General features: G+C 62.2%; 99 protein-coding genes and 5 pseudogenes (2 of these 104 running past the window's edge). 54 read left to right on the forward strand and 50 right to left on the reverse strand.

Features of this window, described 5'->3' with window-relative positions; all coding sequences use genetic code 11:
* Positions 1–727: the 3' end of a type II secretion system secretin GspD gene (gspD, locus tag NVB75_RS31315; protein ID WP_258344819.1), read on the forward strand. 1,487 nt of this gene lie to the left of the window's left edge; only the last 727 of its 2,214 coding nucleotides appear in the window; the start codon falls outside the window, past its left edge; it ends in the stop codon at positions 725–727.
* Positions 728–733: 6 nt separating this feature from the next.
* On the opposite strand, the gene NVB75_RS31320 is transcribed toward gspD, so the two are convergent.
* The 6 genes from NVB75_RS31320 to NVB75_RS31345 all read right to left on the reverse strand — a co-directional run bounded on the left by NVB75_RS31320 (position 734) and on the right by NVB75_RS31345 (position 6,057).
* Positions 734–1,309 (reverse strand): HD family hydrolase, encoded by a 576-nt coding sequence (locus NVB75_RS31320; protein WP_258344820.1) that lies wholly within the window; start codon positions 1,307–1,309, stop codon positions 734–736.
* Positions 1,310–1,396: 87 nt separating this feature from the next.
* Positions 1,397–1,954, reverse strand: coding sequence for a helix-turn-helix transcriptional regulator (locus tag NVB75_RS31325; RefSeq protein WP_258344821.1), 558 nt, complete (start codon positions 1,952–1,954; stop codon positions 1,397–1,399).
* A 97-nt stretch (positions 1,955–2,051) separates the two neighbouring features.
* Positions 2,052–2,714, reverse strand: coding sequence for an RraA family protein (locus NVB75_RS31330; protein ID WP_258344822.1), 663 nt, complete (start codon positions 2,712–2,714; stop codon positions 2,052–2,054).
* 25 nt (positions 2,715–2,739) lie between these two features.
* A complete protein-coding gene (locus NVB75_RS31335; protein ID WP_256576936.1) occupies positions 2,740–4,077 on the reverse strand; it encodes an MFS transporter in 1,338 nt (445 codons plus the stop codon).
* 97 nt (positions 4,078–4,174) lie between these two features.
* Complete coding sequence (locus tag NVB75_RS31340) at positions 4,175–5,404, reverse strand: pyridoxal phosphate-dependent aminotransferase (RefSeq protein ID WP_258344823.1); 1,230 nt, start codon at positions 5,402–5,404, stop codon at positions 4,175–4,177.
* Positions 5,401–6,057: an RraA family protein gene (locus NVB75_RS31345; protein ID WP_258344824.1), complete on the reverse strand. Its 657-nt coding sequence runs from the start codon at positions 6,055–6,057 to the stop codon at positions 5,401–5,403. Before NVB75_RS31345 ends, NVB75_RS31340 begins: the two co-directional genes overlap by 4 nt.
* 104 nt (positions 6,058–6,161) lie before the next feature.
* Here NVB75_RS31345 and NVB75_RS31350 point away from each other — a divergent pair, with 104 nt between their 5' ends.
* Positions 6,162–7,046, forward strand: coding sequence for a LysR family transcriptional regulator (locus tag NVB75_RS31350; protein WP_258344825.1), 885 nt, complete (start codon positions 6,162–6,164; stop codon positions 7,044–7,046).
* Positions 7,047–8,091: 1,045 nt separating this feature from the next.
* Here the strand turns inward: NVB75_RS31350 and NVB75_RS31355 are convergent.
* Entirely contained in the window at positions 8,092–10,917 is a 2,826-nt protein-coding gene (locus tag NVB75_RS31355) for a helix-turn-helix transcriptional regulator (RefSeq protein WP_258344827.1), read from the reverse strand.
* 682 nt (positions 10,918–11,599) lie between these two features.
* Here NVB75_RS31355 and NVB75_RS31360 point away from each other — a divergent pair.
* The 9 genes from NVB75_RS31360 to NVB75_RS31400 all read left to right on the forward strand — a co-directional run bounded on the left by NVB75_RS31360 (position 11,600) and on the right by NVB75_RS31400 (position 18,334).
* Positions 11,600–11,872, forward strand: a complete 273-nt coding sequence (locus NVB75_RS31360) for a DUF2282 domain-containing protein (protein ID WP_003211270.1) — start codon at positions 11,600–11,602, stop codon at positions 11,870–11,872.
* The gene (locus tag NVB75_RS31365) at positions 11,869–12,297 is read left to right on the forward strand and encodes a DoxX family protein (RefSeq protein ID WP_258344829.1); all 429 of its coding nucleotides are present in this window, start codon (positions 11,869–11,871) and stop codon (positions 12,295–12,297) included. Before NVB75_RS31360 ends, NVB75_RS31365 begins: the two co-directional genes overlap by 4 nt.
* Positions 12,298–12,342: 45 nt before the next feature.
* Positions 12,343–13,110 carry an alpha/beta fold hydrolase gene (locus NVB75_RS31370; RefSeq protein WP_076016068.1) on the forward strand — a complete coding sequence of 256 codons (768 nt, stop codon included), beginning with the start codon at positions 12,343–12,345 and terminating at the stop codon, positions 13,108–13,110.
* Between the two features lie 24 nt (positions 13,111–13,134).
* Positions 13,135–13,407: a hypothetical protein gene (locus NVB75_RS31375; protein ID WP_076016069.1), complete on the forward strand. Its 273-nt coding sequence runs from the start codon at positions 13,135–13,137 to the stop codon at positions 13,405–13,407.
* A 98-nt stretch (positions 13,408–13,505) separates the two neighbouring features.
* Positions 13,506–14,357: a DUF692 domain-containing protein gene (locus NVB75_RS31380; protein WP_177027618.1), complete on the forward strand. Its 852-nt coding sequence runs from the start codon at positions 13,506–13,508 to the stop codon at positions 14,355–14,357.
* Entirely contained in the window at positions 14,354–15,130 is a 777-nt protein-coding gene (locus tag NVB75_RS31385) for a DNA-binding domain-containing protein (protein ID WP_258344833.1), read from the forward strand. Before NVB75_RS31380 ends, NVB75_RS31385 begins: the two co-directional genes overlap by 4 nt.
* A 4-nt stretch (positions 15,131–15,134) precedes the next feature.
* On the forward strand, positions 15,135–15,671 hold the full coding sequence (locus NVB75_RS31390; RefSeq protein WP_258344834.1) for an alpha/beta fold hydrolase: 537 nt from the start codon (positions 15,135–15,137) through the stop codon (positions 15,669–15,671).
* Positions 15,672–15,763: 92 nt separating this feature from the next.
* The gene (locus NVB75_RS31395; protein WP_023658995.1) at positions 15,764–17,128 is read left to right on the forward strand and encodes an MFS transporter; all 1,365 of its coding nucleotides are present in this window, start codon (positions 15,764–15,766) and stop codon (positions 17,126–17,128) included.
* 75 nt (positions 17,129–17,203) lie between these two features.
* Positions 17,204–18,334 (forward strand): MFS transporter, encoded by a 1,131-nt coding sequence (locus tag NVB75_RS31400; RefSeq protein WP_258344837.1) that lies wholly within the window; start codon positions 17,204–17,206, stop codon positions 18,332–18,334.
* An 835-nt stretch (positions 18,335–19,169) separates the two neighbouring features.
* Here NVB75_RS31400 and NVB75_RS31405 read toward each other — a convergent pair.
* The gene (locus NVB75_RS31405; protein WP_258344838.1) at positions 19,170–19,691 is read right to left on the reverse strand and encodes a DUF3087 domain-containing protein; all 522 of its coding nucleotides are present in this window, start codon (positions 19,689–19,691) and stop codon (positions 19,170–19,172) included.
* Positions 19,692–19,844: 153 nt separating this feature from the next.
* Here NVB75_RS31405 and NVB75_RS31410 point away from each other — a divergent pair, with 153 nt between their 5' ends.
* Positions 19,845–20,018: a hypothetical protein gene (locus tag NVB75_RS31410; protein WP_167663801.1), complete on the forward strand. Its 174-nt coding sequence runs from the start codon at positions 19,845–19,847 to the stop codon at positions 20,016–20,018.
* A 24-nt stretch (positions 20,019–20,042) separates the two neighbouring features.
* Complete coding sequence (locus NVB75_RS31415) at positions 20,043–20,237, forward strand: DUF6021 family protein (RefSeq protein ID WP_063028817.1); 195 nt, start codon at positions 20,043–20,045, stop codon at positions 20,235–20,237.
* A gap of 34 nt (positions 20,238–20,271) precedes the next feature.
* Here the strand turns inward: NVB75_RS31415 and NVB75_RS31420 are convergent, their stop codons facing one another.
* Positions 20,272–20,517, reverse strand: a complete 246-nt coding sequence (locus NVB75_RS31420) for a DUF6555 family protein (protein ID WP_023658994.1) — start codon at positions 20,515–20,517, stop codon at positions 20,272–20,274.
* Between the two features lie 158 nt (positions 20,518–20,675).
* On the opposite strand from NVB75_RS31420, the gene NVB75_RS31425 reads away from it, so the two are divergent.
* From NVB75_RS31425 to NVB75_RS31445, 5 genes are all read left to right on the forward strand, one after another.
* Positions 20,676–21,506, forward strand: coding sequence for an arylamine N-acetyltransferase (locus NVB75_RS31425; RefSeq protein ID WP_258344839.1), 831 nt, complete (start codon positions 20,676–20,678; stop codon positions 21,504–21,506).
* Positions 21,507–21,629: 123 nt separating this feature from the next.
* Positions 21,630–22,382: an outer membrane beta-barrel protein gene (locus NVB75_RS31430; protein WP_003210885.1), complete on the forward strand. Its 753-nt coding sequence runs from the start codon at positions 21,630–21,632 to the stop codon at positions 22,380–22,382.
* A gap of 233 nt (positions 22,383–22,615) precedes the next feature.
* Positions 22,616–22,984 carry a cytochrome c5 family protein gene (locus NVB75_RS31435; protein ID WP_258344840.1) on the forward strand — a complete coding sequence of 123 codons (369 nt, stop codon included), beginning with the start codon at positions 22,616–22,618 and terminating at the stop codon, positions 22,982–22,984.
* A gap of 77 nt (positions 22,985–23,061) precedes the next feature.
* Positions 23,062–24,390, forward strand: coding sequence for a D-arabinono-1,4-lactone oxidase (locus tag NVB75_RS31440; protein ID WP_258348811.1), 1,329 nt, complete (start codon positions 23,062–23,064; stop codon positions 24,388–24,390).
* Positions 24,390–25,658 carry a DSD1 family PLP-dependent enzyme gene (locus tag NVB75_RS31445; protein ID WP_258344841.1) on the forward strand — a complete coding sequence of 423 codons (1,269 nt, stop codon included), beginning with the start codon at positions 24,390–24,392 and terminating at the stop codon, positions 25,656–25,658. The genes NVB75_RS31440 and NVB75_RS31445 overlap by 1 nt, the downstream gene beginning before the upstream one ends.
* Positions 25,659–25,785: 127 nt before the next feature.
* Here NVB75_RS31445 and NVB75_RS31450 read toward each other — a convergent pair whose 3' ends face one another.
* On the reverse strand, positions 25,786–26,727 hold the full coding sequence (locus tag NVB75_RS31450; protein WP_167663796.1) for a transporter: 942 nt from the start codon (positions 26,725–26,727) through the stop codon (positions 25,786–25,788).
* A 203-nt stretch (positions 26,728–26,930) separates the two neighbouring features.
* Between NVB75_RS31450 and NVB75_RS31455 the strand changes: the two genes are divergently transcribed.
* The 3 genes from NVB75_RS31455 to NVB75_RS31465 all read left to right on the forward strand — a co-directional run bounded on the left by NVB75_RS31455 (position 26,931) and on the right by NVB75_RS31465 (position 29,186).
* Positions 26,931–27,968, forward strand: coding sequence for an AraC family transcriptional regulator (locus NVB75_RS31455; RefSeq protein WP_258344842.1), 1,038 nt, complete (start codon positions 26,931–26,933; stop codon positions 27,966–27,968).
* 111 nt (positions 27,969–28,079) lie between these two features.
* Entirely contained in the window at positions 28,080–28,517 is a 438-nt protein-coding gene (locus NVB75_RS31460) for a carboxymuconolactone decarboxylase family protein (protein ID WP_003219182.1), read from the forward strand.
* 348 nt (positions 28,518–28,865) lie between these two features.
* Complete coding sequence (locus NVB75_RS31465) at positions 28,866–29,186, forward strand: DUF6124 family protein (RefSeq protein ID WP_258344843.1); 321 nt, start codon at positions 28,866–28,868, stop codon at positions 29,184–29,186.
* Between the two features lie 158 nt (positions 29,187–29,344).
* Here the strand turns inward: NVB75_RS31465 and NVB75_RS31470 are convergent, their stop codons facing one another.
* Positions 29,345–31,534, reverse strand: a complete 2,190-nt coding sequence (locus NVB75_RS31470; RefSeq protein ID WP_258344844.1) for a TonB-dependent siderophore receptor — start codon at positions 31,532–31,534, stop codon at positions 29,345–29,347.
* A 190-nt stretch (positions 31,535–31,724) separates the two neighbouring features.
* On the opposite strand from NVB75_RS31470, the gene NVB75_RS31475 reads away from it, so the two are divergent.
* Entirely contained in the window at positions 31,725–32,504 is a 780-nt protein-coding gene (locus NVB75_RS31475) for an acetoin reductase (RefSeq protein WP_258344845.1), read from the forward strand.
* A 251-nt stretch (positions 32,505–32,755) separates the two neighbouring features.
* Here NVB75_RS31475 and NVB75_RS31480 read toward each other — a convergent pair.
* Both NVB75_RS31480 and NVB75_RS31485 read right to left on the reverse strand, forming a co-directional pair.
* Positions 32,756–33,112 (reverse strand): annotated as a pseudogene (locus NVB75_RS31480) (helix-turn-helix domain-containing protein); the annotation flags it as partial.
* Positions 33,113–33,236: 124 nt separating this feature from the next.
* Positions 33,237–35,102, reverse strand: a complete 1,866-nt coding sequence (locus tag NVB75_RS31485; RefSeq protein WP_258344846.1) for a sigma-54-dependent Fis family transcriptional regulator — start codon at positions 35,100–35,102, stop codon at positions 33,237–33,239.
* 310 nt (positions 35,103–35,412) lie between these two features.
* Between NVB75_RS31485 and NVB75_RS31490 the strand changes: the two genes are divergently transcribed.
* Genes NVB75_RS31490 through NVB75_RS31500 form a run of 3 tightly spaced genes read left to right on the forward strand, consistent with a single transcriptional unit; the run spans position 35,413 to position 38,543 of the window.
* Positions 35,413–36,390 (forward strand): thiamine pyrophosphate-dependent dehydrogenase E1 component subunit alpha, encoded by a 978-nt coding sequence (locus NVB75_RS31490; protein ID WP_003219159.1) that lies wholly within the window; start codon positions 35,413–35,415, stop codon positions 36,388–36,390.
* Between the two features lie 39 nt (positions 36,391–36,429).
* Positions 36,430–37,449: an alpha-ketoacid dehydrogenase subunit beta gene (locus tag NVB75_RS31495; RefSeq protein ID WP_076015753.1), complete on the forward strand. Its 1,020-nt coding sequence runs from the start codon at positions 36,430–36,432 to the stop codon at positions 37,447–37,449.
* Positions 37,446–38,543, forward strand: coding sequence for an acetoin dehydrogenase dihydrolipoyllysine-residue acetyltransferase subunit (locus NVB75_RS31500; protein WP_258344847.1), 1,098 nt, complete (start codon positions 37,446–37,448; stop codon positions 38,541–38,543). Before NVB75_RS31495 ends, NVB75_RS31500 begins: the two co-directional genes overlap by 4 nt.
* 37 nt (positions 38,544–38,580) lie before the next feature.
* Here NVB75_RS31500 and NVB75_RS31505 read toward each other — a convergent pair whose 3' ends face one another.
* Positions 38,581–39,483 (reverse strand): helix-turn-helix domain-containing protein, encoded by a 903-nt coding sequence (locus tag NVB75_RS31505; RefSeq protein WP_026077700.1) that lies wholly within the window; start codon positions 39,481–39,483, stop codon positions 38,581–38,583.
* 140 nt (positions 39,484–39,623) lie between these two features.
* Here NVB75_RS31505 and NVB75_RS31510 point away from each other — a divergent pair, with 140 nt between their 5' ends.
* The 3 genes and pseudogenes from NVB75_RS31510 (at position 39,624) to NVB75_RS31520 (ending at position 43,526) form a co-directional block, all read left to right on the forward strand.
* The gene (locus NVB75_RS31510; protein ID WP_003219154.1) at positions 39,624–40,982 is read left to right on the forward strand and encodes a glutamine synthetase family protein; all 1,359 of its coding nucleotides are present in this window, start codon (positions 39,624–39,626) and stop codon (positions 40,980–40,982) included.
* A gap of 161 nt (positions 40,983–41,143) precedes the next feature.
* Positions 41,144–42,232 (forward strand): polyamine ABC transporter substrate-binding protein, encoded by a 1,089-nt coding sequence (locus tag NVB75_RS31515; protein ID WP_258344850.1) that lies wholly within the window; start codon positions 41,144–41,146, stop codon positions 42,230–42,232.
* Positions 42,229–43,526 (forward strand): annotated as a pseudogene (locus NVB75_RS31520) (NAD(P)/FAD-dependent oxidoreductase). The gene NVB75_RS31515 and the pseudogene NVB75_RS31520 overlap by 4 nt, the downstream one beginning before the upstream one ends.
* Positions 43,527–44,358: 832 nt before the next feature.
* On the opposite strand, the gene NVB75_RS31525 reads toward NVB75_RS31520, so the two are convergent.
* The 7 genes from NVB75_RS31525 to NVB75_RS31555 are packed head-to-tail and all read right to left on the reverse strand — an operon-like array spanning position 44,359 to position 50,807.
* On the reverse strand, positions 44,359–45,390 hold the full coding sequence (locus NVB75_RS31525) for an ABC transporter substrate-binding protein (protein WP_003218283.1): 1,032 nt from the start codon (positions 45,388–45,390) through the stop codon (positions 44,359–44,361).
* Between the two features lie 17 nt (positions 45,391–45,407).
* Complete coding sequence (locus NVB75_RS31530; protein ID WP_258344851.1) at positions 45,408–46,511, reverse strand: FAD-binding oxidoreductase; 1,104 nt, start codon at positions 46,509–46,511, stop codon at positions 45,408–45,410.
* Complete coding sequence (locus NVB75_RS31535) at positions 46,508–47,851, reverse strand: NAD(P)/FAD-dependent oxidoreductase (RefSeq protein ID WP_258344852.1); 1,344 nt, start codon at positions 47,849–47,851, stop codon at positions 46,508–46,510. Before NVB75_RS31535 ends, NVB75_RS31530 begins: the two co-directional genes overlap by 4 nt.
* Positions 47,848–48,138, reverse strand: a complete 291-nt coding sequence (locus NVB75_RS31540; RefSeq protein ID WP_076015746.1) for a (2Fe-2S)-binding protein — start codon at positions 48,136–48,138, stop codon at positions 47,848–47,850. The genes NVB75_RS31535 and NVB75_RS31540 overlap by 4 nt, the downstream gene beginning before the upstream one ends.
* Complete coding sequence (locus tag NVB75_RS31545) at positions 48,138–48,932, reverse strand: ABC transporter permease (RefSeq protein ID WP_063028849.1); 795 nt, start codon at positions 48,930–48,932, stop codon at positions 48,138–48,140. Before NVB75_RS31545 ends, NVB75_RS31540 begins: the two co-directional genes overlap by 1 nt.
* 4 nt (positions 48,933–48,936) lie before the next feature.
* Positions 48,937–49,782, reverse strand: a complete 846-nt coding sequence (locus tag NVB75_RS31550; protein WP_258344853.1) for an ABC transporter permease — start codon at positions 49,780–49,782, stop codon at positions 48,937–48,939.
* Positions 49,779–50,807, reverse strand: a complete 1,029-nt coding sequence (locus NVB75_RS31555; RefSeq protein WP_258344854.1) for an ABC transporter ATP-binding protein — start codon at positions 50,805–50,807, stop codon at positions 49,779–49,781. The genes NVB75_RS31550 and NVB75_RS31555 overlap by 4 nt, the downstream gene beginning before the upstream one ends.
* Positions 50,808–51,048: 241 nt before the next feature.
* On the opposite strand from NVB75_RS31555, the gene NVB75_RS31560 reads away from it, so the two are divergent.
* Complete coding sequence (locus NVB75_RS31560) at positions 51,049–51,879, forward strand: IclR family transcriptional regulator (protein WP_063028853.1); 831 nt, start codon at positions 51,049–51,051, stop codon at positions 51,877–51,879.
* Between the two features lie 485 nt (positions 51,880–52,364).
* Here the strand turns inward: NVB75_RS31560 and NVB75_RS31565 are convergent, their stop codons facing one another.
* Positions 52,365–53,669, reverse strand: a complete 1,305-nt coding sequence (locus NVB75_RS31565) for an ATP-binding protein (protein WP_258344855.1) — start codon at positions 53,667–53,669, stop codon at positions 52,365–52,367.
* The gene (locus NVB75_RS31570; protein ID WP_063028866.1) at positions 53,666–54,406 is read right to left on the reverse strand and encodes a response regulator; all 741 of its coding nucleotides are present in this window, start codon (positions 54,404–54,406) and stop codon (positions 53,666–53,668) included. The genes NVB75_RS31565 and NVB75_RS31570 overlap by 4 nt, the downstream gene beginning before the upstream one ends.
* 216 nt (positions 54,407–54,622) lie before the next feature.
* On the opposite strand from NVB75_RS31570, the gene NVB75_RS31575 reads away from it, so the two are divergent.
* The 3 genes and pseudogenes from NVB75_RS31575 to NVB75_RS31585 form a co-directional block, all read left to right on the forward strand.
* Positions 54,623–54,865, forward strand: coding sequence for a DUF2790 domain-containing protein (locus NVB75_RS31575; RefSeq protein WP_258344856.1), 243 nt, complete (start codon positions 54,623–54,625; stop codon positions 54,863–54,865).
* A 10-nt stretch (positions 54,866–54,875) separates the two neighbouring features.
* Positions 54,876–55,055, forward strand: coding sequence for a hypothetical protein (locus NVB75_RS31580; RefSeq protein WP_076015737.1), 180 nt, complete (start codon positions 54,876–54,878; stop codon positions 55,053–55,055).
* Between the two features lie 77 nt (positions 55,056–55,132).
* Positions 55,133–55,654 (forward strand): annotated as a pseudogene (locus NVB75_RS31585) (thioredoxin family protein); the annotation flags it as partial.
* Here NVB75_RS31585 and NVB75_RS31590 read toward each other — a convergent pair.
* From NVB75_RS31590 to NVB75_RS31610, 5 genes are all read right to left on the reverse strand, one after another.
* Complete coding sequence (locus NVB75_RS31590; protein ID WP_258344859.1) at positions 55,640–56,362, reverse strand: L,D-transpeptidase; 723 nt, start codon at positions 56,360–56,362, stop codon at positions 55,640–55,642. The pseudogene NVB75_RS31585 and the gene NVB75_RS31590 sit on opposite strands and share 15 nt — an antisense overlap.
* Positions 56,363–56,445: 83 nt before the next feature.
* Entirely contained in the window at positions 56,446–57,207 is a 762-nt protein-coding gene (locus NVB75_RS31595; protein ID WP_375378897.1) for a M15 family metallopeptidase, read from the reverse strand.
* Positions 57,208–57,274: 67 nt separating this feature from the next.
* The gene (locus tag NVB75_RS31600; RefSeq protein WP_258344860.1) at positions 57,275–58,795 is read right to left on the reverse strand and encodes a glycosyltransferase family 39 protein; all 1,521 of its coding nucleotides are present in this window, start codon (positions 58,793–58,795) and stop codon (positions 57,275–57,277) included.
* A 59-nt stretch (positions 58,796–58,854) separates the two neighbouring features.
* Positions 58,855–60,510, reverse strand: a complete 1,656-nt coding sequence (gene arnT, locus NVB75_RS31605; RefSeq protein ID WP_258344861.1) for a lipid IV(A) 4-amino-4-deoxy-L-arabinosyltransferase — start codon at positions 60,508–60,510, stop codon at positions 58,855–58,857.
* A gap of 348 nt (positions 60,511–60,858) precedes the next feature.
* Entirely contained in the window at positions 60,859–61,542 is a 684-nt protein-coding gene (locus NVB75_RS31610) for a histidine phosphatase family protein (RefSeq protein WP_258344862.1), read from the reverse strand.
* Between the two features lie 346 nt (positions 61,543–61,888).
* Between NVB75_RS31610 and NVB75_RS31615 the strand changes: the two genes are divergently transcribed.
* The 6 genes and pseudogenes from NVB75_RS31615 to NVB75_RS31640 all read left to right on the forward strand — a co-directional run bounded on the left by NVB75_RS31615 (position 61,889) and on the right by NVB75_RS31640 (position 68,733).
* The gene (locus NVB75_RS31615; RefSeq protein ID WP_258344863.1) at positions 61,889–62,557 is read left to right on the forward strand and encodes an ABC transporter ATP-binding protein; all 669 of its coding nucleotides are present in this window, start codon (positions 61,889–61,891) and stop codon (positions 62,555–62,557) included.
* A 1-nt stretch (position 62,558) separates the two neighbouring features.
* Positions 62,559–65,033, forward strand: coding sequence for an FtsX-like permease family protein (locus NVB75_RS31620; protein WP_258344864.1), 2,475 nt, complete (start codon positions 62,559–62,561; stop codon positions 65,031–65,033).
* A complete protein-coding gene (locus NVB75_RS31625; RefSeq protein WP_258344865.1) occupies positions 65,023–66,087 on the forward strand; it encodes a lipocalin-like domain-containing protein in 1,065 nt (354 codons plus the stop codon). Before NVB75_RS31620 ends, NVB75_RS31625 begins: the two co-directional genes overlap by 11 nt.
* 219 nt (positions 66,088–66,306) lie before the next feature.
* A pseudogene (locus NVB75_RS31630) lies at positions 66,307–66,810 on the forward strand (hypothetical protein); the annotation flags it as partial.
* The gene (locus NVB75_RS31635; RefSeq protein WP_258344866.1) at positions 66,807–67,175 is read left to right on the forward strand and encodes a hypothetical protein; all 369 of its coding nucleotides are present in this window, start codon (positions 66,807–66,809) and stop codon (positions 67,173–67,175) included. The pseudogene NVB75_RS31630 and the gene NVB75_RS31635, both read left to right, overlap by 4 nt.
* Before the next feature lie 112 nt (positions 67,176–67,287).
* A complete protein-coding gene (locus tag NVB75_RS31640; protein ID WP_258344867.1) occupies positions 67,288–68,733 on the forward strand; it encodes a hypothetical protein in 1,446 nt (481 codons plus the stop codon).
* 54 nt (positions 68,734–68,787) lie between these two features.
* Here the strand turns inward: NVB75_RS31640 and NVB75_RS31645 are convergent, their stop codons facing one another.
* The 3 genes and pseudogenes from NVB75_RS31645 to NVB75_RS31655 all read right to left on the reverse strand — a co-directional run bounded on the left by NVB75_RS31645 (position 68,788) and on the right by NVB75_RS31655 (position 72,895).
* Positions 68,788–69,885, reverse strand: coding sequence for an SMP-30/gluconolactonase/LRE family protein (locus NVB75_RS31645; RefSeq protein WP_258344868.1), 1,098 nt, complete (start codon positions 69,883–69,885; stop codon positions 68,788–68,790).
* Positions 69,882–70,559, reverse strand: a pseudogene (locus NVB75_RS31650) (sterol desaturase family protein). Before NVB75_RS31650 ends, NVB75_RS31645 begins: the two are co-directional and overlap by 4 nt.
* A gap of 932 nt (positions 70,560–71,491) precedes the next feature.
* Positions 71,492–72,895 carry a PLP-dependent aminotransferase family protein gene (locus tag NVB75_RS31655; protein WP_258344869.1) on the reverse strand — a complete coding sequence of 468 codons (1,404 nt, stop codon included), beginning with the start codon at positions 72,893–72,895 and terminating at the stop codon, positions 71,492–71,494.
* A gap of 130 nt (positions 72,896–73,025) precedes the next feature.
* Between NVB75_RS31655 and NVB75_RS31660 the strand changes: the two genes are divergently transcribed.
* The 3 genes from NVB75_RS31660 (at position 73,026) to NVB75_RS31670 (ending at position 76,098) form a co-directional block, all read left to right on the forward strand.
* The gene (locus NVB75_RS31660; protein ID WP_258344870.1) at positions 73,026–73,661 is read left to right on the forward strand and encodes a LysE family translocator; all 636 of its coding nucleotides are present in this window, start codon (positions 73,026–73,028) and stop codon (positions 73,659–73,661) included.
* Between the two features lie 79 nt (positions 73,662–73,740).
* Entirely contained in the window at positions 73,741–74,799 is a 1,059-nt protein-coding gene (locus NVB75_RS31665) for a diguanylate cyclase (RefSeq protein ID WP_258344875.1), read from the forward strand.
* Between the two features lie 69 nt (positions 74,800–74,868).
* Positions 74,869–76,098: a M20/M25/M40 family metallo-hydrolase gene (locus NVB75_RS31670; RefSeq protein WP_258344876.1), complete on the forward strand. Its 1,230-nt coding sequence runs from the start codon at positions 74,869–74,871 to the stop codon at positions 76,096–76,098.
* Between the two features lie 135 nt (positions 76,099–76,233).
* Here NVB75_RS31670 and NVB75_RS31675 read toward each other — a convergent pair whose 3' ends face one another.
* Both NVB75_RS31675 and NVB75_RS31680 read right to left on the reverse strand, forming a co-directional pair.
* A complete protein-coding gene (locus tag NVB75_RS31675) occupies positions 76,234–79,305 on the reverse strand; it encodes an efflux RND transporter permease subunit (RefSeq protein ID WP_258344877.1) in 3,072 nt (1,023 codons plus the stop codon).
* Between the two features lie 2 nt (positions 79,306–79,307).
* Positions 79,308–80,414 (reverse strand): efflux RND transporter periplasmic adaptor subunit, encoded by a 1,107-nt coding sequence (locus NVB75_RS31680; protein WP_258344878.1) that lies wholly within the window; start codon positions 80,412–80,414, stop codon positions 79,308–79,310.
* 187 nt (positions 80,415–80,601) lie between these two features.
* Between NVB75_RS31680 and NVB75_RS31685 the strand changes: the two genes are divergently transcribed.
* The 8 genes from NVB75_RS31685 (at position 80,602) to NVB75_RS31720 (ending at position 90,928) form a co-directional block, all read left to right on the forward strand.
* Positions 80,602–81,468 carry a pirin family protein gene (locus tag NVB75_RS31685; RefSeq protein ID WP_063028911.1) on the forward strand — a complete coding sequence of 289 codons (867 nt, stop codon included), beginning with the start codon at positions 80,602–80,604 and terminating at the stop codon, positions 81,466–81,468.
* 63 nt (positions 81,469–81,531) lie between these two features.
* Complete coding sequence (locus NVB75_RS31690; protein WP_258344880.1) at positions 81,532–82,974, forward strand: mechanosensitive ion channel domain-containing protein; 1,443 nt, start codon at positions 81,532–81,534, stop codon at positions 82,972–82,974.
* Between the two features lie 950 nt (positions 82,975–83,924).
* Positions 83,925–84,851: a substrate-binding domain-containing protein gene (locus tag NVB75_RS31695; RefSeq protein ID WP_258344881.1), complete on the forward strand. Its 927-nt coding sequence runs from the start codon at positions 83,925–83,927 to the stop codon at positions 84,849–84,851.
* A 63-nt stretch (positions 84,852–84,914) separates the two neighbouring features.
* Entirely contained in the window at positions 84,915–86,423 is a 1,509-nt protein-coding gene (locus tag NVB75_RS31700; protein ID WP_177027290.1) for a sugar ABC transporter ATP-binding protein, read from the forward strand.
* Positions 86,389–87,381 (forward strand): ABC transporter permease, encoded by a 993-nt coding sequence (locus NVB75_RS31705; protein WP_017475202.1) that lies wholly within the window; start codon positions 86,389–86,391, stop codon positions 87,379–87,381. Before NVB75_RS31700 ends, NVB75_RS31705 begins: the two co-directional genes overlap by 35 nt.
* 69 nt (positions 87,382–87,450) lie before the next feature.
* Positions 87,451–88,530, forward strand: a complete 1,080-nt coding sequence (locus NVB75_RS31710; RefSeq protein ID WP_258348814.1) for an alcohol dehydrogenase catalytic domain-containing protein — start codon at positions 87,451–87,453, stop codon at positions 88,528–88,530.
* A 1-nt stretch (position 88,531) separates the two neighbouring features.
* Positions 88,532–90,064, forward strand: a complete 1,533-nt coding sequence (locus NVB75_RS31715) for an FGGY-family carbohydrate kinase (protein WP_258344882.1) — start codon at positions 88,532–88,534, stop codon at positions 90,062–90,064.
* Between the two features lie 138 nt (positions 90,065–90,202).
* Positions 90,203–90,928 carry an SDR family oxidoreductase gene (locus NVB75_RS31720; RefSeq protein ID WP_258344883.1) on the forward strand — a complete coding sequence of 242 codons (726 nt, stop codon included), beginning with the start codon at positions 90,203–90,205 and terminating at the stop codon, positions 90,926–90,928.
* On the opposite strand, the gene NVB75_RS31725 is transcribed toward NVB75_RS31720, so the two are convergent.
* From NVB75_RS31725 to NVB75_RS31770, 10 genes are all read right to left on the reverse strand, one after another.
* Positions 90,925–91,929, reverse strand: a complete 1,005-nt coding sequence (locus NVB75_RS31725; RefSeq protein WP_258344884.1) for a LacI family DNA-binding transcriptional regulator — start codon at positions 91,927–91,929, stop codon at positions 90,925–90,927. The two genes, NVB75_RS31720 and NVB75_RS31725, sit on opposite strands and share 4 nt — an antisense overlap.
* A gap of 51 nt (positions 91,930–91,980) precedes the next feature.
* Entirely contained in the window at positions 91,981–92,844 is an 864-nt protein-coding gene (locus tag NVB75_RS31730) for a LysR family transcriptional regulator (RefSeq protein WP_258344885.1), read from the reverse strand.
* A 163-nt stretch (positions 92,845–93,007) separates the two neighbouring features.
* Positions 93,008–94,411, reverse strand: coding sequence for an amidase (locus NVB75_RS31735; RefSeq protein ID WP_258344887.1), 1,404 nt, complete (start codon positions 94,409–94,411; stop codon positions 93,008–93,010).
* Positions 94,408–95,679 (reverse strand): Zn-dependent hydrolase, encoded by a 1,272-nt coding sequence (locus NVB75_RS31740; RefSeq protein ID WP_258344889.1) that lies wholly within the window; start codon positions 95,677–95,679, stop codon positions 94,408–94,410. Before NVB75_RS31740 ends, NVB75_RS31735 begins: the two co-directional genes overlap by 4 nt.
* A 13-nt stretch (positions 95,680–95,692) precedes the next feature.
* Positions 95,693–96,388 (reverse strand): ABC transporter ATP-binding protein, encoded by a 696-nt coding sequence (locus NVB75_RS31745; protein ID WP_008430585.1) that lies wholly within the window; start codon positions 96,386–96,388, stop codon positions 95,693–95,695.
* Entirely contained in the window at positions 96,388–97,137 is a 750-nt protein-coding gene (locus tag NVB75_RS31750; protein WP_167665587.1) for an ABC transporter ATP-binding protein, read from the reverse strand. Before NVB75_RS31750 ends, NVB75_RS31745 begins: the two co-directional genes overlap by 1 nt.
* A complete protein-coding gene (locus NVB75_RS31755) occupies positions 97,134–98,144 on the reverse strand; it encodes a branched-chain amino acid ABC transporter permease (protein WP_258344891.1) in 1,011 nt (336 codons plus the stop codon). The genes NVB75_RS31750 and NVB75_RS31755 overlap by 4 nt, the downstream gene beginning before the upstream one ends.
* Position 98,145: 1 nt before the next feature.
* Entirely contained in the window at positions 98,146–99,006 is an 861-nt protein-coding gene (locus tag NVB75_RS31760) for a branched-chain amino acid ABC transporter permease (protein WP_258344893.1), read from the reverse strand.
* Between the two features lie 67 nt (positions 99,007–99,073).
* Entirely contained in the window at positions 99,074–100,276 is a 1,203-nt protein-coding gene (locus tag NVB75_RS31765; protein ID WP_003215749.1) for an ABC transporter substrate-binding protein, read from the reverse strand.
* A 96-nt stretch (positions 100,277–100,372) separates the two neighbouring features.
* Positions 100,373–101,143 carry a FadR/GntR family transcriptional regulator gene (locus NVB75_RS31770; protein ID WP_258344894.1) on the reverse strand — a complete coding sequence of 257 codons (771 nt, stop codon included), beginning with the start codon at positions 101,141–101,143 and terminating at the stop codon, positions 100,373–100,375.
* Positions 101,144–102,125: 982 nt separating this feature from the next.
* Here NVB75_RS31770 and NVB75_RS31775 point away from each other — a divergent pair.
* On the forward strand, positions 102,126–103,028 hold the full coding sequence (locus tag NVB75_RS31775) for a LysR family transcriptional regulator (RefSeq protein ID WP_017475444.1): 903 nt from the start codon (positions 102,126–102,128) through the stop codon (positions 103,026–103,028).
* A 9-nt stretch (positions 103,029–103,037) separates the two neighbouring features.
* On the opposite strand, the gene NVB75_RS31780 is transcribed toward NVB75_RS31775, so the two are convergent.
* The 7 genes from NVB75_RS31780 to NVB75_RS31810 form a co-directional block, all read right to left on the reverse strand.
* Positions 103,038–104,384 (reverse strand): OprD family porin, encoded by a 1,347-nt coding sequence (locus tag NVB75_RS31780; RefSeq protein ID WP_258344895.1) that lies wholly within the window; start codon positions 104,382–104,384, stop codon positions 103,038–103,040.
* Between the two features lie 101 nt (positions 104,385–104,485).
* A complete protein-coding gene (locus NVB75_RS31785) occupies positions 104,486–105,838 on the reverse strand; it encodes a citrate-proton symporter (RefSeq protein WP_063028934.1) in 1,353 nt (450 codons plus the stop codon).
* A 93-nt stretch (positions 105,839–105,931) separates the two neighbouring features.
* Positions 105,932–107,320 carry an amidase gene (locus NVB75_RS31790; RefSeq protein WP_258344896.1) on the reverse strand — a complete coding sequence of 463 codons (1,389 nt, stop codon included), beginning with the start codon at positions 107,318–107,320 and terminating at the stop codon, positions 105,932–105,934.
* A 181-nt stretch (positions 107,321–107,501) separates the two neighbouring features.
* Complete coding sequence (locus NVB75_RS31795) at positions 107,502–108,329, reverse strand: hypothetical protein (RefSeq protein ID WP_087694888.1); 828 nt, start codon at positions 108,327–108,329, stop codon at positions 107,502–107,504.
* A gap of 3 nt (positions 108,330–108,332) precedes the next feature.
* Positions 108,333–108,521 carry a hypothetical protein gene (locus tag NVB75_RS31800; RefSeq protein ID WP_003208968.1) on the reverse strand — a complete coding sequence of 63 codons (189 nt, stop codon included), beginning with the start codon at positions 108,519–108,521 and terminating at the stop codon, positions 108,333–108,335.
* Positions 108,522–108,643: 122 nt separating this feature from the next.
* On the reverse strand, positions 108,644–109,222 hold the full coding sequence (locus NVB75_RS31805; RefSeq protein ID WP_258344897.1) for a helix-turn-helix domain-containing protein: 579 nt from the start codon (positions 109,220–109,222) through the stop codon (positions 108,644–108,646).
* Entirely contained in the window at positions 109,210–111,165 is a 1,956-nt protein-coding gene (locus NVB75_RS31810) for an FAD-dependent oxidoreductase (RefSeq protein ID WP_258344898.1), read from the reverse strand. Before NVB75_RS31810 ends, NVB75_RS31805 begins: the two co-directional genes overlap by 13 nt.
* Positions 111,166–111,297: 132 nt before the next feature.
* On the opposite strand from NVB75_RS31810, the gene NVB75_RS31815 reads away from it, so the two are divergent.
* The 4 genes from NVB75_RS31815 to NVB75_RS31830 form a co-directional block, all read left to right on the forward strand.
* A complete protein-coding gene (locus tag NVB75_RS31815; protein ID WP_076016427.1) occupies positions 111,298–112,056 on the forward strand; it encodes a class II aldolase/adducin family protein in 759 nt (252 codons plus the stop codon).
* A 41-nt stretch (positions 112,057–112,097) separates the two neighbouring features.
* On the forward strand, positions 112,098–112,736 hold the full coding sequence (locus NVB75_RS31820; protein WP_258344901.1) for a TetR family transcriptional regulator C-terminal domain-containing protein: 639 nt from the start codon (positions 112,098–112,100) through the stop codon (positions 112,734–112,736).
* Between the two features lie 154 nt (positions 112,737–112,890).
* Positions 112,891–113,682, forward strand: coding sequence for an enoyl-CoA hydratase/isomerase family protein (locus NVB75_RS31825; RefSeq protein ID WP_258344903.1), 792 nt, complete (start codon positions 112,891–112,893; stop codon positions 113,680–113,682).
* 42 nt (positions 113,683–113,724) lie between these two features.
* A protein-coding gene (locus NVB75_RS31830) for an acyl-CoA dehydrogenase family protein (protein WP_010173712.1) crosses the window boundary here: on the forward strand, positions 113,725–114,377 show its 5' portion. Its footprint extends 508 nt past the window's final position; only the first 653 of its 1,161 coding nucleotides appear in the window; the start codon lies at positions 113,725–113,727; its stop codon lies off the right edge, out of view.

The raw sequence follows: 114,377 nt of genomic DNA on the forward strand, positions 1-114,377 counted from the left end.
GTACTTGGGCCGTCTGGCGGGCAATTCCACCAGCACCACGGTGGCCAATACCCCAGGCAGCCAGGGCGCCCTGGGCGGTGGCGGTGCGGGATTGGGCGCGGATTCGCTGTTCTATTCCTTCGTCAGCTCCAACCTGCAAGTGGCCTTGCACGCCCTGGAAACCAACGGCCGCACCCAGGTGCTGTCGGCGCCGTCGCTGGTGGTGATGAACAACCAGCCGGCGCAGATCCAGGTGGGCGACAACATCCCCATCAGCCAGACCACGGTCAACACCGGCAACGCCGACAGCACCTTGAGCAGCGTCGAATACGTGCAGACCGGGGTGATCCTCGACGTGGTGCCGCGCATCAACCCGGGCGGCCTGGTGTACATGGACATCCAGCAACAGGTCAGCGACGCCGAGAACCAAACCACCAACAGCAGTGACACGCCCAACAACCCGCGCATCTCCACACGTTCGGTGTCCACCCAAGTGGCGGTGCAAAGCGGCCAGACCGTGTTGCTCGGCGGGCTGATCAAGCAGGACAACGCCGAGAGCGTCAGTGCGGTGCCGTACCTGGGGAAAATCCCAGGGCTGCGCTGGTTGTTTGGCAACACCAGCAAGTCCAAGGATCGCACCGAACTGATCGTGCTGATCACACCGAGGGTGATTACCAGCAGCGGCCAGGCACGGCAGGTGACGGATGACTATCGCCAGCAGATGCAGCTGTTGCGCCCGGCGAACTAGTTCGCGCTACCGGTTGGGAGTCTGGATTTTTGCTTCTGTATCCTGGTCGATGATCTCGCGCAGTGTCTGGAAAATCGGCTCGGCGCTGGTGTGTTTCTTGCCATAGGCCAGATTGAAGGCGTAGTCGAAGTCGGGCGGGTTCAGGCCCTGGTTGTGTTGCAGCAGGGTCTCCAGTTTGTCCAGGGCTTTGACTGCCTTGGCCTCGGCGGACCGGGCGTTTTCGTAGTCGTCCCACAGGGCCAGAATCTCGACCCGCAACGGCTCATCCAGTGCTCGGGTCAGCAACAGCAGGTCGTCGTGTTCTTGCTGGCTCTTGTTGGGGAACTGCGCTTGCTGGACCGCCGGGATGTCGCCGTGGAGGGCCTCTCCCAGGTCGTGGATTACGCACATCTTGAGGATTTTCAGCAGGTCGAGGCCGGCCAGTTCATCCCCGAAGGTAATTGCCATCAGGCACAGGCGCCAGCTGTGTTCCGCGGTGCTTTCGGTGCGGCCGGAAGAGGTGTGCGCGCTTCTGAGCACGTCCTTGAGTTTTTCCGCTTCGCGCAGGAAGTCGAGGCGGCCCTTGAGTTTTTCGATGTCCATGAATCTGCCCCGGCAGGGTCGCGGTTAAGGATTCAAGACTAGGCGCGGTGGTGCGAAGCGTCCACGCATAAAATATGCGCCGGGGAGTTAGAGCGTCTCGACCAGCCGCGCGGCGGTGCCATCGCTCAGCGGGATGCGGGTCCAGCGGCACAGGCTCTGGCGGATCGGTACAACCGTGGAGTCGTTGGTGCCGGTGATGAACTCCAGGGCCGGTGGGGCGAGGCTGTCGCGCCAGCCCGAGTCATCCAGCGCGGACTCCATACGCAGGATTTCCGGCGTCACGAAGCGCCACAGTGAATGCCCCAGAAGTTCCGCCAACGGGCTGCTGAACTCGGCGGCACGGGAGGCCGAGCAAGCCAGCAGACGGTGGGTCAGGTCACACACCAGGTGCATCGGGCGCGGGCTTTCCTTGACCAGCCGGGCGAGGGCCTGATCGGCGGCGGCTTCCAGGCGTGCGGCCAGCAACTGTTCAAGTTGTCGGTGCGCCGCAGGCTCCATGGCCTGCACGCCACTTTCCCAGCGGGAAATCGTCGACTGGGTGACGTGGAACAACTCGGCGGCGTGAGTCTGTTTGACGCGGTGCAGCAGACGCCATCGTCTCAGCGCAATGCCGGGCAGGGCAGGCTTGAGCAACAGGTCGGACATTTTTCACATTCCGGGTAAGGCGGTGAGGGCGGGTAGTGTGAGGAATGCAGGGGCCGCTGCGCAAATCTGTTGGATCAGCGGAGCGGCCCGGTGCGTCTCAGCCCTTGCGTTGCAGGGTGTGATAACCCAGCACTGCCCGCGCTTCCCTCAATGATTTGCCTTCATCGAGCAATCCCCGGATACGTGCTTCCACCGCTTCAATCGAGCGTGCACACGCCGCCACTTCATGGGCCCGCTCACGCGGCACGATCACCACGCCGTTGGCGTCGGCGACCACTATGTCCCGGGCGCACACCCGGGCCTGGCCGACGGACACCGGCTGGTTTACCGCTTCCACTTCAACCCGGTCCTTGCCCGTGCGCATGAACCGGCCCTTGGTGAACAGCGGGTAGCTGTCGCCCAGGGCCTTGCTGACGTCGCGGCACACGCCATCAATCACCGTCGCGGCGATCCGCTGGCTGCCGGCGTACTGGGTCATGATGTCGCCCCACACCGTGCAGTCGGTGCGTCCGTCATTGTCGATCACCACCACATCGCCTTCGGCCACGTCATCGATAAAGTCGCCTACGGTGCCCGGCGGGGTGCTGACGCTGACGTAGCGCACGGTAAAGGCCGGGCCGACCACCACCTGGCGATAGTTGTCCAGGGGCATGATTCCCAGGCACTGGCCGGGCAAGCCGAGTTTGTCCAGGGCATCGGACACGCCCGGGGTGTCCAGGCCTGCAAACAGGGCAACCAATTCTTGGTCTTGGGGCGACATGGGTAACTCCTCGTGGGGTGACAAATCAGGTCGGTTGGCTGGAGGCCGGGCGGGGCTCGGCAATGGTCAGCAAAATGATGAAGCTGATGAACGAGCCGATCGCCAGCCAGGCGAACACGTAGTTCCAGCCGTAGTTGTCCAGCAGCAGGCCGGTGATGAAGGGCGTGGCGGCGGCGCCCAACTGGCCGATCATGTTCACAATGGCGTTGGAGATCGGGAAGGTCTTCTTGGTGGTCAGGCCCATCGGGTAGACCATGTAGGACGAGAAGCCGAGGCTCAGCACCACGCCGGTCAGCATCAGCAACAAGCCGTAGGGCAGGGGCTCGGCCGGTGAGTTGATCAGCAGGTACATCATCAGCGAGGTGCCGACCGCCGACAGCAACATGCCCGGCTTGCGGCGCCCGCCCATCAGGCGGTCCGAGCAGAAACCACCCAACAGGTTGCCCAGCACCGCGCCCACCCAGGGCGCTGCCGAGACCAGGCCCATGTTCATGATCGAGAACTGCTTGACGGTCATCAGGTAGGTGGGAATCCACGCCAGCAGCACGCTGGAGACGCCGAGCTGAAAGCAGTAGCTGGTGGCGCAACCCCAGATGTTCCACGACTTGAACACCTGGCGGTTGGTTTCCAGAGGCTTTTCATCGCGGGTGCGGATGACCCGGTCGAGCCTCTCAACCCAGGCCGGCGTTTTGTGCACGCGGGCGGTCTGGCTGATTGCCGTGTCTTCGACTATGTACTGCAGTTCGGCCGGGTTGACGAAGCGGCTGCGGGACGGATGGTCAGTGACCAGGAAGTACCAGACCACCGCCAGCACGATGCCCGGGATCGCAAAGAAGTAGAAAATCTCGCGCCAGCCCCACACCGAAATGATCACGGCGCACAGCGGCGGCACGATCACCGGTCCGAACTTCACGGCCGACAAAAAGATCCCCGACGCGGTGCCTTTTTCCCGTGCCGGAAACCAATTGTTGATGGTGGTGGTCATGCTGATGGGCAGCGGGCCTTCGGCGATGCCCAGGCCCAGGCGATAGAGTTTCAGCGCCAGCAGTGAGCTGGCGGTGCCTACCAGCCCGGTCAGCAACGAGGTCAGCACCATGGCCCCCGGCAGGATCCGGCTGACGCCAAAGCGCCCGAAGGCAAAGCCCGACGGCAGTTGTGCCAGGGCGTAAGCCAGCAGGAACAGACTGACCAGGCCGCCGGCCTGGGCATTGCTCATTTCAAATTCCTGGCGAATAAACGGCAGCGCCACGCCGAGGTTGGCCCGGTCGGCTGCCGCCACGGTGTAGATCAGGAAAATCAGCGCCGCAACCACCCAGCGGTATTGGCTGCGCACAGCGGGTTTTATGACTTCAGGCATAGACATGAGGGCGGACCTTGTTGTTGTGAGTGTTGTCCTGTTCGGCCCCAATCTTAAGAAGGGCCGAACGCCACCATTAGCGATATTTATCTATGTGAACTCATCACTTTTTTTCTTCGATCAGCAGTTTGCTGCAGAAGCCGCGGATTGCCTCGCACGCCTGGCGCAACGACGCATCATCCAGGGCATAGGCGATGCGAATGTAAGGCCCCAGGCCAAAGGCGCTGCCGTGGACCACGGCCACATTGGCCTCATCCAGCAGCGCCAGGGCGACATCTTCATCGCTGTGCAGTACCCGGCCGCCCGCCGAGGTACGCCCGATCAGCGCCGCGCAGGAGGCGAACGCATAGAACGCACCGGCGGGGCTGATACACGTCAGGCCTGGCGTGTCGTTCAGCAACTTCACCATCAAGTCCCGGCGCGCCTGGAACACCACGCGGCTGTCGCGGATAAAATCCTTGGGGCCTTCCAGCGCGGCAAGTGCCGCTTGTTGCGAGACCGAGCAGGCGCCTGAGGTTTGCTGGCCTTGCAGCTTTTCCATGGCTGCCAGCAACCAGCGTGGGCCGGTGGCGAAACCGATGCGCCAGCCGGTCATGGCGTAGGCCTTGGACACGCCGTTCATGGTCAATGTACGCGGTGCCAGCCGGGGTTCAACCTGGGCCAGGGTATGGAACACCTGGCCGTCGAAGATCAGGTGCTCGTAGATGTCGTCCGCCAGGATCAGCACCTGCGGGTGGGCCAACAGCACTTCGGCCAGCGCCCGTAGCTCGCCCTCGCTGTACACCGCACCGGTGGGATTGGAGGGTGAATTGAGGATCAGCCAGCGGGTCTGCGGGGTGATCGCAGCGGCCAGGGCCTCGGGTGTCAGCTTGAACCCACTGTCGGCATCGCAAGTGACGATGCGCGCTTCGCCGCCGCACAGTTGCACCATCTCCGGGTAACTGACCCAGTACGGTGCGGGCACGATCACCTCGTCGCCTTCATTGAGGGTGGCCGCCAGGGCGTTATAGATCACTTGCTTGCCGCCGTTGCACACAAGGGTGTCCTGCCAGGACACGTCCAGGCCGTTTTCGCGCCGGAACTTCGCCGCCACCGCCTCCCGCAGGGCCCGCGCACCGGCCACCTGAGTGTAGCGGGTATGCCCGGTTTCGATGGCCTGGATCGCAGCCTCACGGATATGCACCGGGGTGTCGAAATCCGGCTCGCCGGCACACAACGAAATAACCTGCGCGCCTTGTGCCCGGCGTTCGGCGACGCGGTCCATGATGCGATAGGTGGCGGACGGTTGTGCGCTGGCCAGGCGCGGGTTCAGCCGCTGGATATCGGCGCTCATCGGGTGATCGCCTCAAACTGTGCGTCGTGCATCACCTCGACCACCGAACGCCCGCTGCGCACCGCCTGCACCATGCCGTCCTGGCGGTGGGCGATGCGCTCGCCCAGGTCCAGGACCTTTTCGATCACCGCCTGGGGCACGAACACCGTGCCGCAGGTATCGGCGATCACGTAGTCGTCTTCGCTGACGCTCACGCCAGCAACGCTGAGCGTCACGCCGGCGTCGAGCTGCACCACGCGGTTGCGCGCGCTGATCATGGTCACGCCGCGTCCGTACACCGGATAGCCGATGGCCTCGCTGCCGTCGATATCGCGGCTGAAACCATCAATCACCGTGCCGCGTATGTGTTTGCGCGCTGCGGCGTTGGCGATGATGTCGCCCCAGCAGGAAATGCCCTCGATACCGCCGGCAATCACCAGCACCCGGTCGCTGGTTTCGACCTGTTCGATCACCGGCGTGATCAAGTGCACGGTGGGGGCGATGTCGGACTTGGGGCCGAGCAGCACGGTACTGGCGCGGCCAACGATCTTCGGGCAGTTCCACAGCGGGCGCAGGCCCACGGTGGCGCCTGGCAGGCCGAGGAAGTCGAGGGCGTCGGACACGGTGTTGGTGTCCAGTGCGGCCAGGCGATCGAGCAAACGGTCAGGGGTCATGGGCAAGCCTCGGGTGACGGAGGCGGCCAGTGTCAGTCAGTGGCTATGATAGGTATATTACGAAGTACAGAAGCCTTGCATACGCTTAACCTATGGATAAGACCATGATCAACTTTCGCCTGATTCGTCACCTCTGGTTGTTCCTTGCGGTGGCTGAGGAGCAGAACTTCGGCCGTGCGGCGAAGCGCCTTGGCATGTCCCAGCCACCGCTGAGCGAGCAGATCCAGGTGCTGGAGCAGGCGCTCAAGGTCAAGCTGTTCGACCGCTCCCGACGCGGCGCACAACTCACCCCGGTGGGCGCGGCGATCCTGCCGGCGGTGCGCAAGTTCGCCGAGCAGTTGGAGCGTCTGGAACTCGCGGTGGAGGAGGCGGTGGCGGGGCAGTCGGGGATGTTGACCATTGGTGCGATTTCCACGGCGATGTTCGATGTGCTGCCGGGGTTGATTGAGCAACTGAAGCTTGATTATCCGCAGCTCACGGTGTCGGTGCGGGAAATCGACAGCGTCGAGGCGTTGCCGGCGCTGGAGGCTGGGGATATCGACCTGGCGTTTGCTCGGTTGGATGGTGACCTTGGGGCTTCGGTGCAGTCATTGCCATTGACGGAAGACCGGCTGGTGGTGGCGTTGCCGGCGGATCACCCGTTGGCGAGCCGCACGCGCATCAGTTTGTCGAGTCTGGCTAACGAGCCGTTGGTGATGTTTTCGCGCAACGTCAGTCCGGTGTATTTTGACAATTTGATCGCTACCTGTCGTGCCAGTGGGTTTTCGCCTCGGGTACTGCATGAGGTGCGGTCGGTGGCTTCGCAGATCGCGTTTGTCAGTTATGGGCAGGGGATTGCGTTGGTGCCGGCGTCGTTGAAGAAGCTCGCGCCGGCTAATGTGGTGTTTCGTGGGTTGAGTCAGAAACTCAATGTGGTGACTACGGCTGTCGCGTGGAATACCCAGCGGCCGAATCCGGTGGTGGAGGCGGTGATTGCGCGGTTTCGCTAGGGGTTGGGGTTGAGTACATATCCGTTATTTAGGTAACGGCCACCTATGGTTTCGCTCTTACAGCGAGTCACTTTGCAAAAGCGGCAAAGTAACCAAAACGCTCTGCCCCGCCTGTCGGCACCTCGCTGGGGCTCGGTGTTCCCTCACTCCGGCATTGCTCCGCGGGCCGCCGCGACGGGCCATCCATGGCCCGGCGCGGCTAAACCGGCGTCCTGCCGGTTTACCCGCTCCGCACTGCCTGCGTTCGGCATCGGGCTTATTGGGGCAGTCAGATCAAAAGCAAAAGCACAGCGGCCTCCCGGCCGGCTTGAGTGTTAAAAGCAAAGGCGAGATCCAGAGCGAAAGCCAAATCAGAAGCTGATGTAGCTCTGCTTTTCTGTGGGAGCTGGCTTGCCTGCGATGCAGACAACTCGGTGTATCAGGCAGACCCAGTTGATGCTATCGCAGGCAAGCCAGCTCCCACATTTGACCGCCAGATCAAAAGCCAGAGCGAAAACAAATCTGCTTTTCTGTGGGAGCGGGCTTGCTCGCGAAAAACCTGAGAGCGCCGCGTTCATCCAGAATGCCCGCGTCATCGTTAGCGACCTTCGCGAGCAAGCCCGCTCCCACATTTTTTGGACCGTGCCCGCTTTAGATTTTGGTTTTGCTTTTAACACTCAAGCCGGCCGGTAGGCCGCTGTGCTTTTGATCTGCTTTTGATCTTGATCTTAGGCGCCCCGTTAAACCACGCTGGCCGAACGCAGGCTTTGGAGCGTGGGTAACCTGGCAGGACGCCAGGTTAGCCGTCCTGGGCCAAGGATGGCCCATGACGGCGGCCCACGGTCCAAAGCCGGAGTGAGGGCACACCGAGCCTAGGCGAGGTGCCGAGTGGTGGGGCAAGAGCGTTTTGCTTACTTTTGCGCTCTTCAAAAGTGAGCCGCTGTAAGAGCGGAACCAATAGCCGCCGTTACCGAAGAAACGGATATGCACCCGACCCGATCAGAACCCCTGCCCCCTAACATTGCCCCACCCCAGAACACTCAAGTGCGTACCGAATAACGGTCACCTACCGATGCTGAAACCGGGGCAACGAAGCAATCCGCATCTTTGGTTCCTGCAACCTGGCCAGGTCACTGGCAATCTGCGCCCGCCAAAAGTGCGCCCCGGCCAACTGCGCATCCACCCACGCCTGGCGCAGCAACACCTTGGCCTTGTCCACCGACCCATACTGGGCCTGGCGCAAGATCAGCTGCGCCTTGATCCGCAACATCTGCGGCACGAACCAATGCTCATGCCGCCCCAACGCCAATTGCAAGGTGTCTTCCAACACCTCCAGCGCCAGCTTCTCCAGCCCCAGCCGCGCCAGGCCCAAGGCGTATTCACAGCGCAGCAAGCTATACAGCTGGCTGTCTCCCTGCCCACTCAAGTGATGCAGCGCCTCACCCAACAGCGGCACACCTTCCTCAGGCGAGCCCTGGCGAATCAGCAGAATGCTCTCGAAACACAGCCGAAACTGGCGCCAGATATGCAGGTCTTGTTGCGTGGTGCTGCCCTGCAGCAAGCCCAGGTAATAACGCACCTTGGGCAGGTTGGACGCCAACAGCGCCAGGGGAATCGCCCCCAGGCACAGGGTGTACCAGAGGGTCGCGGGGTGATCGAGGGTGATGGCTTCATCGACGCAACTGCCGATCAGGCGCAGCGCCGGGTCAACATCGCCTTCCAGCAACTGAACCTTCGCCTTGAGGCAACGGGCGGCGATGCGCTGGTCGAAATGCACGTCGATAATGTGCGAGCGTGGCGCCGACGGTGAACCCAGCGCCTCGTCGATATTCTGCCGGGCGCCAGCCAGGTCGCCCATGTGAAACAACGCCACCGCACGCATGCGTTTACCCAGCAGTTGCTGGTTGCCGCTGTGGCTCAGGCTGATGTAGCGCTCGGCCAGTTCCAGCGCTTCGGCGTACTGGTTGCAGCCGCAGCGGTCACTCCACAGGCCCCACAGCGCCCGCAGTTTGTGCTCGGCATCGCCCAGGTCGCGGGCGTCTTCGCGCACCTGGCGCCAGGCTTCGCGCATCGGCCCGCCGGTGCCGTAAGTGAGCATCAGCACGCTGGCCAGGGCCGTTTGCAACAGCATGCGCTGGCGCAGCGGCAGCGGGGTGGTGTCGGCGCTGGCCAGGCCTTTGTCGACCCAGGTACGGCACTCGCTGACCAGCGACAGGCGCAGCCACAACGGCACGCCGCCCAGGGTCAGTTCGATGCCGGTGGGCAGGTCGCCCGAGGCTGAAAAGGCCCACTCCAGTGCGGCACGGATGGTGTTGATTTCCGGGCCGTAGAGGCCAACCCAGGTCTCGGGAGAAAGGCTGTCGAGGGTCTGCCCGGCTTCCTGCAAAACCTCGAGGGCATACCGTGCATGACGCTGACGGGTGGCATCGGCTTCGCCGTGTTCGGTGAGTTTCTCCAGGGCGTAGGCGCGGGTGGTTTCCAGCAGGCGGTAGCGCTTGAGCAACTGCGATTCACCGGCGATCAGCAGCGACTTGTCCATCAGGCTTTCCAGCAAGGGCAGGGCGTTGCGGGCGTCGAGGGTGCTGCTGGCGGTCATGGCCTTGACCGCGTCCAGGGTGAAGGAACCGGTGAATACCGCCAGTTGACGCAACATGGCCTGTTCGTCGCCGGTGAGCATCGAGTAGGTCCAGTCCAGGGTCGCGCTCAGTGAACGATGGCGGGCGAGGGCGGTGCGTCGGCCGGTCATTTGCAGGCGGAAACTGCCGTCGAGCAAACCCACCAGGTCCTGGATGCCGAAGGTGCGCACCCGCGCCGCGGCAATTTCGATGGCCAGGGCATTGCTGTCGAGCTTGCGGCAGATGGCGCTGGCAGCGGCGACGTCGGTGTCCTTGAACACAAAGCTCGGGTCGAGGGCCTTGACCCGTTCGATGAACAACGCGATGCCCGACCAGGTCATGGCTTGCTCGGCGCTCAGGTTTAAGTCTTCGTCCGGTACCAGCAGAGGTGCGAGGTCGTGCACCCGTTCACCTTCGGCCCGCAGCGGTTCGCGGCTGGTGGTCAGCACGCAACACTGGGGCGCGCAGCGCAGCAGCACTTCGACGGCGTCGGCGGTGGCTTGCAGCACGTGCTCGCAGTTGTCGAGCACCAGTAGCAACGGGCTGTTGGCGAGCATCGAGGCCACGCTTTGCAAGGGGTCGTCACTCACGCTTTGAATGCCCAGCGCGTTGGCGAGCATGCCGGCCACCCATTGGCCGCTGGTGGCGGGGGCCAGGTCGACGAAGCACATGCCCTGGTGAAAGCGGCCCTGCAGCAGTTGCGCCACGGCCAGGGCGACTGTGGTCTTGCCGATGCCACCGGGGCCGGTGATGGTCACGAAGCGCTGGCTCAGGAGCTGGTCAGCGAGGCTCAGGATCAGTTGTTCGCGGCCAATCACCGTGGTGGGCGGCGGTTGCAGGTTCGGTGCCTCCACGGTCGGGGCGGGCACCAGCGCCTGGGCGATGGCACCTTCACTCACCGCCTGCATCGTCACCGGCGCGACAAACCGGTAACCCCGGCCCGGCACGGTGACGATGTAGCTGAAGTTGCCGTCATCCCCCAGCGCCCGGCGCAGCGCAACGATCTGTGCGCGCAGGTTGCATTCCTCCACCACCACCTTGGGCCAGGCGAAGGAGATCAGTTCGGACTTTTCCAGCAACTCGCCAGCCCGGCTGGCGAGGGCGATCAGCAAGTACAAGGCGCGGCTGCCGAGGGTCACCGGCTCGCCGTTGCGCAGCAATACATGCTGGCGCGCCAACAAGAGAAAGGGGCCAAAACCGATAGCATTCTCGGTATGGTCCGGGGCCTGGGGGACGAGGTCCGTGAAGGACACTGCGGGGTATTTGCTCGAACTCATCAATTTGTCCTTTTTTGTAGTCGGGCTTGTTATTGGCGATCAGGCCATTCGCCCTTTTGGGTGCTTACGTGCGGCAGCAGGCTTGGAGAGTTGAAGTCGATCAAAAAGGTGAGAATTGCCGCCCTCCTTTGGGGCATGGACATCGTTATAGGGCGCGGGGCCGTTGGGTGTCAGGCGATGAGACTGTTTCAATTCAGAAACATTTTATTACTAGAAAACCTGATGTAGCAGAATGTATGCCAGTTGGCATGTAACGAAGATGACAACAACCGTATGAAATTTATGGTGATTTCTGAGGTCGCCGAAGGCGGTCGGAGAGGAATGTTCGGAAAGGCGAATATTTCTAATTGTGTCGTTCGGGATGCCGAATAAAACGGCGGTGGCTGTGGCGAGCGGGCTTGCCCCGCGTTGGGGCGCGAAGCGGCCCTGAAATCGGCTGTCGCGGTGATCCCTTATTGGGGCTGCTTCGCAGCCCAACGCGGGGCAAGCCCGCTCGCCACAATTTTGGCTGTGTATCAAACTGTGTATCAGCACCCATCTGATACAGCGGCATGATTAGCAGGAGGGAACGCGACACAGACGGGATACACGCCTGGCTTTAAATCTGTCTACCAGATGGCGCAAGTGGTCACGCACCGCACAAGCGCCCTGGCCACATTCAGTCAAGCCAGGAGATTCAACCATGAAGCGCCACTACGCGGCCCTTGCTGCCACCCTCGCACTGTCCCTCGGTGCCTTCGCCGCCACCGCCCATGCCGAGGATGCCAAGCCTCAGGAAAAATGCTTCGGCGTGTCCCTCGCCGGGGCCAACGATTGCGCCGCCGGTGCCGGGACTTCCTGCGCCGGTACCGCCAAGGCGGATTACCAGGGCAACGCCTGGGTGCTGGTGGACAAAGGCACCTGCACCCAGATCAAAACCCCCAAAGGCTTCGGCAGCCTGACGGAACAACCATGATTGCCCTGGCCCCTGCGGTGCTCAAGCGTGTGCTGCCTGAGGCGCTGCTGTTGCTGGTGGCCCGCCTTGGAATCGCTTCGGTGTTTTTCCTCTCGGGCCGCACCAAGGTGACCGGTTTTCTGCAACTCAAGCCGTCGACCTACACCTTGTTTCGCTCGGAATACGCCTTGCCGCTGGTGCCGCCGGATTGGGCGGCACACCTGGCGACCTACGCCGAGCATCTGTTCCCGCTGTTGCTGGTGCTGGGCCTGCTGACCCGCCCGGCGGCCGCCGCGCTGTTGGGCATGACCCTGGTGATCGAGGTGTTCGTGTACCCCGATGCCTGGCCGACCCACCTGACCTGGGCCGGGCTGTTGTTGCCGCTGCTGGCGTATGGCGGCGGGGCCTGGTCACTGGACCGCGTGTTGTCCGGCCCACGGCGTTAACCCTTTCACAACAATGATCAGGCCCCAAGGCCTGTGGAGAGTCGCATGCGTATTCTTTCTTCCCTGGCGATCGCCATGGCACTCGCTGCACCTTTGGTGGCCTCGGCCGCCGATGCAGCCAAGCCCCAGCCGGGCACCGGTAAAAGCGTGGTGATCGTGCCCGGTTCCTTCGTCGACGGCTCCGGCTGGCGAGTGGTGCACGACATTCTGATTCACAAGGGCTACAAGGTCACCGTGGTGCATCAGGGCCATGAAAGCCTCGCCGCCGACGTGGCCGAGGCCCGCGAAGTGCTGGAGCAGCAAGTCGGCCCGGTAGTGCTGGTGGGCCACAGTTCCGGCGGCGGGGTGATTTCGATTGCCGGTGACCGCGACAAGGTCAAGTCGATGGTCTATGTCTCGGCCTTGCAACCGGAAGTCGGCGAGAACATGAGCCAACTGCTGTCTTCGATGCCGGCGCCGAGCAATGACGTCAAGCAGACCCGCGACGGGCACCTGTTCTTTGATCGCACCAAATTCAACGCTGATTTCGCTGCTGATCTGACCACCAACCGCACCGACTTCATGGCCGCCTCTCAGGTGCCGGCCACTACCGCGCTGTTCGGCGGCACCGTGTGGGCTGCGGCCTGGCACAAGAAACCGACCTACGCCGTGGTGTCCACCGAGGACCGTGCCCTGAGCCCTGATCTGCAGCGCTGGATGTACAAGCGCGCCGGTTCGAAAGTCACTGAAATCAAGGCCAGCCACTCGGTGTACATCTCCCAGCCTGAGGCTGTGGCGAAGGTTATCGAAGACGCTGCATCCGTCATCAAGTAAACCCCACCCCGAGGAGTAATACCCATGAGCACGTCCATTAAATCCCGTTTGAGCCTTGCCACTGCTGCCGCCCTGATCGCCATGGCGTCGGCGTCTTTTGCCGCTGCCGCCAGCGCCGCTGACCAGCCGGAACAGCCGGGTCGCTGCTACGGCGTGAACAACTGCAAGGGCGAAAGCCTGTGCGCCACGGCCAAGAACGATTGCAAGGGTCTCAACAGCTGCAAGGGTGAGGGCGTTGTCGTCAAGACTCCGTCCGAGTGCTTGAAACTGGGTGGTACCACGACTGAACCGAAGTAAGGCCGTTGACGATGACGCGGGGCGCCTGATGCCCCGTGTTGTTTTCGGGTTTTTCGCGAGCAAGCTCGCTCCTACAGTTTTTTAACGGAGGCCATGTGATGCCGACACCCAATCCGCGTTTCCCGGGCTACGGTCTGGGGTTGCGCAAGGAGCACTACAGTGAGTTCCTGGAGACCCCGGTGGCGGTGGATTTCGTTGAAGTGATCTCCGAGAATTTCATGGTCGCGGGCGGTCAGCCCCGGCATATCCTGCGCCAGATTCGTGAGCGGTACCCGGTGGCGCTGCATGGGGTGTCGATGTCGATCGGCACCGCCGAGGGGCTGGATCTCGACTATCTGAAGCGTCTCAAGTCGCTGGTGGACGAGATCGAACCGCTGTTTGTGTCCGACCACCTGAGCTGGTCCCGCAGTGGAGGCTTCAACTCCCATGACTTGCTGCCGGTGCCTTACACCGATGAGGCACTGGACCGGGTCTGCGCCAATATCGACATGGCTCAGGACGTGTTGGGCCGCGCGATGCTGTTTGAAAACCCGTCCAGCTACCTGGCCTTTGATGGCGCATCCATGAGCGAGTGGGAATTCATCGCCGCCATGTCCCGGCGCACCGGCTGCGAGCTGTTGCTGGACGTCAACAATGTGTTTGTCAGCGCCAGCAACCATGGCTTCGACGCCCTGGCATTTCTCGACGGGATTCCGGCCGAGCGGGTGCGGCAGATTCACCTGGCCGGGCACAGTCAGGGCCGCGATTTGCTGATCGACAGCCATGACAGCCCGGTGTGTGACGGGGTCTGGGATTTGTATGCCAAGGCCGTTGCGTTGCTCGGCCCGGTCGCCACGATGATCGAGCGCGATGACGAGATTCCGCCCTTGGCCGAGCTGCTGGAGGAACTGTCCATCGCCCGCATGCTGGGGGCTTCCGAGGCCTACAAGCGTGCGCAGGTGCGTTCATGAATCTCGCCCAATGGCAGCAGGCGTTTCACACCTGGCTGGTGAGTGCCTCGGACGAGTCGGCCCAGTTGCTGGGTAACAAGGCCGCAGGCCTGGCGGTTTACCAGAACAACTACCGCGCGCAGTTGGTGGGTTGCCTGGAGCAGGCGTTTCCCAACCTGCGGCGTTGGCTGGGGGATGAGGCGTTTCTGGCCGCGTGCATCAGCCATATCGACCGGTATCCGCCCCATGCCTGGACCCTGGACGTCTATCCCGAGGGCTTTCACCTGACTCTGGGTGAACGGTTCCCCAACAATCCCGACGTGCATGAACTGGCCTGGATCGAGTCGTCGCTCAACGAGGCATTTGTCGCCGCCGATGCCAGCCCGTTGCCCATGGATGTGCTGGCGGCGGTGGATTGGGACACGGCACGCCTGCAACTCACGCCGTCGCTGCGTTGCCACGGGCTGACCACCAACGCCGAGGCGATCTGGTCGGCGTTGTGGCAGCAAACCCCGGCGCCCGAGGCGGTGATGCTGGCCGAGGCCGGTGGGTTGCTGGTGTGGCGTCGGCAGTTCACCTCGCGCTTGCGGCAAGTCGAGGCCCTGGAATTCCAGGCGTTGGCGCACCTGCAAGGCGACGGCAGTTTTGCCGGGCTGTGCGAGTTTCTGGTGGAGCGCCTGGGGGAAGAGGAGGGCGTGGCAAAAGCCGGTGAGTGGCTGGCCGGCTGGATCGGCAGCGAGTTGATCGTGGGGGTCGTTGACGACCTTCCAGTGTCGAATTTTTTGGAGCTATAAACCCATGTCTTTTTTCAATCGCCGTCGCTTTCTGATTTCCAGCGCCATTGCTTCAGTCGCGCTGTCACTGCCGGTATGGGCGGCGCCTGCGCCCTGGACGATCCGCCAGGTCAGCACCGACCTGCTGGATATCGGCTACTACGAAGCCGGCCCGGAAGGCGGCCGGCCGATCATTTTGCTGCATGGGGCTGACGGCGACCTTGAGCGTTTTGCCGAGGTCTCGCCGCATCTGGTGTCCCAAGGCTTTCGGGTAGTCATCCCGTACCTGCGAGGCCATGGCAGCACCACGCAACTGGACAAGGCTGCGCCCGCCGTCACTCAGGAGGTCGTTCTCGGCCAAGACGTTCTGGACCTGATGAACGCCTTGCACATTCCCGAGGCTGTGCTGGGTGGGTTCGATCTCGGCGGTCGTGCCGTCACGGCAGCGGCCACCTTGCGGCCGAGCCGCTGTGTGGCGCTGGTCACCGTCAACAGCGCGCCGCAGCCGGCCCTGGCCGAGGTGCTGGTGCAGATGGCCCGGATGGGCAACTGGCGCACCTGAACATGAATATTTGGACAGCCGCGCATTTGCCCGCTGAAAAAAAAGGCCGCTGCCCGTAATCTAGAGGCCTTTGCCACGTGTGCGGATTGTCCATGTCTTCAGTAGCTGATGGGTTGCCCAGTGATAAACGTCTCGCGGCGGTTGTCGCCATTTCCCTGGGGATCGGCATGGCGACCCTCGACACGGCCATCGTCAACACCGCGTTGCCCACACTGGCCGAAGGCATTGGCACCGACTCCGCCTCGGTAATCTGGGTGGTCAATGCCTACCAGTTGGCGACCATCGCTGCGGTGCTGCCCTTTGCTTCCCTGAGTGATGTGGTCGGCCACCGTCGGGTGTTCCTCGGCGGCTTGCTGGTGTTTGTGGTGGCGTCCCTGTTCTGCGGGCTGGCCTGGTCGCTGCCGACGCTGACCGCCGCCCGGGTGGTGCAGGGCCTGGGCGCGGCGGCAATCATGAGCGTGAATATTGCGCTGTTGCGGCATATCTACCCGGCAAAAATATTGGGCCGGGGGCTGGGGTATAACTCGCTGGTGGTGGGGCTGGCCTTTACCCTCGGGCCCACGGCGGCGTCGGCGATTCTGTCGGTGGCCACCTGGCACTGGTTGTACCTGATCAACCTGCCTCTGGGCGCATTGGCCTTGTGGCTCGGGGTGCGTGCCATTCCGGTGATCCCGATCACTGGGCATGCCTTCGACCGGCTGGCGGCGATTCTCTGTGCCGGGCTGTTCGCCCTGCTGGTGCTGGGCCTGGGTTCGGCGGTGCACGGTGCGCAGGCGGTGTTGACCCTGGGGCTGATCGCCGTGGCGCTGCTGTGCGGGCTGTTGCTGATCCGCCGTCAGGCCGGGCACCCGGCGCCGATGCTGGCGGTGGACCTGTTCAAGCGCCCGCTGTTCACCTTGTCGGCCCTCACCGCGATTTGCGCGTTCAGCGCCCAGGGCCTCGCGTTTGTGTCGCTGCCATTCCTGTTGCAAACGGTGCTGGGTCACAGCCAGGTGGCCACCGGCTTCCTGATGACCCCGTGGCCGGCGGTGGTGGCAGTGATGGCGCTGATTGCCGGCCGGCTGGCGGACCGTATCTCCCTGGCGTTGCTGTGTGGCATCGGCCTGGTGATGTTGAGTGCGGGCATGGCCTCGCTGGCGACCCTGGGCAACGACGCCTCGACGTTCGATATCGGCTGGCGCATGGCCCTGTGCGGCGCCGGGTTCGGTTTCTTTCAGTCCCCCAATCTCAAGGCGATCATGACCAGCGCGCCCATCGCCCGCAGTGGCGGTGCCAGCGGGATTGTCGCCACGTCGCGGCTGATGGGACAGACGCTCGGCGCTTCATTGGTGGCGTTGTGCTTCCACTTGTCCCTGAGCAGTGGCCCGCAGTACGCGTTGTGGCTGGGCTGCGGGTTTGCCCTGGTGGGCGCGGTGGCCAGCGGGTTGCGCCTGATGCAGGACGGCGCCAAGGTTTAATTATTTGGGCCTTGTAAAACATTGAGGGAGACGGCTACCGTGGCTGTCTAAATAATTCTGAATGTTTCAGCCTTTATGTCTGATCTGGCCCAACGCAGTGCTGATTCCCACTCCCGCCGTGCCGCGCTGACCCTTGGCCTGTGCCTGCCCAGTGATGTGTTGCTGTACCTGGTACTGCCGATGGAGTCCCAGGCGTTTGGTATCACCCTGGCCCAGGCCGGGGTGCTGCTGGCGGCCAACCGTCTGGTGCGGATCTTCGGCTACAAGCATGTTCTGAATTTCTACGCCCGTAACGGTGATCGGCTGACGTGCTCCATCGCCGCCGGCGCGGCGGCGGTGTGTGCCCTTGGCAACTCGATGCTGTCCGGCTTTGCGGCCTTGCTCGGCTTGCGGTTGGTCTGGGGCCTGTGTTTTGCGGCGTTGAACCTTTCCACTCAGGTATTGGCCACTTCTGAACCGCTGGGTGCGGCGCGTCGGGCGGGGCGGTCGCGTGCGTTGATTGCCCTGGGGCCGATGCTGGCCTTGCCGCTGGGTGGATGGCTGACGTTACAGGTGGGGCCGCGGCCGATCTTCTGGATTCTGGCGGTGTGTTGCCTGGTGGGGCTGTGGATGGCGCGGGGGTTGCCGACTGCGGGTCACAATTTGCATGGCACGCCGGGGCGGCGGTTCAAGTTGCCTGACAGTGTGGCGACCTGGTCGTTTATCGAAGGGGTGGCGCTGGATGGGCTGTTTATCTTTGGTCTGTCGATTCAGGCGCAGAAGATGCTGGGTGGGAATGCGGTATTGATCGCCGGTGGGTTGATGGCGCTGCGATATGTTTCGGAGTTGCTTCTGAGTCCGCTAGGGGGGCGCGTGGCTCAGCAGTTTGGTGCGACTTCGATGTTGTTGCTGTTTTCGTTTCTCAGTGCGTTGGCGTTGGGGGCGTTTGGCAGTCACTGGGTGATTGTGGGGGCGGCGGCGGTGTTGGTGTTGCGGGCGTTGCAGTTGCCGCTGGTGACGACGTTGGTGGCGGAGCGTAATCCGGGGGCGATGCGGGTTTCTGCGTTGGCGTCGAATGCGGTGTGGCGGGATGTGGGGGCGGGGCTTGGGCCATTGCTGGCGGGGTTGTTGTTGCCGGTGGCGTCGGCGCCTTGGGTGTTTGGCGTGGCGGGGGCGGCGATTGCGGTTAGTGCGGTGTTTTGCTGGCGGGCCAGGGGGTTAGCATGAGAGGGGGGATTGAGTACATATCCGTTGCTTCGGTAACGGCCACTTAGGGTTCCGCTCTTACAGCGGGTCACTTTTGGCAAACGCCCCAAAAGTAACCAAAAGGTCTTTGCCCCACCACTCGGTGCCTCGCTTAGGCTCGGCATGCCCGCACTCCGGCCCGATTCCGCGGGCCGCCGCGACGGGCCATCCATGGCCCGGCGCGGCTAAATCGGCATCCCTGCCGATTTACCCGCTCCACCGTGCCTACTTGCGGCCATCGTGGTTGACGGGGCGCCTAAGATCAAGATCAAAAGCAAAAGCACAGCGGCCTCCCGGCCGGCTTGAGTGTTAAAAGCAAAAGCAAAAACCAGAGCGAAAACAGATCTGCTTTTCTGTGGGAGCGGGCTTGCTCGCGAAAAACCTGAGAGCGCCGCGTTCATCCAGAATGCCCGCGTCATCGTTAACGACCTTCGCGAGCAAGCCCGCTCCCACATTTGGACCGTGCCCGCTTTAGATTGTGATTTGGCTTTTAACACTCAAGCCGGCCTGTAGGCCGCTGTGCTCTTGCTTTTGATCTTGATCTTGATCTTAGGCGCCCGTTAAACCACGCTGGCCGAACGCAGGCTTTGGAGCGTGGGTAACCTGGCAGGACGCCAGGTTAGCCGTCCTGGGCCAGGGATGGCCCATGACGGCGGCCCACGGTCCAAAGCCGGAGTGAGGGCACACCGAGCCTAGGCGAGGTGCCGAGTGGTGGGGCAAGAGCGTTTTGCTTACTTTTGCGCTCTTCAAAAGTGAGCCGCTGTAAGAGCGGAACCCTAGGCGGCCGTTACCGCAGCAACGGATATGCACACCCCAATCAGCGAGCCTTCACCGCCTCAACCCACCCCGGATCCAACCGCGTCTGGTCAGGCTCAATCCCCAACCCCCGCATCTTCTCCAGATGCTCATCAACCTCCCGCACCAACTGCGCCTGAGAACTCGAATTAGCGTCCAATTCGTGCATCTGCATCAACCCAAGGTGATAAAACCGCAGCAACTTGATCGCCACCGGATCATTCGCCTTCACCCCGTCAGTCACCTTGTGCATCACGTTCGTCACACTCATCAAACTGCGCTTGAGCTGCCACCCATACACCGCCGGCGCCAGCCACGCCTGGCTCCAGAACGGCCCCCGCACCAACCCTAAGGTAATCAACACCCCGGCAAACACCCCGCCCACATTAAAGCGAAAGTTATCCCCCCCAGGCTCACCAAACACCATCACCGCCAAGCTGGAAAGCACCATCGCCAACACCACAAACAGCCCCGCGACAATCAGCGTGCTACGGCGGGTCTGCTGGCGAAAGGTAATCGGGTCGCAGGGTTTGAGCTCAAACATCCGGGTGCAGTCTCCATGGGCAGAGTAGGGGTATCGCATCGGCCGGCATCTTCTCATGCTTCGCCCGTCGGAGTGACGGTAATCAGGTTGAACGATGGCACACAGCAATTTCTCTAAACCTCGTAGGCAACCGACCCCCAAGCGAGGTGAACCATGACCCGGTACCAGCAACAGCCTCCCGGCACACCCAACCCCGACCGCACCCCCGGCGAAGAGGAGCGCGACAACGACGCCCTGCGCCCCAACGATCCCGCCGAACGGCAAGACGACGAAGAACGGGTCGAAGAAGACCTGGAAAACCTGCACGACAAGGCACGCCCGCTGTAAACCCGGCGCGTCAAGGAGATAGTTATGACTAACAGTACAAGCGGACCGCATTCATCGGAGCATTCCAGCGGCAAGGACGAATTGGGTTTCGACCCCGATTCCCCGGACGTCGCAGACCCGCAGGTCGACCCGGTAGGCCCTGCCATTGCCCCGTTGGACAAGCCAGAAAAAACCGGCAAGAAGCCGGCCTATGATCCCCTTGGTGATCTGAAGAAGTGAAACAAGCCCCGCCGTCGAGCGGGGCTTTTTTTCCTCAGCCAAGCCGTTTCGGGGCTGTCCATGTCACCTCAGTGATGCCGAACTTCTCCGCCCAGGGCCGAGTGGTCTTTTTCACCCGCTCATGGCCCGGTCGGCCTATCCGCCCCACGTGGGCAATGTCGGCGTCAACGGCCGCCCAATGCCACGCTTCGGCGTTGTTCATGACCTCGGCACGCACCACAAAGGTTTTCGGTTCGCCGTGTAGCAAGTAGTGGATGGTGTAGATCATTGCGGTACTCATGATGCCTCCCTGTCTTGTTTTGAATGGATATAAATCGGTTCAGAAAGGTTCAGAAAGTTTATGCATCCGAGGGCTTGCATTTGATTCAAATCACAATTGGCAAACAACCACCGTCAGGGTATTAGTGGTGCCTTCGCTACCGACTCAAGGATTGCGTCATGCCTGAGCTGACCCACAGCCGCCTCTACCTGCAACGTTTGGGCTACGACACGCCGCCACCGCCCACCCTGCAAACCCTGCAGGATTTGCAGTTGCGCCACGTCAGTACCTTCGCGTTTGAAAACCTGTCGACCTTGCTGCGCGTGCCTGTACCCATCGATTTGCCGAGCGTTGAGCACAAAGTCCTGTTCGACGGGCGGGGTGGTTATTGCTACGAGCTGAACCAGATGTTCCTGGCCTTGTTGCTAGAGTTGGGCTTCGACGCGCGGGGCATCACTGGGCGCGTGGTGATGGGCGGGCCGCCCGATGCGCTGACGGGGCGCACCCATCGCCTGAGCTTGGTGACCCTGGACGGCACGCGTTACATCAGCGATGTCGGCTTTGGTGGCATGGTGCCCACCAGCCCGTTGCAACTGGACACCGACGCCACCCAGGCCACGGCCCATGAACCCTATCGCCTGAGCCTGAACGAGGGCAGCTACACGTTGTGGGCGCAGGTGGCGGGGGAGTGGCGCGGGCTGTATGTATTCGACCTGCAGTTGCAGTCACGCATCGACTACGAAATCGGCAACTGGTACGTCTCCACCCACCCGGACTCGTCGTTCCTCAGCCAGTTGAAAGTCGCGCTCATAGGCCCGGGATTTCGCCGCACACTGAACAACGGCCAGTACGCGATTCACCACCTGGGCCGGGCCAGCGAGAAGCGTGTCATCGAGGATGTGGACGAGCTGCTGACGCTGCTGCAAGCCAGCTTTGGCATTCGCCTGCCGGAGCATCCACAGTTGCGGCCAATGCTCGGTCGTTTGCTGGTCCCCGCCCGAGAAGCTTGAGATAGAGCTATCGCTGAACCGTTTTACCTCGAAAAAGGTGCAAAATAATTCGAACCTTTCGCCAAAACGAGGGTTCGAAGCGTTTCCTGAATAATTTGCCACCTACAATGGAGACGTAAAACGATGTCCAAACTATTCGGAAAAATCCTCAAGAATTCCTCGGTCCTGGCCCTGATTGCTGCACCGGGTGTGGTGTTCGCCGCAGCGCCGACTGACCCGATTTCCACCTTCGGTATCCTCGGCAGCTATAACGACTTCAAACTCGAAGGCGGCAGCCAGAGCGACAAGGACCACATGCCTGAAGCCGGCCTGTTCTATAACTTCGGCAACAAGCTGACGGCGGAATCGGGCTTTATCTACCAGGCCGGCATCGAAGCCAAGTACGGCGAGAAGAGCGACAACAAGCTCAAGGAAGGCCAGGCCGACCTCGACCTCGGCTGGCGTGCCGCGCTGGACGCGCGCAACTTCGTCGATGTGCTGGTGGGTGGCGGCTACAGCTGGACCCGCTACGAGCCGGACTCGGGCGACTACGACATGAAACTCACCAACAAATCGCCGTTCGCCAAGGCGGCCCTGGGCTACAACCACCAGTTCGACGACATGACCATGCGTGTTGAACTGGGTGCCCGTCATACCATCGACGGCCGCGCCAAGCTCAAGGTCGACGGCATCGGCAGCGACACCGTGGACCTCAAGGACCGCACCAACCCGTACGCCGAAGTCAGCCTGCTGATGAACCAGAAAGGCGACCTGCCGGTGATGGCGGGCCTGTACTACACCCGCACCGAGTACAAGCTCGATGACGATTCGTACGTGGCCGACAACACCAAGCTCAAGCGTGACGAGTACGGATTCAAGGTCGGTATCGCGTTCTAAATCTGCCTGACTGATTGTTCCCACGCTCTGCGTGGGAATGCATCCCGTGACGCTCTGCGTCACAACGCGGACGCAGAGCGTCCAAGGCGGCGTTCCCACGCAGAGCGTGGGAACGATCAGCCGCTGAAGCCTGTCCGCCCAAGCCCCCCTTTCTGTCCCCCAATACCCTCAACGCCGCGCCCTGGCTGCCTTAGTGTGGATCACGCTTTCACACAATAAGAGAGAAGGTGGCTATGCGGGCAATCAACCCCCGTCGCATCAGTCTGCTGCTGGCCGTGACCTGCCTGCTGACAGCCTGTGACGACAAACCGAAACATCCCCCCGAACGTGCCACGGCGGCCAATGCCATGCCGAGCGACGCAGCCCTGGCCCAGGTCTACGACACCAGTTGCAAGCTGTGCCACGCCAACCCGGCCTCCGGTGCGCCGCTCACCGGTGACGGCCCGGCCTGGAGCCCGCGCCTTGCCCAGGGCCCGGACACCCTGCTGGACCACACCATCAACGGCTACAACGGCATGCCGCCGATGGGCCTGTGCGTGCAGTGCTCCGAAGAGCAATTCCTGGGGCTGATCAGTTTTATGTCGGGTCAACACATCCAATAAGAATAACGGGGTAGGCAATGGCGCTTTCACGGCGAGAATTATTGCAACGCGGCGCGGTAGCCGGCGCGTTCATGGCATTGACCAGTAACCCGGTGCTGGCCCAGTTGGCCCGGGCACCGCGGCTGATTCCGTGGCGCAACTGGTCGGGGGCGCAAACCTGTTTGCCCCTGGCCCGGCTGGCGCCGAAAAACCTCGATGAACTGGTGCAGGTCATCGGCCAAGCACCGGGCAAGGTGCGGCCGGTGGGCTCGGGCCATTCGTTCAGTGCGCTGGTGCCCACCGACGGCACGTTGCTGTCCCTGAGTTATTTCAACGGTCTGTTGGAGCACGATCCGCATACCTTGCAGGCCACCTTCGCCGCCGGCACGCCGATGTCACGCATGGGCCAGGCGTTGAAGGACGTTGGCCAGGCGCTGCCGAACATGGCGGATATCGACTACCAGACCCTGGCCGGGGCGATCTCCACCTCGACCCACGGCACGGGCGTGGGCTTCACCTCTTACTCCGGTTGCGTCACCGGCCTGCAACTGGTGACCGCCCAGGGCGAAGTGCTGGACTGCGACGCCAACCGCCACCCCGAAGTGTTCAGCGCCGCGCGAGTGTCCCTCGGCGCCCTGGGCGTGGCCACTCAAGTCCGCCTGCAAAACCGCACGCCCTACCGCCTGCGGGAGCGCCAGTGGATCGCCAAGACTGAAGAACTGCTGGAGGACGTGGCAAAGAACACCCGGGAAAACCAGCACTGGGAAATGCTCGTGGTGACCCATTCCGACTACGCCTTGTCCATCGCCCTGAATGAAACCACCGACCCCGAAACCCCGCCCATCGACCCGGCCGAGGCGGGCGGCAACGAGTTTGTGTCGATCATCGAAAAACTCGACAAGTACGGCAGCGATTTCCCCGACGCCCGCCGCACCTTGCTCAACAGCCTGCGCTTTTTCGCCAGCTTCGATGACCGCGTCGCCGAGTCGTTCCAGGTGTACGCCAACGTGCGCAACGTGCGCTTCAACGAGATGGAATACTCGGTGCCCGCCGAACACGGCCCGGCCTGCCTGCGGGAAATCCTCAAGCTGATCAACGACAAGGACCTGCGTACCTGGTTTCCCATCGAGTACCGCTACGTCAAGGCCGACGACATTCCGCTGAGCATGTTCGAGGGCCGCGACAGCTGTTCGATCTCTGTGCACCAGCACTACACCATGGACCATCACAATTTCTTCGCCGCCGTAGAGCCAATCTTCTGGAAATACGCCGGCCGCCCGCACTGGGGCAAGTTGCACACCCTCAACGCGCGCACCTTGCAGCCGCTGTATCCGCGCTGGGAGGAATTCACCCGGGTGCGCCGCGAGCTGGACCCCAGCGGCAAGTTCCTCAATGCGCACCTGTCGTCTATTTTGGGAGTGGCCTGATGAACCGCAGACATTTCATGCTCGGCACCGGCGTGTTGCTGGTGGGGGGGGCCATCTTGCTCAGGCCCGGCGACCGGGGCAGCCCGTACACCGAGTATTTCCGCAGCCTCAACCAGGAACTCAAGGCCCACGGGCCAATGCGCCCGGTGATGCTGATCGACCTGGACAAGCTGGACCACAACATCGATGTGGTCATGCAGTCGGTGCAGCGCGGCGGCAAACACCTGCGGCTGGTGGAGAAATCCCTGCCGTCGCCGGGGCTGCTGGCCTACATCGCCAAGCGCGCCGGCACCCAGCGCCTGATGTCGTTTCACCAGCCGTTTCTGAACCACGACGCCCAGGTCTTTCCCGATGCGGACATCCTGCTGGGCAAGCCGTTGCCGGTGCGCTCAGCCGAGCTGTTTTACCAGACCCACAAAGGCCCGTTCGATCCGTCCCGCCAGTTGCAATGGCTGCTGGACACCCCCGAGCGGCTGCAGCAATACCTGGCGCTGGCCCAGGGGTTGGGCACGAAACTGCGGGTCAATATCGAGCTGGATGTGGGCCTGCATCGCGGCGGCATCAGTGACAACGCGGTGTTGGGGCAGATGCTGACGATGATCAGCGCGCATCCGCAGCAGCTGGAATTCAGCGGGTTCATGGGCTACGACCCGTTCGTGGGCATGGGCGTGCCGGGGATTCTCGGCTCGCCCCAGGCGCTGTTCGACAAGGTCATGCAGCGCTACAACGGCTACGTGGATTACACCCGCCAGCACTTTGCGCCGCTGTGGCGGGACGGCCTGACGTTGAACACGGCAGGCAGCCCGAGTTATCGCATTCACGAGCAGGAAAAACTCAGCAGCGAGGTGTCGGTGGGCACCGCGTTGCTCAAGCCGACGCACTATGACTTGCCGTCGCTGAATGAGCATGTGCCGGCGGCCTATATCGCCACGCCCGTGTTGAAAAGCACCGGGCCGGTGGATATTCCGGCGCTGGATGGCAAGTCGCGGTTGTTCTCGTGGTGGGATGCGAATCAGCGCGCCACGTTCTTTATTTATGGGGGTAACTGGATGGCCGAGTTTGAATCGCCCCAGGGCTTGCAGAGTAATGACCTGTACGGGCGCAGCTCCAATCAGGAAATGGTCAACGGCTCGCCCAAGGTGGGGCTGAACGTGGAAGACCAGGTGTTCCTGCGCCCGACCCAGAGCGAGTTTGTGCTGTTGCAGTTCGGGGATTTGCTGGCAGTGCGGGGCGGTAAAATTGTCGACGCTTGGCCGGTCTACACCTGACAACGCCGTTCCACTGTAGGAGCGAGCTTGCTCGCGAAAAACCCGAGGACGACGCGTTCATCCAGACAGCCCGCGTTATCGTTGACGTTTTTCGCGAGCAAGCTCGCTCCTACATTTTTTGCCGGGTTTACAGCGCAAACGGAATCGTCAACTTCGCCCACAACATGTCGCCTTCCGGCCGGTTCTGCACATCAAACTCCTTGGCCCAGCGCACCTCGGCACTCGCGTACTTGAGGAAGGTGAAATACACCGCCGGACCGATCGCAAACACCTGGCCCTTGACCCCGTCATCCACATCCTCGCCGTAGATGTTCACCACGGTACGCCCGTACTGCTTATCGTCGGTGGTCTGCTTGAGGTAATAACCGTTGAGCCCAAGGCTGAGGTTATCCGTCACCTTGTAGCTGGCCGAATAATCGAAGTGAAAAATCTGCCCCGAACGGTAATGGGTATCGGGGTTTTCCTTGTTGAAACTGTAGGTGGTCTTGATCGACAGCTCGGTACGCTCGTTGGGCAGCCAGGTCGCTGACACCAACGGCTTGTAGGTGTAGAAATTGTTGCTGGTATTGGCCAGGCGCGTGGCGTCGTACTCACCGGTGGGCAGGGTGATTTCCAGGGCGGTGCCCACCGTCAGGTTCTTGCCCAGGTCCCAGAGGATGATCGGCGCCACGGTGGTGTCGCCCATGCTTTCCCGGGTGTCGGACATGCCGAACAGCGACACCTGTTGCTTCAGGTACGGCTGGGCGATGTAGCCGCCCAGGCGCCCGCCGAATACCCGCAGCGGGCTGAGGTAATCCAGGCGCGGGATGATCGCATCGGACTTGATCTTCACGTCCGGCACCTTGCCACCCAACGAACTGATATCGAGCTTCTTGGCTTCGTAATGGTTGTAGTAAATGTTGAAGGCGAACATGTGGTCCGGCAGGTTGTTGACATCCAGCGGCAGGATGTAGAAGCCATCGGTGCCGGGGCCGATGTTGTCGACGCCGCCTTCGGTGGCCAGGGCCGGCAGGCTGATGAGGGTCAACAGGGCGAGTTGCACGGGGTAAAACGCACGGGTCGGGTTCATGGCTGGGCTCATTATTATTGTTAGGGCGACGCTACCTATACAAATAAGCCCTGAACGGCCAGCGGGGCAGGGTATTGGCGGCCACATAGGGGGACTTTGGCGGACAGCTTTCATCCAGAGTGCAGCAGTTCTTGCAAGCGCCTATGATTGTCAGGATGTTTCCAAAACAAGAACTGAAGCACTCAGTCGGGAATCGAACACCCATGCAAAGGAAAGCCGTTGATCCGCACTATGACCTGGCCCTGGTCTCGCCATTTCTGCTGCAAACCCTCGGACAAGTGGTCGCGCACAAGGGCGCGAGCGCCGAGCACCTGTGCCGTGGCCTGGGGTTTACCCTGGCCGACCTTGACGACCCGGCGCAGCGGATTTCCTATCGCCAGGCGGTAGCGATGATCCAGCGTGCACTCAAGGTGTTGCCCGACCAGGGGCTGGGCCTGTGGGTAGGCCATCAGAATGTACTCGGCACCCTTGGCCTGCTCGGCCATGTGATTTCACTGTGCAAGACGTTGCGCGATGCGTTTGCCATCGGTGAACGCCACCAGCACACCTCCGGCGGTATCGCCACTTCGCGCACCCATGAAGGCCCCCAGGAAGTGTTCGTCGATATCGAATGCCTGCTGCCGTATGCCGAGGTCCAGGTGTTTGCCGCGGAGGAGTTCTTTGCGAGCCTGATGGTGTATGGCCGGGCCCTGGTGGGCGAGGGCTTCATGCCGTTGCGAGTCGAATTTATCCACGCAGCGCCCGTCTACGTCGCCGACTATCACCAGCTGTTTGGCGCGGATGTGCGTTTTGGTTGCCTGAATAACCGCATGGTCCTGGCCAGCCACTGGCTGGACGTGCGCCTGCCCAATCACCACGCCCTGGCCCTGCGCCAGGCCCTGGAATTGCTGGAGCTGGAAAGCGCCCAGCTGCATCAGAAAATGGATTTGATCCAGGCGGTGGAGCGCGCGATTTCCCGGGATTTGCAGGGCAGCCAGCTGGAAAAGGTCGCCAGTGACTTGAACATGAGCGGGCGTACCTTGCGCCGGCGCCTCACTGAGCACGGGCTGACCTTTGAAGGCCTGCTGGAACAGGTGCGCAGGGCGCGGACCATGGGGTTGTTGAGCAACCCGGGGTTGTCCATCGAACGGATCACCGAGGAAGTTGGCTATAGCGATGTGCGCAGTTTTCGGCGGGCGTTCAAGCGCTGGACCGGGCTGAGTCCCAGTGCATTTCGCGGTGAAGGCGCAGGGCCGGGGTGAGCGTCAGGATTGGCCCCATTGGCTACCTGATCTTTCCCCGGATTGGCTATTTGTCCAACGCACCCGTCTCACTACTCTAGACACCAATCCCCACTGTTCTGGAGTATCACCATGCAAGCTCGTACCGACTTCTACACCGCCTCCCCGGACGCCATGAAAGCCATGCTCGCCCTGGAGGCCGCCGTCGGCAAACTGTCCATCGAACTGCCGCTGCTGGAACTGGTGCGCCTGCGTGTGTCGCAGATCAACGGCTGCGCCTTCTGCCTCGACATGCACACCGCCGACGCCCGCAAGGGTGGCGAGACCGAGCGCCGCCTGTACACCGTGTCGGCCTGGCGTGAAACGCCGTTCTTCACGCCCCGTGAACGTGCCGCGCTGGCCTGGGCCGAAAGCCTGACCCTGCTCAGCCAGACTCACGCACCGGATGCAGACTTCACCGAACTGGCTGCCCACTTCAGCCCGCAAGAGCAAGTCGACCTGAGCGTGGCGATCGCCACCATCAACAGCTGGAACCGTCTGGCGGTGGGGTTTCGCAAGATGCCTAAATAACCCCGCGTCACCTGTGGCGAGGGAGCTTGCTCCCGCTGGGCTGCGTAGCAGGCCCACAGAATTTTCCCACGAGATGCCGGGATTGCTTCGATTTGGACCGCAGATTAACCTCCCCCGGTTGCTGACACTCAGCAATCGGGCTTCGCGGCCCGCTAACTTGATGCATAATTGCCACCGCTTTGCGCCGGACACTTTGGTGTTCGGCGTTTCGTGTTATGGCAGCTGTGCGTGGGATACCTTCGGGTATGCCGAGTTCCAAGTTCTCGGTCCGCGAACCTGCGTACAGCTGCCACCTTCCATCGCGTCGCGGCGATCAGGTGCAGCTCCAGCCAAACTTGGAGATATGTCATGCACAAAGTCACACCGAATCCCCCGCCTAAAGATTCAGCAGCGCTGTTGGACGCTGCGAGTCGCGCTGCCCATCACGCTCTTCCACCCCCGCCACACACCAACGGCTACCTTCCACTGTTTTCCATCAATGCTGCCGCCAATACGGAGGCGCTGCTGGCCAACGCCTATGAGACCCTTAATGGCGCCTGCGGCCTTGTTCAGGATCTGGCGGAGACAATGGACGACAAGCAACGTTGTCAGTTACTGGCCATCGGGCAGTTGCTGGAGTTGACGGTGTTGTTGGTTGATCGGGCGATGGAGCAGAAATGTCCGGTCTAGGCGGTAAGGAACCGTATTCAACCTAAGAAGCAGATCCAGTGTGGGAGCTGTCGAGCCCCGGCGAGGCTGCGATGGCGGCGGCACAGTCAATATTGATATCGGCTGATCCACCGTCATCGCGGCCTCGCTAAAGCTCGACGGCTCCCACCTTTGTTCTTCTAGAAGTTAACTGTTGCACTCAAGCGTGCGGTCAACGGCGCACCCTGGAACAGGTAGTCATCGCCCATGTATTCACCGGCATCACGCCAGTAACGCTTGTCGAACAGGTTGTCGACGCTCAGGCGAAACACCGTTTCATAGCCATCGAGCCTGGTGGTGTAGCGGCTGCCCACGTTGACGATGGCGTAGTCGCCCACTTCCACATCACCGGTGCGATTGGCGTACTTGTTGGCGCTGTATTGCACGCCGCCGAGCAACGCCAGGCCATCGACCCAGGGCAGGGCGTAGTCGGCATACAGGCTGGCGCGCAGTTTCGGCACGTTGATCGCCTGATGGCCTTCGTATTCCGGCGTGCCGCTGCCCGTCACCCGTGCACGGATGGCCGCGACGCTGGCGGCGATCTGCAAGCGCTCGGTGGCCCAGCCGTTGGCGGATAACTCCAGGCCGGTGTTTTTCTGTTGGCCTTGTTGCACGTAGGTGAACGCACCCGCGTCGTCGGGTTTGGCGTATTGATAGGCCTGGCGAGTCTGGAAGATCGCGGCGGCGAAGCTGATGCGGCGCCAGTCGTATTTCACACCGGCTTCGATCTGGCGGGAGACGGTTGGGGCGAGGGTATCGAAGGAGTTGCTAGCGAACCACGGTGCGGTGCCGCCCAGAGATAGGCCTTTGCTGTAACTGGTGTAGAGCGAAAGGTTTTCTATCGGTTTGTAGATCAACGCCGCCTGGGGCAGGAACACATATTGTTGGGTGTGGCGCGACTCATCACCATTGGCGTCATAGGCATGCTCATCAAGCCGCACTTCGCGGCCGCCGAGCACCGTTTGCCATTGCTCGTTGAAGCTGATGCGATCGGTCAGGAACAGGCCATACTGACGGCTGTCGAGGCGGCGGTGGCTGGGGTTGAGCGGTCCGTTGTAGGCTGGAAACTGCTCAGGGTCATGATCGATATTGCCCGTGCCCAATATAGTGCCGTCAGGCAAGATGTTTCTGGCCACGTTAATTGGATTGCGCTGATCCACCACCCGCCGAAACGCACTGGTGCCAAACGTCAACTCATGCCCCAGTCCACCGGTATTGAACAACCCGGTCATCGCGGCCTGGATTTCATCATCGCGCCGGGTGTCATCAGGGCTGCGGAAGTCATAGATATCGTAGTTACCCTCCGGGCTGAAGTAGTTCGGTACCTTGGCCCCGGCACAGCTCGCGGACCCGTAGCAACCCCACGCAAACGAACTGTAATCATCAATCACCACCTTGCTGCGCGCCGCGCTCACGCTGCCTTTCCATTGGTCATTGAAGCGGTACTCAAACTTGCCATTGAGGTTCAGCGAATCGATCCCTACCTGATTCGCACCGCTCTGATGCCCCAGCAGTTTTTTCGGTGACGCGTCGTGCGGCACCTCGGTCCCGCCGAGCAACTGATAGCCCGGCACCGAGCGCTGCTGCTTGTTCTGATACTCGGCATCCAGCTGCAATACCGCGTCGGGGCTGATGTTCCAGTCGAACGCCAGGGACAGGAAATCCCGGTGGCCATTGGCATGTTCGACATAAGCGTTGAGGTCTTCATGGGCCACGTTCGCACGCAGGCCGAACTGCTGCTCGCTGCCAAACCAGCCGCCCACGTCGGTGGCCAGGTAGCCGCTGCCGCGATCATCGGTGGACACCGTCACCGAGCGCACATCCTCCGGGCGCTTGGTCACGTAATTGATCACGCCGCTGGGCTCGGAGATCCCGCTTTGCAGGCCCGACAATCCCTTGAGCAACTCCACGCGCTGCTTGTTCTCCAGGGCAACGTTCTGCTCGCCGGTGATGGTGCGGCCATTGATCTTGTAACTGCTGGCGGCATTCAGCGAGAAGCCGCGCACCACGAAGTTTTCGTAGTAGCCGATGGGTGCATAGCTGTCGCCCACCGAGGCGTCATTGCGCAGCACTTCGCTGAGCAAGCGCGCCTGTTGATCCTTGATCAGCGACTCGTTGAACACCGCGATCGAGGCCGGCGTGTCGAGCAGCGGCGCCTCATTGAAACCGCCCACCGACGCGGTGTCGCTGTTATAGCCGGATTCATCCTGGCCCTGGACCTTCACCTCCGACAGCTCGATATCAGCCGCCTGGCTGCTACCGATGCCTGCGCTGAGCAACAGGCCGAGGGCGAAATGTGAAGGAACAGCGGGGCGAAGACGCAAAACCATGGGGGAAGGCCTGAGAGCGCAGAGCGGAGGGCGCATAAGCTAGGCATAACGGCGGCGTTTTACAAGTTTGCGAGAAGGATTCGCGTTGAGACGCCCCGTCTCAGCCCGCAGACCAATCCTGCTGCTGCTCGACAGCGGCCCCTGGCAACTGCGATAGACAAGGCTTCTCTCACCGTTGAAGGGGATCGTCATGAGTATCGCTGGAAAAGTTGCACTGGTGACCGGTGCCGGGCAAGGCATCGGCCGGGCCATCGCGCTGCGCTTGGCGCGGGACGGCGCCGATATTGCGTTGGTGGACATCAACAGCGCCAAGATTGAAGCGGTGGCGGCCGAGATCGTTGCACTGGGGCGCAAGGCCTCGGTGTTTGTTGCCGACGTCTCGAAGCTGGAGCAAGTGGTCGCGGCGGTGGACCATGCCCACCAGACCCTGGGCGGCTTCCACATCATCATCAACAACGCCGGCGTCGCACAGATCGACGCACTGCTGGACGTAACCCCGGAACAGGTCGACCGCACGCTGCGTATAAACGTGCAGGGCACACTCTGGGGCATCCAGGCCGCGGGCAAGAAATTCAAGGCGCTGAAGCAGAAGGGCAAGATCATCAATGCCTGCTCGATTGCCGGCCATGAAGGCTTTGCGCTGCTGGGGGTGTATTCGGCCACCAAGTTTGCCGTGCGCGCGCTGACCCAGGCCGCCGCGAGGGAGTTGGCCAGTGACGGGATTACCGTCAACGCCTACTGCCCGGGTGTGGTGGGCACCGACATGTGGGTCGAGATCGACAAGCGCATGGCCGAGATTACCGGCGCCGAGGTAGGGGCGACGTACAAGAAGTATGTGGACGGGATTGCGTTGGGCCGGGCGGAAACGCCGGAGGATGTGGCGGGGCTGGTGTCGTACCTGGCGGGGCCGGATTCGGATTACATGACCGGGCAATCGCCATTGATTGATGGGGGGATTCTCTACCGCTGACCCGGCAGAATCACTCGGTCAAAATGTGGGAGCGGGCTTGCTCGCGAATGCAGAGTGTCAGGCACCTACTTTGTGACTGATACACCGCATTCGCGAGCAAGCCCGCTCCCACATTTTTTACCGCGTTTGATCGTTCCCACGCTCTGCGTGGGAATGCCGCCTGGACGCTCCGCGTCCGCTTCTGCAGTCGTGACGCGGAGCGTCACAGGATGCATTCCCACGCGGAGCGTGGGAACGATCATCAACGATCATCAGTGTTTTCCGGGCATGTCGATACCCAGCTGGTTAACCCGCCGATACAAGGTTGCCCTGGAAATCCCCAGCGCCTGCGCCGCCGCCAGCGGCTTCCACCGATGCCGAATCAGTGCGTCCAGCACCAACTGCCGCTCTGGGCTGACGCTTTCCGATGTTTCCACCGCAACCGCGTCACCGCGAACTTCCACCGGCAAATCCGCCAATTGAATCGTCCCGCCATCGCACACCGCACACGCATACGCCAATACATGCCGCAGTTGCCGCACATTCCCCGGCCAGGCATAACCCAGCAGCAACTCCAGCGCCGCCGCTGCGATTCCCGCGGCTACACCGTTGTGCCGCGCCTCCTGCTTTGATCGTTCCCACGCTCTGCGTGGGAATGTCGCCTGGACGCTCCGCGTCCGCCTCTACAGTTGTGACGCGGAGCGTCACAGGATGCATTCCCACGCGGAGCGTGGGAACGATCATCAACGATCATCAGTGTTTTCCGGGCATGTCGATACCCAGCTGGTTAACCCGCCGATACAAGGTTGCCCTGGAAATCCCCAGCGCCTGCGCCGCCGCCAGCGGCTTCCACCGATGCCGAATCAGTGCGTCCAGCACCAACTGCCGCTCTGGGCTGACGCTTTCCGATGTTTCCACCGCAACCGCGTCACCGCGAACTTCCACCGGCAAATCCGCCAATTGAATCGTCCCGCCATCGCACACCGCACACGCATACGCCAATACATGCCGCAGTTGCCGCACATTCCCCGGCCAGGCATAACCCAGCAGCAACTCCAGCGCCGCTGCCGCGATCCCGACCGCAACACCGCTGTGCCGCGCCTCTTGCTCCAGAAGCCGATTGATCAATGCCAATTTGTCCGTGCGCTCGCGCAATGGCGGCACACAGAACCGCGCACAGCCCAACCGGAAATACAAATCCTCGCGAAAGCTTCCAGCACTCACCAGCGCCGCCAAGTCCCGATGGCTGGCGCAGATCACCTGGATATCCACCGTGCGGGTTTTCGCTCCGCCCAGCGGCGCCACTTCACCTTCGGCCATGACCCGCAGCAGTCGCGTCTGCAACGCCAGCGGCATGTCGCCGATCTCGTCGAGAAACAACGTGCCGCCATCGGCCTGCAACAGCAGCCCGGTCATGCCCTTGCTGGAGGCACCGGTAAACGCCCCGGCCACGTAGCCGAACAGTTCGCTCTCAATCAGGTTTTCCGGGATCGCCGCGCAGTTCACCGCCACAAAGGGGCCGTCGCGACGGGCGCTGCGTTCATGCAACTGGCGGGCAAACACTTCCTTGCCGGCGCCGGTTTCGCCCTGGACCAGCACCGGCAGGTTGCGGTCCTTGACCCGCACGGCCAGGCGCAGATGCTCTTCCACACGCGGGTCTATCTGACTGGCCAAGCACGTTACCGCCCGCGCCGCTTTACGCCGTGGCGCGCTGACCCGTACCTGCAAGGCTCCGGTTTCGCCGAGCCAATGCAACTGCTGCGTCGATTGATCGGTCACGGCGCGCAACGCGTCCAGGTCAAACACTTCGCCGATATGCTCCGGCAACTGCCCGAAGCGCACCCTCAAGGCCTGCCGCGCCTTGCTGTTCAAGGCTTGCAGTCGCCCGTCCTGATCCCACGCCAGCAGCATGTCCGGCTGGCTGTCGACGTAACCCGGCGTGCTGTGGGCCTGCAACACCCAGTGTTGCCGGGCGCTGTGCATGAAAAACGCGTTCTCGATGGCCCGCGCGCTTTGCGCCACCATCTGCCGCACCAGGTGCTGGCTGCGCCGGTCATCCGGCGATTTCAGGGCGGAGGCGTCCATCACGCCCAGCAGGTTGCCCTGGGGATCAAAGATGGGTGCGGCAGAGCAGGTCAGGCCGATAAACGCCGCGCGAAAGTGGTCGCGTTTGTGCACGGTGACCGCGGCCTTGCTGGTCAGCACCGTGGCCACGCCGCAAGTGCCTTCCTCGGCTTCCGACCAGCAGGTGCCAAGGTACAGGCCGGCCTTGCGGCAGTCGTTGCGAATGCCGGCGTCCACACGATGGTCGATGGTCTGGCCCTGGGCGTCGGTGAGCATCACGCAGTAATCGGCGTGGCGCACCCGGTTGTGAATCTGCCCGACTTCCTCGCTGGCGATGCGCATGAACAGTTCGGCGCGTTCGCGGCATTCCTTGAGCAGGGTGCTGGTGAGGATGCGCGGCCCTTGCAGGGAACCGGGGTCGAGGTGGTGCTGCTCCATGGAGCGGCGCCAGGAGTCAAAAATCAGCGACGGCACCGGCGCCTGGGGCAGGCGGTCGGCGTTGCGAACCACGCGGCTGACGCAGTCGACATGGTCCTTGGAGTTCACGGCGAGCATTGAAGCCTCCGGTTCTCGATCCTTGTTGTTATGCCCGCCATTAAGCGCCCATGGGCCGGGCGGGACAAGGGCGGCCTGACCAACTGCCCGAGGTGAGACGCAACGTCTCATCCCGCCTGAGACGCTGCGGGCAGGTTGCAACGGCGCGTCTCATTGAACGGGCCACAGTGGCATGCCCGGGTCTTCCGGCAGCTGCTCTGGATCAAGGCTTTCCCAGGTTTTCCAGCATATTGGCACAGGCCGTGCTGAGTGCCTTGCAGCTGGCCTGATCCAGCCTTTTGTGTGTCGAGACAACCTGGAGAACAACAAGATGTCCACTCACCTGTCCACCGATCAATTGCTCCATGCCTACACCGTGATGCGCACCATCCGTGATTTCGAAGAACGCCTGCATGTGGAATTCGCCACCGGCGAGATTCCCGGTTTCGTGCATTTGTATGCCGGCCAGGAAGCCAGTGCCGCCGGGGTCATGGCCCACCTCAACGATGAAGATTGCATCGCCTCCAACCACCGTGGCCACGGCCATTGCATCGCCAAGGGTGTGGATGTGTTCGGCATGATGGCCGAGATCTACGGCAAGAAAACCGGGGTGTGCGGCGGCAAGGGCGGCTCCATGCACATTGCCGACCAGGAGAAGGGCATGCTCGGCGCCAACGGCATTGTGGGTGCCGGTGCGCCGCTGGCAGCCGGTGCGGCCCTGGCGGCCAAGCTCAAGGGCAGCGCGGGTGTGGCCGTGGCGTTTTTTGGTGACGGCGGCTCCAACGAGGGCGCGGTGTTTGAAGCCATGAACCTGGCCTCGATCATGAACCTGCCGTGCCTGTTCGTGGCCGAGAACAACGGTTACGCCGAAGCCACGGGGTCCGGCTGGTCGGTGGCCTGCAAGGACATTGCCGAGCGCGCCGTGGGCTTTGGCATGCCGGGGGTGATTGTCGACGGCAACGACTTTTTCGCCGTACACGCCGCCCTTGGCGTTGCGGTAGAACGTGCCCGCAGCGGTAAGGGGCCGACGCTGGTGGAGGTCAAACTGAGCCGTTTCTACGGGCACTTCGAAGGCGATGCACAAACCTATCGCGGCCCGGACGAGGTGAAAAACCTGCGGGAAACCGGCGACTGCCTGAGCCTGTTTCGCCAGCGTTGCACCGCCGAAGGCTGGCTCGACGCGGCTCAGTTCGAACGCATCGACACCGAAGTCGCGCAACTGATTGAAGACGCGGTGCGCCTGGCCAAGTCCGACCCCAAACCCCAGGCCGCCGACCTGCTCAGTGATGTCTACGTCGCCTACCGCTAACCGCCACCCACTACAAAAACAATCCGTGGAGAAGTCATCATGGCTAGAAAAATCAGCTATCAGCAGGCAATCAACGAAGCCCTGGCCCAGGAAATGCGCCGGGACCAGAGCGTGTTCATCATCGGCCAGGACGTGTCCGGCGGTACCGGTTCGCCCGGTGAACAGGATGCCTGGGGCGGCGTGCTCGGCGTCACCAAGGGCCTGTATCCGGAATTCCCCGACCGCGTGCTCGACGCACCGCTTTCCGAGGTCGGCTACGTGGGCATGGCCGTCGGCGCGGCCACCCGTGGCATGCGCCCGGTGTGCGAATTGATGTTCGTCGACTTTATCGGCTGCTGCCTCGACCAGTTGCTCAACCAGGCGGCGAAGTTTCGCTACATGTTCGGCGGCAAGACCACCACACCGCTTGTAGTGCGCGCCATGTACGGCGCCGGCCTGCGTGCGGCGGCCCAGCACTCGCAGATGCTCACCTCGATGTGGACCCATATTCCCGGGCTCAAGGTGGTGTGCCCGGCCACGCCCTATGACGCCAAGGGCATGCTGATCCAGGCGATCCGCGACAACGATCCGGTGATTTTCCTCGAACACAAAATGCTCTACAGCCTCCAGGGCGAAGTGCCGGAAGAGCTGTACACCGTGCCGTTCGGCGAAGCCAACTTCGTGCGTGAAGGCAATGACGTAACCCTGGTGACCTACGGGCGCATGGTGCACATCGCCCTGGAAGCGGCGGCCAACCTGGCGCGCCAAGGCATCGATTGCGAAGTGCTGGACCTGCGCACCACCAGCCCGCTGGACGAAGACAGCATCCTTGAAAGCGTGGAGAAAACCGGGCGCCTGGTGGTGATCGACGAATCCAATCCACGTTGTTCGATTGCCACGGACATCAGTGCATTGGTGGCGCAACGCGCGTTCAGCTTCCTGCGCGCGCCGATCGAAATGGTCACCGCGCCCCATACCCCGGTGCCGTTCTCCGATGCCCTGGAAGACCTGTACATCCCCAACGCGGCGAAGATCGAAGCTGCGGTGCTGAAGATCGCCGACAAGAGGAATGCCGCATGATCCATACACTGACCATGCCCAAGTGGGGGCTGTCGATGACCGAGGGCCGGGTCGATGTCTGGCTCAAGCAGCCGGGCGACCGGGTGGAGAAGGGCGAAGAAGTGCTGGATGTCGAGACCGACAAGATCTCCAGCAGCGTCGAGGCGCCGTTCAGCGGAGTGCTGCGGCGGGTGTTGGCCCAGAGCGATGAGACCTTGCCGGTGGGGGCATTGCTGGCAATCGTAGTGGAAGGCGAGGCCAGCGAGGCCGAGATTGATGGGGTCATCGAGGCGTTCCAGGCGGGGTTCGTTTCCAATGCTGCCGAGGCTGAAGCCAGCGGGCCATCGGCACAGAAGGTTGAAGTGGGCGGGCGCTTGTTGCGCTATCTGGACCTCGGGGAGGGCGGCACACCGCTGGTGCTGATCCATGGCTTTGGTGGCGACCTGAATAACTGGCTGTTCAATCACCCGGTGCTCGCGGCTGAGCGGCGGGTGATCGCGCTGGATTTGCCGGGGCATGGCGAGTCGGGCAAGTACCTGAAAGACGGCGACCTTGAGGAGTTGGGTCAGGCGGTATTGGCACTGTTGGATCATCTGAAGATTGACCGGGTTCACCTCGCCGGGCATTCCATGGGCGGGCTGGTTTCGCTGAATATTGCGCGACTGGCGCCGGCGCGTGTGGCGTCATTGACGCTGATCGCCAGTGCTGGATTGGGTACGCAGATCAACGGTGATTACCTGCAAGGTTTTATCGACGCGAGCAATCGCAATGCACTCAAGCCGCAACTGGTGCAACTGTTCAGCGACCCGGCGCTGGTGACCCGGCAGATGCTGGAAGACATGCTCAAGTTCAAGCGCCTGGAGGGGGTGGATCAGGCGTTGCGGCAGATCACCGGGGCGTTGTTCAGCGGTGGTCGGCAATTGGTGGATTTGCGCAACGTTGTCGGGCAGCAGCCGAGCCTGGTGATCTGGGGCAGTGAGGACGCAATCATTCCGGCGAGCCATGCCCAGGGGTTGGAGGCTCAGGTGGAGATACTGCTGGGGCAGGGGCATATGGTGCAGATGGAGGCGGCGGAGCAAGTGAATCAGTTGATGCTGACGTTTCTTCGGACCTGATCGTTCCCACGCGGAGCGTGGGAACGATCTTCAACACTTACCTCTGGCGTTTCAGGGTCTCGCTGGGCAACTCTTGAAACAGCGCCCGGTAACTGTTGGAAAACCGCCCCAAATGCCAGAACGACCAATTCATCGCCACTTCCGCCACGGTGGTGTCCGCTGACGGCGGGTTCAACAACTCCCGCCGTGCACTGTTCAACCGGCGCAACCTCAACCATTGCGCCGGGCTCATCCCGGTGTACGTCTTGAACCCCTGCTGCAACTGGCGCAACGGCACGCCGGCAATGCGCGCCAGCTCCAGCAGGTTGACGGTTTCATCCGGCACATCCGCCGCCCATTCGCCAATGCGCGCCATGATGATTCGCTCCTCGGTGCGCCGCTGCAATGAACCCTTGTCCAGGCACACGCAGGCGTTGTCGAGGATGAACAGGCAGTCGTCCAGCAACTGTTGTGTGAGCGCATCGCGACTCGGCGGGTCAAACGTGGCCGACAGCCGCGTCAGCGTGCCGCTGAGCCAGCGGCTGAACAAGGCGTTTTGCAGGGAGTTGAGCGGGGCCATGAACAATCCCTCCAGTTTCGCCACCTCCAAACCGTGGCGCTGGACGAACTGCGGCCCGAATACCACCGCGACTTCGCGGTAGTTTTCCGGGGTGATCCAGGTGTTGCGGCTTTCGCCATTGAGCACATACAGCGCGTTGTCGCTGCCATCGAAACAGAACGCCAGGGAGCCCGGTGGCGCGTTGAAGTTCTGCTCCACCCGGGTGTTCATCCGCTCTTCATACACCTCGACACCTTGCAGGTCGAGGTAGCGAATCTGCCCGGCAAAATGCCCCGGAGACATCTGCTGGTACTGTTGCACCCAACCGGGTGTCGCACTGCATTGAGCGGCCACATCACCGGTAGTAAAGGCCTGTACGCGCAAAGCTGTTGCCTGTGTCATGGGTAACCTGGGCGCACTCTATTGGTGCGTTGTGGTGGGTGCAAAGTGGATAGATGCCGTCGGACGGCTGGCCCAAGATAGACCTCAATGCGCGGCGAGGGAAGCCCGCGGCGCATCATCCAACCCATGACGAGGTCCTTATGAACGCCCCCTTCGATCAGCTGTCCGCCTGGCTGAAAGAACACAAGATTACCGAAGTCGAATGCGTGATCAGTGATTTGACTGGCATCGCACGCGGCAAGATTTCGCCCACCAACAAGTTCCTGCATGAGCGAGGCATGCGCCTGCCGGAAAGTGTGTTGCTGCAAACGGTAACCGGGGACTTTGTCGACGACGATATCTACTACGACCTGCTGGACCCGGCCGACATCGACATGATCTGCCGCCCGGTGTCCAACGCCACCTACGTGGTGCCGTGGGCCATCGAGCCCACTGCCATCGTGATCCACGACACCTTCGACAAGCAGGGCAACCCCATCGAGTTGTCGCCGCGCAACGTGCTGAAAAAGGTCCTGCAGCTGTATACCGATCAAGGCTGGCAGCCGATTGTCGCGCCGGAAATGGAGTTCTACCTGACCCAGCGCTGCGAAGACCCGGACCTGCCGCTGAAGACCCCGCTGGGCCGTTCCGGCCGCGCCGAAAGTGGCCGCCAATCGTTCTCCATCGATGCCGCCAACGAATTCGATCCGCTGTTCGAAGACGTCTACGACTGGTGCGAAGCCCAGGGCCTGGACCTCGACACGCTGATCCACGAAGACGGCCCGGCGCAGATGGAAATCAATTTCCGCCACGGCGATGCCCTCGACCTGGCCGACCAGATCACCGTGTTCAAACGCACCCTGCGGGAGGCGGCGCTCAAGCACAACGTCGCCGCCACCTTCATGGCCAAACCCGTGGCCGACGAGCCCGGCAGCGCCATGCACCTGCACCAGAGCGTGGTGGAAATCGCCACCGGCAAGCAGGTGTTTGTCGATGAGCACGGCAACAAGAGCCAACTGTTCCTGAACCACATTGGCGGCTTGCAGAAGTACATCCCCAAGCTGCTGCCGATGTTTGCGCCCAACGTGAACTCGTTCCGCCGTTTCCTGCCGGACACCTCGGCACCGGTCAACGTGGAGTGGGGCGAAGAAAACCGCACCGTCGGCCTGCGCGTACCGAGCTCCAGCCCCGACGCCATGCGCGTGGAAAACCGCCTGCCGGGTGCCGACGCCAACCCGTACCTGGCCATCGCCGCCAGCCTGCTGTGCGGCTACCTCGGCATGATCGAAAAGGTCGAACCCAGCGCCCCGGTGGAAGGCCGCGCCTACGAGCGCCGCAACCTGAGGTTGCCGATCACCATCGAAGACGCCCTGGCGCGCATGGAAGAGTGCGACACCGTCAAGCAGTACCTGGGGGACAAGTTTGTGCGCGGCTACGTCGCGGTCAAGCGCGCCGAACACGAGAATTTCAAGCGGGTGATCAGCTCCTGGGAACGTGAATTCCTGCTGCTGAGCGTCTGACGACTCGCCCGTAGCAGCTGTCGAGCCTTAGCGAGGCTGCGTCGGGCTCACCGCAATTGTGTCTGATACAACGCTACGCAGCCTCGCTTAGGCTCGACAGCTGCTACGGGCAGAAGGGCTGGGTGAATACATAAAAATCAATCAAGCAAAGGGGTGTCGATATGCGTCTGGTGAAAAAGCTACTCCCGCTGGCCTTGGCGGCGTTGTTCAGCAGCGCGGGCCACGCCGCGCAGACGGTCAGTGTGTACAACTGGACCGACTACATCGGTGAGACCACCTTGGCCGACTTCCAGGCCAAGACCGGGATCAAGGTGATCTACGACGTGTTCGACTCCAACGAAACCCTGGAAGGCAAACTGCTTGCCGGGCGCACCGGCTACGACGTGGTGGTGCCGTCTAACCACTTCCTGGCGCGGCAGGTCAAAGCCGGTGCGTTCCTCAAGCTGGACCGCTCGCAACTGCCCAACTTCAAGAACCTCGACCCCAAGCTGCTCAAGCTGCTGGAGAAAAACGATCCGGGCAACGAGCACTCGGTGCCGTACCTGTGGGGCACCAACGGCATCGGCTACAACGTGGACAAGGTCAAGCAGGTGCTGGGCATCGACCGTATCGATTCCTGGGCCGTGCTGTTCGAACCGGAGAACATCAAGAAGCTGCACGAGTGCGGCGTCGCGTTCCTCGATTCGGCGGATGAACTGTTTCCCGCGATCCTCAACTACATGGGCAAGGACCCGCGCAGCGAGAATCCCGAAGACTACAAACAAGCCGAAGCCAAGCTGCTGACCCTGCGGCCGTACATCACCTATTTCCATTCCTCCAAGTACATCTCGGACCTGGCCAACGGTGATATTTGTGTCGCCTTCGGTTATTCCGGCGACGTGTTCCAGGCCGCCAACCGCGCCAAGGAAGCCAAGAACGGCGTGAACATCGCCTACTCAATCCCCAAGGAAGGCAGCAACCTGTGGTTCGACCTGCTGGCGATCCCGGCAGACGCGGCCAACCCAAAAGCCGCCCACGCTTTTATCAACTACTTGCTGGACCCAGAAGTGATCGCCAAGGTCAGCGCCAGCGTCGGCTACGCCAACCCGAACCCGGCGGCCAAGGCCTTCATGGCGCCGGAGCTGGTGAACAACCCTGAGATCTACCCGTCCCAGGAAGTGCTCGACAAACTTTATATTTCCACCACCCCGACGCCTGCCGTCATGCGCTTGATGACGCGGTCCTGGAGCAAAGTGAAGACCAACAAATGAGCCATTCCTCGCCCGACCACGCCCGTTCCTATTACCTGGCTTCGGCCAACGCCATGCCCCAGCGCCCAGCGCTGGGGGCTGACCTGACGGCCGATGTGTGTGTGATTGGCGGTGGATTCACCGGGGTCAATACCGCCATCGAATTGGCCCAGCGTGGGCTATCGGTGATCTTGCTGGAGGCCCGGCGGATTGGCTGGGGTGCCAGTGGGCGCAATGGCGGGCAGTTGATACGCGGGATTGGGCATGACGTATCGGGATTTGCCAAGTACGTGGGCGAGGAGGGCGTGCGTTACCTGCAGCAGGCCGGGATCGATTCGGTGGCGCTGGTGGGCGAGCGGATTCGCGAGCACGGGATTGACTGTGACCTGCGCTGGGGGTTTTGTGAGTTGGCGAATACGCCGGCGCAGTTTGCGGCGTTTCAGGGGGAGCTGGAAAGCCTGGCTGCCTTGGGGTATGCGCCTGAAACGCGGTTGGTGGCGCCGCAGGATATGGCGCAAGTCGTGGGCTCAGGTGTGTATGCCGGTGGTTTGGTGGACATGGGATCCGGGCATTTGCATCCGCTGAACCTGGTGTTGGGGGAGGCGGCTTTGGCCGAATCACTTGGGGTGCGGATCTTTGAAAACAGCCCTGTGCTGGAGTTGGTTCATGGCGATACGGTGCAGGTGCGTTGTGCGTCCGGCACCGTGCGCGCCAGTAGCCTGGTGCTGGCGTGCAATGCGCATCTGGAGGAATTGGAGCCGAAGTTGAGTGGCAAGGTGCTGCCAGCGGGGAGTTACATCATTGCGACCGAGCCACTGTCGGTTGGGGTGGCTGATCAGTTGATTCCGCAGAACCTGGCGTTGTGTGATCAGAAAGTGGGGTTGGATTATTACCGGCTTTCGGCGGATCGGCGGTTGTTGTTTGGGGGGGCTTGTCATTATTCGGGGCGTGATCCGGTGGATATCGCGGGGTATATGCGGCCGAAGATGCTCAAGGTTTTTCCGCAGTTGGTGGATACGGCGATTGAGTTTCAGTGGGGGGGAAGATCGGCATCACCGCCAATCGCTTTCCCCAGGTGGGGCGGTTGAAGCAGCACCCGAATGTGTTTTATGCCCAGGGGTATTCGGGGCATGGGTTGAACGTGACTCACTGGTGCGCGCGGTTGTTGGCTGAGGGGATTCAGGCTGGGCAGAGTCGGGGGTTGGATATTTTCAGCCAGGTGCCGCATATGACGTTTCCCGGGGGGAAGGTGTTGCGTTCGCCGCTGTTGGCGTTGGGGATGTTGTGGTATCGGGTTCGGGAGATGGTGGGGTGATTGATTGGGTACATATCCGTTTCTTCGGTAACGGCCACCTATGGTTTCGCTCTTACAGCGAGTCACTTTGCAAAAGCGGCAAAGTAACCAAAACGCTCTGCCCCGCCTGTCGGCACCTCGCCTAGGCTCGGTGTTCCCTCACTCCGGCACCGCGAAGCGGGCCGCCGCGACGGGCCATCCATGGCCCGGCGCGGCTAAACCGGCGTCCTGCCGGTTTACCCGCTCCGCAATACCTGCGTTCGGCCTCGGGCTTATTGGGGCAGTCAGATCAAGATCAAAAGCAAGAGCACAGCGGCCTCTCGGCCGGCTTGAGTGTTAACAGCAAAAGCAAAAACCAGAGCGAAAACAGAGCTGCTTTTCTGTGGGAGCGGGCTTGCTCGCGAAAAACCTGAGACCGCCGCGTTCATCCAGAATGCCCGCGTCATCGTTAAAGACCTTCGCGAGCAAGCCCGCTCCCACATTTTTTGGACCGTGCCCGCTTTAGCTTTTGATTTTGCTCTTCAACACTCAAGCCGGCCTGTAGGCCGCTGTGCTTTTGCTTTTGATCTTGATTTTGATCTTAGGCGCCCCGTTAAACCACGCTGGCCGAACGCAGGCTTTGGAGCGTGGGTAACCTGGCAGGACGCCAGGTTAGCCGTCCTGGGCCAGGGATGGCCCATGACGGCGGCCCACGGTCCAAAGCCGGAGTGAGGGCACACCGAGCCTAGGCGAGGTGCCGAGTGGTGGGGCAAGAGCCTTTTGGTTACTTTTGGGCTCCTTTCAAAAGTGACCCGCTGTAAGAGCGGAACCCATTTAAGCCATCACCCAAATAATGGATATTCACCCCCAAAGCCTACCGCTCAATCGACCGACTCCACCGCGCATTCCACTCGGGCCGTGCCTGGTTCACCTGATCCCAGTCAATCGAAATCGCCGTCTGCAAATAACTGTTCATTGCCTCCACCCGAGCCCGAGTCTTATCCGTGGTCGGCGTAGTAGGATTCGAAGGAATCTGATCCCCCAGTTCCAAAGCCGGCGCCTGCGCCTCTGCGGTCAACAAGAACTGTGCCAGTTTCTGAGCCAACTCCGGTTGGTCATTCCGCGCAATCACACACTCCGCTACGTTCAACACCACCGCGCCTTCTTTCGGCTGTGCATACTCCATCGGTACACCCAACAACTGCTGCGTGGTCACCTGTGTTGGCGTCAGCGGAAAGATCGCCGCTTCATCCGTCTGCACCATCTCGGAAATCTTCGCCGAGCTGGCGATGTACTCCAGCACATTCGGCCCAACCGTCTTCGGCCACGCCTTGAACCCCGGCTCCACGTTGGTCTCGCTACCCCCCTGAATCCGGTTGAACATCAGGAAACCATGCAACCCAAATGTGGAGGAGGCCAGGGACTGAAACACCACCTTGTCCTTGAACCGTGGATCCGCCAGGTCCATCCACGACGTCGGCGGCGCCCAGCCCTTTTCCTTGAACATCTTGGCGTTGTAACCCAACCCGGTCACCCCGAGCGTCACCGCAACCGCTTCTTCCTTGATCTTCGCCTTGGCCGGAATCTGATCCAGGGTCGGGTTGGGCGTGAGCTTCTCGCACAACCCCATGGAGATCGCGCGGTACATGATGCCGTCGTCGAGGAACATCACGTGCATCTGCGGGTTGTCCTTGTTGGCCTGCACCTTGGCCAGGATGTCCGACGAGGTGCCCGGCACGATCACCACCTTGACGTTGTTGGCCTTCTCGAACGCGGGCAGCACTTTGTCGGCGTAGACCCGTTCCATGGTCCCGCCGTTCATGCCCAGGTACAGCGTCGGTGCGGCATGGGCCGCCGTGCTCAACAGGGCGAGGGACAGGCAAGACAGCGCAGTACGTTTGATCATGTGCATAAATCTTCCTCTCAGGCTTGGAAACGACGGATGGAAAATGCTTCGATGGGCTGCCGGCTGGCTCCCGTGCAGACGATTTCTGCCAGGGCTTCACCGACCGCGGGGCCGAGCTGGAACCCGGCGCCGGCAAAGCCGAAACCGTGAAGCAGGCCGGGTTGGGTGCTGCTGTCGCCGATCACCGGTTCGTGGTCGGGTAGATAACCTTCGGTGCCGCTCCAGGTGCGAATCGCCTGGGCACCTTTGAGGAACGGGTACAACTCGCCGGCGTTGCGCAGAATCTCCAGCACCGCCGCCTGCCCCGGGCGGGCCTGTTGCGGGCCCAGCGCAAAGCCGCGACCGCCGCCGAGGATGCAATTGCCCCGAGCGACTTGCCGCGCATAAATTCCGCCGCCTTCGACCCCGGTGCTTACGTCCATCACCACCGGCAGTGGCTCGGTCACCAGCATCGCCGGGTGTGCCGAGGTCATCGGCACCGGTTCGCCAAATTGCGCGGCCACAGTACTGGCCCAGGCGCCGGCGCAGTTCAACAGCCAGCGGGCTTGAAGCTGCACACCATTGGCACAGCGCACCTGAAACAGCTGGCCGTCATGCTCGACCTGGGTGACTTCGGTTTGCTCCATCACCCTCGCACCGTGGCGTTGGGCGGCGCGGGCAAAGGCGGGGGAGACCAGGCGCGGATTGGCGTGGCCGTCTTCGGGGCAGAGTGAGGCGCCGACCGCCACATCACCCACCCATGGAAACCGCGCACGCAGCTGAGCGTGATCCAGCATTTGCAGGCCCAGGCCAAAGCCTCGAGTGGCGTCGGCGTAAGCCTGCAGAGCGGCCAGGTCTTCGTGACTGCGGGCCAGTTTCAAATGCCCGGAGCGCACGTATTCGCCATCGATGCCAATCAGCCCCGGCAAGTCGGACCACAGCGCATGGGCGCGTTGCGACAACGGCAACTGATGCAATGGCCGCCCCTGGCGTCTCACGCCGCCATAGTTCACACCGCTGGAGTGCGAGCCACAAAAGTCCCGCTCCACCAGCACCACGCGCCGGCCTTTCTGCGCCAGCATCAAGGCCGCTGAAGCGCCGACAATCCCGCCGCCCAACACGATCACTTCGCTGTCGATCATGGCTGCGCCTCCACGCCAAACGGCAAGGGTTTGATCGGTGCCTGGCCCCGCAGGCGGCCAACGTTTTGAATCTCGCGCCCACTGCGTTCGGCAATGATTTCTGCCGCTGCGAGCCCACACATCCGGCCCTGGCAACGGCCCATGCCAACCCGGCAATGGGCCTTGACCCGGTTCACTTCCCAGTGGCCTTCGTCCACCACCGCGCGTACTTCGCCGACGCTGACTTCTTCACACCGGCACAAGATCAGTTCATCCGGGGCTTGAGCGGCCCAGTTTTCCGGGAAGGGGAAGGCGGTTTCCAGGCCATGGCGAAAGCGTTGGATGCTCGCCAATTGCTGTTCCAGCACAGCGGGCCGGCGAGGGGCGATGGCAATACCGGTGTCTTCCAGCAACGCCAACGCCGTCCGCTCGCCCGCCATTTGCGCCGCATCGGCGCCCATGATTCCAGCACCGTCGCCAGCCAAATACACGCCTGCGACACTGCTACGCCCGGCCGCATCTCGCTGCGGCAACCACGCGCGGTTCAATGCATTCCAGGCAAATTCACACCCGAGCAAATCCGCCAATTGGGTTTCGCTGCGCAGGGCATGGGCGAAGGCCACGGCATCACAGGCGATTTCCTGTTGATCCCAGTGGATGCCCGTCACTCGTTGCTCGCCGTCGATGTGCGACAGCGTCGCCCCTTGATGCACCGGGATGCCGTGGGCGGTGAGCCAGGCGCGGTAGTACAAACCCTTGGCCAGGGTCGCCGGCTGGCCGAGCAATGCCGGCAGGGCGCGGCACTGGGCGCTGAACGGCGCACTGTCGAGCACCGCCACCACCTTGGCCCCGGCCTTGGCGTACTGATACGCCACCAGGTACAGCAACGGCCCGCTGCCGCAGAACGCCACGCGCTCGCCGATGGCGCAGCCTTGATACTTCAGCGCGATTTGCGCAGCGCCCAGGCTGTACACGCCGGGCAGCGTCCAGCCCGGCACCGGCAGGATGCGGTCAGTGGCGCCCGTCGCGACGATGATCTGCGCGTATTCGATGCTTTCGGCGTGGCCGTTGTTGAGCATGTCCAGACGGCCATTTTCCGCATTCCACACCAGGGTTTCAGGCCGGTAGTCGATCCGGGTTGCCAGCTCATCCAGGGTGCGATGCAGCACCGTCGCCTTGCCCGCTTCAAAGCCATACAACTGCTTGGCCGAGCGCTGGAAGTTCGCCGGTTGGCGCCGATAAATCTGGCCGCCGCCGCGCAGGCTTTCGTCCACCAACACCGGGCTTACGCCATGGTCCAGCAAGGTCCGGGCGGCGGTAATGCCCGCCGGGCCTGCGCCGACTATCACCACGGTCTTCATGCCTGGCGCCCCGGATCACGGCGAATCGCCTGGCCGTCTTCCAGCAAGGTCGAACAGGCGCGCACCCGGCGACCGTCCTCAAGCCGTACCCAGCAATCCTGGCAGGCGCCCATCAGGCAGAAACCGGCGCGGCGTTCGGCGCTGAAATCACTGCCCCGCAGGTGTTCGGCGCAGGTCAGTACGGCGGTCAGCAAGGTGTCGCCAAGCAAGCCCGTGGCAGGCTGCCCGTCGAGGGTGAAGGTGAGGGTGGGCCGCTCGGTCTCGGCCAGTCGTTTGAACAGCGCCATCAATGCTTCCCTACCAATACGCGATCCAGGCCGTAGACCCGGTCCAGCAGAATCATGGCCGCCGCCGTCAAGCCGATCACCAGCGCCGACACGGCCGCCATCATCGGGTCGATGGATTCGGTGGCGTACACGTACATGCGCACCGGCAAGGTCTGGGTGGCCGGCGAGCTGACAAAGATCGACAGGGTCACTTCATCGAAACTGTTGATGAACGCCAGCAACCAGCCGCCGGCCACACCGGGCAAAATCATCGGCAAGGTGATCTGGCGAAACAGGGTGAAGCGGCTGGCACCGAGGGATTCGGCGGCCTGCTCGGCGCTGCGATCGATGCCGATGGCGGCGGCCAATACCAGGCGCAACACGTAAGGGGTGATGATCACCACGTGAGCCAGCATCAGCCAGGTGAAGCTGCCGTTGACGCCCATCATTGCGAACAGCCGCAGCATCGCCACCCCCAGCACCAGGTGCGGGATGATGATCGGCGAAAGGAACAGCGCACTGAAGAAGTTGCGGCCGGGGAACTGGTAGCGACTGATTGCCAGGGCCGCCGGCACCGCAATCAAGGTCGCCAAGCTGGCGGCCACGAAGGCCAGGACCAGGCTGTTGTAGAACGCCTGGATAAAGTCGGCACGTTCGAACACGGCATGAAACCAGCGCAGGGAGAAGCCCGACGTCGGCAGGCTCAAGGTGTTTTCCGGAGTGAAGGCCACCAGGCACACCACCACCAGCGGCGCCATCATGAACAGCACCACCAGGCCGTGAAAGCCCAGGGCCAAAGGACCGTTTCTGGACATCGTCTTATACTCCCAGGGACTTTTTGTAGCGGCCTTCGACCATGCGGTTCCAGCTCAGCATGATCAGCAAGTTGACCAACAGCAGCACCACCGCGATGGTCGCGCCCATGGGCCAGTTGAGTTCCGAGAGGTATTGGTCGTAGACCACCGTGGCGACCATCTTCAGCCGGCGCCCGCCCAGCAGGCCGGGGATCGCGAAGGAGCTGGCGGCCAGGCCGAACACGATGAGGGTGCCGGAGAGTACGCCGGGCATCACCTGCGGCAACACGATCTTGCGCATCACCGTGGCCTGGCTGGCACCCAGGGACAGCGCCGCCTGTTCCGCCGACGGGTCGAGCTTCTGCAGCGAGGTCCACACCGGAATGATCATGAACGGCAGCATCACGTGCACCAGTGCGATGATCACCGCGAACGAGGTGTACAGCAGCTTCACCGGTTTGCCGCCGAGGGCCTGGATCACCTGGTTCACCAGGCCATCGGCACCCAGCAGCAGGCTCCAGCCAAAGGCCCGCACCACCACCGAAATCAGCAACGGCGTGAGGATCAAGATCAGGAAGATCGAGCGCCACGGCGTGCCCATGCGGCTGAGGATGTAGGCCTCGGGCACCCCGATCACCATACACAGCAAGGTCACCAGGGCACTGATCCAGAAGGTGCGCCAGAAGATCTCGTAGAAGTACGAATCGCTGAACAGCGACAGGTAGTGGGCGAAAGTCCATTCATCGGCCTTCACCCCCAGCTGGTAATCGAACACGTTGAACGACAGCACCAGCGTCAGGCCCAGGGGCAGGATCAGCAGCCCGAAAAACAGCACCAGCGCCGGCAACGACAACAGGTAACCACGGCTCATGCGTGCACCTCATCGGCCGCCAGCACTCGCAGCAGGCTCGACTCCCAGTCCAGGCCTACCGCTGCGCCGCAACCCAAGGGCGCACTGCCGTCGTTGCGGCGGACCACGGTCAGCTCGCCGATCTGGGTCTTGATGCGGTACAGCCATTGGCTGCCGAAGAAATAGCTGTCGAGGATCTTGCCTTGCAGGCGCCCTGAGCCGGCGGCCACCAGGTCGATCTTTTCCGGGCGCAGGCTCAGGGTCAGCTCGCCGTTGCCCGGCTCGAAGCGCACTTGCGGCGCGCCGAGTTGATCGAAGTCGCCCGCCAGCAGGTTGGCCTTGCCGACAAAGTCCGAGATAAAGCGCGTGCGCGGGTGTTCATAGAGATTGTACGGCGCGTCGATCTGGGTGACGCGCCCGGCCTGCATTACCACCACGCGGTCGCTGATGGACAGCGCCTCAGCCTGGTCGTGGGTGACCATCAGCGTGGTGATCCCGACTTCACACTGGATGCGGCGGATTTCGAACTGCATCTCTTCCCGCAGGTTGGCGTCGAGGTTCGACAGCGGCTCGTCCAGCAGCAACACCGGCGGTTCGATCACCAAGGCGCGGGCCAGGGCCACACGCTGGCGCTGGCCGCCGGACAGTTCCCGCGGGTAGCGCTCGGCGTGGGGCGCCAGGCGCACCAGTTCCAGCACGGTCTTGACTCTGCTTGCGATCTCGCCGGCGGGCACCTTGCGCATCTTCAGGCCGAAGGCAACGTTGTCGCGCACGCTCATATGGGGGAACAGCGCGTAGCTCTGGAACACCACGCCGAGGCCACGGCTGGCGGGTTTGGCGTGGGTGATGTCGCGACCATCGAGCAGGATCTGCCCGCCGGTGACATCGACGAAGCCGGCGATCATTTGCAAGGTGGTGGTCTTGCCGCAGCCCGAGGGGCCGAGCAGGGACACGAATTCGCCTTTTTCCACCGCAAGATCAGTGGCGACCACCGCGTCGACGGCGCCGTAGCGTTTGCTCAAGGCGTTGAGTTGGAGAAAAGCCATGTCTGCGTTCCACCTTTTTGAGTCGCGTCGAAACGCGCTTTTTTGTTTTGGGCAGATGCGAAAAGGGTGTTGCGGGTGCGTTGGCGCTCGATCTTGAGTCGGCTGCCGTTAGTTGTTCATTTCGCCCCTGTGGACGCAGATTAGGGCGAAAGACTAGGATGGCGGAAGATGGAATTTCACTGGATAGAGTACTTTTTTCAGTTTCATTCACTGATCAGAATTTAGTGTGAGATATCGACTTATGGATTCCACTGAGCGGAATGAAAGTGTCAAGGAAGTCGGCGCCGGTGGCGTCTCCCGCTTGTTTGCATTGCTGCGCATCCTCGGCGCGGCACCGGACGGGGGTGAACGGGTGACGCAACTGGCGCAGCAGGTGGGGTTGTCGCAACCTACCACCCACCGGTTACTGCGCAGCCTCATGGACGAGGGCATGGTGGAGCAGGACGCGCGCACCAAGCGCTATCGGCTGAGCCTGGAGTTCTTCGCCCTGGCGGCGAATGCAGGCAATACCGGCAATCTGCGGGACCTGGTGCGGCCGAGCATGTTGCGCCTCAGTGCTTCGCTGGGGGATTCATTGTTCCTGCTGGCGCGCAGCGGTTTTGATGCGATCTGCCTGGACCGCAGTGAAGGGCCGTACCCGATCCGAACCTTTACCGGTGACATCGGCGGGCGCGTGGCGCTGGGCGTAGGGCAGGGCAGTTTGGCGATCCTGGCGTTTTTGCCGGAGGAAGAGCGCGAGACGGTGATCCGCTACAACTTGCCACGGCTCAAGGATTTTCACCTGTACGACGAGGTGTTTTTGCGCTCGGAGGTAGAGAGCGTGCGGCGGTTGGGGTATGCGGCGCGCAATACCGGGGTGCTGGAGGGTATGGCGGGGTTGGCGGTACCGATCCTGGACCGCAATGGGCATGCGGTGGCGGCGTTGAGCGTGGCAACCATCAGCGACCGGCTGGGGCCGGGGCGGTTGCCGACGGTGGTGGAGTTGCTCAAACGGGAAGCGGCGGCGATCGGGCCGAAGATCAACCCGTTTGATCCGACGTTGCGCCGGCCCTCGCAGATCTTTGGCGGGTAGGTAATACCAGTAACAACACAGATCAACTGTGGGAGCGGGCTTGCTCGCGAATGCGGTGTGTCAGTCACCCATTTTTTTGCTGACACACCGCATTCGCGAGCAAGCCCGCTCCCACATTTTTTGGACCGTGCCCGCTTTAGCTTTTGATTTTGCTCTTCAACACTCAAGCCGGCCGGTAGGCCGCTGTGCTCTTGCTTTTGATCTTGATTTTGATCTTAGGCGCCCCGTTAAACCACGCTGGCCGAACGCAGGCTTTGGAGCGTGGGTAACCTGGCAGGACGCCAGGTTAGCCGCGCTGGGCCAAGGATGGCCCATCGCGGCGGCCCACGGTCCAAAGCCGGAGTGAGGGCACACCGAGCCTAAGCGAGGTGCCGAGTGGTGGGGCAAGAGCGTTTTGCTTACTTTTGCGCTGTTCAAAAGTGAGCCGCTGTAAGAGCGGAACCGATATAAGCCATCACCCAAATAATGGATATACACACCGCCCGTCACAGCACCAGCCGAACCTCCGCACACAACCCACCACCATCCCGATTGCTCAAGGTCAACTCCCCACCAATCGCCACCGCCAGTTGCTGCGCAATCGCCAACCCCAACCCAGTCCCCCCAGTGCCGCGATTACGCGAACTCTCCACCCGATAAAACGGCTGCATCACCTGCACCAACTCATCCGCCGCAATCCCCGGCCCCCGGTCCAGCACCTTGATCGAAAGCTCACCCGCCGCCGTCGACCCCACCTCCAACTGCGCCGCCCCGGCAAATTTCAGCGCGTTATCCACCAGGTTCACCATCACCCGGCGCAACGCATGGGGCCGCGTATCCAAAACCACCGCGCTTTTACCGGTCAAACTCACTTGCTTGTTCATGTCCTGGTAATCAAACACCAGGCTGTCGAGAAACGCATCCAGGTCGATCCGGCAACTGGCCTCGGTGGACCCATGCACACTGCGGGCATACGCCACACCCTCGCGCACCAGATGCTCCATCTCCCCCAAGTCACTCCAGAGCTTTTCCCGGTCCACCGAGTCCTCCATAAACTCGGCGCGCAATTTCATGCGGGTGATCGGCGTCTGCAAGTCATGGGAAATCGCCGCCAGAATTTGCATGCGCTCCTTGAGGTACTCGGCAATCCGCTTCTGCATTTCGTTGAACGCCGCCGCCGCATGCGCCACCTCGGTGGGGCCGGTTTCGTCCAGCGGTGTCGGGCGCGCATTCGGGTCGAGGGTTTCCACCGCCCGTGCCAGGCGTGTCAGCGGGCGGATGGCGATGCGCACGGCGATCCAGGTGCACACCAGTAACACCACCAGTTGCAGCACCAACACCACCGGCAGCCAGAACGCAAACGGGATGGGCTTGGGGTGTACATCAATGGTGATCGGGCTGCCATCGGCCAGGGTCAGGTGCGCCTGGAAGTGTTTTTGCAGGCCCGGGATGTTGCGAAACGTCAGCGGGTAATGCTCGCCCAGGGCATCGGCAATCGAGGTGGCGGCCATGGGCACGTCGTCGCTGGCCATCGGCTCGCCGGGTTCGCCGGCATTCAGCAGGTAGCGGTAGGCGTTGCGGTCGAGGCGCGGCAGCCAGCTGGCGCGCTCGGCGGCGGGCAGGCGGTCGAGGATCGCGATCGACGTCGACACGTCGTTTTCCAGGTTGCCCAGCATCACGCTCCGGGCGCTCATGTAACGTTCATAGAACTGTGCACTGAACGACAGGGCGTTGGCGCACAGCAGGCTGACGATGAAAATCACCGACAGTTGCGCCGCCAGGGTGCGCGGCCAGCGGAACGTGAGGGTCATGCCGAGTCCCCAAGGATTTCCACCGCCAGGGAGAATACATAGCCTTCGCTGCGCACGGTCTTGATGTAGGCCGGCTCACGGGCGTCGTCCAGCAGGCGCTGGCGCAGGCGGCTGACCAGCAGGTCGATGGAGCGGTCGAACAGGTCCGCGTCCCGGCCCTGGGTCAGGTTCAGCAACTGGTCACGGTTGAGCACCCGTTGCGGATGGTCGAGGAAGACGCGTAACAGGCGGTATTCAGCGCCGCTCAGGGCCACCAGGGTGTTGTCTTCGTCCAGCAGATGGCGGGCGGTGGTGTCCAGGCGCCAGCGGCCAAAGCGGATCAGCCGGCCGCTTTCGGTCACCACCAGGTTTGGCGGCAGCATCCGCGTGCGGCGCAGCACGGCGTTGATGCGGGCCAGCAGCTCGCGGGCGGCGAAGGGCTTGACCAGGTAATCGTCGGCGCCCATTTCCAGGCCGATGATGCGGTCGGTTTCATCGTTGCGTGCGGTGAGCATCAGGATCGGCGTGGCCTTGTGCTTGCCCACCCGCAGTTCGCGGCACAGCTGCAAACCGTCGTCGCCGGGCATCATGATGTCCAGCACGATCAGGTCCACGGGCGTGGTGTCGAGGAAGCTGCGCATCTGCCGGCCGTCAGCCACCACGGTGGTGCGCAGGCCATTCTTTTTCAGGTAGTTGCCCACCAGTTCGCGGATCTCCCGATCGTCATCGACAATCAGAATGTGATCGACGTGATCCATGCTGCCTTCCTCGTTGAATAGTCATTGATGCGCAGTCTAGCCACTGGCGGCGGGCTTGCCTTGTGCCCTTTGTATTGCAGTGTATCTGGCGGTGACGAGATACACGTCGACGCAAAAATCCGGGCCTGGCCGACACAATCCAGATACCTCGCAAGGTTCAAATGAGCTCATCGAGGTAATCCGCCTCGGCCCACTTGAACCCCCGGGGAACCAACCATGACTATTAAAGCTACCTATGCCAGTTGCCTGTTTGCCTTACTCACTGGCCTGAGTGCTGCCGCCCATGCCGAAACCACCGCCAGCCAGCCGGATATCCACCAGGTGGTGTCCATCACCGAAGAGTCCGGTGGCGCCCTGTGCGGCATCGTCAACTCGCACCTGACCTACCTCGATTCCCAGGGCCGGCGCCACGTCCTCGACTACCGCAAATTTTCCAGCAATTGCCTTGAAGGCAGCTGAGGAGACTGCCATGACCCGACTCAACAGCTTCCTCAGTGCCCTGGCATTTTCCATGGCGGGTGTGGCGGCGGATGTGAATGCCGCTACCGCGAAAAAACTCACCGGCAGTGAAACCTGCTTCCAGAACACGCCGTTGGCGCAAAACGGCGCGGGTCGCAAACGCGCCGAAACACCCCCGGCCACGAGGTGACACCCATGAACTTCATCCGATACCTGCGCCGCTCAAAATGCCTGCTGCTGTTGGCACTGGCCGTAGCCTTGGTCGGCGTACCCAAGGCGGTCAACTACCTGATCAACAACGTCGACGCCGAAAGCTTCAACCAGTCCGATGAGCGCATGCCGTCCCTCGACGGCGCCGTGGCATGGCTCAACTCGCCGCCGCTGACGGCCGAGGGCCTGAAGGGCAAGGTGGTGCTGGTGGATTTCTGGACCTACGACTGCGTCAACTGCCAGCGCAGCCTGCCGTACGTCAATCAGTGGGCGAAGAAGTACGCCAGGGACGGGTTGGTGGTGATCGGTGTGCACACGCCGGAAAACGCCTACGAGAAAGTCCTGGATAACGTCCGCAGCCAGGTCAAGAAGCTGGACATCCATTACCCGGTGGCCATCGACAACGACTACCGGATCTGGCGCGCCTTCGATAACCAGTACTGGCCGGCCCATTACTTTTTCGATGCCACCGGTAAAGTTCGCTATAGCCATTTCGGTGAAGGCCGTTATGACAATCAGGAGAAGGTCATCCAGGCCTTGCTGGAAGAAGCCCGGGCCGCCGGCTCAACGCAAGGGTAGTTTCCAGCGCTCCCGGTAGAGGTTGTACTGTGTCGCGGGCAGTTGGACCAGCACTGGGTTTTCTCGCGGGTCCAGCCAGGCAAACAACGCCTGTATATTCACCGGCTCCATCGCCGTACAGCCCAATGTCCCCGCACTGACGCTGCGCCAGATATGCAGGAAAATACACGAGCCGCCGTTGGCCGAAGCCGGTGTGTTGTGTTCGATAAAAATCCCCTGGCGGTACAGCTGATCCTTGCGCAGCATCCGCTCGGAGCTGGTCCAGTCCTTGTTCACCGCCGAGCTGTCCACCAGGGTGTTGTAGTGGCTGGACTGGCTGTCATCCACGCATTCGCGAGTGGCCGTACTGGCGGTATAGGGCAACCGGGTATCGGCGGTGGGGGCGTAGCCGAAGGCGCTGCCGAGTTTGAAGATACCGGCCGGGGCCTTGCCATCGCCTTCATGCTTGAGGGGCTGCTGGTCGGGGGTGGGCGTCGTAAGGCCGGTGCCCCACGCCATGCCGTTTTTACCGACCACGATGGCAAAGGGTTCGCCGACTTTCTGAAAGCCTTGCCCATGCCGCTCATAACGTTGTGCGGTGCCCTGGAGGGTGTTCCAGTCCGGGGTGGTGACCACGATCAGTTGACGGCTGTCGTCGGGGATTTGCGCGAGCGCCACGTTTGAAAGCAGCGTCAGCAGCGCCGTGCAGGTTTTGATGAGCGTGTTCAACGTCGTTCAGTCCTTGAAAAGAGGGAAACCTCAAACGCTAGTTTTTGCCCCGGGCTTTATCAAGCTGAAGCTGTGTTGTGATGTTACCGCAGCGGTTCGATAGGGAAGTCCATCGGCTCGGCCCGCACCGGGTTGCGGCTGTAGGTGAAGTGCCACCATTCGCCGGCATAACCGGTAAAGCCTTCCTTGGCCATTGCCGCGCTCAACCGTTGGCGATTCTGGCGTGCCGCCTGGCTGATGTGGGGGCTGTTGGTATGGGCCATTTCGTCGAAGCAATCAAAACCGGTGCCCATGTCCAGGCCGCCATCCGGCAGGCGTCGTCCGTACCCGGCCGCGCAATCCACTGCCGCGGTGTCGGCGCTCCAGGCCTGGGCTGGCCGTGCATCGGGGCCGGTCAGGGTCACGTCGACTGCCGCGCCCCGGGAATGGTTGGAAACCTTCGCCACATAGCCCAGGCGCCAGAAGTCCTGCTTGTTCACCCGGGGATAGAACTCGGCCTTGGCCGGATCCCCCGGCAGGCTGGCGAAGCGGCCCATGTTCGCGACGGCACGGCCGGGACGATAGCAGTCGAATACCTTCAAGCCGTAACCCTGCCTGGCCAACTCGGCCTGGACCCGTACCAGTGCCTTTGCCGCGTCGGCAGACAGCACGCATTCGGCGGCGTTGTAGCCGTCCAGCGGCGCTCCGGTGAAGTTGTGGGGGCTGGCGTAGCGCATGTCCTGGGCGATGCTCGGGTCGAGGTTTCGCAGGTAAACCATGTTGGCTGGCATTGGCGTGTCTGCCGCTGCCGGCGCGGCGAGCACCAGGAGGCTAAGGGCGGCAACTGCGGGGAAAGAGTAGGGCATGGGCGGCCGGGCTCGGGCGGTGGCTTAAGCGCGCCACACTAGCAATGCCCGGCCCATGCCGCCAGTGCTACGGCGCGGCGTTGGGCACAAACGCCACGCTGCCACCGTCACGCTTGTGGAACAACCGTTCGCCGTTGTCCGGCTGGGTCGTGATGACCTGATGATCGTTGCCCAGATAGGCCAGCGGCGTCGGGTCATCCTTGGTGTACTGCGTGATAATAATCGTGCGCTTGGGATCAAAGGGGCGGCCGCTGGTTTTTTCCAGCCAGGCCATGAACGCCGCACTGTCGCCCTGGCGCGGATAATCCTGGGTTTCGGCCACGTAGTAGAACGGCGCGCCGTGATTTTGCAGGTACATCGGCACCTTGTTATCGACTTCCACCATCACCATCTGCCACTCGTTCCATGGCGCGCTTTTCACCGCCTGCGCCTGAACGTCATCGGCAAAACGGGTCACGCCACCGTTGCCATTGGTCCACGGATACACCACCCCGAGCACCAGCAGCATCACCCCGGCGGCGATGCCGAACCCGCGGTACCAACCGCGGCCGACCGTGCCGTTGCGGGCGATACGCTCACTGACCCACCACGCCGCCAGCAACTGCGCGAACGGCACCAGCGGCAGCACGTAGTAACTGCGTCGGCTGCCACTGGCGGTGAAGAATACAAACAGCAGGCCCAGGCCCCAGACCAGCCAGCGGGTGTTGGGCGGGGTATCGCGCCAATGCCGCACGGCGAGCCACAGGCCGAGGACCCAGCACGGGGCCCATGGCAAGGTGTAGGCCGGGAGGTAGATCAGGTAGGTGTAGATCGGCCCCATATGGTCGAACGGGTCGAAGAAGCGCACCACGTTTTCCCGGAACACCAGTTCCAGGCCGCTTTCACCGTAGGTCGGTGCGCCGTAGAGATGGGACAGTACAAACGGAATCCCATAGAACGCCCCGGCGATAACCACGGCCAACACCAGCCGCAGATTGAGATGACGCTTGTAGCGCTGTTCGCTGAGCAAGTGCGGCAACAGCACCAGGCCCGGCAGTACAAAGCCGATCAACCCCTTGAACAGCGATGTCGCCGCCAGCAACAGGAAGAACACCGTGTAGCGTCCCAGGCGCGTGTCGTCCGGCCCGCGCCAATACCACCAGACGGCCGCCAGCACGCCGCACACGGTCAGCACGTCCGCTGTGGCCACACGGGCCCAGAAGATGAAGTAGAAGGTGGTCGCGAGCATCCAGCCGGCAATCAGGCCGGTGCCTTTACGGAACAGCTGCTCGCCGATCAGGTAGACCAGCCAGATGCTCAGCCACGCCGAGATCACTGATGACAAGCGCAACGACCACGGACCCAGGCCGCCCATCAGGTTGGCAAACCCGGTGATCAGCCAATACGACGGCAAGGGTTTGTCGTAGTACGGGGTGCCCTTGAGGTACGGGTCGAAGTAGTCGCCGCTTTGCAGCATCTGCAGGGTGATGTTCGCCCAGCGGGTTTCCGGGCCCCACAGGTCGCGGGCGCCCAGGCCCAGCAGCAGGATCACGGCGGACACGCCTAGGAGCAACAGCAGGGCGCCGCGTTCGGTTTTCCAGAACGTCATGGAGCGGTTCCGATGTGGGATGAGTGTTTAATGGGTCACCCCACATTAGTGCCGCTGTGTTACGGCAATGGCGGGTAGATGATGATCTCCAGGTCACCCTTGTAATAACGCTTGCCCCCCAGTGGCAGCTGACCGGCTTCGCGCATTTCGCTGGTGCTCCTGACCCGCATCAGCACGCCCACCGGGCCTTGCTGGCGCGCCTGCTTGAGCCAGGCTTGAACGCTGTCGAGATCCACCTTGCGGTGCATCGAGTCGGCGTATTGCAGGCCGTAGCGCAGTTCGCCTTCAGTGTTGTAGAGCGTCACTTCGGGCCGGCGCAGGCGCCATGCCAGGGCCGACGCCGATTCCAGTTCGTTGCTCAGCAGCGCTTGGGTCTGTTGCAGCTCGTCCAGGTGCTGGAGCACGAACTGGTCAGGCATCTGGTTATCTTCGACCACCGCCGGCATGCCGGCGGGCAACAGCGCCACCAGCAGGCCAATGCCCAAGGCCGGCATCGCCCACAGCGCCAGCGGGCGGGACGCTTGCAGCAGGTTGGCGAGCATCCAGCCCATCAGCACGATGAACGTCAGGGACAGGTTGAACATCTCGCTGTGGCTGTTGCCGTACAACGGCCGGTCGATTTGCAGGTAGATCAGCGTCACCATCGCCGCGAGGCCTATGCCCAGGTTGAGCAGGCCATTGACGCGCAGCGTGCGGGTGCGGGCGTTGGCCAGCAGGTCGATCAAGGCATGGCCCATCAGCAGCGCCAGCGGCAGCAGGCACGGCATGATGTAGGTCGGCAACTTGCCGTTGCTCAGGCTGAAAAAGCCCAGGGGCAGCAGCATCCACAGCGCGAGGAAGACGATGGCCGGTTGGCCTTTGTCCTTCCAGGCCTTGCACAGCGTTGCTGGCAGCAGCGCTGCCCACGGCAGGCACGACACCACCATCAGCGGCAGGTAGAACCACCACGGCCGGGCATGTTGGGCGTTGTCGGAGGCAAACCGGCGGATATGTTCGTGCCAGAAAAAGAAGCGCCAGAAGTCCGGCTCCTGCAGGTGGACCGTGAGCGCCCAGGGCAGGCACACCACGACCGCCACCAGAATCGCCAGCGGGCCGTAGCGCAGCAGTTCGCCCAGGCGACGCTGCCAGAGCATGTAAGGCAGGGCGATCAATACCGGCAGCAGCCACGCGAGGAAGCCCTTGGTCATGAAGCCCATGCCGCAGGCCACACCCAATAAGGTCCAACTGGCGAGGCGGGTACGGGGGTTGGCACTGTCGAGGGCAAACCACAGGGCCACGAGGCTCAGGTTGACCCAGAAGGTGAATTGCGGATCCAGGTTGGAGTAACCGGCCTGCCCGGCGACGAGGCCGAAGCTCATATACAGCAGTGCGCAGGCAAAACTCTTGCGCGGGTCGTTCCACAGCCGGCGGGCGATCAGGTAGGCGAGCATGACGCTCAGGCCCGTGGTCAGGGCGGAGGCGATGCGTACACCGAACAGGTTTTCACCGAATATCGCCTGGCCCAGCGCGATCAGCCAGTAGCCGGCGGCGGGTTTTTCGAAATAGCGCACGCCCATGAAGTGCGGTGCTACCCAGTTGCCGCTCATGATCATTTCCTGGCTGATCTGGGCGTAGCGGGTTTCGTCAGGAATCCATAGGCCATGCAGGCCCAGTGGCAGCAGATAGAACATCACGAATGCCAGTAGCAATACGGGCAATGGTTTAAGGCGGGTCATGAATATTGCACTCTCAAGCGGTATTGACGGTAGATCAGCGCGAGCGCTGGATCAGCCATGCGCGAGGGGTGGAGCGTGGTCCTGGTCGGGTAAAAATGCGGCACAGAACGTTATTCCTTAAACAGTCTGTTAGTGGGGGCGGAGTTGAATGTCTGTGTGCCCCAGTCAAGCTCGTTAAACGTTTAGCGTCCAATGAGTCATCGAACGTCATCACTATGTTGTTAATGTGTGAAAAGTTAGTTAGCTAAGGTTTTCTTCAAAAAAAGGCCAATTAAAACTGCAAAAGATGCCACGGTGTGGCTGTCTTTTTGCTGAACGAACTTGAATGATTAAATGTAAAAAACTGTTCTAAATTTGTTTAAGGGCGGCGGCCCAGTCCTTGCTGTTCATAATACCCAGTGCCTTGAACTTTCCATTGGGCAGAAGCTTTACAAACAACGCACTGCCGTACTCGGCATGGGCTGCGTGTGAGTAGCCCAGTGCTTCCTCGAAGTCGCTGATGCAGGCGCTGTGGGTGACCACCAGCAGGTTGCGATCCGCGTGTTTGTGCGGACGCAGTTCCTCGCCGATGGCAGGGCCGCAGATGGCCAGCGGGCCGGGTGACAATTCGGCCTTGCCGAACATGAACAGCGAGGTCTGCGCGGTGCGGGTGGTAGGGCTGCTCAGTACGTCGGTGTTTTCCATGCCCAGTGTCTGAAAGGCTCTACCCACCGCGCTGGCCGACAATGATCCGAGAGTGGTCAAGCCGTCGGCCGGGCCCAGGCAGGGGTTGTTGGAACGGTCACAGCGTTCTTCATGACGCACCAGCACTACCAGGTCACCGTTGCGCCAGGCTTCCAGGGCGCCGGAGGTGAGCAGGCGATGACCCACGCCCAAGTCCAGGGGCGATCTTGGCCACCAGATAAATGCTGTTATAGCGAGGCTGACCATCACAGTACCGGCCACGCCAAGCCAGAGCTTGTTCAGCTGTTTTACAAATGCCCAGCGCGAGCGAGACTTGCTCAGAGTCAGGTCAACCACACTATTCACCATAGGTAACTTCCAGGCGTAATCCAGTAACCGGCAGCGGCAAGTTAGACAGGGCGCCAAGTGAAGGGCGCTTATGCAGGAATGTGCAAAAGCGTGTCATAGGGGCGCTGTCTTTTTGCTGAACATACCGATATAAAAATTTATTCACTTGCACTAACGGGCGTTTGAAAACAACCGGCCTGTTATCTGCTCGTGGGCGGCAATTTAAAGTTCGGCAAGTGGCAGCCGGGTGAAATCAATGTGAAAAATTTGCAGCGGGTCATGGGCGCTCCTTTTGCCCACGGTTGTGACATAAAAATGTGACAACCGTTATTCTCGTCCTCAATCCAGAGGCAAGTGGGGAAGGGTGATGCTGCAGGTACAAGGGGTGTTTAAAAGCTATGGCACGCCGCAGGGGCCTTTGGCCGTGCTGGCGGGTGTCGACCTTTACCTGGGGGCGCGCAGCAGCCTGGCGTTGATGGGTGAGTCCGGCAGTGGCAAAAGCACGCTGCTGCATCTGGTGGCCGGGCTCGACCAGGTCGACCGTGGCAGCATCGAGGTCGGCGGTCAGCGCCTGGACCAGATGAGCGAAGCGCAGTTGGCCCACTGGCGTCGCACCGAGATCGGCCTGGTGTTCCAGCAGTTCAACCTGATCGGCAGCTTGCGGGTGGAAGACAACCTGGCATTCCAGGCGCGCCTGGCCGGGCGCCTTGATCCGGCATGGCAAGCACAGTTGGTGGAACGCCTGGGCCTGGGAGATTTGCTCAAGCGTTATCCCGAACAACTGTCCGGCGGCCAGCAGCAACGGGTGGCGGTAGGGCGAGCCCTGGCGTCGCGGCCTGGCTTGTTACTGGCAGACGAGCCCACCGGCAACCTCGACGAAGCCACCAGCGACGAAGTGCTGCAACTGCTGCTGGACCTGCTGCGGGACAGCCCTACCAGTTTGTTGATGGTCACCCACAGTCCGCGCATCGCGGCGCGCCTGGACCAGCAGGTGGTGCTGCACCGCGGCCAGGTACTCGCCGCGGATGCCCGCTGAAATGCGTGTCTTCTATTGGACACTCCGCGCGTTGCTCAGCCATTGGCGTCGCCACCCGGTGCAGTTTTTCAGCGTGCTCACCGGTCTGTGGCTGGCCACCGCGCTGTTGACTGGCGTGCAAGCCCTCAACAGCCAGGCGCGGGACAGCTACGCCCGCGCCAGCCAACTGATCGGCGGCGAACCCCAGGCCAGCCTCGGTGCGCCGGACGGTGCCAGTTTCCCCCAGGCGCTATTTGCCGAGTTGCGTCGCGCGGGTTGGCCGGTGTCGCCGGTGGTACAGGGCCGGGTGACGCTCAAGGGCCATGAAGACCAGCGCCTGCAAGTGATGGGCATCGACCCGGTGTCGCTGCCCGGCGGCGGTGCGGTGGCCGGCCAGGCCCTGGACCGGGCGCAGATGGTCGCGTTCTTCAACCCGCCGGGACGTACCTGGATTGCACCGCAGACCTTGCAGGCGCTGGGCCTGAAAGAAGGTGACCAGCCGCTGACGGTCGCCGGGCTGGCGCTGCCGCCCCTGCATGTACAACCGGACATGGCTCCAGGACTGTTACTGACTGACATTGGCTTCGCCCAACCACTGCTGGACATGCCCCAACGCTTGTCGCGGCTGTTGCTCGACAAGGCCTTCGCTGCCGCGCATCCCGCCTTGCCACCTGAATTGGGCGCGCAACTGCAGCTCAAGCAGGCCGAGGAGAACAACCTCGCGCGCCTCACTGAAAGCTTCCACCTGAACCTCGATGCACTGGGCTTTTTGTCCTTTGTGGTGGGGCTGTTTATCGTGCATGCCGCCATCGGCCTGGCCCTGGAACAACGGCGCGGCCTGCTGCGAACCTTGCGTGCGTGTGGGGTCAGCGCGCGGATGCTGATCCTCAGCCTGGCGGTGGAACTCGGTGGCATGGCCGTGCTGGGTGGCCTGGTGGGCGTGGCCAGCGGGTACCTGCTGGCCAGCCTGTTGCTGCCGGACGTGGCCGCCAGCTTGCGCGGCTTGTACGGCGCCGAAGTGCCCGGCCAACTGAGTCTTAGCCCGCTGTGGTGGCTCAGTGGCCTGGGCCTGGGTTTGCTTGGTGCGTTGCTCGCCGGGGCCAGCAGTTTGTGGCGGGCGGCGCGTTTGCCGTTGTTGGCGCTGGCCAATGCTCAGGCCTGGCATCAGGCCCATGGGCGCTGGCTGCGGCGTCAGGGCTGGGTGGCAGGCGCTGCCTTGCTGATCGCAATCCTGGCCCTGGTGTTTGGCGATAGCCTGGCCAGCGGTTTTGTCTTGATGGCGGCCTTGTTGCTGGGCGCGGCGCTGGGCTTGCCGGTGGTGCTCAATGGCGTGCTCAAAACGGTGCTGGGGCGCAGCCGTTCGGTGTTGGGGCAGTGGTTTCTCGCCGATTGCCGCCAGCAGTTGCCGGCCCTGAGCCTGGCGCTGATGGCCTTGCTGCTGGCGTTGGCCGCCAATATCGGCGCGGGCTCGATGACCTCGGGCTTTCGCCACACCTTCAACAACTGGCTGGAACAACGCCTGACCGCCGAGCTGTACCTCAACCCGCAAAACCCGGCCCAGGCCGACGCGCTGCAAACCTGGCTGGTGCAGCAGCCACTGGTGCAGGCGGTGCTGCCCACCTGGCAGGTTGCGGTGCAACTGCAAGGTTGGCCAGCGGACCTGTTCGGCGTGGTCGACGACCCTACTTATCGCCAGCATTGGCCGTTGCTGGAAGCGGCGACGGACCCGTGGGGCCAGTTGCTGCAGGACGACACCCTGATGCTCAGCGAGCAAATGGCGCGAAGGCTCAAGGTGCAGTTGGGCGATGTCATCAATATTCCCACGCCTGAAGGTCCATGGTCGCCCAAGGTGGTGGGGATTTACGCCGATTACGGCAACCCCAAAGGTCATTTGCTGGTGAACGCGCGGCACCTGTTGCAGCACTGGCCTGGATTATCACCGGCACGTTTCAACCTGCGAGTGTTGCCGGGTAACGTGCCAACGCTGGTGCGTGAAGTGCAGAATCGGTTTGCCCTGGAAGACAGCCGCATCGTCGACCAGCAGCAGCTCAAGGGCTGGTCGAGCCAGGTCTTCGAACGGACTTTTGCCGCCACCGCCGCCCTCAACAGCCTGACCCTGGGAGTCGCCGGTGTGGCGTTATTCATCAGCCTGCTGACCCAGAGCCAAAGCCGCCTCGGCCAGTTGGCGCCGTTGTGGGCGCTGGGCGTGACGCGCCGCCAATTGATGCTGCTCAACCTCGGCCAAACCTGGCTGCTGGCTGTGCTGACGCTGGTGCTGGCGCTGCCTTTGGGCTTGCTGCTGGCGTGGTGCCTGGATGTAGTGATCAACGTCCAGGCCTTCGGCTGGCGGCTGCCGTTGCAGGTATTCCCGTGGCAACTGGCGCAACTGCTGGGGCTGGCGATGTTGGCCACCTTGCTGGCATCGGCCTGGCCGCTGTGGCAGCTGTACCGCAGCCGCCCGGCGGATTTGCTGAGGACCTTTGCCAATGAAGATTAAGTGCCTGCTATGGGCGACGTTCCTGCTGCTGGGCGCCTGCGACAAACCGCCTGCGCCTGAAGAAAGCTTCGCCGGGCTGGGCAGCCAGGCGGCGGACTTTGCCCAAGTGGTGCCCGGTAAAGTCTTCAGCTTTCCCGAGGACCACGGCCCCCATGACGGCTATCGCATCGAATGGTGGTACCTCACCGCCAACCTCAAGGATGCCGAGGGCAATGCCTACGGCGTGCAATGGACACTGTTTCGCAACGCCCTCAAGGCCGGGCCGACGCTCCCGGGCTGGCACGACTCGACGATCTGGCTCGGCCACGCCGCCGTCACCTCGGCCACCCGCCATTACGCCGCCGAACGCTATGCCCGGGGCGGCGTGGGCCAGGCGGGCGCCCAGGCGGTGCCATTCAATGCCTGGATCGATGACTGGAATTTCGCCACCCGCCCCGGTGCTGCCAGCCCCCTGGCGGACATGCAGTTGAAGGCCGCCGGCGAGCATTTCAACTACGACCTGCACCTGACCTCCAGCCGCCCGCTGGTGCTCCAGGGCGATAACGGCTACAGCCGCAAGTCCGACCAGGGCCAGGCGTCGTACTACTACAGCCAGCCGTTTTTCCAGGCGGATGGACGCGTGAACATCGATGGAAAATCTTACCAAGTCACCGGCACCGCCTGGCTCGACCGCGAATGGAGCAGCCAGCCCCTGACCGCCAGCCAGACTGGCTGGGACTGGTTCTCCCTGCACCTGGACAGCGGCGAGCAGCTGATGCTGTTTCGGGTGCGGCAGACAGACGGACCGTCCTACCTGACCGGCACCTGGATCGACAAAGAGGGCCACACACAGACCCTGCACAACCAGGATATTCAACTGATGCCGCTGGGCACGACCGCGATCGATGGGCGCAGTATTCCCACCCAGTGGTCATTGAAGATCCCGGGCAAACATCTGGATATCACCACGGAAGCGGTCAACCCGAAAGCCTGGATGAACCTGAGCATTCCTTACTGGGAAGGGCCGGTGAGATTTCAGGGTGGGGTGGGGTATCTGGAGATGACGGGGTATTGAGTCCGATGCTTTTTGTAGGCCTTGATTACCTGCCAGGTAGGTGATTTCCCAAATGTAATTTCAGCCGTCCCAGGCTTGTGTCCGGGCTGTGTCAGCCTGCTTATATTCCTGCGCCATATTCATTACATCAGGGATGTAAGTGATGGCGCAGGGATACATCAATGACCGCACCACGGACTACCTCAGTTTGAAATCCCGGCTATTGGCTGGGTCCAGCCGGAATCTCAACTGCGAGGCGCGGCGCGATTTGGCACGAGCCTGAAAACCAATAAGTCACTGAAAAAAGTACTGGGTATTTCCACCAAGAGTTATCTGCACAAGAGTGAAATCGTGGGCTATACGCAGCGGGTTCGCAGCATTGCCGAGACTTCGAAGTTTTTGGGCAAGGGGACGTATGTGGGGTTGGCGTTGGATGTGGGTGTGGCGGGGTTGGAGATCAAGGAAGCATGCATGGCGGGGCGGGGGGCGATGTGTAGGCAGGCGAAGTATGTGGAGGGTGGGAAGTTGGTGGGTGGGGTGGGTGGGGCCGCGGGTGGAGGGGTATTGGGCGCAAAGGTGGCGCGTGGTTTGTGTAAATTAGTTTTGGGTATCGCTACCAAAGGAAAAGGTGAACTCGCTTGCGGGATTATTGGCGGTGTTGCGGGAGGGTATACCGGTGGAACCGTGGGAGGAGCGTTAGGAGAAATGGCCGGCGACTTATTCTATGAGGGCGAGGGCGCATGACTATTTCGTTGTACGGATTTAGCGTGATTTTATTGGGGGGATGGCCATTTATTTTTTTGGGCTTGAAGCTATTCGTCGAGTACAGAAAACTGGATGAACTGGAAAGCTACTTCATCGATAACGTTTTGGTCCGTGACAACAAACGGTTTTGGGGCAGAAACAAACTGATCGACAGATACAAGCGTTTGAGTCTGATTGTCGACTTTCTTTCACTGCCCAAGCTGCACATCAGAAGAGGAGACGTGACGGCGGCAGAGCTGGCGTCTGTTCCTCTGTCTCTCAAGCGCTGGGTGCTGTGGCCGTATCGTTTTGGAATGGTTGGATTTGTAGGTTCAGCGCTTTGGTACGTCTGGATGAAATGGTAGTTTTTTAAGAAAATACTGTACATACATACAGCATTATCCTACAGTCCATCCCAGGTGACCGGATGTCACCGGTCACCTGAGCTTCAATTTTTTAACTATGGATGGATAAAAAATGAAATCTAAAAAAGCCTTTGTATTGGGCGCGGCCATGATGGCTGCCAGCTTCGTTTCGGCCTTTGCCCTGGCCGAGCAATACCCTTCGACCGTCAGCCCACAGGCGGTCACGCCTGCATCGGGCTTCGACCTCAAGCCCGGCGGTACCCTTCAAGCCCAGCCGCTTTCCGAAGAACTCGCGAAGAAATTCAAGGACGCCCTGGCTGCGGGTACAACCCCGGTGCTCAAACCGGCCACCAGCAAAGCCGGCATCACTGAAACCGTGGTCAGCGAACCGAAGAAGCCCAGCCAGGGCAAGCTGAAAGCGGCCGCCGCCGATTTCGTTCCGCTGTTCCCGACCCTGGACATCAACACCCTCTACACCATCAGTGAAGTGCAGACCGGCCAGGAATTTCCCTACCACTTCAACCTGCCCCACAGCGCTCGCGTACTGGTGCAGTTGATCGGCCAGAGTGCGGGTGCCGATATGTCGTTGAGCCTGTTCCGGGATGACGGCCAAGGTGGCGATCCGGTGCTGCTGGCGACTTCCGATAACCCGGGCAATGCCGACGAATACATCAGCGGCATCCTGCCGGCGGGTGATTACTACTGGTACATGGTGGCGAACACGGCGAATAACGCGCAGTTCAGTTTTGGCGTAGCGGCAGACACCAACGTGGACGCCTATGAACCCAACGACACCGCGCAGACTGCCTTTGTGCTGCCGGATGCGCTGAACCAGGTGGTCGGTAATCTCGACAACGCCAATGATGTTGACTACTTCGACTTCAAGTCGGTGCGTGGCCAGAATGTCGCCCTGGCCCTGAAAGAGGACCGCGAAGGCACGCGTAACCAGTGGATCCTCGATCGTTTCGACGGCAGCAACTGGGTTGCCGTCCCGGCCGGTACCAGCGTGAGCCTGTCGGGCGCAGCGGGCTTTACCGCCAAGGTGCGGGTGCGAGCCAACACCGCCGTGGCGCAGGACCCAACTGCGCACTACAAGTTGACGCTGGGTTCCTTCCCACGTCTGAACAGCAACAGTGTGACCGGTGATAACATCGTCAGGATTCCGTTCTCGATGTCTTCGACCGCCACTCAGACCGCACGCCTGTTGAACTGGAGCACCCAGTGGTCGGATACCACTGGCGTACCATTGCCGGGCATCACCCCGGTGCTGCGGGTCGACAAGCGTTTCTATGACATCAACTATCACTGGGTTGATTACAAGGCCACGACCAACAGCGCCGGCGCATCTTCCGCGACAGCCACGCTGGGTACTTGCAACGGTGACTACCGCGCCATCTTCAACGACAGCAGCACCGGCGTGTCCTACAAGTGGGACACCACCTTCAACGAAGGCGGCTGGCGCATCGAGCTGGATGAGTTCCCCGGTGTTGGCGTAGGCGGCAGCAACGTGCAGTACGTCAGCCTGGGCCACATCTGCACCCAGACCATCGTTCACTGATGAGGTTGTTCAAGTAAGGCAAGGGGCAGTCCGCAAGGGCTGCCCCTTTTTGCGTTATTTCGCCAATGCCTGCTTGAGTGGCAAGCGTGCCATGCCTGTGTTGGTCAGCGAGCCCAGGTACAGCCAGTCGCCATACTCGCGGGCGGTGGTGATGGGCGAGTAATTACCGTTGCTGCCGTCCTGCAGGTTGGCGATCACCTTGCCGTTCACATCCAGCCCCAGCACAAAGGCCTTACGCTCGATGGGCTTGGGCACCACGATCAAAGCCCGCACCATGATCTTGCGCATCAGCGGGTAGCCGGCAAAACCGTCGAGCAACGGGTTGCGTGGTGAGTACAAGGCCACCCAGAAACGGTCCTGGCCGTTGAAGCTGAGGTTGTCTGGCAGGCCCGGCAAGTTGTCGATAAACAGGTCGTGGACGCCAGCCTTGTCACCCTTGAGCCAGTAGCGGCTGATGCGGTAGGCGCCGGTTTCGTTGACCAGCACATACTCTTCGTTGGGCCCCAGGGCCACGCCATTGGCGAACTGCAACTGGTCCAGCAGCACGTCGGTGTGGCCGTTGCTGAAGTCATAACGCAGCAACCGGCCATCGCCGCCGTGCTCGATCACCGCCTCGCCGTCTTCCCCGTAACCCCAGCGGCTGGACGCATCGCTGAAGTAGGCATAACGCCCGGCAGCGTCAATGGTGACGTCATCGGTAAAGCCAAACGGCAGGCCGGCAGCGCTGGTGGCGAGGGTCGTGAGGTTGTGCTGGCTGTCGAGGGCAAGCAGGCCCTTGATTCCGTCGGCGATGATCAGGCGCCCGTCAGGGTGCAGGGCCAGGCCCAGCGGGCGGCCATGGGTGTTGGTGAGTTCTTCGAGTATATGGCTTTCGGGCGCGGTGCGGATGATGCGCCCGTCATGCAGTCCGGTGATGAGAAAACCTTTGCCATCCAGCAATAGAGCTTCTGGCCCGGCAATGTCCTGGGCGCCGGTTCTTTTTACCGCCTTGAGGCGTTGGTTTTCGGCGTAGGGCCCGTCCTTCATGGACGGCGCCTTGGGCGGCGACCAGTTGACCGGTTGAACCCTGGTGGGCATCAGCAGCAGGAAGGCGACGATGGCGATCAGGATCAGCAGGGCGACGTGATGAACTTTCCTTGGGCGGGCGCTCATGACGACTCCTGGTTGTCGGTGTGGATGGGTTCCCAATGCAGGGTGCCGAACAGGTAGTCCATCAGCGGCAGGACGATATTGAAGTTGCGTCCTTGCATGAGTTCGCGACGGTGATGCAGGGCGTGCAGGTGGTGCATCTGGCGGATCCATGGCAGGCGGGCCACGGGGTGGTCGGGGGGCAGGTGTTCGCAGGCGTGGAAGAATTCATAGAGCAGGTAGCCGAGGATCATGCAGCCGGCGAACAGGCCGGCGACGTTGGGGTTGAGGTGTTTTAGCAGCCACCAGGCGGGGAGGGTCACGGCCAGGCTGTGGAGCAGGATGAGCCAGGCGGGGAACAGGATGACGCGCCAGTCTCGCGGGCTGTCGTAGGTCATGTGGCCTGGGGTGAAGAAGCTGTGGTGGTCGCCGGTGTGGCGGGCTTAGAACAGGCGGGCGAAGGGGTGTTTGTGGTGGCCCAGGTGGCGGTGGACGAGGTAGATGCACAGGTTGAAGAAGATCAGGGTGAGGGGGATGGTCAGCCATTCCAGGGGGTGGATTTGTTGGGTGGTGGACCAGAACAGGGTGATGCAGAGCAGGCCGTAGCCGAGGACGAAACCGGCGTGGAGCCATGGGTTGTAGTGGGGGGTGATGCTTGCGCGGTAGGCGGTGCGGAAGGCCTCGGTGGGGTGGGTCATTGGGGGGCGCTCGGTGTTGTTTTTGTTGGGGGGTGAGCTTAGTTGGGATTGGGGGGATTGCTTGGCTTCGCGGGCGGGTGGCCTGTGATTCGTGTGTACATATCCGTTTCTTCGGTCACGGCGGCTTATGGTTCCGCTCTTACAGCGGGTCACTTTTGGCAAACGCCCCAAAAGTAACCAAAAGGTCTTTGCCCCACCACTCGGTGCCTCGCCTAGGCTCGGCATGCCCGCACTCCGGCCCGGTTCCGCGGGCCGCCGCGACGGGCCATCCATGGCCCGGCGCGGCTAAATCGGCTTCCCTGCCGATTTACCCGCTCCACCGTGCCTGCTTGCGGCCATCGTGGTTGACGGGGCCCGCAGATCAAAATCAAAAGCAGATCAAAAGCAAGAGCACAGCGGCCTACAGGCCGGCTTGAGTGTTAAAAGCAGAGGCAAGATCTAGAGCGAAAGCAGAGCTGCTTTTCTGTGGGAGCGGGCTTGCTCGCGAAAAACCTGAGAGCGCCGCGTTCATTCAGAATGCCAGCGTCATCGTTAACGACCTTCGCGAGCAAGCCCGCTCCCACATTTTTGACCGTGCCCGCTTTAGATTTTGATTTTGCTTTTCAACACTCAAGCCGGCCGGTAGGCCGCTGTGCTTTTGATCTGCTTTTGATTTTGATCTTAGGCGCCCCGTTAAACCACGCTGGCCGAACGCAGGCTTTGGAGCGTGGGTAACCTGGCAGGACGCCAGGTTAGCCGTCCTGGGCCAGGGATGGCCCATGACGGCGGCCCACGGTCCAAAGCCGGAGTGAGGGCACACCGAGCCTAGGCGAGGTGCCGAGTGGTGGGGCAAGAGCGTTTTGCTTACTTTTGCGCTCTTCAAAAGTGAGCCGCTGTAAGAGCGGAACCAATACCAGCCATCACCCAAATAACGGATATACACCCCAACCAGCCTACACCTGCGACAGCAACAACCCCTCAAACTCAACCTGAACCCGCGCCTGATCACAATGCGCCACATTAAACCGCATAAAATCCCGCAACCCCGGCTCATACCCAAACAACGCCCCCGGCGCCAATACCATCCCGCGTTTCAACCCGGCTTCCGCCAAGCGCTCACCATTAACCCCCGCCGGCAACCGCGCCCAGATAAACATCCCCCCCTCAAACCCCATCGGCAACTCACACCCACAACGCCGCAGCCACTGTTCAACCCGCCCCCCAGCCTCCAGCAGCCGCTGAACCATGCGCTTGCGATGCCTGGCATACCCCCCCTCACTCAACAGCCGATACACAATCTGCTCAAACAACTCCGACGTAATCCCGCCGCTCATCAACTTCATATTGGTCAGATTCGCCGCCAACTGCGGCGCCGCCACCACATAACTGACCCGCGCATTCGCCGTCAGCACCTTCGAAAACCCCGACAGATACGTCACCTGCTCCAACCCCGCCAACGTCGCCAAACGCGGCGGCGGGTTAGGGTGCAGATCCCCGTAAAGATCATCCTCAACGATATGGCAGCGATACTCCCGAGCCAGCTGCAACAACCGAAACGCCTGGCTCGGACTAAACGAATGCCCGGTCGGGTTATGCAACACACTGGTGGTCAGATACAGACTGGGACGATGCTCCGCCAGCAACAGCTCAAGTGCGACAAAATCAAACCCGTCAGGCCGGCGCGCAATCGTCACCACCTTGACCCCATGCAACGCCAGGTTCGCGTGGAAGTTGAAGTAACACGGCGCATCCAGCAACACCGTGTCCCCGGGCCGTGCCAGCAGGCGCATGAGCATGTCCAGGCCTTGCACGGTGTTGGGCGTGGTGATGATCTGCTCCACCGGCACCGACAACCCTTCACCGTGCAGTTTCTGTTGCAACGCCTGGCGCAACAGCAGCAGGCCCGCCGGGGTGCCCAGCCCGGCGATGCGCAGCGTGGGAGCACGCACGGCGCTGCGCATGGCTTGGCGCAACACGTCGGAATCCAGCCAGTCTTCCGGCAGGTGGCCGCCGCCGGGGCGCAGGTCGCCCTGGGCCATGGCCAGGGGGCGGCGCAGTACGCTGAGCAGGTCCTGGGGCAGCAAGTCGACCCAGGTGCTGGACGACGGCTGCGCCAGGCTGCTGGCGACAAAGTGCCCGCGGCCCTGGCTGGAGGTCAGCAGATGGCGCCCGCGCAGGCGATCCAGCGCTTCATTCACGGTGAACTTTCCGACGCCCAGCAAGGCCCCCAACTCACGCACCGACGGCAGTTTGCTGCCGGCCGCCAGCTCGCCTTGCTCAATCGCATGGGCCAGGGCATCGACAATCTGCTGCACCTTCGGTGCTCGGTCATGTAAGTGAATCGCAGGAATGGGCATCACACTGTCCTTAAGTTTGCCGCCAACTTTACCGGTAAAGTCTGCGCTTATTTCCGCAGAGTTTACCTGCCTCAGGCGCCACGTGCGCCCTAGACTGCAAACCTTACTTTCTGCTGTGAAATTCCACGCCATGGCCACCGCACTGACGCTGTCTTCGTTTTTGTATTTTCTGCTGTTGTGCACCACCCTGGCGTTCAGTCCCGGACCCATGACCCTGTTGTTGCTCAGCCTCGGCCTGAAAGACGGCCTGCGCCGCTCTTTGCCGGCACAGTTCGGCGCGAGTGTGTCCTACCTGGTTTCGATCCTGATCTTTGCCGTGGGCTTTTCCGAACTGATCAAGGACTACCCGCTGATCACCCGAATCATCCAGGTGGTGGGCGTCGCCTACATCCTTTACCTGGCCTACAAGCAATGGACCAGCAGCGGAGTGACAATCAAGACCACCGACGCAACCCCGGAAAATGCCCGCAGCCTGTTCGGCAAAGGCCTGCTGACCGGGCTGTCGAATCCCAAGGCGATCATCCTGTTCAGTGCCGTATTCCCGCAGTTCGCCGCCATTGGCCAGGGCAGTGCGGCCGCCGACATCGCCATCCTCGGCCTGACTTTCCTGTTGCTGCAATTTGCCAGCGGTTGCCTGTATTGCTACTTCGGCCAGCGCATCAAGCACGTGTTGGAAAACCCCAAGCGCCGGGTGCTGTTGCAACGGGCTACGGCGGTGCTGCTGCTGGGTGTGGCGCTGATGTTGGCCCGGGGGTTTTCCAACTGATGGTCAGCTTATGAGCGGTAGTGGCGATCTGCCGTTGCCCTGATAGACTTCGGGCAGTCATCCAGGATCAAGCCAGATCATGCCAGCCGCAGGAGGAAAAGGACTTTCGCTCGCTACACGCTTGTACAAGTCGCGCGTCCTGGGATTGACCCTCGGGCTTGTCTGTGTGGCCGCCGGCATCTATCCGCTGGATAAACCCCTTTGGGTCTGGGGGGTGATGATCGCCAATGCCTTTATCTGGCCACATGTGGCGTTCCAATGGTCACGGCACTCGAAAAACTCCCTGCGTTCGGAACACCGCAACTTGTTGCTCGACTCGTTCTGTGGCGGGTTCTGGGTCGGCGCCATGCAGTTCAACCCGTTGCCCAGCGTGACCACCTTGTCGATGATGACCATGAACAACGTCGCCATTGGCGGCCCGCGCTTCATGCTCGCCGGCTGGGTGGCCCAGGCACTGGGGATCGGCGCCTCGCTGCTGGTGTTCACCCCGGCGGTGACGGCCCTCACCAGCGAAGTGCAGCTCTACGCCTGCCTGCCGATCCTGATGCTCTATCCCCTGGCCCTGGGTTGGATCTGCTACCGGCAAGCGATCACCCTGGCCCGGCACAAACGCGAGTTGTTGGCCCTGAGCCGCACCGACAGCCTGTCGGGCCTGCTCAACCACGGCGCCTGGAAAGATCACCTGGAAATCGAGTTCCAGCGCTGTCGCCGCGACCAGCAGGGCGCCGCCATCGCGCTGATCGACATCGATCACTTCAAGACCATCAACGACACCTACGGCCACGTCACCGGCGATATAGTGCTGCGCCAGTTGAGCAAAGTGCTGCGCCAGAACCTGCGGGTCACCGACCTGGCCGGGCGTTATGGCGGCGATGAGTTCTGCGTGATCCTGCCGGACATGCCCCTGAACCGCGCCACCGAAGTGATGGATGCGCTGCGTGACCGCTTCAACTCCCTGGCCTACGCACAGGACCCGACCTTGCGCGCCAGCCTGAGTATCGGTCTGGCGCCTTACCGACCGGCCCACGGCGACGCCACCAGTTGGCTGAACGATGCCGACCAGGCCTTGTACGAGGCCAAGAGCAGCGGGCGCAACCGGGTCAGTTCGGTGCAGGGAAGTTGGCTGAGGTCGATCTGAGGATCAACAAATTGTTTTTTGTCAGGTAGGGTGGAGCGCTCCCTCCCAACAAAAAACAAGGATCGGTTCATGCTCTTCAACTTCCCGCGTACCTTGCTGGCAGCCACCCTGGCGCTGTCGTTCGCCATGCCGGCGTTCAGCGCCGAACCCCACAAACAGATCCCGGCCGATTCCGAGCAGTACAAGGCCGATGCCTTGAAACTGCTGGAGCGCCTGGTGAATATCGATTCGGGCTCCGGCTATGAGCCGGGCCTGACCCAAGTGCGTGACATCGCCGTCGACGAGCTCAAGCAACTGGGTTTCAGCATCCAGCTGGTGCCGGATGCTGCGGCTCATAACAGCCATGTCGTCGCCACCCTCAAAGGCACCGGCAAGGCCAGGATCCTGCTGATGGCCCACATGGACACCGTGTTCAAGGAAGGCTCGGCGGCCGCGCGGCCGTTCCACATCAAGGACGGCCGCGCCTATGGTCCGGGCGTGATGGATGACAAGGGCGGCATCGTCGCCGGCATCTACGCCTTGAAAGTCCTGAAAAACCAGGGCTTCAAGGACTACGCGCAAATCACCTTCCTGCTGGACGCCAGCGAAGAAACCGGCACCGATGGCGCGTCCGAGCTGATCCGCAACACCGCCAAGGGCCACGACGTGACCCTCAACCTGGAACCGGGTCGCCCGGCGGATGGCCTGGTGGTGTGGCGCAAAGGCAGCGCCACTGCGGTGGTCGAAGTCAAGGGCAAGGCCGCCCACGCCGGCGTGGCTCCGGAACTGGGGCGCAATGCGGCGATGGAAGCGGCGCACCAGATCCTGCAACTGGGCAAGCTGGGAGATGCCGAGAAGAAGACCACCATCAACTTTACTGTGATCAACGCCGGCGACCGGGTCAACGTGATCCCGGACCAGGCCACCGCCAAGGCGGACGTGCGGGCGGCGTTGCCGGAAGAGTTTGACCGGATCGAGAAAGACCTGGCGCGAGTCTCGGCCAACAAGCTGATCCCCGAGACTGAAGTGACCACCAGCCTGCACCGTGGATTGCCGCCGATGCCGCAGACGCCGGAGTCGGACAAACTGGTGGCGATTGCCCAGGGGATTTATGGCGAGCTGGGGCGCAAGCTGACCATTGAAGGCAGCGGCGGGGCGGCGGATGCCAGCTTGTCGGCGGGTGTGGGTACGCCGACCCTGGACGGGTTCGGGATTGTCGGGGGCAATATTCACACGCCGGAGGAATATGCCGAGGTGGAGAGTGTGGCGCCGCGGATTTATCTGCTGAGCCGGATGATTATGGAGCTGTCCAAGCGCTGACTTAAAAACGCCACACCTCTAAATGTGGGAGCGGGCTTGCTCGCGAATGCGGTCTATCAGTCGACATCTGCTTACCTGGTACACCGCTTTCGCGAGCAAGCCCGCTCCCACATGGGTTTTGTGGTGTTAGTTGGATCAGGTTGCAGGCACGACTTCCCGGGTCTTCTCCCGCCCCAACACCAAACTGCACAACGCCGGCAGGAACAGCAACGTCAACACCGTCCCCACCAGCACCCCGCCAATCAACACATACGCCAGCGACGACCAGAACACCGACAACGTCAGCGGAATAAACGCCAACGCCGCCGCCAGCGCGGTCAGGATCACCGGCCGTGCCCGGCGCACCGTGGCTTCGATGATCGCTTCGCGAATCACCATGCCCTGGTCCTGGTTCTGCCGAATCTGGTCGGTGAAGATCAGCGTGTTGCGCATCAGGATCCCGCCAATCCCGATCAGCCCCAATATCGCGTTGAACCCGAACGGCTGGTTGAACAGCAGCAACGTCGGCACCGCCCCGATCAGCCCCAGTGGCGCGGTGGCGAACACCATGAACATCACCCCGAACGAACGCACCTGGAACATGATCACGGTCAACGTCAGCAGGATCATGATCGGGAACAGCGCCGCCAGGGCGACGTTGGCCTTGGCACTTTCTTCCACCGGGCCGCCGATGACGATCTGATACCCGGCCGGCAGCTTGGCGATCAGGGGTTGCAGGTCCTTGTACACCGCCATTTCCACATCCGGCGGCTGGGTGCCGTCGACGATATCGGCGCGCACTTCCACGGTCAGCGCACGGTTGCGGCGCTTGAGGATCGGTTCTTCCATCACCGCTTGGAAATGCCCGACCTGGGCCAATGGCACCGACACGCCGGCGCTGTTGGTCAGGGTCATGTTGTCCAGATTGCCGAGGTCTTCGCGCTGGCTGCCCTGGGAGCGGGCAACCACTGATACGGTACGATTGCCTTCGCGCACTTCGGTGATCGGGTTGCCGCTGAGCAACGCGTTGAGCTGGGACTTCACCCCGTCGGGGGTAAAGCCCAGCAGGCGCAGGCGGTCCTGGTCCAGCACCAGGCGATAGCTGCTGGCGCGCTCGCCCCAGTCGAGGAAGCTGTCGCGGGTGAGGGGGTTGGCGGCGACCACTTGGCGCACGTCTTCAGACAGGCTGCGCAGTACATTCAGGTCGGGGCCGGACACGCGAAATACCACCGGGAACGGCACCGGCGGGCCGAACACCAACTGGGTGACCCGCACCCGCGCCGATGGAAATTCGCCTGCCGCGATGCGTTCAGCCATGCGTTTTTTCAGGGTGTCCCGGGCGTGGGCGTCGGCGGTCTGTACGATCAGCTTGGCAAAGGCCGGGTCTGGCAACTCGGGGTTCAGCGACAGGAAAAAACGTGGCGCGCCACCACCAACGTAGGTGTCGACCATCACGGTTTGTGGCTCCTCCATCAGTGCCTTTTCCACCTGCGCCGCCACTGCTTCGGTGCTTTTGAAGGCGCTGCCCGGCGGCATGTACACCTCAAGAATCAGCTCGGAACGGTCGGAGTTGGGGAAGAACTGCTTCTTCACCACGCCCATGCCCAGGCCACACAGCACAAAGGCCGCCACCACCAGCCCGGTCACCAGCCAGCGTCTGCGCACGCAAGCGTCCACCAGGCGGCGCAGTTTCTGGTAATAACGTCCGGCGTAAATTGCATCGTGGCCGCCGGCAACCGGCTGGATGCACGGCAACAGCTTGACCCCCAGGTACGGCGTGAACACCACCGCCACCAGCCACGAGGCAATCAGCGCAAAACCGACGATCCAGAAAATATTCCCGGCATATTCCCCGGCGCCCGAGCGGGCGAAACCCACCGGCAGGAAGCCGATAATCGTCACCAGCGTGCCCGTGAGCATCGGCGCGGCGGTGGAGCTCCAGGCAAACGTGGCCGCATGGATCCGGTCAAAACCCTCTTCGAGTTTGACCACCATCATCTCGATCGCAATGATCGCGTCGTCCACCAGCAGGCCAAGGGAAATGATCAGCGCGCCCAGGGTCACCCGGTCGAATTCGCGGCCGGTCATCAGCATGATCACAAACACGATCGACAAGGTCAGCGGCACGGCGGCCGCCACCACCAGCCCGACCCGGAACCCCAGCGCCAGCAGGCTGATGACCATTACCACCGCCAGGGCGACGAAGAACTTCAGCATGAACTCGTTGACCGCCAGGCTGATGTTTTTCGCCTGGTCGGAGACCTTGGCAAAGTTCACACCGAGGGGCAGGTCGGCCTGGATTTTCGCTTCCTGGGCCTTGAGGGCCTTGTCCAGTTCCAGGCCGTTCCAGTGCTTCTCCATGATCACCCCGAGCATCAGCGACGGGTCGCCCTGATGGCGGATGCGGTAGCTGGGCGGGTCTTCATAGCCCCGGCTGACGGTGGCCACATCGGCGATGCGCAGCAGCTTGCCGTTGGCTTCCAGCGGGACGTTTTCGATCAGCGCCAGGCTGTCGAAAGCGCCATCGATGCGGATATAAGCGCGTGCCCCGGCCGTCTCGACAAAGCCTGAAGGCGCCACGGCGTTCTGGGCGGCGAGGGCGGCGAAGATCTGTTCGGGCTTGATGCCCAACGTAGCCAGGCGCTCATAGGAAAACTCGACAAAGATCCGCTGTGCCTGCTCGCCAAGAATATTGACCTTCTTCACCCCCGGCAGATTGAGCAAGCCCTGGCGCATGTCTTCGGCCATCTGTACCAATTGCCGGTGCGGCAGGTGTTCGGCCTCCAGCGCGTAGAGGGAAAAGTACACGTCGGAGTATTCATCGTTGAAGAACGGCCCGATCACGCCCTTGGGCAACTTCGCGGCTTCGTCACTGAGTTTCTTGCGGGTCTGGTAGAACAGGTCCTGAATCTCGCTGGGGCGTGTGGACTCCAGGTACGTCATGCGCATCGAGACAAAACCCGGCTGGGCGATGGTTTCGACGCGGTCGTAGTAGTCCAGCTCCTGCAGGCGTTTTTCCAGGCGGTCGGCCACTTGTTCCTGCATCTCCTGGGCGGTGGCGCCGGGCCAGGCGGCGGTGATGGTCATGACTTTGACGGTGAACGAAGGGTCTTCGGCGCGCCCCAGTTTGCCAAAGGCAAAGACCCCGGCGGCGAGAATCGCGATGATCAGGAACAGCGTGACCGCGCGATGCTTGACCGCCAGTTCGGAGAGGTTTATCCCGCGCATTATCAGTGTTCCTGCTGACGGTTGAGGGCCAATACCTGGGCCGGCAACAGGCGTACGGCGTCGCCGCTGTGCAGCAGATGCGCGCCAAGCGCGACGACGACTTGGCCGGGGCTCACGCCGCTGTCCAGCAAGGCGTCTTCCTGGCCGAGACTGGCAACGTTGACCGGGGCGAAGCTGACTTTGTCGTCGGCGCCGATCACCCACACGCCGGTGCCTTTGCCGGCATCCTGCAGTGCGCCGATGGGCACGCGGGTCTGTTGGGCCTGGCCGTCGCCTTGCAGGCGCACGGTGATGGTCGAACCGAGGGCGAAGCGGTCGACGGGGCCGTGCAATACATAGCGTGCACGGTAGGTGCGGGTGGTCGGGTCGGCGCTGGCGGACAGCTCGCGCAAGGTGGCTGTCACTGCCTGTTCGGGGGCGCCGAAGGGGAAGGCCAGGGCTTTTTGCGCAGCCTGGTCGCGCTGGTTTTCCGGCAGGTTGACGATGGCTTCCCGGGCGCCGTCGTGGGCCAGGCGCGCCACCACTTGCCCCTCGGCCACCACTTGGCCGCGATCTACACGCACGTCAGTGATGATGCCGTCGCTATCGGCCTTCAGCACCGAGTAGGTACGGCGATTTTCGATCTGGCTGGCATCGGATTGCGCCGAGGCCAGCTCGGCTTCAGCCACTCGCAGGTTAGTGGCGGACTGGTCGAAAATCTGCCGCGACACGGCGCCGGTATTGGCCAGGCGCTGGTAGCGGGATTCGTCATCCCGGCGCTGACGCAGTTGCGCCTGGGCCGCATTGACGCGGTTTTTGGCCGAGCGCAGGGCCAGTTCGAAGTCGCCGATATCCAGCACCAGCAAGGTGTCGCCACGGCTGACGTGCTGGCCGGGATCCACCTTGCGCTCGATCACTTTGCCGCTGACACGGAACCCCAGGTCACTTTCCGTGCGTGCGGCCACTACGCCGGTGTAGGCGCTTTGCTGGCTGCCGGCGGCTTCGACCTTGGCAGCGAGCACCGGTCGGGGCAGGGGTGCTTCGGCGACGGGGTCGGCCTTGTTGTTGCAGCCGCTGAGTACCGCTAACAGGGCCAGGGGCGTGAGAAGACGCAGGGGGAGAGGGTTCATGTCGGGCTCCGAGGGGCGGGGTGAGCTAAAAATTACGCACGTAATATTTGCCCCCATATTATGGCCGAAATATAAATTAATCCAGCCCTCGGATCTTTGTTCCACTGATGGGACGATCAAGGCCGGTTTTGCCGTCTAGCGCTGAATTGGTATCGGATTTAAGGTGTATCCATTAATGGAGACACATATGAAAAACATCATCGGCATCTACACCAGCCCGCGCGCCCATTGGGTCGGCGACGGCTTTCCGGTTCGCACGCTGTTTTCCTACGACACCATGGGCAAGCAGATCAGCCCGTTCCTGTTGCTGGATCACGCCGGTCCTGCGGCATTCACCCCGACCGAGCAACGGCGTGGCGTGGGCCAGCATCCTCATCGCGGCTTTGAAACCGTGACCATCGTCTACAAGGGTGAAGTCGAGCATCGCGATTCCACCGGCGCCGGCGGCACCATCGGCCCGGGCGATGTGCAATGGATGACCGCAGCCAAGGGCATCATTCACGAGGAGTTTCACTCCGAGGCGTTCGCCCGCAGCGGTGGCGCCCTGGAAATGGTCCAGTTGTGGGTCAACCTGCCGGCCAAGGACAAAATGACCGACGCCGGTTACCAGACCATTCTCGATGGCGATATCCCGACGCTGCCCCTGGCCGACAACGCCGGCAGCCTGCGCCTGATCGCGGGCGAGTTCGACGGGGTCAAGGGCCCGGCCCGAACCTTCACGCCGATCGACGTGTGGGACATGCGCCTCAACGCCGGCCGTTCGGTGACGCTGGACCTGCACGCCGGGCGCAACACCGCGCTGGTGGTGTTGCGCGGCACGGTGCGGATCAACGGCACTGAAGTGGCGCGTGAAGGGCAGTTGGCGCTGTTTGAGCGCGATGGCACGCAACTGCGCCTTGAGTCCAGCGACGATGCCATGGTGTTGTTGCTCAGCGGCGAACCGATCGACGAGCCCATCGTCGGCCACGGCCCGTTCGTGATGAACACCGAGCAGGAAATCCACCAGGCGTTTGCTGACTATCAGTCCGGGCAATTCGGGCAGATGCAGCGCTAGGGCGCTATACCCTCCAAAGGCATTTCATGCGATCTTCATGGCATTCGCCCTGGAGTCGCCTGAATGCCCTCATTTATCTCCGATCACCCGATGTTCTGTGCCTTGGCGCTGGTGCTGATCGACATCGCCGTATGGCGCCTGATCTCTGCCGATTTCGCCAATTGGAAGCTGGCGGCGCGGCTGGTGATCTTTGCGGTGTTCAGCGCCGTGCTGTTCAACGAAGGCATGAACCCGATGCAGGTCGCGCCGTTTGGCGACAACGTGGCGCTGCATTTGGCGGCCACGGCGTTTCAGATCGGCTGGTGGTTGTTCGCGGCACGCACCCTCACGGTATTGCTCGGCGCGGTAATGATGCAGCGGGTCGGCCACACCGGGCGGCTGTTGCAGGACCTGGTGGGCGCGGTGATCTTTCTGATCGCGATCATCGCGGCCATGGCCTACGTGCTCGACCTGCCGGTCAAGGGCGTGTTGGCCACGTCTGGGGCGGTGGCGATCATCGTCGGCCTGGCGTTGCAAAGCACCTTGAGCGACGTGTTTTCCGGGATTGTCCTCAACACCACCAAGCCCTACCAACTGGATGACTGGATCTCCATCGACGGCATCGAGGGCCGGGTGATCGACATCGACTGGCGCGCCACCCAACTGCAAACCTCCCAGGGCAGCCTGGCGGTGGTGCCCAATTCGTTGGCGGCCAAGGCCAAGATCATCAACTTCTCACGTCCCGCAGATATGTTTGGCTTGGCGGTCAGCCTGCAAGTCAGCCCCCATGCGCGGCCGCAAACCGTGCTGGATGCGCTGGAGCGGGCGATGCAGGGGTGTCGGCCGTTGTTGGCCAAGCCGGCGCCGAGTGTGGCGTTCAAGACGTCGGCCAGTGGTGGGGTGGAGTATGAGATCAGCGGGTTTGTGCCGGCGATGGCGCTCAAGCGTGAGGTGCGTAACCAGCTTTATGATTTGGCGTTTCGGCATTTGCAGGCGGCGGGGGTGAGTTTGTTGTCGGCGGCCGAGAGTAATGCGCCGGTGGCGGTTTCCCGGGCTCGGGCGTTGTTGGAGAGCTCGTCGATTTTCTCGACCTTGAGGCAGGAGGAGAAGGAGACGTTCAGCCAGAACATGACGCTGCAGACCTTTCGCGCCGGGGAGATGATTTTGCCGGCGGGGGAGGTGAGTGATCACCTGTTTATCATTGAGTCCGGGGTGATTTCGGTGATGTTGACCAAGGCGGGGCACAAGTTTGAAGCCGGGCGGATGGGGCCTGGGGAGGTGATTGGTGAGGCCGGGATTTTGTCGGAGCAGGGTGTGCCTGCGGACTTTTCGGCGAAGACGTTTTGTACGTTGTATCGGATTGAGAAGGAGTATCTGAAGCCTTGTCTGGATGCTCGGCATGACATCAGTGAGGCTATGAAAAGTTTGTTGGATTTCAGGTTGCATGCGGCTCAGAGTTTGACGCAGGAGGCGCCTGTGGTGCCGGTTAAGAAGGGGTTTATGCAGTGGCTGCGGAGTCGGGCTTGACGGGGTACATATCCGTTGCTGCGGTAACGGCGGCTTATGGTTCCGCTCTTACAGCGGGTCACTTTTGGCAAACGCCCCAAAAGTAACCAAAAGGTCTTTGCCCCACCACTCGGTGCCTCGCCTAGGCTCGGCATGCCCGCACTCCGGCCCGGTTCCGCGGGCCGCCGCGACGGGCCATCCATGGCCCGGCGCGGCTAAATCGGCATCCCTGCCGATTTACCCGCTCCACCGTGCCTACTTGCGGCCATCGTGGTTAACGGGGCGCCTAAGATCAAAATCAAAAGCAAAAGCACAGCGGCCTCCCGGCCGGCTTGAGTGTTAAAAGCCAGATCAAAAGCCAGAGCGAAAACAGATCTGCTTTTCTGTGGGAGCGGGCTTGCTCGCGAAAAACCTGAGAGCGCCGCGTTCATCCAGAATGCCCGCGTCATCGTTAACGACCTTCGCGAGCAAGCCCGCTCCCACATTTTTTGGACCGTGCCCGCTTTAGATTTTGATTTGGCTTTTGCTCTTCAACACTCAAGCCGGCCGGGAGGCCGCTGTGCTCTTGATCTGCTTTTGATCTTGATCTTAGGCGCCCCGTTAAACCACGCTGGCCGAACGCAGGCTTTGGAGCGTGGGTAACCTGGCAGGACGCCAGGTTAGCCGTCCTGGGCCAAGGATGGCCCATGACGGCGGCCCACGGTCCAAAGCCGGAGTGAGGGCACACCGAGCCTAGGCGAGGTGCCGAGTGGTGGGGCAAGAGCGTTTTGCTTACTTTTGCGCTCTTCAAAAGTGAGCCGCTGTAAGAGCGGAACCATAAGCGGCCGTTACCGCAGCAACGGATATGTCCACCACCCCCGCCACCCCCGATCAAACACCCCTTGCGACCCCCCAATTTCTTTGCTAGCTTCTTACAAAATGTTAACGATAACATTTGCTCTAAAAATAAAAACAAAACAGAGATCCCCACCATGAAAATGCTTCCGAAAACCCTGTGTTTGTTGGCTCTGAGCATCAACCTTGGCACTGCTGGCCTGGCCCTGGCCGACACCAAACCCGCCCCCATCCGCATCGGCGCGTCCTTCCAGGAAATCAACAACCCTTACTTCGTCACCATGAAAGACGCCCTGCAGGAAGCCGGGGCGACCATCGGTGCGCAGTTGATCATCACCGACGCCCGCCACGACGTGTCCAAACAGGTCAGCGACGTCGAAGACATGCTGCAAAAGGGCATCGACATCCTGCTGATCAACCCCACCGACTCCGTCGGCGTGCAATCAGCCGTCAAATCCGCCCACGCCGCCGGCGTAGTCGTGGTCGCCGTCGACGCCCAAGCCGAAGGCCCACTGGACTCCTTCGTCGGCTCGAAAAACTTCGACGCCGGCTTCCAAGCCTGCGAATACCTGGCCAAAAACATCGGCGACAAAGGCAATATCGCCATCCTCGACGGCATCGCCGTCGTACCGATCCTGGAACGCGTCCGCGGTTGCAAAGAAGCCGTGGCCAAGCACCCGGACATCAAGATCGTGAGCATCCAGAACGGCAAGCAGGAACGTGACCAGGCGCTGACCGTCACCGAAAACATGCTGCAGGCCCAGCCCACCCTCAAGGGCATTTTCAGCGTCAATGACAACGGCTCCCTCGGCGCACTCTCGGCCATCGAAGTCAGTGGCCTGGACGTCAAACTGGTGAGCGTCGACGGCGCACCGGAAGCGATCAAGGCCATCCAGAAACCCGGCAGCAAATTCATCGCCACCTCCGCGCAATACCCCCGTGACCAGATCCGCCTGGCCCTGGGCATCGCCCTGGCCAAGAAGTGGGGCTCGCAAGTGCCGGCCACAATCCCGGTGGACATCACCCTGATCGACCAGGCCAAGGCCAAGGATTTCAGTTGGTAAAACACCCAGGCCCCACGCCAGGCGTGGGGCACAGGTCATCCATCTGAATGCGAGGTCGGCGGTATGAGCAGTCTTCTGAAACTGGAAAATATCTGTAAGCGCTACCCGGGGGTGCAAGCCCTCAAGGCGATCAACCTGGAAGTGCAGCGCGGCGAGATTCATGCCTTGCTCGGGGAAAATGGCGCGGGCAAATCGACCCTGATGAAGATCCTTGGCGGGGTCGAGCACCAGGACGAAGGGCAGATCCTGATCGACGGCGAGGCCCGGCAGTTCGCGACCTACCGTGATGCGATTGCCGCCGGTATCGGCATCGTGTTCCAGGAATTCAGCCTGATTCCCTACCTCACGGCAGTGGAAAATATCTTCCTCGGCCATGAGCTAAGCAATCGCTTCGGCCTGTTGCGTAAGCGCGAAATGGTCGAGGCGAGCGAGGCGTTGTTCAAGCGCCTCGGCGTCAGCATTGACCTGCAATGCGCGGTCAAGCACCTGAGTGTGGCCGAGCAGCAGTTCGTCGAGATCGCCAAGGCCCTGGCCCTGGATGCGCGGTTGCTGGTGCTCGATGAACCCACCGCCACCCTTACGCCCAGCGAGGCCGAGCTGCTGTTCGAGATCATGCGTGAGCTCAAGCGCCAGGGCGTGGCGGTGATTTTTATCTCTCACCACCTGGAGGAGATTTTCCAAGTGTGCGACCGCATCAGCGTGCTGCGCGACGGCGGTAATGTGGGCGTCACCGATGTGGCCGACAGCGATATCGACCGCTTGGTAGAAATGATGGTCGGGCGGCGCCTTGAGTGCAGTTTTCCGGCCAAGCCCACCAGCGAACGCGGGCCGCTGTTGCTGGAGGTCAAGGACATCCAACTGGTGCGCAACGGCCCCCATAACCACTTTGAATTGCACAAGGGCGAGATTCTCGGCTTTGCCGGCCTGGTGGGTTCCGGGCGTACCGAATTGGCGCTGGGCATGATGGGCGCGCTGCCGTCGGTGAGCAAAGACGTGTGGCTGCGGGGCGAAAAAATCACCCTCGACGACCCGGCCCAGGCCTTGGCCCATGGCATCGGCCTGCTGCCGGAAAGCCGCAAGACCGAAGGCCTGATCACCGACTTCAGCATTCGCGAAAACATCTCCCTCAACAACCTGCCCAAATACCAGAACGCCAGCGGCCTGATCGACAAAGACAAGGAATGTGCCAGCGTCGAAGCGTTGATGCGCCAGCTGTCGATCAAGGCCCCCAGCGGCGAGAGCCGGGTGTTCAACCTCAGCGGCGGCAACCAGCAGAAAGTCGTGATTGCCCGCTGGATCAACCATCACTGCGACGTGCTGGTGTTCGACGAACCCACCCGTGGCATCGACGTCGGCGCCAAGGCACAGATCTACGCGCTGATGCGCAGCCTCACCGAACAAGGCTACGCAATCATCATGATTTCCTCGGAACTGCCGGAAGTCATCGGCATGTGCGACCGCGTCGCCGTGTTCCACAAGGGCGCCATCGTCAAGGTACTGGAAGCGTCTGCCGTCAATCCTCAAGAGGTCATGCGCCATGCAACAGGGGGCTCAAGTGAATACGTCCATTAATGCCGTGACGCCTGGCCGGCTGCGCCTGAACCTGGCGCGGCTGATTCGCTCACCGGCGTTTTATCCCTTTGTCGGGCTGCTGGTGGTGACGTTGGTGATGATCTTCGCCAGCGACAATTTCCTCACCGCCAACAACCTGTCGAACATTGCGCGCCAGGTGTCGATCAACGCGATTATCGCGGTGGGCATGACCTGCGTGATTCTCACCGGCGGCATCGATTTGTCGGTGGGGCCGGTAATGGCCTTGTCCGGCACCTTGACCGCCGGTTTGATGGTCGCCGGGTTGCCGCCGGGCCTGGCGATTGGCGCCGGGATGCTGGTCGGGGTGGCCTTCGGCATCGGTAACGGCTTGTTTGTCGCCTACCTGCACATGCCGCCGATCATCGTCACCCTGGCGACCATGGGCATCGCCCGCGGGTTCGGCCTGATGTACACCGACGGCTACCCGATTTCCGGTTTGCCGGAGTGGTTTGGCTTCTTTGGCCGCGAAAGCCTGTTCGGCATTTCGGTGCCGATCCTGATCATGCTGGTGACGTACCTGGCGGCCTATGTGCTGCTGCAACACACCCGCATCGGCCGCTATATCTACGCGATTGGCGGCAACGAGGAAGCGGTGCGCCTGTCCGGTGTGCGGGCGGCGCGCTTCAAGTTGCTGGTGTATGGCATCAGCGGGTTTACCGCTGCGATTGCCGGGCTGGTGCTGACCTCGCGCTTGATGAGCGGCCAGCCGAATGCCGGGGTGTCGTTTGAACTCGACGCGATTGCCGCCGTGGTCCTGGGCGGCGCCTCGATTGCCGGCGGGCGCGGGGTGATTGTCGGCACCTTGCTCGGCGCCATGCTGCTGGGGGTGTTGAACAACGGCTTGAACATGCTCGGGGTCTCGCCTTACGTCCAGAGTGTGATCAAGGGCGGGATCATTTTGCTGGCGATCTTTATCAGCCGTCAGCGCCACAAGTAAACCGGTTATCTCCACGCGGCCATGGTGGCCGCGAGGGGTTCTCTCATGCTCAAGAAAGGTCCGCACATCATGGAAAAGCACAACCAAATGCAAGCCGTCGTCTGCCACGGCCCGAAAGACTACCGCCTGGAACGCGTCAGCAAACCCCAGGCGCGGGTCAATGAACTGGTGATCCGCATCGCCGCCTGCGGCATCTGCGCCAGTGACTGCAAATGCCACTCGGGCGCCGCGATGTTCTGGGGCGGCGACAACCCGTGGGTCAAGGCGCCGGTGGTGCCGGGGCATGAGTTCTTTGGCTACGTGGTGGAAGCGGGCGAGGGCGCCGAGGAGCACTTTGAGGTGAAGGTCGGCGACAAGGTGATCGCCGAGCAGATCGTGCCATGTGGCAAGTGCCGTTTCTGCAAGTCCGGCAAGTACTGGATGTGCGAGGTGCACAACATCTTCGGCTTCCAGCGTGAAGTGGCCGAAGGCGGCATGGCTCAGTACATGCGCATCCCGAAGACCGCCATTGTGCACAAGATTCCGGAGTCGGTGTCCCTGGAAGATTCGGCGCTGATCGAGCCGATGTCCTGCGCAATTCACACCGTCAACCGCGGTGAGATTCAGCTGGATGACGTGTTGGTGATTGCTGGTGCCGGCACCCTGGGCCTGTGCATGGTGCAGGTGGCAGCGCTAAAAACACCGAAGAAACTGGTGGTGATCGACATGGTCGACGAGCGCCTGGAACTGGCGAAGCAGTACGGTGCCGATGTGGTGATCAACCCGTCCCGGGACAATGCCCGGGAGATCATCAATGGCCTGACCGACAACTACGGCTGCGACGTGTACATCGAAACCACTGGCGTACCGGCGGGCGTGACCCAAGGCCTGGATCTGATTCGCAAGCTCGGGCGGTTTGTCGAGTTCAGCGTGTTCGGCGCCGAAACCAGCGCCGACTGGTCGATCATCGGCGACCGCAAGGAACTGGACGTCCGTGGCGCGCACCTGGGGCCGTATTGCTACCCGGTGGCCATCGACCTGTTCGAGCGCGGCCTGGTGACCTCAAAGGGCATCGTGACCCATGACTTCGGGCTGGATAACTGGGCCGAGGCGTTTGAGCTGGCCAACTCGACCAAGTCGATCAAGGTGCTGCTGAAGCCGGTGGTCTGAGATGAACTACGTAATGGGTGTGGACATCGGCACGCAAAGCACCAAGGCGCTGCTGGTGGATGCGGACGGCCTGATCATCGCCCAGCACAGCCAGGGGTATCGCGTGGATACCCCGAAAGTGCGCTGGGCCGAGCAGTGGCCGCAGGTCTGGCTGGATGCGGTCGAGACCTGCGTCGCCCAGTGCATGACCAAGGCCGGCGTAGGGAAAGAGCAGGTCAAGGCGCTGTGCATCAGCAGCCTGTATGGCGGCTCCGGAATTGCTGTGGACGAGCAGATCACGCCGCTGCACCCGTGCCTGATCTGGATGGACCGGCGCGCGGGCGAGCAAGTGGAGTGGGTGCGCGAGCATGTGGACCTGGAGCGGCTGTTCGCGATTACCGGCAACTCGGTGGACAGCTACTACGGCTTCACCAAGATGCTCTGGCTCAAGCAACACCAGCCGCAGGTGTGGGCCAACACCCGCTACCTGCTGCCGCCCAACAGTTATATCAACTGGTGCCTGACCGGTGAGTTGGCGGTGGACCACAGCAGCGTCGGCAATATCGGCGGGGTCTACGATGTGGCCCGGCGTGACTGGTCGGCCGAGATGTTAGCGGCGCTGGAGATTCCCCTGGCGATGATGCCGGAGCGTCTGCTGTATTCCGGTGATGTGGTCGGCGGTTTGCTCGAGAAATGGGCGCAGCGATTGGGCCTGCAGACGGGCACTCCGATCCTGGCCGGAGGCGTGGACGCGGCCATGGCCACATTGGCGGCCGGAGTGACGCGGCCGGGCAATCACGTGGCGATGATCGGCACCAGCATGTGTTGGGGTTATCTCAATCAGCAGGTGGACGCGCGCCATGGCCTGGTGAGCATGCCCCACGTCTATAACGGCCATCAGGACCTGTACATCTTCGGCGGTGCGATTACCGCCGGGGCGTCGGTGAGCTGGTTTCGCGAGCAGTTCTGCCAGGCCGAAGAGCAACAGGCCAGGGAGACCGGCCAGGACAGTTTGTGGCTGCTGGAGCAGAGCGCCGCGAAGATCCCGGCGGGCGGTGAAGGGCTGTTGTTCCTGCCGTACCTCATGGGCGAACGCAGCCCGGTGTGGGATGACCGGGCCAGCGGCAGCTTTGTCGGGCTGAACCTCTATCACAGCCGCATCCACTTGTACCGCGCGGTGCTTGAAGGGGTGAGTTTTGCCCTGCGGCACAATATCGAAGCGGGCACCCGTGGGGCGCATTCCCTTGATCCACGGTTGATTGTGGTGGGTGGGGCGAGCCATTCGGATTTGTGGATGCAGATCATTGCGGACATCACCCATTACCCGGTCTACACCATCGTGCAAGAGGTGGAGGCAGCGCTGGGCGCGGCGTTGTTGGCGGCCCATGCGGTGGGGTTGGTGGATGATCGGCAGATGGAGAAGGGCTGGGTGCAGTTGGAGCTGCGGGCGGAGCCGGAGGCGGGGAATGTCGGGGTGTATGACCGGGCGTTTGTCAGCTATCTGGAGCTGTATCCGGCGCTGAAACCGGTGATGCACAGCCTGCAATTAAATTAAGCGAACACCGAGCCAAATGTGGGAGCGGGCTTGCTCGCGAATGCGGTGTATCAGTGCCAAATTGATTGCCTGACCCACCGCATTCGCGAGCAAGCCCGCTCCCACATTGGATCTCCATCGTTTTAGAGATCGTGAACCATGAACGCTATCTTCGACTTTACCCACCAGCGCATCCTCGTCACCGGCGCCAGCAGCGGCATCGGCCGGGAAATCGCTCTGCAATTGATCGCCAGCGGCGCCGAGGTTTTCGCCTTGGGCCGCGATGCCCAATCCCTGGCCCGACTCGGCTGCGAAACCCTGTGCCTGGACATCGCCAACAGCACCGCCCTGGACCAGGCCATGCAAGGTTTGCCGCCGATGCACGGCCTGGTCAACTGCGCAGGTATCTCTCGCCTGGAACCGGCTGCCGCCATCAGCGCCGAAGCCTTCGATCAGGTGATGAACGTCAACGCCCGCGCCGCCGCCCAGGTCGCCAGCCGTATCGCCGCTGCAATGATTGAAGCCAAGATTCCCGGCAGCATCGTCAACGTCTCAAGCCAAGCCTCACTGGTAGCGCTGGACGATCACCTCGGCTACTGCGCCTCCAAGGCCGCACTGGACGCCATCACCCGGGTGCAATGCGCGGAATGGGGCCGCTTCGGGATTCGTGTCAACAGCGTCAACCCCACTGTCACCCTGACGCCCATGGCACAGATGGCCTGGTCGGCACCGGCCAAGCGCGACCCGGCATTGGCGGCGATCCCCCTGGGGCGGTTTGCCGAAACGGCGGAGGTGGCCCTGCCGGTGCTGTTCCTGCTGAGCGATGCCGCCAGCATGATCAGCGGCGTCAGCCTGCCGATCGATGGCGGCTACACCAGCCGCTAGCCGTTCTCCAGTTTGCCGGCGATCACGACTTTGTCCCGCGGCTTGTGCGGGTCTTCGAGGCGGTCCAGCAGCAGTCGCACTGCGCTGCTGCCGGCCAGTGATGCGTCATGGGCCACGCAGGCAATCGGCACGCCGAAGATATCGGCGAAGGGCAGGCGGTCGATGCCGCAGATGGTCAGGCTTTCGTGGGGGATGTTGTGCATGCGCAACGCACGCAAGGCGCCGAGGGTGATCAACTGGTTGAAGCCCATGATCGCGTCCGGCGCCGAGTGCTCGGCCAGGTAGTCGAGGGTGTGCAGGTAGGAGGGCATCAGCGTGTAGTCGCCGGCACACACTTCGACCTGCACCTGCGGGTGCTCGGCCAGGACTTCTTTCAGGCCCTTGAGGCGTTCCATGGTGATGCGCGAATGCTCCGGCCCGGTCAGCACCAGCAGGCGCTTGAGATTCGGGGTTTGCCGCACCAGGTACTGCGCCGCCTCGATGCCGCTGTGGTAGTTGTCCAGCACCACGCGGCTGAACGGGCTCTCGTGGATGGTGCGGTCGAGCAACACCACCGGGGTCTTGCCGTTGCCCAGGCGCTCCAGGTAGTCCGGCTGGTAGCTGGGTTCGTCGGAGACCGGTGACAGGATGATCCCCGCCACACGGTAGCCCAACAGGGTATCGACCGCCTTGCTTTCCAGTTCTTCGAGTTCGTCGGTGTCCACCAGCATGATGGTGTAGCCGTGCTTTTTCGCCTCGCGGGAAATCGCCTTGATCATCTCGCTGTAGAAGGGGTTGTCCACCGAGGCGGTGATCACGCCGATGATCAGGCTTTCGCTGCGCTTGAGCCCGCGGGCGAAGGCGTTGGGCACGTAGTCCAGCTCCCGCGCCACCTCGAGAATCCGCGCCAGGGTGGCGGGCTTGACCAGGTCGGGTTTGCTCAGCGCCCGAGACACCGTGATGGTGGTCATGTTGACCCGTTTGGCGATGTCGCTGATGGTGACGGACTTTTTCTTGTTCATCGGCAGGGGGAAACCAGGAGAAAACAACCTGAGGCTACCATGTGCACGGCTTCAAATCACCGGATCCCAGCGCTGCGACCAATCCTTTTCCGCCTCCACCACCGCCCGCAGCAAGGCCAGTGCCTGCTGCAAAACCGCCGAGTCGCGCTCGCGGGAATACACCAGGTACGTTGGAAAGCTGAACTCCGGCGCTTTGGGAACCCGCTCCATCACGCCGCTGTCCAGGTAGCTCTGCACCACCCGCGTGCGGAAATACCCGGCGCCGCCATTCTCCAGGATGTACTGCAACGCCAACGGCCCGAGATTGAAACTCAGGGCGGCGCGGGCCTTGTCCGGCAGCGCCGCGTCGTGTTGTTGGCGAAAGCCCTGGCCCCAATCGATATACACGTAGGGCTCGGGCCGCGCCGCCAGTTGCACCAGGATCAGCTTTTCTTCCAGCACCTGCTCCACCTGCAACCCCGGCCAGTATTGCGGCTGAAACACCAGTGCAGCGTCCAGCACCCCCAGCTCCAGTTGGCGCAACAGGTACTCGCCTTCGCGAATCTCGGTGCGCAGGGCGTGACCGGGAATCTGTTCACGCAAGGCCTGGGCCCAGCCGAGCATCAACGGGTTGCACAGGCTGACTTCGCCACCGATGTGCAGCACGTTGCGGTAACCATCGGGCAATGGCAGGTCGCGGCGTGCGGCTTCCCAGGTTTGTACCAGCTGGTTGGCGTAGACCACGAAAGCTTCGCCGTCCGGGGTCAGGCGGGCACCGGCGCGGTTGCGCACGAACAGGGTGCTGTTGAGCTGGCTTTCGAGGTTCTTGACGCGGGCGGTGATCGCTGTCTGGGTGACGTGCAGCTTCTCGGCCGCCGCGGCGAGGCTGCCGCAGCGGGTGATTTCGAGGAAGGTGCGTGCCAGTTCGATGTCCATGAAACCCCCTTGGATGATAGGAGGCATTGTAGGGGCTGATGATTGGAATACGGACAAAAATGTGGGAGCGGGCTTGCTCGCGAAGGCGGTGTGTCAGTCACCGGATATCTTGACTGACACACCGCCTTCGCGAGCAAGCCCGCTCCCACAGTTTGATTGCATTTCAGGTTGGGGTTTTGGGGGCTTGCAGGTGCTCGGTTGGAAAAGCCTTGGCATACGCCTGGCACACCCTCAGCACCTGCTCATCCGCAAACCGCGCCCCCACCACATGCAACCCCACCGGCAACCCATTCGCTGCCAACCCGCACGGCACCGACGCCGCCGGTTGCTGGGTCAGGTTGAAGGGATAGGTAAACGGCGTCCACTCCATCCATTCCCCAAGGCCCGAACCCGGCGGCACGTTATGCCCGGCCTCGAACGCGGTGATCGGCATCATCGGCGAAACCAGCACATCGTAATGCTCATGGAATGCCGCCATGCGCGCCACGAGTGCAGCCCGTGCTTCCAGCGCCGCACTGTAGTCACTGAGGCTGATCTGCTCGCCCAGTCGGGCAATGCGCAGCAACCCCGGGTCCATCAGTTGCCGTTGCGCATCGCTCAACGGCCCGGCCAGGCGTGCCGCACCGGCAAACCACAGGGTATTGAACACCTCCAGCGGATCACTGAACCCCGGATCAATCTGCTCTACATGGGCACCCAACTGCACCAGGCCTTCGACCGCCTTGGCGACGACCCGGGCCACTTGCGGGTCCACGTCCACATAGCCGAAGTTCGGGCTGTAGGCGATACGCAGGCCTTTCAAGTCGGCCCCGGCCTGCAGCCATGGCGTGGTGCGGGGCGCGCCGATCAAGCCGTCCCGCGCGTCAGGCTGGGCGATGGTTTGCAACATCAGCACCGAGTCTTCCACGGTGCGGGTCATCGGCCCCAGGTGAGACAAAATGGTCATCGAACTGGCCGGCCATTGCGGCACGTAACCGAAGGTCGGCTTGATGCCAAAGGTGCCGGTGAACGCGCAGGGAATCCGGATCGAGCCACCGGCATCGCTGCCCTGGTGCAGCACGCCCAGGTTCAAGGCCGCCGCCGCACCGGCACCGCCGGACGAACCGCCCGCCGTCATGCGCGTGTCCCACGGGTTGCGGGTAATCCCATACAACGGATTATCGGTGACGCCTTTCCAGCCGAATTCCGGCGTGGTGGTCTTGCCCAGCAGCACCGCGCCGGCCTTGCGCATGAAGGCCGAGAAGGGCGCATCCACCTCCCACCGGCCCTCGGCGGAGGTGGTGCGCGAACCCTTGCGCGTCGGCATGCCGATGGTCTGCGTCAGGTCCTTGATGGAGGAGGGCACACCGTCCAGGGCCCCGCACGGCTGCCCCTTGAGCCAGCGCTGTTCCGAGGCCCGGGCCGCGTTCAAGGCGCCTTCCGGGTCGACGTGGCAGTAGGCGTTGACCGCCGGGTTGTAGCGTTCGATTCGCAGCAATGCGTCTTCGGTGACTTCCACCGGCGACAGGCTTTTATCCCGATAGCGGGCCAGCAGCTCAACAGCGGTGAGGTTGGCGATATCCGTCATGCCGCTTTCCCTCCTTGCGCCGCGTTGACCATGGCCCGCAGCAATACGGCGCAGCCCGCCGCCAGGTCATCCGGCGCGGCGTTTTCGATTTCGTTGTGGCTGATGCCGCCTTCGCAGGGCACAAAAATCATCCCGGCGGGGCCCAGTTCGGCGACGAAGATCGCGTCATGCCCGGCGCCGCTGACGATGTCCATATGGCTCAGGCCCAGGCTGCTTGCACCCTCGCGCACGGCGTTGACGCAGGCGGGGTTGAAGTCCAGCGGCGGGAAGTCGGCAGTAGGCGTCAGTTCAAAGCTCAGGCCGTGTTGCTCGGCCGTCGCTTCGATCACCTGGCGCACTTCGTCGACCATCGCTTGCAGCTTGTCGGCGTGCAGGTGGCGCAGGTCGATGGTCATGTGCACCTGGCCGGGAATCACGTTGCGTGAGCCGGGGTGCAGGCTCAGGCAACCGACAGTGCCGCAGGCATGGGGTTGTTGTTCATGGGCGATGCGATTCACCGCGCTGACCACTTGCGCCGCGCCTACCAGTGCGTCCTTGCGCAGGTGCATCGGCGTCGGGCCGGCATGGGCTTCGACGCCGGTGAGGGTCAGGTCGAACCACTTCTGGCCCAGGCAGCCCATGACCACGCCGATGGTGGTGGCCTGGTCTTCCAGCACCGGGCCCTGTTCGATATGCGCCTCGAAATAGGCGCCCACCGGATGGCCCAGTACCGCGCGGGAACCGGCATAGCCGATGCGCCGCAATTCGGCGCCCACCGACAGGCCGTGCTCGTCCTGTTTGTCGAGGGTTTCCTGCAAGTCGAATTTACCGGCGAATACCCCGGAACCCATCATGCACGGCGGGAAACGCGAGCCTTCTTCGTTGGTCCACACCACTACTTCGATCGGTGCTTCAGTCTCTATATTCAAATCGTTAAGGGTGCGGATCACTTCCAGGCCGGCCATCACGCCATAGCAGCCGTCGAACTTGCCGCCGGTAGGCTGGGTGTCGATATGGCTGCCGGTCATCACCGGCGCCAGTGCCGGATTACGCCCGGCGCGGCGGGCAAAGATATTGCCGATGGCGTCGATGCTGATGCTGCAGCCGGCCGCCTCGCACCATTGCACAAACAGGTCGCGGGCCTGGCGATCAAGGTCGGTGAGGGCCAGGCGACATACGCCACCTTTTGGCGTGGCGCCGAGGCGGGCGAGGTCCATCAGCGATTGCCACAGACGCTCGCGGTTGATCAACGGGGCGTTGCTCTGGAGCGGTTGCGCAAAACTATTCATCAGCAGTCTCCGGTCAGGCACTCAGGGCCAGGTAACGGTTCTTGATCGTCGGGTCGGCGCGGAAGGCTTCGGCACTGCCTTCGTACACCACGCGGCCTTGTTCGAGGACGTAATGGCGGTCGGCGAGCTTGTCGCAGACCATCAGGTTCTGTTCCACCAGCAGCACCGGCAGGCCGTCTTCCTTGACCTTGCGCAGGATCTTCACCAGCTCGTCGACGATCACCGGCGCGAGGCCTTCGGTGGGTTCGTCGAGGATCAGCAGCTTCGGATCGTTGAGCAGGGCGCGGGCGATGGCGAGCATCTGTTGCTCACCGCCAGACAGCGCGTGGCCGGCGTTTTTGCGGCGCTCCTTGAGGCGCGGGAACATGCCGTACACGTCTTCCATCTGCCAGCGGCTGGTCTTGCGCACGGCAATGCGCAGGTTTTCCTCCACCGTGAGCAGGCGGAAAATCCCGCGGTTCTCCGGCACCAGCGCCAGGCCCTGGCGGGCGATTTCGAAGATTTTCTGCCCCACCAGTGGCTGGCCGTTGAAGTGAATCTGGCCCTGGCGCGGGCAGATAATCCCGAGGATGCTGCGCAGGGTGGTGGTCTTGCCGGCACCGTTGCGCCCCAGCAGGGTCACCAGTTCGCCGGGATTGACGGTCAGGGACACGCCTTCAAGGACGTGGCTCTTGTCGTAGTAGGAATGGATATTGTCGACGGTCAGCATCAGGCGGCTTCTCCCAAATAGGCGGTGCGCACGCGCTCGTCGGCGCGCACGAATTCCGGTGTGCCTTCCACCAGGATCTGGCCGTGACTCATCACGGTGATGCGTTGGCTGATGGACATGACGATGCTCATGTTGTGCTCGATCAGCAGCACGGTATGGTCGCGGCCGAGGTCGCTGATCAGTTGGGTCATGATCGGGATGTCGTCGATGCCCATGCCCGAGGTGGGTTCGTCGAGCATCAGCAGCTTGGGTTTGGAGCAGATCGACATGCCGACTTCCAGCACCCGCTGCTGGCCGTGGGACAGCTCGCCGGCCAGGGTATCGGCGCGAGCGGTGAGTTGCAGCCGTTCCAGCACCTGGTCGGCCATCTCCAGGTGTTCGCGCTTGCTGTCGACCCGGCGCCAGAAGTTCAGGGCGCGGGCACCGTCGCGCCCTTGGGCGGCCAGGCGCAGGTTCTCGCGCACGCTGAGGTTCTGGAACAGACTCGTGAGTTGGAACGAGCGGGCCATGCCCAGGCCGACGCGGCCGTGGGCCGGTTTGCGCATCAGGTTCTTGCCGTCGAAATGAATCGCCCCGGCGGTGGCCTGGCGCTCGCCGGTCAGGCAGTGGAACAGGCTGGTCTTGCCGGCGCCATTGGGGCCGATGATGGTGTGGATGGTGCCGGCTTCGACCTTGAGGTTGACGCCGTTCACCGCGTGGAATGCGCCGTAGGCCAGTTCCAGGTTCTTGGTTTCCAACAGGATGCTCATGACAGCTTCTCCTTGCTCACAACGTCGGCCTTGCGGCTGCCGCGCACACGTTCGAACAGGCTCGACAAGCCGCCCCACAAACCGCCGCGCATGAAGATCACCACCAGGATCAGAATCACCCCCAGCAGCATCAGCCAGCGCGGCCACAGGTCGGACAGGAAGTCCCCCAGCAGCACGATGGAACCGGCGCCCAGCAAGGAGCCGAACAGCGAACCGGTGCCGCCGACGATGGTCATGATCAGGATGTTCTCGGACATCGCCAGGTCGATATTCGACAGCGGCACAAAGTGCAGCAGCATCGCGTACAGCGCCCCGGCAATCCCGGTCACGGCGCCGGACAGTACGAACACCAGGATCTTGAAGTGGCGGGTGTCGTAGCCGATGGCTGAGGCGCGGGTTTCATTTTCGCGAATCGCCATCAGCGTGCTGCCGAAGGGCGAGGCGATCACCCGGCGGGCGCCGATGAAGATCAGCAGGAACAGCACCGCGACAAACCCGTAGAACGCGCGGGCATCGGTCAGCGACAACAGCACCGTGTCACCGATGCGGATTTCCGGGCGCGGCACGCTGAGCAGGCCGTTGTCGCCGCCGGTCCAGTCGCTCAGGGTGTAGGCGACGAAGTAGGCCATCTGGCTGAAGGCCAGGGTCAGCATCACGAAGTAAATGCCGGTGCGGCGGATCGCCAGGGCGCCCACCAGGAAAGCCAGGAAACCTCCGGCGACCGCAGCGCCCAGCAATGCGCTGAACAGGCCCAGCTGCAGGTGAATCATCAGCAACGCCGCGCAGTAGGCGCCCGCCCCGAAGAAGATGCCTTGGCCGAACGACAGCAGCCCCGTGTAACCCAGCAGCAGGTTGCAGGCGAGGGCGGCCATGGCAAAGATCAGGATCTCGGTGGCCAGGGTCGCCGAGGGCAGAACCAACGGCAGGCCGATCAACACCGCGAGTACCAACAGCAGCATGTAGCGCGACTGGGTCTTGGCGAACGGCAGGGGATTTTTCTCGCTCATGTCAGGCTCTCCCGAACAGGCCGTAAGGACGCACCAGAATCACCACGGCCATTGCGCCGTAGATCATCAGGCTCGCGCCCTGGGGCCAGAGTGTGGTCATCAGGCTTTGCACCACGCCGACCAACAGGCCGCCCACCAGTGCGCCGCTGAAGGAACCCATGCCGCCAATCACCACCACCACGAACGCCACGCCGAGGATTTCCGGGCCGACAAAGGGCTGGGCGCCGCGCAACGGCGCGAACAGCACACCGGCAACGCCGGCCAGGGCCACGCCGAGGGCGAAGGTCATAGAGAACAGGCGGAAAATGTTGGTGCCCAGCAAGGACACGGTTTCGGTGCTTTCACTGCCGGCCCGCACCAGGGCGCCGAAGCGCGTGCGTTCCAGCAGCAGCCACAGGCCCAGGCCAACGAGGCCGGAGAACACGATCAGGAACAGGCGGTAGTAGGGGTAGACGAAATCGCCGATCACCAGCACCCCGCGCAGCAATTCCGGCACGGCGACGCTCTTGCCCACCGGGCCCCAGATCATCACGCTGGCTTCCTGGATGATCAGAGCGATCCCCAGGGTCACCAGAATCTGGAACATGTGCGGCAAGTGATAAATCCGCTGGATCAATAATCGCTCGATCACCCAGGCCAGCGCGGCCACCACCAGCGGCGCAATCAGCAGTGCCAGCCAGAAACTGCCGGTGAGGCTGACGGCGGTGTAGCAGATGTAGGCGCCCAGCAAAAAGAACGCACCGTGGGCGAAGTTGACGAAGTTCAGCAAGCCGAAAATGATCGTCAAGCCGACCGCGATCAGGAAATAAATCATCCCAAGGCCCAGGCCGTTGAGAATCTGGAACAGGTAAAGATTAAGCATGCAGGAACCCTCGGCAGGCGGCCGCGTGAGCGGCCCTGCGCTGTGTCACCAGTAGATTTTCAGCGGATCAGCCGAGCACGCAGCCCGTGGCTTCCACTGGCGGGAACGACTGGCCGGAACTGAGCACCTTGGCCAGGTCGTCCTTGTCGGCCATGTCGCCGGCGGCCTTGCCCACCAACAGGTAGTAATCCTTGATCACCTGATGGTCGCCGGCGCGGATCGATTCCTTGCCGGTGGGGCCTTCGTAGCTCAGGCCCTGCATGGCCTTGGCCACGGTCGGCCCGTCGAAACTGCCGGTGGAGATGATGGTTTCGAGCATGACCTTGGTGCTGATGTAGTCGGCTGCCAGCGGGTAGGTGGGGTTGATGCCGTATTTGGCCTTGGTCAGTTTCACCAGGTCGCGGTTGAGCGGGGTGTCGACCTGGTGCCAGTACTGCGCGCCGAGGTACACGCCTTCCAGTACGTCACTGCCCAGCTCCTGGAACTGATCGAGGCCGGCGGACCACACCAGCAGCACTTTCATGCGCTCCTTGATACCGAAGTTCACCGCCTGGCGCAGGGTGTTGGACGACTGGCTGCCGAAGTTCAGCAGCACCAGCACGTCGGGTTTGGCGGCGATTGCGTTGGTCAGGTAGCCGGAGAATTCCTGTTCCTGCAGGGAGTGGTAGCTGTTGCCGGCGTGTTCCAGGCCATGCTCGGCCAGCACCGATTTGGCGCCTTCGAGCAGGGCTTCGCCGAACACATATTGCGGGGTGATGGTGTACCAGCGCTTGGCGTCGGGCAGCAGCTTGATCAGCGGCACGAGGGTTTCGCGGATCGCGCCGTAGGTCGGCACTGACCAGCGGAAGGTGGCGCTGTTGCAGTCCTTGCCGGTGACTTCATCGGCGCCCACCGGGGTCATGAACACGCCACCGGCCTTGCTCACTTCCTTGGCCACCGCGAGTGCCGAAGACGAAAGGGTACAGCCCTGGAAAAAGCGTGCGCCGTCCTGCTGGATCGCTTCCTGGACCTTGCGCACGGCCTTGCCGGCGTTGCCTTCGGTGTCGATCACTTTGTAGACCAGCGGGCGGCCGAGCAGCTCGGGGTGTTGTTCCACCGCGAGGCGTGAACCCATGTCGGCAAATTTGCCATAACTGGCAAAGGCGCCAGACATGGACTTGAGGCCGTAAAAGGTAAAGGGCTCTGCGGCGAATGCAGAACGCACGCTCAGCGGGAGGCTGAGGGCGGCGGCTGCGGTGAGACTGGCTTTCAACAACGTACGACGCTGCATGGGGTGACTCCCTGGATTAGTTATTGGCAGGAGTGGCAATGGCGATACGGTGGAGCACGGCCTGTGGGCAGGCCTTTTATTGGGGGTTGGGGGGTGTCAGTGGTTGTGATCGAACTCCAGTAGAAAGTGCGGGCTGACCTCACCTTCAAGGGCGGTCATGTGGTGTTCAGCGTCGCACATGTGTTCGTGCATCAGGCTGCGTACGGTGGCTTCGTCTTCGGCTCGGAAGGCGAGCAGCAGTTGCTTGTGGTAGTCGAGGTTGGCGGCGTCGAATTGCTTGCGCTTGGGTTTGTAGGCTTTTTTCAGGACGACCAGGTCGCGCAGCAGGTCGTTGAGGAATTGCGCCATGAAGCTCAATAGCGGGTTGGGGCAGGCCTTGGCCAGCAGGTTGTGGAATTCGAGTTCGGCGATGCGTTGTTCGCGTTGGCCGGCTTCGCTGTCTTCGGGGGCGCTGCAGAAATCGACGTTGTCCTGGAGGGCGCGGTAGTCGTCTTCGCTCAGGCGGCCCAGGACCGAGACGGCGAGTTCGACTTCGATGACTTTGCGCAGTTGGTAGACCTGTTCGCCGTCCAGGTGCTGGAAGTGCAGGTAGTTGCGCAGGGCGCGGCTGGCGGGTTCGGTGCCGGCCTGGTTGAGGTAGGCCCCGCCGCTGGGGCCGGTGCGGGTGTTGACCAGGCCCTCGACTTCCAGCGCCTTGAGGGCTTCGCGGGCGGAGCCTTTGGAGCACTGGAAGCTTTCCATCAGTTCGCGTTCGGTGGGCAAACGGTCGCCGGGCTTGAGTGCATCGGTGACGATTGAGCGTTTGACCGACTCGACGATCACGTCGGAGAGCTTTTGGCGTTTGCGGCGCAATGGGCGGCTTAGCATGGTGGGTTATTGATCCTATTAATGCGCATTAATAGTACTTAATAGGGGTTTGGGGTGGGGCGTCAACGGAGGGGGTCGTTTTTGGTTTGGATGGGTCGTAAATGGTGGGGGTGTGCATATCCGTTTCTTCGGTTATGGCTGATATTGGTTCCGCTCTTACAGCGGCTCACTTTTGAAAAGCGCAAAAGTAAGCAAAACGCTCTTGCCCCACCACTCGGCTCCTCGCCTAGGCTCGGAGTGCCCTCACTCCGGCTTTGGACCGTGGGCCGCCGCGATGGGCCATCCTTGGCCCAGCGCGGCTAACCCGGCGTCCTGCCGGGTTACCCACGCTCCAAAGCCTGCGTTCGGCCAGCGTGGTTTAACGGGGCGCCTAAGATCAAGATCAAAAGCAAAAGCACAGCGGCCTACCGGCCGGCTTGAGTGTTGAAGAGCAAAATCAAAAGCTAAAGCGGGCACGGTCCAAATGTGGGAGCGGGCTTGCTCGCGAAGGTCGTTAACGATGACGCGGGCATTCTGAATGAACGCGGCGCTCTCAGGTTTTTCGCGAGCAAGCCCGCTCCCACAGAAAAGCAGCTCTGTTTTCGCTCTGGTTTTTGCTTTTGCTCTTCAACACTCAAGCCGGCCGGGAGGCCGCTGTGCTTTTGCTTTTGATTTTGATCTGACTGCCCCATTCAGCCCGAGGCCGAACGCAGGTATTGCGGAGCGGGTAAACCGGCAGGACGCCGGTTTAGCCGCGCCGGGCCATGGATGGCCCGTCGCGGCGGCCCGCGGAGCAATGCCGGAGTGAGGGAACACCGAGCCTAGGCGAGGTGCCGACAGGCGGGGCAGAGCCCTTTGCTTACTTTGGGGCTTTTCCAAAGTGAGTCGCTGTAAGAGCGAAACCATAAGCCGCCGTGACCGAAGAAACGGATATGTACACATGCATGGCGCAGTAATTGCGTACCCCACCCAACCCCAACCCCCAAAAAAAGGAGCACCCCCCATGCAACTACGCGCCTTGCGATATTTCCACGAGGTCGCCCGCTGCGCCTCCCTGCGTAAGGCAGCCGAACGTCTATACGTCACCCCAACCGCCGTCAGCCGCCAGATCGAACACCTGGAACACTTCTTCGGCGCCGCCCTGATTGAGCGCGGCCCCCGCGGCATCCGCCTCACCGCCGAGGGCGAATGCCTGGCCGAACAAGTCACCTCAACCCTGCGCGGCCTCGACCAGGTACGCGAAGTCATCGCCAGCCGCCAAAGCCAGGTGGCCGGTAACATCAGCATCCATGTGTCAGAAAGTATCGTTTCCACCGTACTCGCCCCGGTACTCGCCACCTTCTACCGCGCCCATCCCAAGGTCACCTTCAACATCGTGATCGCCAGTGCATCGGCCACCCTCGACGCCCTGTGCAGCGGCGAGGCAGACCTGGGCCTGGCGTTCTACCTGCAAGAACGCGCCGACGTCGAAGTCACCGCCCACTGCCAGCTGTGGCACCGGGTGCTGGTCAGCGCCGAACACCCCTTCGCCCAACGCGAAAGCATCGAATTGAGCGAACTGGAAGGCCAGCCCCTGGCGATTCCCGACTCGGCCTACGGCGTGCGCCAGGCCCTGGAAGTGGCCGCGAAAAAACGTGGCGTCACCCTCGAACCCGTGTTCACCACCAGCTCCCTGGAAGTGCAGAAAAGCCTGGCCCGGCAACGGGCAGCAGTGCTGATTCTGCCCCAGGTCGAGGCAGACGTACGGGACCTGGGCGACGGCTTGGTCGCCGTGCCGATCGCCGATGAAGACCTCGGCCGCATCCGCATCGACTTGTGCGTCTATCGCAACCGCCCCCGCTCGGTGGCGGTGCTCAAGTGCCAGGAAATGCTGGCAGGGGCGATGCAGCGTTGTTCGCTGAACTGAGCCTGAGCCTCAGAAAATGTTGATCGGCATATTGGCGACGAGGCGGAACTCATCGTAGCTGCCGTCAATCTGCCCGCCGCTGGCGCGGTGGTTGTAGACGATGGTGCGCAGTACGGTGTTTTTGAGGGTGCCGGACTGGATTACGTAGGCCACCATCAAACCGTTTTCGTTGTGCTTGGCGCCATCCAGGCTGCGCACGTTGTAGCCGGTGTTGTGGCCGTTGCGGTCGCCGTCGTAATGGGTGCCGTCGATGTCCCAACCCTTGGCGTGCCACAGGCTGGCGGTGAGGCCGGGCACGCCGTAGGCGGCGAAGTCCAGGTCGTAGCGCAGTTGCCAGGATTTTTCGTTGGGGCCGTTGTAGTCCGAGTACAGCGAGTTGGCCATGTAGTTGCCGGTGGACTCCCACACGTAGTCGAAGTATTCGTTGCCGAACACCTGCTGCCAGGCCAGCGTCAGGCTGTGGGCCAGGTGCGTGGCGGTGAAGGCCAGGCTGGCGGCGTTGTTGTCGATGTAGCCGAGGTTTTTGTCCCCCGAATCGCTGGTGTGGTAGTAGTTGAAGGCGGTCTTCAAGGCGATGTCGCTTTTGTCGCCGATGCGGTGGGACAGGCCGACGTAGGTCTGGTCCCACATGTCTTCGAAACGCGACGCGTAGACGCTGGCCTCCAGCCCGTAACCCGGTTTGACCGTGGCCCCCAGGTAGCTAATGCGTGCGCCGCTGTAGGCGCGGTTGCCGAAGGTGGTGGTGAGCTTTTCGGCACCGGTGCCGGTGCGCGGGATCGCCCGCTCGAAGCTGCCGCCCTGCACCGACAGCCAGTCGAATTCGTTGCTGAACAGGCCCACGCCCTGGAAGCTGGAGGGCAGGGCGCGGTTGTCCTTGTAACGCAGGATCGGGTTGTCGGTCATCAGCCGGCCCGCCTTGATCTCGGTGCTGGACAGGCGCAAACGCACGTCGCCCACGCCCAGGCGGCTCCAGGTGGGAATCGCATCGCCGTCGCCGTCTACCAGCACTCGGTCGCCACCATTGGCCACCTTGCCGTGCCCACGCTCCAGATTAACCGCACTGAAGATTCCCGCATCCACGCCCACGCCAATCAGGCCCTGGGTGTAACCGGAGCTGTACTTGAGCATGCTGGTCTGCACCCAGGTTTCGCGTACACGAGTGGGCTCGACGCCGCCGGCTTTCTTGATGCTCAGGTGGGTGGTGCGTTTGGTGTGCTGGTTGGAATAGTAGTGGCGCAGGTTCAGGTCCAGGGTGCTGCCTTCGAGGAAGCCCGGTGCGCTGGCTTGAGCGTTCTCTTGGGCGAAAGCCTGGGTGCTGGAAGCCAGGGTGACGGCCAGCAAAAGACGTGGATACATGGTAAATCCCCATACAAATCAGACGTAAGGCGACCGTCCCGGCAGGCCCTCAGGCGCTGCCGGTCGGTGGCGAAAAGACGCGGGACAGTGGGAAAAAGTGTTCAGCGAACCGAAGCTTCTGTGAGCCGGGTTTCGCGGGCCGGGCTGCCGGGCAGCGACGGGCGGGTTTCCTTGGCGAACCAGGCGGCCGTGAGGCACACCAGGTTGGCGATCAGCAGGTACCAGACCGGCGACATCGGATCGCCGGTGGTGCCGATCAGCCAGGTGATGATGATCTGCGCGGTGCCGCCAAACGCCGCCACACCGAAGGCGTAGACGATGGAGAAACCGGTGGAGCGCACGGATTTCGGGAAGCTTTCCACCAGCAGCACGATCAGCGCTGCGCCGCTCATGCCGTGCAGGCCAGAGAGCACCGCGAGGGTCAGCAGGAAGGTCGCCGGGCTTGGGTGCTCGGTCATCAGTTGCAGGGCCGGGAACAGAATCAACAGCAACACCACCCGCGGTGTCATCAGGATTACCCGGCGCCCGAAGCGGTCGCAGAGCATGCCGCCGGCCACCGCGCACACGGCCATGGCGGCGCCGGCCACCAGGGTCGAGAGCATGGAGATGCTGGTGGGCAGCTTCAGCTCGGTGAGGGCGAAGGTGGTCATGTAGTTGAGGAAGTACTGGGTGATGGTGCTGCCGGAAAGGATCAGCAACCCCAGTACCAAAGCCCGTCGGTGCTTGCCGCAGACTTCCCGCACCAGGTCGCCGGTGCTGGTCTGCTCGCCGTGGCCGTGGAAGGTTTCGGCGAGGTTGCGGCGGATGTAGATGCCGATCGGCAATACCAACAGGCCGAACACAAAGGGTACACGCCAGCCCCAGCTGTTGAGGTCTTCCGGGGACATGACTTTGGTCAGGGTGAAACCCACCAGCCCGGCCACCATGGCGGCCACGCCCTGGGCGACCACTTGCCAGCAGGCGTAGGTGCCGCGTTTGTGGGGCGGCGCCGCTTCGAGAATGTAGGTGGTGGCGGGGCCGGCTTCACCGCCCCAGGCCAGGCCCTGAATCATGCGGGTGAGCACCAGCAGGATCGGCGCCGCGATGCCGATGGTCTCGTAGCCGGGCAATATCGCGATGCTGCCGGTGCCCACGGCCATCATCACCAGGGTCAACAGCATCGCCGGCTTGCGCCCGACGCGGTCGGCGTAGGCGCCGATCAGCACCGCGCCCAGGGGCCTGACGATAAAGCCGATACCGAACGCGGTGACCGACAGCATCAAGCTGACGAAGGCGCTGTCGGACGGGAAAAACGTGTGGCCGATCATCACCGCAAAGGTTGCGTACACACCAAAGTCGAAAAATTCCACGGCGTTACCCAGGACCACGGCGAAGATGCTCTTTTTGCCGGCGTCCGGGGACGGTGTTTCGGGTGCGTGATCAGGATCGGATCGTGTCAATTGCTCAGTGTGCATACCAGCCCCTCGATTTTAGTTATAGGTCGTCCAAGCTCCGGCCGCGTAGGCCCGGAGCTGGCGTGTGGGTGGGCAGTTCTTACAGCGTCAAAGTCAGGAAGGATTCGGCCAGTGGTGGATTGCGCCACGCCAGCTCTCGTAGGTTTTAGCGATTTGCAGCAGCCATTGATCGGCAAAGCGTGGGGCGATCATCTGCAAGCCGATAGGCATGCCATCGGCGGCGAAACCGCAGTTGATCGACAGCGCCGGTTGTTCGCCCATGTTCCAGGGCACCGTGAACACAATATGTTCGAACGGCAGTTGCGGGTTGTTGCTGGGTGAAGGCCACTCGGCCGGGAAAGCGTTGACCTGGTTGGTGGGGGACAGCACCAGGTCGAGTTCGGTGAACACCTGCGCGGCGCGGCGGCGCATCTCGAAGGTCTGGTTGAAACCCTTCACCGCTTGTACGCCGCTGATCTCGGCGCCCGGCGCGGCCCAGTCGCGGATGTACGGCAAGACCTTGTCGAACTGCTCGCTGCTCAACGCGGACAAGTCACCCCACTGGCGGGCGCGCCAGAAATGGTCGAGGCCGTCGAGTTGGGCGCGGTCCATGATCGGCGGGATCAGCGTGACCTTGGCGCCATGGGCTTCGAACAGCCGCGCGGCTTGCTCCACTGCTTCACACACGAAGCCTTCAGGCTGCATGCCCACGCCGGGCTCGAGCATCAGGCCGACCCGCAGGCCCTTGACCGACAACGGCTGGTGGCTCCACTGGGTGGTGAGTGGCGGCAGGCTGGTGGCGTCGCGGGCATCGGGGCGGGCCAGGTGTTGCATCAACAGCACGCAGTCATCGACGGTGCGGGTCATGGGCCCGGCGGCGCGGCCGGTGTAATACGGGTCGATGGGGATGCGTCCCAAGGTCGGCTTGAACCCCACCAGGCCGCACCAGGCGGCGGGCAGGCGCACCGAGCCACCGATGTCGGTGCCCACGTGCAGCGGGCCATAACCGGCGGCGGCCGCAGCGGCGGCACCGGAGCTGGAGCCGCCGGTGTTGTTGGCAGTATTCCACGGGTTGCGGGTGATACCGTGGAAGCTCGACAGGCCGGAAGACAGCATGCCGAAATCCGGGTTGGTGGTCTTGGCCAGGATAATCGCACCTGCTTCACGCATACGGGCTGCGGGCGGTGCGTCCCTGAGGGCCGGGGTCAGGCGGGTGGCGGCGCTGCCGAGGGGGATAGGCACGCCTTCAGTGGCGATCAATTCCTTGAGGGTCACCGGTAAGCCGTCGAGGGCACCGTTGGGCTGGCCCTTGTTCCAGCGCTCGGTGGATGCCTGGGCCTGCTGGCGTACCTGTTGCGGGTCGAAGGCATAGAGCGCGTTGATCTTCGGCTCCCAGCGGTCGATATGGGCCAGGAGCTGGTCGTAGTAGTCGATGGGCGCGAGTTGCCGGCTGGCGAATTGCGCCAGCAGTTCGGCGGCTGTAAGGGTATGCAGGTCAGTCATCGAACGCTTCCTTGTGATGGGCCGGCTGGCTCATGGCGGGTTGCAGTAGGGACGACTATATAAACCCCGGTGTGACGCGGCCATCACAATCGGTGCAGTTCAGTGTTGCGTTTTTGTGTGCACTGAAACCGGCGGGTAGATGTGGGAGTGGCTGGAAGGTTTACTGTTCGGCAGGAGGACCTCAGGCGCAGGCACCTGGCGTCTTTTTCCTGCGTGCCGACTCACGACGATAGCTCCGAATAGGCTGGGGTTTTGCCCGTATGCGGGATTGGAAAGACATCCACGTCGCAGGGTCAAAGCGGGTGGCTGATACCACCGCTTCCTGGAGCAGCATGATGGAAATAGCGTCTGACGCATCCGGGTATTCAGTATCGAGGATGATTTCCAGGGTGTCCTTGTCGCGATAGCCGCTGCAGGTCGGAATCAGACTGAAGGCGTGATCTATACCTTCGGACTCATTCGGCTCGCAGATGGATGAAACAACGCCCACATAAACATTCCGATCGTTCAGCGTGAACATGCATTGAGAGCCGCGCGCAATGGATTCCCTGAGCAGGGTCCTGAGGGGGCGCCCCGTTAGAAGCTCGAGCATCAATTGCTGGTTCAGTTCCTCCTCTGAAGCAAGTTGCAGTCTTCGTCGACGCCAACGCACAAATAATCGCGCCCAGCAGTAGGGAATGATCATGGCTGTCAGGCCGACCTGGAGCAAAAATACCCAGAGGCCATGATTTCTCTCGGTGGCAATATCCAGCTCTATCAGCAGCTTGCCCAGATAAGCACTGTAATCAATGGGGATTGTCTGGCCAGCCAGTTGCAGCGGCTGTTTGGACAGGCAAAGAATCAAGGTGGTCAGTACGAACGACAGTACGAGGCAGGTCCAGCCTAATCTTGCGACCTGTAGATAGAGTAACTGGCCCTCAAAGCGGTGGAGGCGGCAGTAATGGCCGGGGTGTTTCAAACACACCAAATAGCCACTCACCAGTAACGGCAGTATCAGTAGTAGCCCCATGGGTTATTTGAATATCAGTTCACGTATCTTGCGCTTGTGTTCCTTGAACTCGGGTGAGTTGGCGATTTCCGCCGGGTCGACAGAAATACCCCACTCACCCACTATCCTCATGGTTTTGTACCGCTTGATAGCCCTGATATTTTCCAGATCTTCCTCAGTGGGTTTCTTGAACCACGCAAACGACTCAAACATGACCGGCACCCTCATAAAAAAGTAGTCGGTTTTATAGCAAGAGCCGTTTTTACCGACTACTGATGGCCCCCATCCAGAACTCCCCGCGTATCGTAGGAAACGTCCTTAGTTGCTCCAACGGTCTAAAACGTCGGCGGCGTAATCACCCAAATCACCACCGCATCCACCTTCCCGGGGTTGCCATACCGATGGGGCTCACTGCTGGAGAAGCTGAAACTGTCGCCTTCAGCCAGCTGAAAATGCCGCTCGCCCACCCATAACTCAAACGTCCCGCTCAACACATAACCCGCCTCTTCACCCTCATGGCTATAGCTCTGCTGGCTATAGGTGCCCGGTGGAAAGCGCGAGTGCAGCATCTCCAATTGATGATTGGGCAGGGGCGTCAGCAACTGGTCGACGATCCCGTCCTCATAGTGAATGCTCTGGCGATTGTTCCTGCGCACCACAAACCCTTCATCCTCCGCGGCCGGCGTGGTCTCGCTGGCAAAAAACCACTGGATCGTCACCCCCAGGCTGCGGGCGATGTTGAACAGGGCCGGGATCGACGGGTAGGCGAGGTTGCGTTCCAGTTGGCTGATATAGCCGGCCGTCAATTCGCTCATCTGCGCCAATTCGGTAAGTGTCATGCCCCGGGCCTTGCGCAAGCCGCGGATGCGGGTGCCGAGAAACAGCTGTGGCGGTTGGTCGTTCAAATGTCCCACGCTACCTTCAATCCTTCATAAATCGCCTCTTCGGCGGTACGCGGCGCCAGGCAATCGCCGATGCGCCTGAACGCCACCAGGCCTTCCAGTTCTGCCCCCAGAGTGTCCACTGGCTGGTGACCCTGGCACAACACCAGGGTGTCGATATTTTCCAGCAGCATCGGCTCGCCGCTGGCGGTGTGTTGCAGGTAGACGGTGGTGTCGTCGCAGCCATACAAACGAGCGTAAGGGATGATCGGAATGCCCAGCCGGTGCAGCTCACCGGCCAGTTGATCACGCACGTACAACGGCAGGTTTTCCCCGCAATGGGTGCCGTTCACCGCCAGTTGCACCTGATGGCCGGCGCGGGTGAGGCGCTCGGCAATGCCCGGGCCGATCCAGTCGCAACGCCAGTCCACCACGACCACCGAACGGCCCAGCGGGACCTCGTCGCGCAGCACTTGCCAGGCGTCCACCACCTGTAGCTCACCGCCGCGTTCGAAGGTCGGCCAGTAGGGTTCGGCGCCGGTGGCGACGATCACCAGCTCGGGTTGTTCGCGCTCCACCAAGGCACGGTCGACGCGGGTGTTGCGCACCACGCGAACCCCCGCCAGTTCCATCTCGCGCTGCAGGTTGGTACTGGCGCCGCCAAACTCGCTGCGCCGTGGCAGTAACTGTGCAAGGAGCACCTGGCCGCCCAGTTGAGCGCTGGCTTCATACAAGGTCACCTCATGGCCGCGTTGCGCCGCCACGGCCGCGGCTTTCATCCCTGCCGGGCCGCCGCCGACGACCATAATCCGCTTGCGTCGCAATGCCGGTTGCAACTGGCCAAACTGCAATTCGCGGCCGGTCTCGGGGTGCTGGATGCAGGAGATCGGCAAGCCTTTGTGGAAGTGGCCGATGCAGGCCTGATTGCAGGCGATGCATGCCCGTACATCCTCGGCATGGCCGCTTGAGGTTTTGGCCGGCATTCGCGGGTCGCAGATCAGCGCGCGGGTCATGCCGCACACATCGGCCTGGCTGCGCTGCAGCATCAGCTCGGCCTCCTGGGGCTGGTTGATGCGCCCGGTGACGAACAGCGGAATCGACAGGCTGGCCTTGAACGTTGCGGCTTCTGTGGCCAGGTAAGCCGGAGCAATAGCCATGGGCGGCACTATATGGATCGCGCCGCCGAGGGAAGCCGAGGTGCCGGCGACGATGTGCACATAATCCAGCTGTGATTGCAACTGTTGCACGGCCGCCAGGGAGTCATCTTCCGTCAGGCCTTCGGGGTCGCGCTCATCCGCAGAGATGCGCAGGCCGATGATGAACTGTTCGTCGGTTTCGGCACGCACGGCGGCGATGATTTCCCGCAGAAAACGCAGGCGTTGTTCCAGCTCACCGTTGTAGCCGTCGGTGCGGCGGTTCACTCGCGGGTTGAGAAATTGCGCCGGCAGATACCCATGGCTGGCGACCACTTCCACGCCGTCAATCCCCGCCTGATGCAGGCGCCTCGCCGCCGCACCGTAGCCCTCCACAATCTCGTCAATCATCGACTGGTCAAGGGCGCGCGGCATCACCCGGAACCGCTCGTTGGGCACCCCGGACGCCGAGTAAGCCACCGCCAGCAAGCCATCGGCCGACTCCATGATTTCCCGCCCCGGGTGGAAAATCTGCGACAGCACCACGGTGCCGTGGGCGTGGCAGGTTTCGGCCAGTCGGCGATAGCCGTCGATGCAGCTGTCATCGGTGGCCATCAGCACATGGGAGGTGTAGCGGGCGCTGTCGTGCACCCCGGCCACCTGCAACACAATCAGCCCCACGCCGCCTTCGGCGCGTGCCCGGTGGTAGGCGATCAACTGCTCGTTGACCTGGTTGTCGGTGGGCATGGAGGTGTCGTGCCCGCTGGACATGATGCGGTTTTTCAGGCGTTTGCCGCGCAGCGTCAACGGTTCAAAAAGATACGGAAAGGCATGGGGCGACATGGTGCGGATACTCCAGGCGCTGTTGTTATTATTTTTCTATAGGAGGTCAGCTCCAGTAAAAAATCAACTTGTTTTTTTACTGGGGACTGGATTAGCGTCAGCCACATCACCCACCCGCCTGGAGAATAAAAAATGACTGGGGCCACCGAACGACAGCTGCGTGAAGAGCTTGCTGCGTGCTACCGGCTGATCGCGCACTTTCGCATGAGCGACCTGATCTTCACCCATATCTCGGTGCGTATTCCCGGGCCCGAGCATCACTTTTTGATCAACCCCTATGGGCTGATGTTCGAGGAGATCACCGCGTCAAGCCTGGTGAAGATCGGCCTGGACGGGCGCGCGGTCGAGGCGTCGGCCCATGGCGTCAACCCGGCGGGGTTTGTGATTCACAGCGCGATTCACGGCGCCCGTGAAGACGCCCAGTGCGTGCTGCACACGCACACCCGCGCCGGGTGTGCGGTGGCGGCGCTGGAATGCGGGCTGTTGCCGGTGAACCAGATTTCCATGGAGTTCTACGGCAAGGTTGCCTACCACGACTACGAAGGCGTGGCGCTGGACATGGACGAGCAACAACGACTGGTGCGCGACCTCGGCGACAAGCCGGTGTTGATGTTGCGCAACCATGGTTTGTTGACGGTGGGGGAGACGGTCAGCCAGGCCTTCCTGCGCATGTACTACCTGGAGAAGGCCTGCGATATCCAGCTTGCCGCCCAGGCGTGCGGCAAGCTGATCCTGCCGCCTGCAGACGTGTGTGAATACACCGAGCGGCAGTTCAATGAGCCTGGCCGCTCATTGGAAGAGGGCGAGCTGGCAGACCTGGACGCCATGCAACTGGCGTGGGCGGCATTGCTGCGGTTGCTGGATCGGGTGTCGCCGGGGTTCCGGGAGTGAGGTAGAGTCGTCCAGCCGACTTTACCCAAGGACACCGCCTCATGACCCAGGAATCCCGTTTCTCCCGTATGGAACCGGAGTTGCGCAAGGCCAATCTGGTCCAGGCCACACTGGTGTGCCTCAAGCGCGACGGCTTCCAGGGCGCGTCGATCCGCAAGATCAGCGCCGAGGCCGGGGTGTCGGTGGGGCTGATCAGTCATCACTATTCGGGCAAGGATGAGCTGGTGGCCGAGGCCTACCGGTCTATCACCCGGCAGGTGATGGACTTGCTGCGTGACGCCATGGCCAAGGCGCCGCCCAGCCCGCGTGAGCGCCTGTCGGCGTTCTTTCGCGGCTCGTTTTCCCCCGAGTTGCTGGACCCGAAACTGCTGGATGCCTGGCTGGTGTTCTGGGGTGCGGTCAAGACGGCCCCGGCGATCAACCAGGCCCACGAACATTCCTATGGCGAGTACCGCACCATCATGCGTTCGGCCTTGGTGGACATGGCCGAGGAGGAGGGTTGGAAGCAGTTCGACGCCGACCTGGCAGCCATCGCCTTGAGCGCCTTGCTCGATGGCCTGTGGCTGGAATCGGGGCTCAATCCCGGTACCTTCACCCCGGAGCAGGGCATCCAGATCTGCGAAGCCTGGGTCGATGGCTTGCAGTCCGGCGGCCGCAAGCGCTTCCAGCTCAAACCCTGAACTGACGATTCCGCGCCGCCTGGACGCAATGTCCGGGCCGGCATTTTCCCCTCGAAAAATATTTGCAGTTACCCGATTGCCTCCTTACTGAACACTCGTTTAGTATCGCCCCATGTCGCACCCCTCAAGCCAATTAAAATAATTCGAGGATTCCATGACTACAGATCCGTCCGTGCTCACTCAAGTGCAAGCAGGCGTCGCCTGGATCACCCTGAATCGTGGCGCCCAGCGCAACGCCCTGGACATCCCGACCCTCAAGCACCTGCATGCGTTGCTCGACGGTTTCAACCGCGACCCGGCGGTGCGCGTGGTGGTGTTGACCGGCACAGGTCGCAGCTTCTGCGCTGGCGCAGACCTCGCCGAATGGGCCGACGCCGAAGCCCGTGGCGCCCTCGAAACCTACGGCTGGACCGAAACCGCCCACGCCCTGATGACCCGCCTGCACACCCTCGAAAAACCCACCGTTGCCGCCATCAACGGCACGGCCGTCGGCGCCGGCATGGACCTGACCCTGTGCTGCGACCTGCGTGTAGCCGCGCAATCGGCACGTTTCAAGGCCGGTTACACCAGCATGGCCTACTCGCCGGACGCCGGTGCCAGCTGGCATCTGCCGCGCCTGATCGGCAGCGAACAAGCCAAGCGCCTGCTGTTCCTCGATGAATTGTGGAGTGCCGACCGTGCCCTGGCCGCCGGCCTGGTGGGCGAAGTGGTCGCCGATGAGCAACTGCACGCCCACGTTACCGACCTGGCCACACGCCTGGCCAACGGTCCGACCTTTGCCTTCGCCCAGACCAAAACCCTGATTCGCGAAGGCGCCGGGCGCAGCCTGCCCGAACAACTCCAGGCCGAACTCGCCGCCGGCCTGCTGTGCGGCCGCAGCGCCGACGGTGCTGAAGCCCTGCGCGCCTCGATGGAAAAGCGTCCCCCGAATTTCTCCGGCAACTGATCCCTCTTCAAAACACCCCTCGAACGATCGACAGGTAGCGCCATGAATTTCCAGCCCAGCCAAGAACAAGACATGTTGGTGGACGCGGTACGCAGTTTTGTTGCCAAGGAATTGTTGCCCCACGAGGAGGCGGTAGACCGCGCCGATGAAGTCTCGCCGGAGCTCGCCGCACAGATCCGGGACAAGGCGATTGCCGCCGGGTTTTATGCCTTCAACATGCCGGAAGAGGTCGGCGGTGGCGGCCTGGATTACCTGTCCCAGGCGTTGATCGAACGGGAGTTGTCGAAGGTGTCCTGGGCGCTGCATGTGTTTGTCGCCCGGCCCTCGAAAATCCTCATGGCCTGTACTGGCGCGCAGATTGGCGAGTACCTGTTGCCGTGCGTGCAGGGCAAGAAGATCGACTGTTTTGCCTTGACCGAGCCGGGTGCCGGTTCCGACGCCAATGCCATCAAGACCCGCGCCGTGCGCAGTGGTGATGACTTTGTGCTCAACGGCAGCAAGCACTTCATCAGCCACGCCGGCCACGCGGATTTTGCGATCGTGTTTGCCGTCACCGACACCTACGAACACAACGGCCGCCCGCGCAACGCCGTGACCTCGTTCCTGGTGGACCGTGGCACGCCGGGCATGACCATTCGCCGAGGCCCCAAGTGCGTCAGCAACCGCGGCTACCACACCTATGAAATGTTCTTCGA

The organism is Pseudomonas sp. CBS, assembly GCF_024734645.1.
Classification (GTDB): domain Bacteria; phylum Pseudomonadota; class Gammaproteobacteria; order Pseudomonadales; family Pseudomonadaceae; genus Aquipseudomonas.

Bases quoted from the DNA above. Each gene is read 5' to 3' on its own strand.
- NVB75_RS31320 (WP_258344820.1), bottom strand. From the start codon at position 1,309: ATGGACATCGAAAAACTCAAGGGCCGCCTCGACTTCCTGCGCGAAGCG.
- NVB75_RS31325 (WP_258344821.1), bottom strand. From the start codon at position 1,954: ATGTCCGACCTGTTGCTCAAGCCTGCCCTGCCCGGCATTGCGCTGAGA.
- NVB75_RS31330 (WP_258344822.1), bottom strand. From the start codon at position 2,714: ATGTCGCCCCAAGACCAAGAATTGGTTGCCCTGTTTGCAGGCCTGGAC.
- NVB75_RS31335 (WP_256576936.1), bottom strand. From the start codon at position 4,077: ATGTCTATGCCTGAAGTCATAAAACCCGCTGTGCGCAGCCAATACCGC.
- NVB75_RS31340 (WP_258344823.1), bottom strand. From the start codon at position 5,404: ATGAGCGCCGATATCCAGCGGCTGAACCCGCGCCTGGCCAGCGCACAA.
- NVB75_RS31345 (WP_258344824.1), bottom strand. From the start codon at position 6,057: ATGACCCCTGACCGTTTGCTCGATCGCCTGGCCGCACTGGACACCAAC.
- NVB75_RS31350 (WP_258344825.1), top strand. From the start codon at position 6,162: ATGATCAACTTTCGCCTGATTCGTCACCTCTGGTTGTTCCTTGCGGTG.
- NVB75_RS31355 (WP_258344827.1), bottom strand. From the start codon at position 10,917: ATGAGTTCGAGCAAATACCCCGCAGTGTCCTTCACGGACCTCGTCCCC.
- NVB75_RS31360 (WP_003211270.1), top strand. From the start codon at position 11,600: ATGAAGCGCCACTACGCGGCCCTTGCTGCCACCCTCGCACTGTCCCTC.
- NVB75_RS31365 (WP_258344829.1), top strand. From the start codon at position 11,869: ATGATTGCCCTGGCCCCTGCGGTGCTCAAGCGTGTGCTGCCTGAGGCG.
- NVB75_RS31370 (WP_076016068.1), top strand. From the start codon at position 12,343: ATGCGTATTCTTTCTTCCCTGGCGATCGCCATGGCACTCGCTGCACCT.
- NVB75_RS31375 (WP_076016069.1), top strand. From the start codon at position 13,135: ATGAGCACGTCCATTAAATCCCGTTTGAGCCTTGCCACTGCTGCCGCC.
- NVB75_RS31380 (WP_177027618.1), top strand. From the start codon at position 13,506: ATGCCGACACCCAATCCGCGTTTCCCGGGCTACGGTCTGGGGTTGCGC.
- NVB75_RS31385 (WP_258344833.1), top strand. From the start codon at position 14,354: ATGAATCTCGCCCAATGGCAGCAGGCGTTTCACACCTGGCTGGTGAGT.
- NVB75_RS31390 (WP_258344834.1), top strand. From the start codon at position 15,135: ATGTCTTTTTTCAATCGCCGTCGCTTTCTGATTTCCAGCGCCATTGCT.
- NVB75_RS31395 (WP_023658995.1), top strand. From the start codon at position 15,764: ATGTCTTCAGTAGCTGATGGGTTGCCCAGTGATAAACGTCTCGCGGCG.
- NVB75_RS31400 (WP_258344837.1), top strand. From the start codon at position 17,204: ATGTCTGATCTGGCCCAACGCAGTGCTGATTCCCACTCCCGCCGTGCC.
- NVB75_RS31405 (WP_258344838.1), bottom strand. From the start codon at position 19,691: ATGTTTGAGCTCAAACCCTGCGACCCGATTACCTTTCGCCAGCAGACC.
- NVB75_RS31410 (WP_167663801.1), top strand. From the start codon at position 19,845: ATGACCCGGTACCAGCAACAGCCTCCCGGCACACCCAACCCCGACCGC.
- NVB75_RS31415 (WP_063028817.1), top strand. From the start codon at position 20,043: ATGACTAACAGTACAAGCGGACCGCATTCATCGGAGCATTCCAGCGGC.
- NVB75_RS31420 (WP_023658994.1), bottom strand. From the start codon at position 20,517: ATGAGTACCGCAATGATCTACACCATCCACTACTTGCTACACGGCGAA.
- NVB75_RS31425 (WP_258344839.1), top strand. From the start codon at position 20,676: ATGCCTGAGCTGACCCACAGCCGCCTCTACCTGCAACGTTTGGGCTAC.
- NVB75_RS31430 (WP_003210885.1), top strand. From the start codon at position 21,630: ATGTCCAAACTATTCGGAAAAATCCTCAAGAATTCCTCGGTCCTGGCC.
- NVB75_RS31435 (WP_258344840.1), top strand. From the start codon at position 22,616: ATGCGGGCAATCAACCCCCGTCGCATCAGTCTGCTGCTGGCCGTGACC.
- NVB75_RS31445 (WP_258344841.1), top strand. From the start codon at position 24,390: ATGAACCGCAGACATTTCATGCTCGGCACCGGCGTGTTGCTGGTGGGG.
- NVB75_RS31450 (WP_167663796.1), bottom strand. From the start codon at position 26,727: ATGAACCCGACCCGTGCGTTTTACCCCGTGCAACTCGCCCTGTTGACC.
- NVB75_RS31455 (WP_258344842.1), top strand. From the start codon at position 26,931: ATGCAAAGGAAAGCCGTTGATCCGCACTATGACCTGGCCCTGGTCTCG.
- NVB75_RS31460 (WP_003219182.1), top strand. From the start codon at position 28,080: ATGCAAGCTCGTACCGACTTCTACACCGCCTCCCCGGACGCCATGAAA.
- NVB75_RS31465 (WP_258344843.1), top strand. From the start codon at position 28,866: ATGCACAAAGTCACACCGAATCCCCCGCCTAAAGATTCAGCAGCGCTG.
- NVB75_RS31470 (WP_258344844.1), bottom strand. From the start codon at position 31,534: ATGGTTTTGCGTCTTCGCCCCGCTGTTCCTTCACATTTCGCCCTCGGC.
- NVB75_RS31475 (WP_258344845.1), top strand. From the start codon at position 31,725: ATGAGTATCGCTGGAAAAGTTGCACTGGTGACCGGTGCCGGGCAAGGC.
- NVB75_RS31485 (WP_258344846.1), bottom strand. From the start codon at position 35,102: ATGCTCGCCGTGAACTCCAAGGACCATGTCGACTGCGTCAGCCGCGTG.
- NVB75_RS31490 (WP_003219159.1), top strand. From the start codon at position 35,413: ATGTCCACTCACCTGTCCACCGATCAATTGCTCCATGCCTACACCGTG.
- NVB75_RS31495 (WP_076015753.1), top strand. From the start codon at position 36,430: ATGGCTAGAAAAATCAGCTATCAGCAGGCAATCAACGAAGCCCTGGCC.
- NVB75_RS31500 (WP_258344847.1), top strand. From the start codon at position 37,446: ATGATCCATACACTGACCATGCCCAAGTGGGGGCTGTCGATGACCGAG.
- NVB75_RS31505 (WP_026077700.1), bottom strand. From the start codon at position 39,483: ATGACACAGGCAACAGCTTTGCGCGTACAGGCCTTTACTACCGGTGAT.
- NVB75_RS31510 (WP_003219154.1), top strand. From the start codon at position 39,624: ATGAACGCCCCCTTCGATCAGCTGTCCGCCTGGCTGAAAGAACACAAG.
- NVB75_RS31515 (WP_258344850.1), top strand. From the start codon at position 41,144: ATGCGTCTGGTGAAAAAGCTACTCCCGCTGGCCTTGGCGGCGTTGTTC.
- NVB75_RS31525 (WP_003218283.1), bottom strand. From the start codon at position 45,390: ATGATCAAACGTACTGCGCTGTCTTGCCTGTCCCTCGCCCTGTTGAGC.
- NVB75_RS31530 (WP_258344851.1), bottom strand. From the start codon at position 46,511: ATGATCGACAGCGAAGTGATCGTGTTGGGCGGCGGGATTGTCGGCGCT.
- NVB75_RS31535 (WP_258344852.1), bottom strand. From the start codon at position 47,851: ATGAAGACCGTGGTGATAGTCGGCGCAGGCCCGGCGGGCATTACCGCC.
- NVB75_RS31540 (WP_076015746.1), bottom strand. From the start codon at position 48,138: ATGGCGCTGTTCAAACGACTGGCCGAGACCGAGCGGCCCACCCTCACC.
- NVB75_RS31545 (WP_063028849.1), bottom strand. From the start codon at position 48,932: ATGTCCAGAAACGGTCCTTTGGCCCTGGGCTTTCACGGCCTGGTGGTG.
- NVB75_RS31550 (WP_258344853.1), bottom strand. From the start codon at position 49,782: ATGAGCCGTGGTTACCTGTTGTCGTTGCCGGCGCTGGTGCTGTTTTTC.
- NVB75_RS31555 (WP_258344854.1), bottom strand. From the start codon at position 50,807: ATGGCTTTTCTCCAACTCAACGCCTTGAGCAAACGCTACGGCGCCGTC.
- NVB75_RS31560 (WP_063028853.1), top strand. From the start codon at position 51,049: ATGGATTCCACTGAGCGGAATGAAAGTGTCAAGGAAGTCGGCGCCGGT.
- NVB75_RS31565 (WP_258344855.1), bottom strand. From the start codon at position 53,669: ATGACCCTCACGTTCCGCTGGCCGCGCACCCTGGCGGCGCAACTGTCG.
- NVB75_RS31570 (WP_063028866.1), bottom strand. From the start codon at position 54,406: ATGGATCACGTCGATCACATTCTGATTGTCGATGACGATCGGGAGATC.
- NVB75_RS31575 (WP_258344856.1), top strand. From the start codon at position 54,623: ATGACTATTAAAGCTACCTATGCCAGTTGCCTGTTTGCCTTACTCACT.
- NVB75_RS31580 (WP_076015737.1), top strand. From the start codon at position 54,876: ATGACCCGACTCAACAGCTTCCTCAGTGCCCTGGCATTTTCCATGGCG.
- NVB75_RS31595 (WP_375378897.1), bottom strand. From the start codon at position 57,207: ATGCCCTACTCTTTCCCCGCAGTTGCCGCCCTTAGCCTCCTGGTGCTC.
- NVB75_RS31600 (WP_258344860.1), bottom strand. From the start codon at position 58,795: ATGACGTTCTGGAAAACCGAACGCGGCGCCCTGCTGTTGCTCCTAGGC.
- arnT (WP_258344861.1), bottom strand. From the start codon at position 60,510: ATGACCCGCCTTAAACCATTGCCCGTATTGCTACTGGCATTCGTGATG.
- NVB75_RS31610 (WP_258344862.1), bottom strand. From the start codon at position 61,542: ATGGTGAATAGTGTGGTTGACCTGACTCTGAGCAAGTCTCGCTCGCGC.
- NVB75_RS31615 (WP_258344863.1), top strand. From the start codon at position 61,889: ATGCTGCAGGTACAAGGGGTGTTTAAAAGCTATGGCACGCCGCAGGGG.
- NVB75_RS31620 (WP_258344864.1), top strand. From the start codon at position 62,559: ATGCGTGTCTTCTATTGGACACTCCGCGCGTTGCTCAGCCATTGGCGT.
- NVB75_RS31625 (WP_258344865.1), top strand. From the start codon at position 65,023: ATGAAGATTAAGTGCCTGCTATGGGCGACGTTCCTGCTGCTGGGCGCC.
- NVB75_RS31635 (WP_258344866.1), top strand. From the start codon at position 66,807: ATGACTATTTCGTTGTACGGATTTAGCGTGATTTTATTGGGGGGATGG.
- NVB75_RS31640 (WP_258344867.1), top strand. From the start codon at position 67,288: ATGAAATCTAAAAAAGCCTTTGTATTGGGCGCGGCCATGATGGCTGCC.
- NVB75_RS31645 (WP_258344868.1), bottom strand. From the start codon at position 69,885: ATGAGCGCCCGCCCAAGGAAAGTTCATCACGTCGCCCTGCTGATCCTG.
- NVB75_RS31655 (WP_258344869.1), bottom strand. From the start codon at position 72,895: ATGCCCATTCCTGCGATTCACTTACATGACCGAGCACCGAAGGTGCAG.
- NVB75_RS31660 (WP_258344870.1), top strand. From the start codon at position 73,026: ATGGCCACCGCACTGACGCTGTCTTCGTTTTTGTATTTTCTGCTGTTG.
- NVB75_RS31665 (WP_258344875.1), top strand. From the start codon at position 73,741: ATGCCAGCCGCAGGAGGAAAAGGACTTTCGCTCGCTACACGCTTGTAC.
- NVB75_RS31670 (WP_258344876.1), top strand. From the start codon at position 74,869: ATGCTCTTCAACTTCCCGCGTACCTTGCTGGCAGCCACCCTGGCGCTG.
- NVB75_RS31675 (WP_258344877.1), bottom strand. From the start codon at position 79,305: ATGCGCGGGATAAACCTCTCCGAACTGGCGGTCAAGCATCGCGCGGTC.
- NVB75_RS31680 (WP_258344878.1), bottom strand. From the start codon at position 80,414: ATGAACCCTCTCCCCCTGCGTCTTCTCACGCCCCTGGCCCTGTTAGCG.
- NVB75_RS31685 (WP_063028911.1), top strand. From the start codon at position 80,602: ATGAAAAACATCATCGGCATCTACACCAGCCCGCGCGCCCATTGGGTC.
- NVB75_RS31690 (WP_258344880.1), top strand. From the start codon at position 81,532: ATGCCCTCATTTATCTCCGATCACCCGATGTTCTGTGCCTTGGCGCTG.
- NVB75_RS31695 (WP_258344881.1), top strand. From the start codon at position 83,925: ATGAAAATGCTTCCGAAAACCCTGTGTTTGTTGGCTCTGAGCATCAAC.
- NVB75_RS31700 (WP_177027290.1), top strand. From the start codon at position 84,915: ATGAGCAGTCTTCTGAAACTGGAAAATATCTGTAAGCGCTACCCGGGG.
- NVB75_RS31705 (WP_017475202.1), top strand. From the start codon at position 86,389: ATGCAACAGGGGGCTCAAGTGAATACGTCCATTAATGCCGTGACGCCT.
- NVB75_RS31710 (WP_258348814.1), top strand. From the start codon at position 87,451: ATGGAAAAGCACAACCAAATGCAAGCCGTCGTCTGCCACGGCCCGAAA.
- NVB75_RS31715 (WP_258344882.1), top strand. From the start codon at position 88,532: ATGAACTACGTAATGGGTGTGGACATCGGCACGCAAAGCACCAAGGCG.
- NVB75_RS31720 (WP_258344883.1), top strand. From the start codon at position 90,203: ATGAACGCTATCTTCGACTTTACCCACCAGCGCATCCTCGTCACCGGC.
- NVB75_RS31725 (WP_258344884.1), bottom strand. From the start codon at position 91,929: ATGAACAAGAAAAAGTCCGTCACCATCAGCGACATCGCCAAACGGGTC.
- NVB75_RS31730 (WP_258344885.1), bottom strand. From the start codon at position 92,844: ATGGACATCGAACTGGCACGCACCTTCCTCGAAATCACCCGCTGCGGC.
- NVB75_RS31735 (WP_258344887.1), bottom strand. From the start codon at position 94,411: ATGACGGATATCGCCAACCTCACCGCTGTTGAGCTGCTGGCCCGCTAT.
- NVB75_RS31740 (WP_258344889.1), bottom strand. From the start codon at position 95,679: ATGAATAGTTTTGCGCAACCGCTCCAGAGCAACGCCCCGTTGATCAAC.
- NVB75_RS31745 (WP_008430585.1), bottom strand. From the start codon at position 96,388: ATGCTGACCGTCGACAATATCCATTCCTACTACGACAAGAGCCACGTC.
- NVB75_RS31750 (WP_167665587.1), bottom strand. From the start codon at position 97,137: ATGAGCATCCTGTTGGAAACCAAGAACCTGGAACTGGCCTACGGCGCA.
- NVB75_RS31755 (WP_258344891.1), bottom strand. From the start codon at position 98,144: ATGAGCGAGAAAAATCCCCTGCCGTTCGCCAAGACCCAGTCGCGCTAC.
- NVB75_RS31760 (WP_258344893.1), bottom strand. From the start codon at position 99,006: ATGCTTAATCTTTACCTGTTCCAGATTCTCAACGGCCTGGGCCTTGGG.
- NVB75_RS31765 (WP_003215749.1), bottom strand. From the start codon at position 100,276: ATGCAGCGTCGTACGTTGTTGAAAGCCAGTCTCACCGCAGCCGCCGCC.
- NVB75_RS31770 (WP_258344894.1), bottom strand. From the start codon at position 101,143: ATGCTAAGCCGCCCATTGCGCCGCAAACGCCAAAAGCTCTCCGACGTG.
- NVB75_RS31775 (WP_017475444.1), top strand. From the start codon at position 102,126: ATGCAACTACGCGCCTTGCGATATTTCCACGAGGTCGCCCGCTGCGCC.
- NVB75_RS31780 (WP_258344895.1), bottom strand. From the start codon at position 104,384: ATGTATCCACGTCTTTTGCTGGCCGTCACCCTGGCTTCCAGCACCCAG.
- NVB75_RS31785 (WP_063028934.1), bottom strand. From the start codon at position 105,838: ATGCACACTGAGCAATTGACACGATCCGATCCTGATCACGCACCCGAA.
- NVB75_RS31790 (WP_258344896.1), bottom strand. From the start codon at position 107,320: ATGACTGACCTGCATACCCTTACAGCCGCCGAACTGCTGGCGCAATTC.
- NVB75_RS31795 (WP_087694888.1), bottom strand. From the start codon at position 108,329: ATGGGGCTACTACTGATACTGCCGTTACTGGTGAGTGGCTATTTGGTG.
- NVB75_RS31800 (WP_003208968.1), bottom strand. From the start codon at position 108,521: ATGTTTGAGTCGTTTGCGTGGTTCAAGAAACCCACTGAGGAAGATCTG.
- NVB75_RS31810 (WP_258344898.1), bottom strand. From the start codon at position 111,165: ATGTCGCCCCATGCCTTTCCGTATCTTTTTGAACCGTTGACGCTGCGC.
- NVB75_RS31815 (WP_076016427.1), top strand. From the start codon at position 111,298: ATGACTGGGGCCACCGAACGACAGCTGCGTGAAGAGCTTGCTGCGTGC.
- NVB75_RS31820 (WP_258344901.1), top strand. From the start codon at position 112,098: ATGACCCAGGAATCCCGTTTCTCCCGTATGGAACCGGAGTTGCGCAAG.
- NVB75_RS31825 (WP_258344903.1), top strand. From the start codon at position 112,891: ATGACTACAGATCCGTCCGTGCTCACTCAAGTGCAAGCAGGCGTCGCC.